We start from the raw sequence: 115,343 nt of genomic DNA, 5'->3' as shown, positions 1-115,343 counted from the left end.
GATTCACATCCAGCCCCATGGCGTGACCCACAGTACTGTGGAAGTCCTGAATGGTCACCTGCTTGTCGGCGGGAGAATTGCCTTCCTTGTCGCTGGCTCCGTAGATGGTGCCTCCTTTGGCCGGACCTCCGGCCAGCAGGGTGCTGAAGACCTTGGGATGGTGGTCCCTCCCATTGCGGCTGTTGATCTTGGGGGTGCGTCCAAACTCCGAACACAGCACCACCAGGGTGGTTTCCAAAAGGCCGCGTGATTGCAGGTCTGCCAGCAGGGCTGCCAGTGCAGTATCCAAGAGGTTGCCGTTCTCCTCCATGCCATCGGCGATGTCATTGTGCATGTCCCAGCCACCCTGGGCGACTTCGACAAAACGCACACCGCGCTCCACCAGGCGCCGCGCCAGCATGCAGCCCTGGCCAAACTTGTTCATGCCATAGGTCTCACGGGCGGCGTTGTCCTCTTCGGTCAACCGGAAGGCTTTGAGGTCATCCGTGCTCAGTAGCTTCAGCGTGTCATCATAAAAGTCGCTGTAGGCCTTGAGGTTGGTGTCGTGGAACTTGGCGCGAAAGCCTGCATCCACTTGGTTGAGGAGGGCCAGACGCTTGTCGATGATCTCCTTGGGTGCGCCAAACTCTGCATATTGTAGGCCGGCTTCCGGATCGTGAATCGGCAGTGGGCTGAAAGCCGCAGAAAAAAAGCCGTTGCCGCTTTCGGGGGCCCGGCCCACGCAGACCGTGGAGGGCAGGGACTGGCTGCTTTTGCCCAGCAGTTCCTGCGCCCAGGCACCCAGCACCGGGTGCTTGATGGTGCCCCGTTGTTCATAGCCGGTGCGCATCAGGTATTGGCCTGAAGCATGGACCCCCGTTTTGGATGTCATGCTGCGGATGATGGCCAGCTTTTCTGAATGGTCTTTGGCGAGCTTTGGCAGGAAGCCTCCCAACTGATATCCAGCCTTGGTGGTGATCGGGTCTCCGGGGCCTTTCGAATCGCCAACCTTGGGGTCCAGAGTATCAATGTGGGACATGCCGCCGATCATTTGCAGCCAGATCACATTCTTAGCTTTGCCAAAGCCGGGCAGCGATTTGGGATCGGCCGCCGCCTGTCCCTTTAGAACGTGAGGCAGCAGGGTAACCCCGAGGGCGGCCTTGGCCACATGCTCGGCAAACTGGCGGCGGGAAAGGGAATCGAGAGAACGGAGGGCGGTGTTCATGGAGGCGGAAGGGCGGGTTACTGGACGAACACAAACTCGCGGGCATTGAAGAGTACCCAGCAGAGGTCGGCGGAGCTGAGGCCCGAATCGAAGGCTTTCGTGGCAGCAGCCATTTCATCGGACGTTGGCTTGCGGGAGAAAAAGCTGCTGTAGAGCGACTCCACCTTCTTCGCGGTTTCCGCCTCACCCATGGCCGTTGCCAGCACCAGTGACTGGGGATTTTGCAGCACATTTTGGGCTTCGCCGTTCATCAGCATCAGCACTTGAGGAATGCTTCCTTCCACCGTGTTGCTGTCGGAGATCTGGCGGTCGCTCTGGCCAAACATGCGCAGGAAATGGCCGTCACGTTCCGGCTGCCGCAGTTCAGATGCACGTGCCAGAGCCAGGCCCTCCATCATGGTCGGGCGGGTAAAGCCGTCCTCATCTTCGGTCGCAGGCTGCATCATCTGGGCGCGGCGATTTTTCTTTTTGGCAGCGCCTTTGCCACCTCCGCCGAGGGCTCCATCGGCCATCCGGCGCATGCTTTGCACCTCGGCCAGCTTTTCCACGATCTGGGCCGGTGAGATTTCGGAGACATTCAGCGCCATCACTTGGCGATAGGGTTCTGCACGCTTCAGTTTGAAATTGTCCACCTTGTCGCCAATGGCCAAAGTCACGCAGGAGTCCCAGGCCTGCTCGGCGGTCATCCGGCGCAGGATGGGGCCGGGGAAGTAATAAGGCTCTCCCAGGGCCAGCTCGCGGGTCACCGCCTCGCGCTGATAGGTCTGCGTGTTGCACAGCAGGCGCATGAAGGCACGGATGTCGAACTTCAGCCGCACCATTTCGTTGCCGAGATGCTGGAGGAGCAGAGGATTGCTGGCGGCACTGGGATCATCCAGATCGGTGACGGGTTCTTTGATGCCCACCCCAAAGACCTGTTTCCAAAGTCGGTTGGCGATGGTCATGGCAAAGCGTGGATTGTCCGGGCTGGTCATCCATTTGGCGAAGACCTCGCGGAGCTGGCTGTCATCCTCCGCCTTTTTTAGGGCCAGTTCGGCATCCTGATAGCAACGTAGGCGGCGGTCATCCTTGCCCCACATGACGAGTTTCGGCTTCACAGCTTCGCCGGGTTTGCCGTCCTCATACTTGTAGTCGTCGGGCAGCGTCATGTCATTCTCCTTGCCGTCCTGGATGGCCAGGGAATTCACGTCAAAGAGCCGCCGTGCCTGCTGGAACTGCTGCTGGGTGAGTTCATCCCTCAGGCCGCGTATCATGCCACGGGGGAGGTTGCGGTTGTAGGTGTCCGAAGCGCCAAAGAAGGCGGCCATTTCATAAAACTGGCGCTGGGTCCAGTCGGCAAAGGGATGGTCATGGCATTGGGCGCAGGAGACATTGGCGCCGAGGAAGGTGGAGAGGGTGAGGCTCAGGTTGTCGAGCCGCATGCCGCGGTCGCGTAGGAGGTAGCCTGAGGCACCGTTGTCGAGCAGCTTGCCGTCAGCCACCATCATGTCATGGACGATCTCGTTCCAGGGACGATTGGCGTTGATCTGCTCCTTCAGCCATTCCTGGTAGGTGAAGAACTTCGCCTTCTGCGCATCATCCGCCACGCGCAGCATGTCGGAGAAGTAGTTGAACATGTGGGAGGCAAAGCCGTCGTCGTTGACGAGGGTGTCGATCACATTGGCCCGCTTGGCCGCGCTGGGATCGGCGATGAAGGCCAGGGCCTCGGCTCGGGTGGGGATGCGCCCGGCAAGGTCCAGATAGACCCGGCGGATAAACTGTTCGTCACTGGCCAGGGCATTGGGTTGCTGGCCAGCTTTTTGCAGCCCCATGAGGACGCCTTTGTCGATGATCGCTGCGGCCTGGGCCAGCCCGGTATTTTTCTGGATGCCCAACCCCTCAGGTTTCAAGACGGCGGCGGCTTGCTGGTCTTCGGGCGTGAGATTGGCGACGGGAAAATCAAACATGCGGCCGTCCCGGGTTTGCAGGTAGATCTTGCCGTTTTCGATTCCGCGAAAGGTTGCCTCCACCGTGCGGCCCTGGCTGTCATGCCAGAGGCGGAAGTTGGAATTGCCGTCCGGAGCGGCAGTCTGGGCGCTGACGCAGAACGCGGGCAGCAGGGCGCACAAGGCAAGGTGAAGGGCTTTCATGGGTGCCTCCAGGTGGAGTTGCCCATGTAACGAAAGGCCTGACCAGAAGTTGCGAAGGAAAATCAGGCGTCGTCGTTTCGCTGCTGCCAGGTCAGGCCTTCGAGCTCCACGGCAGGTCTCCCGGGCAAGATAAAACTCAGGGCCCCGGAAAGGAGGATCGTCACACCCGCACCCACGGAGGTGATCCAGACGAAGGAGATATCGGTGTTGAGTTTGACGAGCAAGGACACGGCAAAGCCAAGCACCGTGGCGATCAGAATCGCCTTTGGCCCGATGCGTCCGATAAAGATGCCGCACAGGAACATGCCGAGAATAGGACCGCCCACGAGGCCGATGATCGTGTTGGTCACCTCGACAAGCGTTCCCAACTGGCCGACCACGAAAGCGAGGGCGACCACCAGCACTCCATAGAAAAGAGTCCACATGCGGGCCTGGAAGATCTGGCGTTCATCGTCAGGCAGAGGCTTGTCCGTCAGCCGCTGCTGGAAATCGACCATGGTGGCGGAAGCCAGTGAATTCAGCCCGGCAGAGATGGTGGACATGCTGGCGGCAAAAATGGCGGCGACGAGCACGCCCGCCAGACCGGGGGGCAGTTCATGGACGACGAACCAGGGCAGGATCTGATCCGCCTTTTCAATGGCGTGCGTTGCCAGCGGATCCGGATGGTGGTTGTAAAAGGCCCGTAGCACGGAGCCGGTGCCGTAGAAGAGGCCCAGCACCGGCACGGTGACGATGAGCTTGTACCACAGTCCCCGCTGGGCGGTCTTCACATCCTTCGCTGTCATGTATCGCTGCACCGCCACCTGGTCAGTGGCCATCTGCACCAGATTCAAAACAGCCCCGCCGAGGATGACGCTGGCCCAGGTCAGCCGGACCGTGGGATCCCAACTCGCCAAAGGCATGGGCTGGCCATGGGTTTGGGCCACATGAATGACTTCACTCAGGCCACCGGGAATCTTACCCACGGCCACCAGCAGGATCACAATCTGCCCCCCAAAGAGCACGCAGAACTGCATCACATCCGTCCAGATGACGGCCTTCATGCCGCCCATCATGGTGTAAAGGGTGGTCAGGATGCCCGTGGCCAGGATGGAAAATTCCAGGGACAGGCCCGTGGCCTGTTGTAGTGCGAGGGCAGGGGCATAGGTGGCAGCACCCAGCCACAGCAGCACCCGCAGGATAAAAAGGCCCGAAGCCAGCAGCCGTGCAGGCAGTGAAAAGCGCTCTTCCAGGTATTGATAGGCCGTGATGAACCGCGCCCGATAGAAGAAGGGCAGGATGAAAATCGTGGTGATGGGGGTGGCAATGAAGAACGAGAAAAGCACCCAGCCAAAGGCGAGTCCGTTTACATAAACCTCGGCGGGCCCACCCAGGTAGCTGATGCCGGAAAACATGGCTGCCATGACGGAGATGGCCACCACCACGCTGCCCATGCTGCGCCCCGCGAGGAAAAAGTCCTTCATGGTCCGCTGCTCCTTCACGAAGAGCAGGCCGATGAGGACGGAAGCAAGCAGGTAACTGCCGAAGAGGAGGTAATCAATCAAGGTGAAATGGCTCATGAATATTGCAATTAAAGTTAGGCGAGCCGTGCAAAGCCGCCGGAAGGGGCAGCCGTTCCGGCTTCGTTCTCCAGCCGGTTTTCCTGGGCTAGGTGGGTGAGTTCGCCCAGGGTTTCGTCCAGGGCTGCCAGCATCTTGTCCACCTGCGCCTGGTCATGCGTCCACATGACGTAGAGCTGGGATGACATCATGAATCCTCGCGCCAGCATGCGGCGGATCATCAGCGTCTTGGCGGCTGGGTTGCCAAAGGTCAGCGACGGCGCGCAGGGCATGCCGCCGATTTTGAGGGCCAGTCCAGGATGCTTCATCGCGAGCTGCCGCAGTTGGTTTTGCAAATGCTGGCCGAGAGACCACACATGAGCCTGCACAGGCAGCCGGCGCATTTTGCCCACACAGGCCAGCGCGGCGGCGGCTCCCAGGCCGTCGGTCCAGTAGCTGCTGGAGATAAAGCTGGGATTGGCGGCATCCATGACGGCTTCCTGACCGATCACGGCGCCAAACGGGATGCCGTTGCTGGTGGCCTTGGCATAGACGGCGAGGTCGGGTGTCACGCCCGCTCGCGCACTGCCGCCTGGAAAGCCAAAGCGCCAGCCTGCGGTCACCTCATCCACCATGAATAGTCCACCCCTGGCATGCACGGCATCGGCCACCCGTTGCAGGAAACCGTCGCGCGGTTCCTCGCTGCGCATGGGCTCCATCACCACGGCGGCCAGATTGTCCCCTTGGGCCTCAAGAGCTTTTTCAAACGAGGCCAAGTCATTGTAACGGAAGGGAGTAGCGGTGCCTCGCAGCTCCCTCGGCACGCCGAGTGGTTGCAGTCCAGGAATCAAATGGCCATCAAGGGCGCTGGTATCCCCCAGGTTCGCGGCCAGATACCAGTCATGCCAGCCGTGATAACCACAGAAGGCGATGCCGCTGCGCCCAGTGGCTGCGCGGGCGATGCGCACCCCGAGGGCGAGTGCATCCCCACCACCACGTGCATAACGCACCTTGCCAGCCCAGGGGTGCAGATCCAGCAGTGCTTCCGCGAGCTCCACCTCCTCGGGGGCATTGAGTGTGCAGTAGGAGCCTAACGACAAGCGTCGTTTCACCGCCGCATTCACATCGGGGTCTCCATAGCCTAACAAAATGGCTCCCACGCCGCCGGTGAAGTCCAGGTAACTACGCCCATGCAGGTCGGTCACGCGACTGCCCCTGGCCTGGCGAAAGTAGGTGGGCCAACTCACGGGATCAAAACTTTGCGCCCGTTTGGACATGAGGCCGGTACCGCAGGAAATGTGTGCCCGGGCATGCTCCCACAGGGCTTGCGGAGGCATGGCCGCAGTCTCGGGCAGGTGAGGTGCCAGCAGGCGCAGGGCGTTGTTGCGGAAAATGTCCTCGATGTCCGCAGTGTTCATCCCGGTGTCTTCGCAGGCCTCGCGGAGTGCCATCAGAGACTCGATACCCACCAGTGTGTAGCCGCCAAAAATGTTGAGGCCTTTGGCGGCGTCTTCCTCCGGATGGATCCAGGTGAAGCCATCGCCCTGGCTGATGCAGCTACCACGGAGCTCGCTCACCATGTAGTCGCTGCCCCACAGCACCCTGCCAGGTCCCAGGATCTCCAGGGCGGCACGGAAGGCCCCTGTTTGTGTCACCGCAGAAGTGTCCACCACCACATTGTCCAGGTCTGCCAGCACATGCAGGCCTTCCCGGGCATGGCGATAGTTGAAGGAACGCGCCACATGGGCCAGCACCAGCCGACACTTGGGGTAACGCTGGCAGAGTCGGCGGATGCTTTCGACATTGTCCGGATCGGTGATTCCTCCGGCACGCATGATGTGCAGCATCAGCACGCCGTGATGGTGGTGGCAGATCTCCCACATCCATTCCGGGGCAAACGATTCGATAGGGGCCTCCCGCGTATCTTCCACCTCGGCATAGAGCCGATAGGGCTTGATGCCGATGAAGGTGCTCGTTTCGATCAGCCGGCGGACCTCCGCCGGGTCATCTCCTGGCGCGGCCAGCATCAGAGCGCGGTTGGCAGAGGTGGCCGCGAGGGGCCCGATCTCCTGCTGCAGCCAGGCGTTCTCCCCGGCCCGGTCATTGCCAGCGCTGGGATAGCCAAAAAACAGTCCCTCGACCTCGCAGCCCGGCATCCAGCGGCTCATTGCCGCTTGGAAATCGGCCATACCGTAGCCCCGGCCAGGTTCCAGAAACACCGGTGCCTTGCCCTCGGCAAAGTGCCGCGTGTGAAAAAGATGGGTATGAACGTCGAAGATGCGCTTCGGCAAAAACCCTTCCGTGCAGCGCCGTAGCAGCAGGCGGTCGCGTTCATTCAGTTCGGTCACCAGCGAAAGTGGCATCGGAGCAAGACGGGATGGTGAGGTAATGTCTTGCTGAACGAATGCGTGCGTCTGCTGGGGCAACTGCCGCTGCCGGAGGAAAATAGTGAGAATCCGTTGATTATTAGCTGAATTTTGATAATTTTACTAAATTATTAGAAATTGTTCCCCCTGCCTTCCAGCCTAAATCGTGCTGGCCAGACTGCCAAATCGGCAGTGCTGGTGCTGTGCGGCATGGCCGCCGTGGCCCGTAGTCAACTCACGGGACAGGGGGCTGTCCTGGCTTTTCACGGTCTGAGGGCCGATGGCGAACCGGCGGGGGTGCGAGATGAAAGCCTGCATCTGCCCGTTTCCACCTTTCGCCGAGTCTGCCAGCATCTTTCGAGAGGTTATCACGTGATGCCTCTGGCTGAAATGGCCCGTCGGCTGCGGGCGGGGGAGGGGCTGCCTCCTCGCGCGGTGGCTTTGAGCTTTGACGATGGGTATGCCTCCAACTACGAGCTGGCATTCCCCATCCTGCGGGAGCTGGGCCTGCCCGCGACCATCTTTTTGGCGACCGGTTTTCTGGATGGTACCGACCCTTTGTGGTTTCAACAGGTGGACCTGGCCCTGTGCGCCGGGATCCCGCTGCCTGGAGCGGCTTCGCTGGGGGAATGGCTGGCTGAGCTGAAAACTCTGCCTGAAGAAGCCATGCGCCTGCGGGTGGAGAACTTATTGAAGGGAGTCACGCTGCCTGTAGCTCCGAAAGTCACGCGTCCGCTGACCTGGGACCAGGTGCGGGAAATGCGCGACAGTGGACTCATCGATTTTGGTGGCCACACGCATGCTCATCCCATCCTCGCCCGTTGTTCCGTGGAAAAACAGCGGCATGAAATCATCACCTGCCGGGATCGCATTTTGGCGGAGCTGGGCCAGCCGCCACGTGCTTTTGCCTTTCCCAACGGCGGTCCTGGAGACTTTACGCCGGAGACTTTGTCTTTGCTCGCTGAAGCCGGTTTTGAATCCGCCTGGACGATGATCTGCGGGCGGGCCACTGCTGCGGGGCCCTTCATGCATCTGCCTCGCTATGGGGCACCTGAATCCGTTTGGGAGACTGAGGCCACCGTTTCAGGAGCTTTTGAACTGGTGCGCCAGTGGAAAGGAGGGCGCGCATGAACGTCCCAACCTGGATTGCATCTTGGAGTAGGCCACCCGCGTGGGTCGGCCATCTTGTGGCCTGGGCTGCACCAAGTTTGTTGAAAGCGGAACATTTGCTGCTTGCCGAGGGTCAAAGGGGTGAACACACCGCCCGTCAGACCATGCCCGTTCAGAAAACTCTCGTCCATTTCATCGCTGCCCCGGGTGGAGGCGGGGCGGAAGCCATGCTGGGAAATCTGGTGGCCAGAATGGATCGCAGCCAATGGCGCACGGTGGTGATCGTCATGGATGGGCGTGCCTGGCCGCAGGACATGGCCCGGCTGAGAGATGCCGGAGCCGAAGTGCATGACCTCAAAGCAACCGCTTTCTTGCGTCGGGACACCTTGGTTCGGCTCGTCCAGTTGCTGCGTCAGATCCGACCTGACGTGGTGCAGACCTGGATGCATCATGCCGATTTTGTGGGCGGCTGGTGTGCCCGTATGGCCGGGATCCGCGCCGTGGTGTGGGGCATTCACTGTCGTGAAATCCATCGCAACCCTGGGGACTCGGATCTGAAGATGGCGGTCTTCCAGAAACTTATTGGGCGGTCCTCCCGCTGGGTTCCCGTCCGCATCATCTCCTGTTCATCAGCGGCGCTGGAAGATCACGTGCCGATGGGTTATCCGGCAGCGGCCATGACCTGGGTGCCCAATGGCATTGATACAATGCGGTTTGTCCCTGATGCGCAGGCGCGGGCCCGTGTGCGGCAGGAACTGAAAGTGCCCGAGGGAGCTCCTCTGATTGGCTTCATTGGCCGTTTCCATGAGATGAAGGACCTGTCCACCTGGCTCCGGGCCGCAGCCCTCCTGCAGGCTCGCCATCCGGAGACACACTTCTGGTTATGCGGGGGAGAGGAGTGGGAGCTGGATGAATGTGCGCGGGCCTCTCTTTCGGTGGTACCCATCCGCAGCCAGGTGCATTTCACCCCGTTTCGTCCAGACCCCCAGCGAGCCTATCCTGCCCTGGATGTCTTTTCACTGGCATCGCGAACAGAGGCCTGCCCGATGACAATCATGGAGGCGCTGTCCTGTGGTGTGCCCTGCGTCACTACCGATGTCGGGGACTGCTCCCGTCTGTTGGAAGGGGTCGGCCAGGTGGTGCCGGTGAAGGAGGCCGAGGCGTTGGCCAAAGCTTGGGAAGACACCCTCGCCCATCCGCCTTCGTCTGAAAGCCTGCGTCGTCATGCTGTGCAACGGTTTGACATCGCTGTGGCAGCTCGAGGTTACGAACAAGTTTACCAGGAGGTGCTCGCCGTATGAAGGCCCTCGTTTTCGGACTCACTCTGCTGGCCACGGCGATGCATGGAGAACTGAATGTATCGCTCACCGATGCGATGACCCGCGTTTCGCGTACGGAGGACTTGCCTCTGGTGACGAAGCTGGAATTGCAGGCGGCCCGAGGTGAATGGGAAGCTCTGCAAATGGTGGTGAACGGAGCTCCCGAGGAGGTGCGGAAGGTCACCCTGGAGGCCACTACCCTGACAGGGCCAGAGGGCAAAACAATCCCGGCCCCGCTGCTGCTGCGTGAGCATTATGTGAAGGTTTCGAAGTCCACGCCGATGTCACCGCTGCCCGCTGGCGAATACCCGGATGCGCTGGTCCCGCAGACCTTTGCCTGGCAGGAGCTGCCCGAGGTGAAAAGCGTCAATCAGCCTTACTGGGTGGATGTGCATGTGCCCTATGCCACACCGCCTGGTGTTTACAAAGGAGAGGTACGTGTGCTGGGACCCGACCGTCTGTTTTTGGCCACGCGCCAGATCTCGGTGAAGGTGCTGCCTTTTGATTTGCCAGTGGTGCCGCGGCTACGCACCTCCATCATGACCATTTGGCGCCGGATCGCCGAAGTTCATGGTTTTGACCGCCAAAAAGAACCACCGGAGCCTGAACTGCTGGTTTTGCTGAATGAGTACTACGATTTGCTGGCACAGCATCGGCTGAGCATTGACCAAACTTACCCGACCTATCCGGACGGAGCCACGGGCAAGATCAATGATGCCAAGGTGGAGGCGGGCATGCGCAAGCACCTGCTGCACCGGCATGTGAGCACGCTCGGGCTGCCCATCTGGCCGGAATGGCCCTTTGCTGATCCTTTGGAGAAAGACCGGAAGGAAGCGATGAACTACGTGGCGGATTGGATGAAGCTGATGAAAAAGCTACGCGCCGAATCGCGAGGTTACGTCATCATGGGATCGCTGGATGAGCCGAACGACGCCGATGCCTATGCGCGGGTGCGGCGCTGGGGAGACTTTTTTAATGAGGTGGAGGCCACTCATCAGCTGAAGGTGCCCTTGCTGGTGACGGAGCAGCCTGCACCTGACAACTGGTGGTGGGGACGGCTGGATGGCAATGTGGACATTTGGGTGCCGCATTTCTCCCAAGTCTGGGAGGATATGGAATCGCCTAACGGCAAGCGTGACATCGCTCGCCGCATCACGGCTGGGGACGAGGTGTGGTGCTATGCTGCGCTGGTGCAAATGCCCGGTGACTGGGAGGCGGCGCATGGCAAACCACAGCAGCTTAAAGAATCGAATCCTCCCGTTTGGTGCCTGGACTACCCGGCGATGAACCACCGCGTGCTGGCATGGGTGATGCCCCGACATGGCATCACCGGACTGACCTACTGGGACACGCTGTTTGCCAGCCCGGGTGTGGATGTGTGGGCGGATGCGGGCTCATTCCACCACACGGAAGACCGGGTTTACAATGGTGACGGCAGCTACATCTACCCGGCCACGCAAAAGCGGAATGGGGCGCACATGCCTGTGGCCAGCATCCGCCTGAAATGGCTGCGGGAAATGGCAGAGGATTATGATTACCTCATGCTGGCCAAGGATCTGGGGCTGGAAAAAGAGGCGCTGGATCTGGCGGCTACCTTTGCCCGAGGTTTTGGCGATTGGGATGACGACATGGGCAAGCTCTATGAGGCGCGCCTGAAACTGGCGGAGCTGATCATGGCGAAAGGAGGTGGCCAGTGAAGCTGGACATCATCCGTGACGAGGCTGGCTTCAAAGCCCTGGAACCCTGCTGGGATGCCCTGTTGGAGCAAAGCGCCGTGCGCACGCCGTTCCTTCGCTGGGACTGGGTGAGCCTGTGGTGGGAAGAGTTTCATGAAGGCTTTACGCTCGCGATCACCGTCGTGCGTGACGATCATGGTGCACCTTTGGCCATTGCTCCGCTGATGATTGGACCGGAGGTGGAGGGGGTGCGTCGTCATCTCCAGCACCTGGGTTTCCTGGGTGGGTTGGGCGAGGTGAAGGGGGAGCGACTGGACTTTCTGGTGCCCGCAGGCCGTGAGCCGGAACTGACGCCCATTTTGTGTCAGGTCTTCCACCTTTTGGGCGTGGAATGGCAGGCTGTGCGGCTGAACAAGCTGCCTGAGGAATCCCCTAACTATCCTTGGATCGTCCAGGCGCTACACTTATGCACGACGGGAGGAGGCATTCTGAAGGCGACTCAATGCGAGTGCATTCGGTTGAGTTCATCCTGGACGGAGTTTGAAGCTGCCTTGCCTGGCAAACATCGCCGGGAGCTCCGCCGCAGGCGCGAATTGCTGAAGCAGGAAAACGACTTTCAAGAGCAACTGGTGACGTCCGCAGACATGGAGGCCCGGCTGGATGAATTTGCTGACTTGCACCGGCAGCATTACCCCGATGGAGTCAGCTCTTTTGTCACCCCCAAATCCTGGAGATTCCACCGGAGGCTGGCCCAGAAGTGGCTGCCCAGCGGCCGTGCAATGCTGCCTTTTCTTGCGGTCGGTGGCGATATGGTCGGCGGCATCTATGGTTTTGTGGAGGGAGACGAGTTTCTGTTTTTCCAGCTCGGCTGGCACTCCCGCCTGGCGCGTTTTTCCATGGGGCATCTCAGCATCCGCTGGGCGGTGGAATGTTGCATGGTCCGCAACCTCCGTTTGTTTGACATGCTGCCCGGAACCTACCGTTACAAAAAGGAGTGGTCGCAGACCTCCCGCCAAGTCCTCGACCTGGAAGCCTACCAGCCCGAGAGCCTGCGCGCCGCCCTCTTCCGTTCTATCCGGCACCTGAAGCGCCTGCTGCCCGGTTCCTCCTCCTCTTCGATTTCTGCATGAAAGTTCTCGTCCTGACGGCTGATGCCAACACCCTGGTTTACCATCGCGGAGATCTCATCCGCGACTTCGCCGCCCATGGTTGTGAAGTGGTGACCTCTGCTGCTGAAGACTACCCGCATGTGCGGAAGTACCTGGAGGCCGCCGGTGTGCGGCATGAGCCCATCCGCATGGTGCGCAGCCGGGTGAATCTGGCCAAGGATTGGATCACCTGGCTGGATATGTTCCGTCTGTTTCGGAAGGAAAAGCCCGATGCGCTCTTTGCCTACACCATCAAGTCGGTGGTCTATGGCTGTGTGGTGGCGCGGCTGGCAGGGGTGCCCAAGGTCTATGCCCTGCTGCCTGGGCTGGGCTTCACCTTTGTGAAACCGGAAACGCTGAAGCAGACGCTGGTGCAATGGGTTTCCAAGGCTTTGCACCGGTTCGCCCTGAAAAGGGCGGATGTTATTTTCATGCAGAACCGTGACGATGTGCAGCTTTTTACCGATCTGAAGATGCTGCCGCCGGGAGTGCCCGTTCACGTCACTGCAGGTTCAGGAGTGAACCTGGATGAATACCCCCATGTGCCGCTGGAAGGAAATGCCGACATCGCCGCCGGGCGCATCCGTTTTGTGCTGGTGAGCCGGCTGCTCATCAGCAAAGGCGTTTGCGTATTTGCGGAGGCGGCACGGAAGATCAAAGCCAAGTATCCCCTGGCGGAGTTTCATCTCGTCGGTCCCTTTGATCCCAACCCCAACCGGGTCTCTGAGGCAGAGGTGGAGCAATGGGTGAAGGAGGGGACCTTGATTCATCACGGCATGGTGCGGGATGTGGCCGGGTTGCTGAAAAGCATGCATGTCTTTTGCCTGCCCACCTGGTACCGTGAAGGCGTGCCTCATGCATCGCTGGAGGCTTTGTCCACTGGCCGGGCCATGATCACGACCGATTCGGTCGGCGCCCGCGAGTGTGTGCCGTCCGGAGAAAATGGCTTTTTGCTGCCCCCTCGCGATGAGGTGGCCGTGGTGAAGGCCATGGAGTTTTTTATCCAGCAGCCAGAGCAAATTGTCCGCATGGGACTCGCCAGCCGAAAGCTGGCAGAGGAGGTCTTCGATGTCAAAATCGTGAACCGGATCATCCTCCAGGCCATGAAAATCGAACATTCTGACTCTAAACCTTCCCAAACCCCTGCGTCTGCTCCTTGCCCCCTGGGGGCAGGTGCATGATGGTACTTCCAGTTTCACGCCCACGTCATGTCCTACCAGCTCGCCCTTGATCCCAACCGCACCCAGCCAGGGGCTGCCGGTGGCGGGCAGGGCCTTGTTCCCATGGCACCGGCGACTCTCGGGGTTCCCATGGGGCTGTCCCCGGCGGACTCCAGCCCTTATCTCTCGACGCCTGCCCCTCATTTTAGCGAGTCGGTGATCAGCTTGGCGGACCTGGCAGGTTACCTGAAGAAACGCTGGTGGTTAGGTCTGCTCATGGCACTGCCTGCGGCGGCGGCTGTCTTTTACCTCCTGGGCATGGGAGCGAAGATTTATGAGTCGGAGGCGAAGCTGCGGCTGCGGCTGCAGGACACGAATGTCTTTAACTTCAATGAAATGGGGCGGCAAGGAGTGACGGAACTGAGTGCTCCTCAGCTCATCAACAACCACCTGACCGAGATCAAGTCGCGGAAGTTTGCGGACTACTTTTACACCCGTTTTGACCCAGTGAAGAGGGACGCTTTTATCCAGGATGAACTGAGCACCCTAGGGCGCAAAGACCAGTTGCTGAAATGGGTGGGCCTTTACACTCCTCTGGACCCTGCCCCGCCCATGGATGTCTTTGCCGAAAGCGTGGAGAGCAGTGTGCGGGTGGAGCCGCAAAAGGAATCCCATATTCTGCGCATTCTGGTGCGGAATCGGGATCCCCAACTGGCGGCGGATCTGGCGAATGGTTTTGCCCAGGATTACATCCGCTTTTTCGGCGAACAGGAAAGCGGCCAGACGCAGAGCGAGCGCGACTACCTTCAGACCAAGGCCGATGAACTGAAACAGCGCCTGGAAGTCAGTGAACGAAAGCTTTCCGAATACCGCAAGAGCGAGAACCTCATCCAGACCAACGAGGCGATGGATGTGGATGGTGACAAGGTGCGCCAGCTCATGACGGCCATCACGAATGTGGAGATCCAACTAGCGAAATCCAAGAGCGATCTGCAGAGCATCCGTACCACCCAACAGGCAGGACGGGATCTTTTGGAAGTGCGTGTGGTGGCAGACAATCCGGATGTGGCCTTTAACCGCAAAGAACTCGAGTCAGCAATGACGGAGCGCAAAGCGCTGGAACCGCTGTGTGGGCGCAGGCATCCCCAGATGGTTGCATTGGCGGGCCGGATCGAATCGGCCAAGAACGCACTGGATCATGCCTCGATGGCGGTGGTCACGATGTCCGAAACCGAAGTCTTGAGCCTGGAGCGGCAGATCGCAGACTTCAAAAAGCAGTTGGAAACCTCACGTGGTGAGGTGTTGGACCAAAGCGGCAAAAACGTCGAGCAAAAGATGCTTAGCGATCAGGTGGCGGCAGATCGCGAAATGTACCAGACCATCGTGAAGCGGCTGAACCAGGCTGAAGTGACAGGCAATTTCAAGGACAGCGGTGCGCTCAGCCTTTCGGACATCGCCTCTCCACCCGACAAGCCGGTGAAGCCAAACAAGCCCATTGCGGCTGTGGCGAGTTTGATGGTTTTTGGTTTGATCTTTATCGGCCTGCCTGTGGGCTGGGGACTGATGGATGACCACGTCTTCCGGCTCCTGAGGCAGAAGGGTTCCCCTTCCGCCAACATTCCCTCGGTCAAGGAAGTGCCGCACATGCCTTCAGGGCCGCTCGTCAGAACCTCGGGCTCCGCCGCCCCAGGCACGCTGCCTTATGCGCCTTCGCCCCTAGCTCCCCCGGCTCCTGTTTTCCAACCCGCCGCCCGTTCACCGTCCATGCTTGCAGGGACCACGGCCAATCAGGCTCCGGTGCTGGCGCATCTGCCGCTGATCGGCCACGGCACTCCGGAGGCCATGCTGGGCCAGTTGCTGCGTTCAGAGCCCCATGGCGCTGCGGGTGCGCTGTCCCAGCTCACCACCACCCTGGAAATGCAGGCGCTGAAACGCAGCGGACTGGGAGGCATCATCCTTCTCACCAGTGCTGAGGCTGGAGAGGGCAAGACCCTGTCTGCGGCGGCTCTGGCGGCGGCGTTTTGCCACCAGGGACGCAGCGTGTTCATGATGGAGTGCAATGCGGTCTCGCCCACGCTGCATCAATGGTTCCCCCACGCGACCCAGCACAGTTCTTGGGCGCATGACCTGGAGTCTCTCCGCTATGGCAAGACGAATCTCTTTTTGCTGCCTGCGCACGATCTGCCCTCCTATGCCACGAATGAACTGCTGGATGGGTACCGCTCCTGGATTGAACGGGCCCGGCAGCATGTGGACTGGATCATTCTGGACGGGGGGGCGATCTTGAAAAACTTTGCGGATGTCGCACCTCTCGCACCTCTGGCCACTGATGTCCTGATGGTGAACAACCCAAATGTGGCAAACTCTGCCAAGCTGCGTGCGGCGATGAGCCTGCTGCAGCCGATGATGAGCAGCAGCGCCTTCCGTGGGATGATCGTTCACGGGGCGGCGTAGATGAATGGAGCTTGTATTTTAGCTTAAATTTAGAATAATTGTGGTGGATATAAAATCTCGCTTACATTTTCACCATGTCTTCGGCCAAAATTGTTGCGTCTTGCTGCTGCCTTAGGGGCTGGATGTTGCTGTGGCTTCTCGGCTCTGCGGCGACCAGCCAGGCCGTCATTTTGGTGGATACGGACAATGCTCTGGCAAATACCACCGCTCCGACGGGCCAGTATGTAGACAGTGGCTGGGCCTACCAGGGGGAGTATGGCAGCTTTTTGGGCACGATGATCGCGCCTCAGTATTTCATTACAGCGCAGCACATCGGAGTTTCAGCTTCACCGACGTTTACCAGCACGGCTGAGTTCAATGGTGTGGTGGATGTGACTTATACGATCGACAGTTCGGCTAATGGCGGACAGGGCTTTTGGAACATCGCCGGGACCGATCTGCGGATCTTCAAGATCAATGAGACCTTCAGTTCCTATGCCACTTTGTACACCGGTGGGGCGGAGGCGGGACTGGAGATGGTGGTTTTTGGACGTGGCGGACCGCGAGGAGCGGAGGTGGAACTCAGCGGAGATGTGAAAGGCTGGTATCACACCGGATCGGATGGTGTCGCACGCTGGGGGGCGAATACGGTGGACGGTATCGTGGGTGGCGACTTACTGCGGGCTGATTTTGACAATGCATTGGGCCAGAATGAATCCACGCTGTCGGTGGGAGATTCAGGCGGTGGATTATTCGTGAATGATGGCGGAGTTTGGAAACTGGCTGGCATCAACTATGGGGTGGACGGTTTTTTCGACATCAACAACATTACCGGAGACGGCCTGGAATTTGCGGCTGCGCTGTATGACCGAGATGGCTACTACCAGGGCGATGATGGAAACGGCTGGGCGCTGGCCCCTGATTCTGCCGGGGGGATGTATGCCTCGCGGATTTCGACGAACGCGGCAGTCATCCAGAACATCGTCGGTGTGCCAGAGCCTGGAAGCATACTGATGCTGATGCTGGGAAGCTTGCTGACGCTGCGCCGTCGCCGCTGAACCCTTTTACTTTTTGAGCTCAGCAAAAATAAGCCTGCCAGCAGAGGTGGGCAGGGCACCGGAAATGGTGACTTCGACGCTCTGGCCGATGAATGTGGCGGCCTGATTGACCACGATCATGGTGCCATCTGCCAGATAGCCGACGGCCTGATGTTTGTCTTTGCCCGGCTTGGTTAATGACAGGGAAAGCTCGTCGCCAGGATTGAGCTGGGGCTGGAGGGCGATGGCGAGATCGTTGAAACTCAGGACCACGATGCCGCGCAGCCTGGCAACTTTGGCGAGGTTTTCGTCATTGGTCAGCAGTCGGGCATTCAGCTCGCGGGCCAGGGAGACGAGCCGGGTGTCCACGGGGGCAGAGGAATCTCGCAGAGTGCCGGGCGGGTCTTCGTGGATGGATAGGCGAAGGTCTGAGATGGTCCGCATCTTTTCCATCACCTCGAGTCCACGGCGACCCCGGATGACTTTTTGCGGTTCGCTGGAATCGGCGAGCCGCTGCAATTCATCGAGCACGAAACGCGGAACCACGAGGGCTCCGCTGAGGAAGCCTGTCTGGACGACGGAGGCGATGCGCCCATCAATGATGACATTGGTATCCAGCAGCAGCGGTTCACCCTCGGAGCCATCGCGCCGGAACCGGACATAGGGAATGAGGAAGGCGAACTGGTCCCGGTCGCTGCGCAGGGCAAAGGTGACGCCAAAAAAGGCGAGGGACGTGTAGATAAGAATCTCTACCACATTGCGTACCGCTTCACCATCGGCCATGGATTGAAAATAACCGAGCTGGAAAACGCCAATTCGTGTCACCAGCCAGGCACAGAAAAGGCCAATGGCCAGACCAAAGGTGGCGTGAGAAAAATCACGCAGGCTGAAGCGTGTGAAAAGGATGTCCAGCGCCAGCAGCAGGCCCATGATGGCGGCCCCGGTCAGTGCACCCATCCAGGCTGGCTGCTGAAACCCCAGCGAGATCGTGATGCCCGTGAAAACGAACAGGGCAAAGAATAGGGCTCGGACGAGCCGGATGGACCACGTGGAATTCATGCGGGAAGATGCGGATGACTGTATAAGCTTCCGTCCAATGTGACGAGGACAAAGACGGAGATCATGCGTCACGCATGACCCATGCCGAAACGCAGCCTTCATGTGCCTGTAGGGCGGTGGCGGCAAAGTCGGCCAGATAACCACGACCTGAAACCGGCTTGTCCCAGGCGACGGAGCGGGAGCTCAGGTCTGCATGCAGGTGAATGGTGCCTTCGAGCAGGTCGAACTCGATTTCGTCCCCGTCTTGGATGGCTGCGATGGGGCCGCAGACGGCTGCTTCAGGTGAGCAATGAATGCCCATGACCCCGTGAGAAACTCCCGAAACGCGGCCATCTGAAAGGAAGGCAACTTGGCCATCAAGCTCTGGCACAGCCAAGGCTGCGCTGGCAACGAGGAGTTCTGGCATGCCGGCGGCGATGGGCCCGACACCCCGCAAAACCACGAAGTGGCCCGGCTGGATTTTCTTGGCTGCCGCAGCGTCTGAAACAGCCTTCACGCTGTCAAAACAGATGGCGCGGCCTTTGAAGCGAGGACTTTGGCGGGAGGAAACTTTGAAGACCATGCCGTGAGGGGCGAGGTTGCCAAAGCAGATCTGGAGATCGGCGTAGTCTTTGAAGGGCTGACCAAGCGGGGCGATGAGGTCCTGATCGAGCGGCACATCAGGGCAGTGGGCCACATTTTCAGCCAGGGGCTGGCCTGTGACGGTGATGCAGGAGCCATCCAGGAGACCCGCCTTGAGGAAATGGCGAAGCAGCATGGCTGTGCCGCCGATGCGATGCAGGTCTGCCATGGTCCCACGCCCACGCGGAGCAAAATTGCAATAAACCGGGGTGCGACGGCAGATGGCCTGCATGTCCCGAAGGGTGAAGTCCACGCCGGCCTCACGCGCCACGGCGAGGATGTGCAGCACGCCATTGGTCGAGCCCCCCATGGCAGCAATGGCGGTCATCGCATTGGTCAGAGCTGCTTTGGTGATGATGGTGCGGGGCCGCAGATCCAGCTCCAGTAGACGACGCATGGCCTTGCCCACACGGAGGCAGTCGTCCTTTTTGGCTTCATCCACAGCAGGGATGGAGGACGTGTCTGGCAGGCTGAGACCCATGGCTTCCAGGGCAATGCCCCATGTATTGAAAGAGGCGGCGATGCCGCAGCCGCCGGCACCCGGGCAGGCGGCGCGGATGATATCTTCGGATTCCTGAAAGGTCATGCTGCCGTTGTTGGCCTGGGCCTGGGAATCGTAGGAATCCAGGATGGTGATGGGTTTGCCCGCATGGCAGCCAGGCAAAATGCTGCCGCCATTGACGATGAGGCCTGGATAGTTCAAGCGTGCGAGGGCCATGGCAAAGGCGGGGCCATTTTTATCGCAATGATGCACGCCGATCATGCCATCGTAGCAATGCGCGCTGGTGACCATCTCGGCCCCATTGGCCATGAGATTGCGGGAAACCAGGGAGGATGCACCGCCTTCGTGACCTTGGGTGATGTTGTCGCTGACACCGGAAACGCCGAAAGGAAAGGCGATGAGTCCAGCTTCCGCACAGCCTTGCTGGATCAGTTTGGCCACTTCATAGGCCTTCATGTTGCAGAGATTGCCATCAAGGAGCGGCGTGGCGATGCCGATCTGAGGTTTGTTGAAGTCTTCTGCCTTGAACCCAAGGCCCCAGTAGAAGGATTTGACGCCGCGCTGCCAGCCGTGAGTAAGGGAAGAAGAATTCCAATTGAGGGGAGAAGTCGCCATGGTGATCGGGCAAAATAGCGAGTCGCAACGCCACCACCAAACAAAAACTCCCGACCAGGAGCCCTGGTCGGGAGTTAGGTGAAGGAATCTTTAAGACTCCGACAGAATTAGAAGCTCACGCTCAGCTTCACGCCGCCGAAGATTTCGTTGTCTTCGGTGTTGTTCAGGTGACGGGTGTCCAGGGACATGTTGTAAGCAACATAAGGGGTCAGCGTGGCGCTCTTGGTCAGCTTGATTGGAGCAGACAGAGAAGGGATCACGTGAGTCAGACCGCTCTGGTTGGACTGGCCAACGATCGTGTAGTAGTTGGAGAAGCCGTAGCCTGCTTTGACAGCAGGAACGATGCTCAGCCAAGAAGTGATTTCGATCGGAAGGTCAGCACCGACTTCAGCGTAGGAAGCACCGATGGTGAGGTCATAGAAGAAACCAGCGTAGAAGTTCACTGGACCCAGAGGGGCAGCAACCGTCATACCAACTTCTTCAACGCCGCTCACGTTCAGTTCGCCAGCGCCGTTAGGGATGCCGAAGTTCGTGCCGGAGAAACCGTCAAAGAACTCATAGTGGGTGTAGACCAGACCGAACTTGGCGAAGCCAGCGTCGTAGGTCAGGGAGGTGGAGAGGTCGAGCTCGGAATAGTCGAAGTCACCAGCGCCGTCCACACCGCCGATGCCGGCGTTGGAGGAAGAGGTTTCAACGGAGGAGGTGTACAGAGCACCGAAGCCCAGGGAGAGCTGTTCCGTGAGCGGGACGCTCAGGGACAGGCCAGTCCAGACGGTGTTGTCTGCGAACCAGAGGCCGCGGAAGTAATAACGAGTGTCGTAACCCACTTCGAGGGTTGCGCCAACGGTGTCAAACAGTGCGCCAGACTCTTCTGGAACAACTGGGGCGACGCCCTTTGCAGGGGCGGAGGTGCCGGCGAATGCGCTCAGGCTGGCAGATGCAGCGAGAACGAGTGCCGACTTCGTGATGACGGAGGTCATGCTCTTCAATTTCATGATGGTCGATTTTGGTTTGTTGATGAGATGGAGGTTGGTCCGGGAGACCTCCCACCGTGCGATTCAATTAAAGCACCCCATGTGCCATTGCCAAGCATCTTTTTCTGAAAATTATTGAGCAGTTCACAATTCGGCTGTCCAAGGGAATGCCGTTGAGACTCAAGCACTTACTCCGCGAGGACGATTCTCAATCCCTCAGATGTGATTTTAAGACTCTGAATTCCAGCCAGGAATCTTTGCAGGCCCGGGTCTTTCTCCAGGTTCTCCCCTGCCAGATTGACTCCTTTAATGTATCCTAACCAAGCGTTAGGCATGGGCAGGCCACCCACGCGCACGTCGTTGACTTGAAGAGCGACCTTTTTTTGCTCGTCCATACGAGCGCTCAGGTTGACACCCAGGCGAACGGTGGTCCCAGAAACGAGCGGCAGCCCAGAATCTGCTGAGACAGGGGCCAAAACAGTGGCGGAGATGCTATCGGGCCCCAGTTGGACCTGCACCGTTTCTCCCAGGTTCTGGCTCGCCAAGTAGGCGTTGATCTCCTTTGCCGTGATGACCAGGGTGCGTTCATGTTCGCCCGGAGACGTTTCGGGTTGGCTCGCAGGTGCAGCGCTGGTTTCCAGCACGTGCAGTTTGGCCTCCAGCATCTGCTGCTCCTGGCTGGTGAGGCTGACGGGCTGGATGAGATCTGCGTAAACATTGCGCTTCACCCACCACGCTGTGGCTGCGGCGGTGAGGCCACAACCCAGAAGAAAGACTCCAGCGACGATCAGTAGGGTGCGTGGCCAGGAAGAGCGGCGGGGCAGTGGGCGGGAATCGGTAGCAGCAGGGATGTTGGGCGGAGTTTCCATAGGGTGCAAACGGGTTGACGAGGTGACTGGGTCGTTCATTCGACAGCCTCCGCCATTCCACGTTGGCACTTTCTATGGAACCGGCTGGGGCTGCTTACGGGATCTTCAGGCTCTGACCCGGGCGGATCACGTCTGAAGACAAGCCGTTGCTCGCTTTGATCTTGGCCACGGTGGTGCCACGTTTTCTGGCGATGCCGTAGAGGGTATCACCCTTGGCCACTTTGTAGCTGCCGCTGGATTTCTTGGCGGTGCTTTTTTTCGCGGTCGAGGACTTCGGCTTGGAGGAGCTGACGGTCTTCTTGGGGGTGCTGGAGGTTTTAGGAGTCGAAGTCGGGGCGTTGAAAGCATAGGGGTCCGCCTCCGCAGGAGCAGGTGGCGGGGTGTAAGTCGGAGGGGAACTGTAGCCACCGCTGACGCTGCCAGAACTCCCTGGATACGGGTTGTAGCCGCCGTCATTGCCGTAATTGGCTGCGTAGGGATCGCTGCTGGCAGTCTTCTGGCTGAATGGATTTTGACCATTTTGGCAGGAGGCGAGCAGTGAGCAGGCGGCGAGGATGGGCAGGAGACGGATGGCGGTAAACATCGTTTTGCAGGAGGGTTTGGAGAAATCAGATCTGAGACAGACTGAGTATGGTTTTCGCTTTGCTATGTTCAACATGAAACCTTGAGCGGTGTGGCTGCGTTCTCTTCTGCCCGCGCTGTGAAATCGCCGCAAAGCAAGTCTTGCGGTTTCCCCGGCGCTTTTCTAGTCTGCCGTCCCCATTCATGAAAATTGGCTTCAACCTCCTCCTCTGGACCGGTCACGTGACCGATGAAAACTTCCCTGTGATCGAGAAACTCAAAGCCGCCGGCTATGATGGCGTCGAGATCCCGATCTTCGATGTCAGCAACCCGGCCCACTTTGCCCAGATCGGCCGCGTGTTGAAAGACAACGGCCTGGAGGCAACGGCGGTGACGGTGCTGCCGGATGAGGCGCACAACGCCATCAGTTCCGTGGCGGCCAATCGCCAAGGTGCGATCGATCACCTCAAGCGCGTGCTGGAGTGCGCCCACAATGCCGGCGTGCAGACCCTTTGCGGTCCTTATTACCAGGTCCTGGGCCAGTTCAGCGGCAAATACCCGACGGAAGAGGAACTGAACAATGCGGCTGAAGTGCATCGCGCCATCTCTCCTGTGGCTGAGGCCGCTGGTGTGAAGTGCGCCATCGAGGCCCTGAACCGCTTTGAATCCCACCTGCTCAACACCATGGAACAGGCCGCTAGCTACGCGAAGCGCGTGGACCACGCCAATTTTGGCACGATGTACGACACCTTCCACGCCAACATCGAAGAGAAATGCCCCTTCACGGCCATCGAGACCGTGTTTAATTCCGGCAAACTCAACCACGTGCACATTTCTGAAAATGATCGCGGCACCCCTGGCCGTGGCCACATCAACATCACCGAGCAGATCCAGAAACTGAAGTCTCTGGGTTACGATGGTTGGATGACCATCGAAGCCTTCGGCGGTTCCCTGCCAGACCTCGCTGCGGCCACCCGTGTGTGGCGTGACTTTTTCCCATCTCCAGACCAGGTCTATCTGGAAGGCATCGAGGTCATCCGCAAAGCCTGGAACGCCTAATTTTTCCCGCTGTTAATCTGAACTAACCATGAATACTGAACCTACCCCCACCACACGCCGTGATTTCATCGGCAAAACCACGGCGGCAGCCACTGTCGCCACCGTTGCTAGCAGCGGGCTCACCATCGCCCAGTCGGCCAACGTGGCTGGCAGCGACCGCATCAAGGTCGGCCTCATCGGCACCGGTGGCCGTGGCTCAGGCGCTGCCAACCAGGCGCTGAGCACGAAGCAGGAAGGGGTGGTCCTCCACGCCGTGGCAGATGCCTTCAAAGAAAAGGCTGAAGGTGCCCTGTCCAACCTCCGCACCAAACATGCCGAGAAGGTGGAAGTGGATGACTCCCGCATTTTCTCCGGCCTGGATGGCTACAAAAAGGTCATTGATAGCTGCGACCTCGTCATCCTGACCACCCCTCCCGGCTTCCGCCCTTATCACTTTGAAGCTGCGGTGAATGCCGGCAAGCATGTGTTCATGGAGAAGCCTGTGGCCGTGGATGCCCCTGGCGTGCGCAAGGTCCTGGAGATGGCCAAGATCGCCGACGAGAAGAAACTCAAAGTCGTGGTGGGTCTGCAGCGCCGTTATCAGAACTGCTACATGGAAGCTCTGAAGCAGGTGAAGGAACAGAACATCATCGGCGATATCGTCTCCGGCCAGGTTTACTGGAATGGCGGCGGCATCTGGTTCCGTGATAAGCAGCCTAGCCAGTCCGAGCTGATGTATCAGATCAACAACTGGTACTTCTTCACCTGGCTCTGCGGTGACCATATCAATGAGCAGCACATCCATAACATTGACGTGGCCAACTGGTTCATCGGCGGTCACCCCGTGAGTGCCCAGGGCATGGGCGGCCGTGAGCAGCGTGTGGACAAGAAGTTCGGCCAGATCTTTGACCATCACTACGTCGAGTTCACCTATGAAAACGGCGTGCGCATCAACAGCCAGTGCCGTCACCAGTCCGGCGTGTACAATGCCGTGCGTGAAGAGTTCACCGGCACCAAGGGTAAGATCTACCTGGACAACAAGCCGAACTGCTACGCGGTGGACCACAAAGGCAACGTCATCTGGAAATATCGTCCAGGTTCTGGCGGTGCTGAAGAAGGCGAAGCCAAGGCCAAAAAAGGCCGTCGCACGGGAGACCCTGATCCGTATCAGACGGAGCACGACATCCTGCAGGCGGCTGTGCGTGACAACACGCCGATCAACAACGCCTACTACGGTGCGGAATCCACGATGACCGCCGTCCTGGGCCGCATGGCGACCTACTCTGGCAAAGAGATCAAGTGGGACGAAGCCTTCAATTCGAAGGTGCAGCACATGCCTGCCATCGTCACCGCTGAGACCGAGCCACCTGCGAAGCCAACGGCAGATGGCGGCTACCCTGTCGCTATTCCGGGTCTCAAGGTGGACGGCGTCGAAATCGTCTAACACGGACCTTCTGAAGAACCCCGGTCTGCCCTGGTGCAGGCCGGGGTTTTTTGTGCCTTCGGAAGGGTGGGGAAAGATTCGCCACAACTTTCCATTCTCCCGAAAGCTGGGCCTCGCTGGCTCGTTATCGAAAGCTCCATTTTTTGCGGCTGACCGTCGCCGTTAGAACCCCCTTTTTGTTTATGAAAACTCTCCTTGGTCTTTTGGCTTTTTGTCTGGCTCTCGTGGCTGGCCCTCATGCAGCGCATTCAGCCCCGCCTAACGTGGTGTATCTCATCTCAGATGACCACGCGTGGACGGATTATGGATTCATGGGGCATCAACAGATCGAGACACCCAACCTGGATAAGTTAGCGGCCCGCAGCGCGCTGTTCTCCAGAGGTTATGTGCCCACTGCTCTGTGTCGTCCGGCTTTGATGACTTTCGCCAACGGGCTCTATTCTCACCAGCATAAGACCACCGGCAATGACCCCACCCCGCTGCCTTCTATGACTGGCAAAGGCAAGAAGGGAAAAGGCAAAGGCAAGGCCGGGGATGAACCTGCTGAATACGCGGCCCTGCGTGAGCAACTGATCTCGCATGTGGAGCAGCACCCCACCATCGCTGGCGAGCTGCAAAAGCTGGGATACCTCACCTTTCAGTCTGGCAAATGGTGGGAGGGCAGCCCGGCGCGGGGCGGCTTCACAGCGGGCATGACCCGTGGTTTTCCCCAGCCTGGCGGACGTCACGGTGACGATGGATTGAAAGTGGGCCGTGAGGGGCTGGAGCCTGTGTTTGGCTACATTGACCAAGCGCTCGCTGCCAAAAAACCTTTCTTCCTCTGGTATGCGCCCATGATGCCCCACACCCCGCACACGCCGCCGGATCGTCTGTTCCAAAAATACAAGGCCAAGGGCATCGAGTCAGATCACGTGGCCAGGTATTATGCGATGGTCGAATGGTTCGATGAAACCTGCGGGCAGCTCATCGATAAGATCGAAGAAAAAGGGCTCACTGAAAACACCATCTTTGTGTACGTGGCGGACAATGGCTGGATTCAGGACCCCAACAGCCAGGGGTATGCACCGCGCTCCAAGCAGTCGGCCAATGAAGGCGGCACACGCCAGCCCATCTTGTTTAGCTGGCCGCGTGTCATCCAGCCGGGCAACCGGGGAGAGCAGCTTTGCTCCAGCATTGACATCATGCCCACCGTGCTCGCCGCCGTGGGGGCAGAGATCCCGAAAAGCCTGCCCGGGCTGAACCTGCTGCCCGTGTTGAAATCGGGCGAGCCTACCTCTCGCAAGGAAGTCTTTGGCGAGACCTTTGCCCACGATGTGGTGAGCATTGAGAAACCGGAAGACACCCTGCTTTATCGCTGGGTGGTGGATGGCAAATGGAAGCTGCTGCTGACCTATGATGGCAAGCTGGACCGCTACGCCAGCAGCCATCCGCGCACGGAAAAGCGCCCACAGCTTTTTGATCTGCTGGCAGACCCGCATGAAGATGTGAACCTGGCGGCGCAGAACCCTGAGGTGGTGCAGCGCCTGGCCGATAAACTCCAGGCCTGGTGGCCGGTGACGGAGCGGCAGGTGCTGACGAAGTGGACCGATGAGCCAGGTGTATGGCGCGAGTAATTCTGGGAATGTCCTGCTGGCTAACGAACTTTGATACCTCCTGTGAAACGTCTTTTTCTTCTTCTTTCCCTGCTGGTGTCTTGGCAGGCTGCTGCTGCGGCTCCAGCCAAGCCTAACATTCTGTTTGTCTTTGCCGACGATTGGGGGCGCTATGCCAGCATTTACGCGGAGTTGAATGGCAAAGGTGGGATCAATGATGCGGTGCGCACGCCTCACTTTGACAAGATCGCGAAGAAGGGCGTGTTGTTCCGCCATGCACATGTGAATGCGCCCTCCTGCACACCCTGCCGCAGTTCGTTGCTTTCGGGTCAGTATTTCTGGCGCACAGGTCGGGGGGCGATTTTGCGTGGGGCGGTCTGGGATGAGAAGATTCCGGCTTACCCGCTGCTGCTCCGAGGTGCGGGCTACCACATCGGCAAGAGTCACAAAGTGTGGGGTCCGGGATCTCCCTCAGATGCGCCTTATGGGGGCCAGCGTTACGCCTTCCAAAAAGCCGGCGGGAAGTTTAACAACTTCTCTGAAAACGTCACTGAAGCCGTCGCTGCGGGTCAACCGCTGGAGGCTGCCAAGCAGGAACTCTACGCAGAAGTGCGGGGTAATTTCCAAGACTTCCTAGCGGCCAATGACGGCCAAAAACCTTTCTGCTACTGGTTCGGCCCCACGAATGTGCACCGCACCTGGATTAAGGGCAGCGGCAAGGCGTTGTGGAATCTGGACCCCGAAGCCCTGAAGGGAAAAATGCCTCCCTATCTCCCGGACGTGCCGGAGGTGCGCGAGGACCTGACCGATTACTTTGGTGAGGTGGCGGCGCTGGACCAGGGCATCGGTGTTTTGTTGGATGAACTGGAGAAATCCGGTCAACTGGACAACACCCTCATCGTCATCAGCGGGGACCACGGCGCACCCGGTTTCCCTCATGGCAAATGCAATCTCTATGGCTTCGGCACGGGTGTCAGTCTTTCCATCACTGGACCCGGGGTGCAAGGCGGGCGGGTGGTGGATGACTTTGTGAATTTGACGGATCTCGCACCCACCTTTCTGGAGGCGGCTGGGTTGCCGATCCCTGAGGTCATGACCGGACGCAGCCTGTGGCCGGTTTTGAAGTCTAACCAACAAGGTTTGGTCGATGCCTCACGCACCTGGGTGGTGACAGGACGTGAGCGGCATGTGGAGAGTGCGCGGGCAGATTTCAGCCCTTACCCACAGCGGGCCCTGCACACGGCCGAGCATCTTTTTATCATCAACTTCCGGCCAGATCGCTGGCCCCTGGGAGATCCCTACCGCCTGGATGGCACGGATGAACCGACCGCGCAGGAGATCACCGAAGTCACCCGCACCACCCACCCCGACGATGATGCAGGCCCCACCAAAGCCTGGCTAGTGAGCGTGAGAAACACCACTCAGTGGAAGTCCCACTATGAATGGGTCTATGGCAAGCGGCCCAAGTATGAGCTGTACGACCTGAAGAAGGACCCGCACGAAACCAAGAACGTGGCTGATGATCCCGCCTATGCGGAAGTGAAGACACGGCTGGAAAAACAACTCATGGATGAACTGAGCCGGACGGGCGATCTGCGCTTGATCAATGATGGGGCCTATTATGAAAACCCACCCCTGGCTGGGCCTGTGGCAGAGCCCGCTGAAGGCAAGAAAAAGGGCCGGGGCAAAAAGGCAGCACCCGCCTCCGAATAATTTAAGACACCTCATTTCATGAAGCGCATTTTTGTATTGCTCAGCTCTTTGAATCTTCTCCTGCTCACAGCGGCAGCGGAGGAAAAACGGCCTAACATTTTATTTGCCATCGCGGATGACTGGGGTGCGCATGCGGGTGTGTATGGCACCCCCTGGGTGAAGACGCCGGGGTTTGATCGCATCGCCAAAGAAGGGCTGCTTTTTAAACATGCCTACACCCCCGTGGCGAAGTGTGCACCCTCACGGGCCATCGTGCTCACGGGACGCCATGCCTGGCAAAATGAAGAGGCAGGAAACCACATGGCCTTTTTCCCTGCCAAGCTGAAAAGCTGGCCGGAAGTGCTGGCTGAAAAGGGCTGGCACATGGGCATCACCGGCAAAGGCTGGGGACCAGGCAGCGCCCAAAATGCGGCTGGCAAGCCGCGCCAGATCACCGGCAAGCCTTTCAATAAACGCAAGGCTCAGGGGCTGACGGAGGAGATCGCGAACAACGATTATGCTTCCAACTTTGTGGACTTCCTAGAGGCTGCTCCCAAAGAAGGCCCTTGGTGCTTTTGGTATGGTTCCACCGAGCCTCATCGCGGCTACGAATTCCAGTCAGGCGTCAAGAAAGCCGGCAAGAAGCTCACAGACATTGACCGCGTGCCCGCCTACTGGCCAGACACCGAGACGGTGCGCCATGACATGCTGGATTACGCCCTGGAAGTGGAGCATACGGATTACCACTTGGTGCGCATGATTGCCGAGCTGGAAAAGCGCGGACAACTGGACAACACGCTCATCATTGTGACGAGTGATCACGGCATGCCTTTCCCGCGCGGGAAGGGCTACGCTTACTCCGCCTCGAACCACGTCCCTCTCGCCATCCGCTGGCCGGGTGGGGTGAAAAATCCAGGCCGGGTGATCGAGGACTTTGTCAACTTTACCGACATCGCCGCGACGCTGCTGGACGTGGCTGGCATCACCGAAAAAGAAAGCGGCATGATGCCCATCGCCGGGCGCAGTTGGCGGGAGATTTGGGAGAGCGAAAAAGCAGGTCAAGTCATCGCTTCCCGTGACCACACCCTCATCGGCAAAGAACGCACGGATGTGGGACGGCCCAAGGATCAGGGATATCCCATCCGTGGCATCGTGACTCAGGATACGCTGTATTTGAAGAACTTTGAGCCCACCCGTTGGCCAGCCGGGAACCCCGAAACGGGTTATCTGGATACCGATGGCAGCCCCACCAAGTCACTCATCCTAGAGATGGGGCGCAAGGACCGGAAGGACAAGTTCTGGCAGTTGAACTTTGGCCTTCGTCCGGGAGAAGAACTCTATGATCTGAGCGTGGACTCCGACTGCGTGCATAACCTCGCAGGCGAGTCTGTGCATGTGGAGCGCATCCGCTCCTTGCAGGAGCGGCTGACCACGGAGCTGAAGGCGCAGGGAGATCCTCGCATGTTTGGCCAGGGGAAGGTCTTCGATGAATATCCGGTGACGAGTGGCACTGGCTTTTATGAAAAATGGATGCGTGGTGAAAAGCCGAAAGCCAACTGGGTCAATGAGACGGACTTTGAAAAAGAGCCGCTGACCACGCCCTGAATGACACGGTAGCTTCCCCCTCTCCCTCGCTCTTTTTTGGATGATTATGAAACAGGCTTTTTTCCTCCTGGCCGCTTTGGCCTTCACCCTTTCCCCTCAGATCCAGGCTGCGGGGAAGCCTAATGTACTGTTCATCGCGATTGATGATCAGAATGACTGGATCGGCCACATGGGCGGGCATCCTTTGGCCAAGACGCCGAACATGGACAAACTGGCCGCACGGGGCACGACGTTTCTGAATGCCCACTGCAATGCTCCGCTGTGCAATCCTTCGAGAACGAGCTTGCTGTTAGGTCTGCGCTCCACCACCACGGGCATTTATGGCCTGTCGCCATGGTTTCGCACCCTGCCGCAGTGGAAGGACCGAGTGACACTGCCCAAGCATTTTGAGGCGAATGGTTATCGCACCCTCGCCACGGGAAAGATCTATCATGGCGGCACCGGTGGCGGTGCAGGGAAGGGCAAAAATAAAGCCAAAGCAAAGGGCGCCAGTGCCGATGAGTTTCAGGTCACGGCCCCTTATGGTGGCGTGGGGACGAAGCCGCCCGCGAAGCTCATTCCCCCGACGCCGATGGGGAACAATCCCCTCATGGACTGGGGCGTCTGGCCGCTGGACAATGATGATACCTCCAAGGGCGACTACCAGGTGGCAAGCTGGACGGTGGAACAGATCAAGAATGCCCCGAAGGATCAGCCATTCTTCTTAGCAGCGGGTTTCTTTCTCCCTCACGTTCCTTGTTATGCCACGCAGAAGTGGTTCGACCTGTATCCAGATGACGACAGCGTTTTGCCCAAGGTGCTGGAAGATGATCGGGGGGATACACCGCGCTTTTCCTGGTACATGCATTGGAACCTACCAGAGCCTCGGCTGAAGTGGGTGAAGGAAAACAACCAATGGCGCAATCTGGTGCGCAGCTACCTAGCCTGCACCAGCTTTGTGGATGCGCAGATCGGCCGCCTGATGACCGCGCTGGATGAGGCAGGCATCGCCGACAATACCATCATCGTCCTGTGGGGAGACCACGGCTGGCATCTGGGGGAAAAAGCCATCACGGGAAAAAACTCGCTGTGGGATGAGGGCACGCGGGTGCCGCTGATCTTTGCCGGACCTGGGGTGAAGCCGGGACAGCGCTGCACGCAGCCTGCGGAGCTGCTGGATATCTATCCCACCCTGCTGGAGCTGGCTGGGCTGCCCGCGCGCACAGACATCGAGGGCCTGAGCCTCATGCCGCAGTTGCAAAAAGCCGACACGAAGCGCGAGCGCCCCGCCATCACCAGCCACAACCAGGGAAACCACGGCATCCGCAGTGAGCGCTGGCGCTACATCCGGTATGCCGATGGCAGTGAAGAACTCTACGACATGCTGAAGGACCCTGAAGGCTGGAAGAACCTAGCGGCAGCGCCAGAGCATGCGGCAGTCATTGCCGACCATAAAAAGTGGCTGCCTAAAATAGATGTGCCTCCCGCACCAAACAGTGCCAGCCGCGTGCTGACCTATGACCCCGCCACGGATGAAGCGGTGTGGGAAGGCGAGACGGTGAAGCGCGGTGACGCGATCCCCGAATGAAGCACGAGCGAGTCCTGGTCTTTCGAATAACCAACTTTGATGAAAAACAATTCCTCCTCTGTCACTCGCCGTGATGCGCTGAAACTAACGGCTGCGGGCCTCAGCTCGCTGGCTTTCCAGCCCGCGTCGGTTTCAGCCCAGGATTCCTCACTTCCCTTCGGGGCTCAGTTTCCTGAGCTGGATTCTCTAGCCACAGGGGAGTGGTGGGTGGCTAAAACGAAGATGCCAGGCAAGGGGAAAGCCAAAGGCGGCGGTGCTAGCAAGCCCCCCTCCATGGATGTGCCGCGTGAGGACGTGGTGGCCTTTGCCCTCTACACGTATCAAGCCGGGGTGCTGAAGATGACGGCGCAGTTGTTTCCTCTCAAGCCCGGTGAGGTGCGCGAAGCTCGACTGGAAGTGCAGCGCGATGGCGCATGGAAAGAGGTCGCCAAAGCAGAGGTTCTGTATCCAGGATGGGACGTGCATTTCCGCGTGGAAGGGTGGGATGCCAGCGTCTCTGTGCCCTATCGCGTGCGCCATGGTGAGCGGGCGATGTTTGAGGGCCTCATCCGCAGAGATCCGGTGGATCAGGAAGAGATCGTCATCGCCAACATGTCGTGCAATTCCAGCCGCACGACCGGGCTCAGGCCGGAGATCATTGACAATCTGAAGGCGCAAAATCCCGACGTGCTTTTCTTTGCCGGAGATCAAACCTACCGCCACACAGAGCACACCGCTGGCTGGATTGAGTTCGGGCTTCAGTTCCGCGAGATCATGCGGGATCGTCCCACCATCTGCATCCCCGATGATCATGATGTGGGGCATCCGAATCTGTGGGGTGAAAATGGCAAACTCTCCACCCTGCCAGGCAATGCAGACGGCGGCTACATGTACCCGGTGGAGTATGTGAACCAGGTGCAGCGCCAGCAGTCCTGGCACCTGCCAGACTCGCCAGACCCCGCGCCCGTGGAGCGTGGCATCACCGTTTATTTCACGCGGATGACCGTGGGCGGTGTGGACATGGCCATTTTAGAAGACCGGAAGTTTAAGAGCGGCCCCTCGGGCAAGATCCCGCAGATGGGACCCCGCCCGGACCACATCAATGACCCCAGCTATGACCCGAAGACCATTGATCTTCCCGGCCTGCAGTTGCTGGGCGAGCGGCAGGAAAAATTCCTGCGGGACTGGGGGCAGGACTGGACCGGCGCAGCGATGAAGGCCGTGCTTTCCCAGACCGCTTTCTGCGGGGCCGTACACATGCATGGCAAGGAAAAGGACCGTCTGCTGGCGGACCTGGACTGCAATGGCTGGCCCCAAACCCCGCGCGACCGTGCGCTGGAGGAAATCCGCCGGGCCTGGGCCGTGCATCTTTGCGGGGATCAGCACCTGGCCGTCATGGTCAAACAGGGCATCAAGGAATTTGGCGATGGCCCTTATGCCTTCACCAGTCCAGCGCTGGTAAATACCATCTATGGCCGCTGGTGGCATCCGCTGGATGAGAAGCCAGGGCCGAATCCCGTCCCCGGGAGTCCCTTGCCCTGGACCGGAGATTTTAAAGATGGACTGGGCAACCGCATCAGCATGATTGCCTATGCGAATCCGCCCGACATTCAGGATGAAAAGCAGCGTGCCGATGGTTATGGCCTAGTGCGGTTTAACAAAAAGAATCGTCAAATCACCTTCGAGTGCTGGCCCCGTTTTGCCGATGTGAAAAAGGACCCCAAGGGGCAGTTCCCCGGCTGGCCGATCACCGTGGACATGCAGGGCAATGATGGCCGTAAAGTGGCTGGGTATCTGCCTGAGTTGGTCTTTGAGGGCGCGGCAGATCCCGTGGTGCAGGTCATCGAAGACAGCACCGGAGACCTGCTCTACACCGTGCGTGTCAGCGGCAGCCGCTTCCAGCCCCGCGTCTATGCCCTGGGCACCCACACCGTGAAGGTGGGGCGTGACCGCCCCGATGCGCAGACCTTGGCCTCCCTCCAGCCCACGCCTGGCGCGGAGGCCGCAGGTCAGCGCGTCATCCACGGGGCAGGGGAGAAGGGAAATTAAAGCGCCAGCTTTTCCCGGATGAAGGCTTTCACCGCCTGAGCTGTGGCCTCGAGGGGGTGGGTCTCCAGCGGCTTCTCCTTCAAGGTTTCCAGGCTGGGGTGCAGCGGTTCACTGCCCGTGGCCTGCTGCACCACTTCAGGGAACTTGGCGGGGCTGGCCGTGCTGAGCACCACACTCACGCGGTCCTTAGCCATGTCCGTAAAGGCGCAGGCGGTGTGGGGGTCCACCACATACTGGTAGTCCTGCCACACCTGGCCGATCACTTGCGCGATGGTGGCATCATCCATGCGGGAGGCACGTAGGCTGGACTGCGTTTTGGGCAGCGTCACCTTGTCGCCATTCTTCATGCGCAGCATGATCTCGCGCACGCGGTTCTGGTCCTTCCCCAGCATGAAGTAGAGGTAACGCTCAAAGTTAGACGCTGCCTGAATGTCCATGCTCGGAGCAAAGCTGGGGGACACGTCTCCTTGGCGATACTCGCCCGTTTCAAAGAAGCGATACAGGATGTCGTTCTGGTTTGTAGCCACCCGGAAGCTGCCGCAAGGAAGCCCCATCTGCTGCGCCAGCCACCCAGCCAGCACGTTGCCAAAGTTCCCCGTGGGCACGACGAACTCCGCCGTGGCGCGCACTTCAGCGGGCAGTTTCAACGAGGCCCAGATGTAATACACGCACTGGGCCAGCACGCGGGCGATGTTGATGCTGTTGACGGCGGAGAGGTTCACCTCAGAGATGAAGGTGGCATCGCCAAAACATTCCTTCACCACGCGCTGCGCATCGTCAAAGGTGCCCGGCACTGGGATGGCAAAGACATTGCTAGCACCCGTGCAGGCCATCTGGCGCTCCTGCAGCGGCGCCACGCGACCTGTGGGATAGAGGATGAAAATCTCGATGCCATCCTGGCCCATGCAGCCATGGATGGCCGCGCTGCCCGTATCGCCCGAGGTGGCACCCAAGACGGCTAGGCGCTGCCCTTTCAGCTTCACCTGGCGTTTGTAAAGCAGCCCCAGAAGCTGGAGCGCAAAGTCCTTGAAGGCCAGCGTGGGCCCATGCCACAGCTCCAGCACGTAGGTTTGGTCTGAGAGCTTTTTGAGCGGAGCGACATCGGGCGAATCAAAGCGGGAGTAAGCTTCCTTCGTCAGCGCGCGCCACTCCTCGGCAGGGATCTCCGGGGCGAAAATCTGGAAAAACTCCGCCGCCAGTTCCGGGTACGAAAGCCCAGCCCAGCCAGCTAGTTTGCCGGAAAGGTCCGGCAGCTTCTCTGGCAAAAACAGTCCACCATCCGTGGCCAGACCGGCTTCGACGGCTTCAGTGAAGGAATGGGGACGGGTCTGCCCGCGGGTGGAGATGTAAAACATGGTTGTCCCCCGAAAATGCCTAGCAACGCACGTAACTCAAGCCCGGAGGCAGGGAAAGCCGCGCCAGGTCATTCCGTCGTCGCCAGGGGCTGGGCCAGTTCATCCAGCGCTTTGACCGCTTTTCCTGAGTGCAGGGGGTGAAAGCGGGGGTTCAAACTCAATGCGCGTGCGAGCAATTTTTTCGCCCCTGAACGGTCCTTGATGGCCGCAGCGATGAGGCCCGCGTGGTAGTAGATTTCAGCATCGGGTGTGCCTGCACGGAGGGCGATTTCGATGGCTTTGCGAGCGCGCAAAAACTCCCCCTTTTGGTAAAGGGCCCAGGCCAGCGTATCGGCCTCATACACATTTTGAGTCTGAGCATGTTCTTCGGCAAAGGTCAGGGCCTTCTCCAGCTCGCGATCGTGGTCAGCATAAAAACGGGCCATCTGCGTGTGATCATGGATGCCTTGTTTCGCGTTCGAGAGGTGCAGCTTTTCCACCCGCTGGAAGAAAGCCTCAGCCTCCTGTTTCCGCCCGCGTAGGAGATGCAGATCCCCCATGCCGACGAGAGCCTCGTGGTTCTCTTCCTGCGTTAACACGGCCTGGTAGGCGGCGATGGCCCCGGCTTCATCATCCATGGCCACCTTGATTTTACCCTGCATCAAAAGCAGCGGCGCATGATCGGGTGTTTCACGCAGGGCTTTCTCCACGGCTTGAGCTGCGGGTAAAAGTGCGCCTTCGTGGAAGAGCATCATGGCCAGCCGGGTGTGGCACCAGGCGGTGTTCTCTGCATGGGGACCGCCTGCGTCAATGGCCTGCTGCATGAGCCAGCGCGCCTTTCTGGAATCTCCACTCAGCCACACCAGGTAGGCTCCACGGCTGTAGGCGGATAAATCAGGCCGCGCATCCATCATGGCCTGATAACTTTCATAGGCCCGTTCAAAGTCTCCCAACTCCACCGCTGCATCCCCGATGATGCCATGGGAAATGGGGTGTGTGGGGTCCACCTCCAGCGCCAGCTTGGCCCAGCGCACGCTTTCCTTGAAATCATGCCGACCGCCATAGACCCACGCCAGCCCATTCAGCGCCTCGGTATTCTGGGGTTCGATTTGCCATGCTTTTTGGTAGGCCTGTTCAGCCTGGGCATACCAGGAGGGGGCCTGGGTCTCCCGTTGTTTCTGGGCCAGGGCATCGCCTAGCTGGATCCATGAAGCAGCCTTTTGGGGGCGCTTCAGAGTCATTTGCTCCGCCTCGACCAGCAGGCGATCCGTCTTCGATACCGGACCCGACGGGCCTAGCATTTCCATCAGCGTCTTCACCTCCAGGACCACTGCGGGAGCGGGCTGCTCCACGGCAGCTTGTGCCGGAGTCACCGGGTTGATGATGGACCAGGTGATGAGGCCCACCGCCGTCACAGAAGCCAAAAGCACCAAGGAGGTGGGATAAGGGGGCTCGTTCATGAGAAATCTAAATAAAAAGGCCGGAAAAAAAAGGCGCGGCGGGTGCGGGGGCACACCGCCGCGCAGGGGAGTTTTCTCAGTCTGTGGCAGCCTTCCAAATGCGCATGGAGTCCTTCTCATTCCGCGTGCCTGCATGAGGCGTGGCAGCATATGGGAAGGTGCGGTTATACACTTGGTCATTGGAGGGAATGTTGTCCCCCACCACCGTGATCGTTTCAAAGGTCGGGCCACTGGCGACTGCTGTGAGCGCGATGTCCACCACATCATCACCAAAGCGGCGACCATTCGGCCAACCGGAAGGAATCATGTTGCCATTGCCATCGGCGATCGTGTCTCCGCCGATGAAACTCAGGCGGCTGTAGCCCTCATCGCCGGCCACTCTCACCGGTCCCGTCGTGGTATTCACGCGGATCACATCGGGGATGTAAACCGCCCGCAGGTCAGCTCTTCCAGTCGTGGCAAAGCCAGTGCCGAACACCGTATTGATCAGCACCGCCACCTCAGGATTTTCAGCAAAGCGAGCGAACGTGCTCTTATCCGTATTCGGCAGCGTGCGGTTGTAGAGGTCTTTGGAGCCCAGAGACACCAGCACTTCATTGAACAGCGGATTGCCCAGGCGATTCACCTGCACAAAGGCACTGGAAGAAGTCCGGGAAGGATACAAAATGGCCTGCGGACGGCGCACGGAAGCAAAAACTCCCACCCCCGTAGCCGCTGGCTGGAGAGCCCCTGTGTAAGCGATGCTCGGGAGCTGAGAAAGGGGAATGACGATGCCGTAATGCAGCACGTTAAAACCTTTAAAACCATCCACCCCATTGCCATCCTGGCCTAGCCCATCGGCCAGACTTCCCGTGTTATCGAGGATGCGACTGTCCAAAAGATCAAAGATCCCAGCCGTATCCGCATAGAAGCCATCTTCACGTGGCCCCGCAAAAACGGTCACGCCACTGGGCAGGTCATACGTGGTTTCTTGGGTGTAGGAATCCAGGGTCTCACGCGAGGTCGCACCTGAGATGGCACGGCCAGTTTCCGCGTCATTGTAAGCTGGCGTGGTGCGTGCGCCCACATTCGGCGGTGGCACCATGAGATTGCGCCCCAGGGTGGTCACACGCTCTCCCACATTGCGAGAGATGGTGTAAGTCTGCGTGTAATTTTGCCGTGCATCCCCCACATTCAGGATGGGGCCCACCTCCGTGCCACGGCCATAAGACAAGATGGTATCGGGGTTCTTCAAACTCGGACCTTTCACCGGATTCATGTCCGAGAAACGGAAGTTATACCGCTGGATCGTCACCCCCGTGACTGGATGGGCGATGTGGATGCAGTAAAGCGCATCATCGGCAAAACGATCATAAATGACCCCATCTCCAGGCTCCGAAAAAGGCCGCACACTCACCTCCACCACCAGCACTTTTTCTCCCGAAGGCCGCTGGCGGACGAAGGCATAGACATCCGTAAGATTCACCTGGGGATCTTGCTTGATGAGGGGCGCATCACTGTGGCTAGAGGCCTGAGCTTGAGGCATCCCCAGGGTGAGTAAGGTGGTGGCGACGGCCAGGAGCCGTCCAGGGCGTGTCTTCAACCAAGGGCGAAGGAGCCCCAGGGAAGGAGTGGAATGAGTTTTCATGAGAGTGTGGAGTGCAATGCCTCAGAACCCTTCAGCGGATGCTGTCACAGTTCTGGTTAGGTCCATTTGCGCCCACCCCCTGGCCTTGGATTCAAAAAGAACATTTTCTCCACCTTTCTCCTCGTCTGGGCATTCTCTTCCTGTCGCCTTGACATTCCCCATCGCATCGCCAAAATGCATGAACTGCTACTTCAAAAAAAGCGGGCGTAGTTCAATGGTAGAACACGAGCTTCCCAAGCTTGATACGTGGGTTCGATTCCCATCGCCCGCTCCACGTTGATAATGAACGTTTTAAGTTCTGGGCGAGGCCAAACTGATAACAAAACTGGTAACACGTTCGATTTTGTTCCTGGATGTTTGCGGATGTCTGTTTGCATTTAAAACGTGATGCGGGGATGGGGTGCTGAAGTGTGATCTGGCTCATTGAAAAGGTTCCAGGAACATCCATCCGAGAGCGCTAACCAGAAGTTTTCATGCCCCTCTGGCGCTTCCTGCGAAGCACCTAGTTTTTCAAGCGAAGCCGGTCGGAGATCATCTTTGATGTGCTCTCGCAGCCGCTGGCCTCAGCGATAGGGACAGTCATGCAAAAGAAATAAGCGGCAGATCCGCTACTCGAGAGATCGCACCAGTTACCTTCCACAATTGTCGCCACACGTCTGTGATCACGCTCAAAGAAGCGGGTTTTCACATGGCCGTGGTCATGTAGCTCATCGGTGACGATAGCGAGGAGATGAGCGCTCACTATACGCACGTTGGTGACGAGGCCATGAAGAAGGCGGCTGCGGCGATGCCAGATATCACCGCATAGATCCGGGGACATCTGTCGAGAACGTGAAAATCCGCGTGGAACATTTGAGCGCCTTTTTTTATAAGGTGCCTATTGTTATTATATATAACCCATCCTTTACATAAATCATCAAAATTATTGAATTGTGCTCATAATTTTTTGAAACTTAGTGTTGAAAAGAATTAGCGACACATCCTTATTTAAAGTGTTCCACAAAGAATGGAGCTGCTGCTGGAATCACAATCTGACAGTATTGTGGTAGTTTATGGAGGAATAGGTTACGTGCGAATGTGCCTTGCCTTCCAGAAACTGCCTTCTTTGACATAACCAACGATGTTAGCAACTCACTCTTCACAGAGTATTACCGCGCCTTATTACGGGGGGCAGGATGAGTACGTGAGACTTCCAAAAAGCGGACTCCGATTTTGGGGTCTCTCACGTAGTTGTCTGAACTCTCTAATCTTGCCGAGCTTAACCAATGGGAGGCCATTAGTTAAGTCGATTGTTGTTAAGAAGCCAGGAGCCGTAAAAGGTATCCGTCTTGTTTCAATCGAATCGTTAAGGGCATATTTAAACTCCCTTTGCGATACTCAAGTCGAGCCATGATTAATTCACTATTAGCAAGTGTAATTATTACAAAAGAAGGAACTTATTTGTTTAAGAGCCTCAGAAAACTTGTCAAAAATGCAACCAAGTCATAAAAGTGAATCAGAAGTCAAAGTCGAAATCGATGAAGAGAAAAAAGCTCAATTGGCTACCCTTCAACAAGATGTCGAGCGCGTCACCAAAACTCGGCAATCAGGTAAAGCCCTGCGTGAAATTCACGAGCGTGAGCTCTACAGGGTATTATATGACAGTTGGCTTGCTTACTGTGACAATGTCCTAGATATCACTCCGCAGAGAGCTCATCAATTGATGCAGGCTGCTAATCGAGCTGACTATCTCGTAAAAGAATGCGGCTTTGATGACGCTATTGTTCCTGAAACGGAGCGTGCGTTGCGGTTGTTAGTTGCTCTTCCCAAAGATCAAGCTGCAAAAGCCTTAAAAGCGGCGGTGCAAAAAAATGGTGGTAACCGCCCTACCTTTTGTGCTCTTGCAGCAGCGATTAATGAAATCACAGGCCAAAAGCCAGTTGATAAAGGAGCAAAAAAGAAAATTAAAGTAATTGAAGCTGCGGATCAGATGTTTGCTGTTCTGGATGAGGCTCCTGCTGAAGAATACTCATTAGGAAGTCTGAAAAAGCTCAAACGGCTGGCTCGGACGCTGACTTCGAAAATCAGTGCCCTGGAAAACTGTGAAGAAGAGGATGAGATGCCAGTCATCGTTGCCCATGGAAAATGTGAGAACAACCCAGTAACAGAAAATTCAGCTGAGTTGTAAGTCCATTAAGGCTTCTCATATTTCTGTGGCCCATATTAAAGAGCCCGGTACCGCAAGGTGCCGGGCTCAATTTGTTTCTGCACACATCAACCATGGTTGATGTTGAGAAAATTACGCTTACCTAGCCTCCCAGTTGGTCTTAATGGTGATAATTCAATGGTTTATTTGGCACCGCGATAAGCGCCTCAAGAGATCGAGCTTCTAAAACGCATGGGGGATTCCTCGTGCAGCTCCCCAGACACCGGCACTACTGGGGAACAAGACCGCCTAGATGGTGGAGACGACCTATGGCGCGGTGCTGCAAACCCTGGACCCGATCAGTGATGACGAGATCCTGCGGCGGGTGGCGTGAGGTTAAATGACAAGGCTGCCCAGGCATTCTGGGCAGCCTACAATTTGATCTATGAGCAGTGCGAGGGCACCTTAAAGGATGCGCAAGACTTCTCTGGAGCCATCGGCGTTTTCGAGGATCACTTTGCCCTTGGCTGCTTGCTGATCCAAGATCAGTTCATACAGCGCAAGAGCTCGGCGGAAGACCTCTAAAATGGTCGTGGCTCGACTTTTTGTCTGGACCAGTTCCAGGTGAGCTTTCGCCTCTGGAAGGAGATCGAGACTTAAACGAATTTTATCTTTTTTCAATTTTCCAACTATGGATGCATAAGCCAACGCAGCTCAGCCACGCGAAAAGTAATATCCACACCATGTAGGGTGGAGTTTGGAGCCAAGCCAACAATCCAAGGCTTGGGACGAGGAGTATAAACATCAGCGTGATGTTTCTTCTAATGGGAACTTTTTCCCTGCTATGAAGTGTCAGCACGCAGTCTGCTAGCGTTTCTGACCAATTTTTTTCGTATTCTCCGAGACGATCGGGTTGAGTTGGCTTATTAGGTTTAGGTAACGTTGGCATTTTGGGAGGATTAATCCCCCTGTTTAGTAGCCGCGATCTAACGAACGGTGGGTACTAATTGGGAGGCAATGGGTAAACAATGAGTGTCGCTCTTCATGTGATGATGGATTGATAGTTGATTGTGTTGTTGTGATAGGTCTTAGAGATCTTTCGTCTATGTAATTCGTCGATCAGACAGACCTGTTGTGTGCCTCCTGACAGATGCTTGATTTGTCAGGAGCTCCTCCCTGGCAATTGAAAGAGCAATTGTAGTTTACACCACTTTTAACCCACGTCAAATGTGGGTTTAGTGTTTTCTGCGATTGATGCGGTGAAATCGCATTTGATTTTGTGGCGTTCGTGGAAACTGTGCAAACGAACAGTTTAACCGTCATGAAGAATCTTTATCCTGTCATTTATGGAACCGAATGCCCTGAAGCTCTGGAAGCGCAGCAACGGCTGGCTGCTTGGCTGCAGGGGTTGACGCCTCAGCAACGAAGCAAGCTGCGGAAGGAGTTTTTGGAGCCTGAGAAGGTGCGAACGCGGACGCTGAGCCTGAAGGCCCAAGCGGAGATTGAGGCGCTGACGGGGTTTTCTCTAGCGGTTCAACCCTATACGGAGCGGCCGGACTGGGGGCTGGCCATCCGGGCTTGAGCCGCTTTTAATCTCAGGCCTAAGTATAGACATGCGGTAAAATGCTAGGGAAATTTATTTACATGATTGAACGTACAGGCTACACGCAAATACGGAAACAGTCTTCCGCCAACTCCCATGTCCATAAAACTCATCGCCCATCGCATCGACAAGGATCAACGCAGCAAAGAGATTTCACATTTCTTGAGGGAGAAACTGATCAGTGATTCTGAAGATGCTCAAAGGCTGCTGGCCGAGTTGCGTAAAGCACTCTCGCGCAAGAGTCACCCAGGGCAATTTGCCGAAGAAGCTGGAGAGAAACCGACTTTTCAATTGCGGCTCGAACGGTACATGAAGGCAATGACAGACAAGGAGTTTATTACTCTTTCCCATGACCTTACCAAGCTTCTTGAGAAGGGCATGAAGGAGCAAGTCATGGCCACCGGGGGGTTTGTCGTTTTCGCGGAGCACAAACTGGCTGAAGACACCTTGCTTCTTGTCGCCCTCCTTAGCACGGAGGCGAGGACGACTTTCGATGCCCAGATGAACCCGATAGCTTCGGCAACCCTCGACTTCGATCATTTGAGGCATGGGGTGCGAGTACGCCACGCGGGTGTTGCAACGAACGAACCTGGACTTCTTCAGTTTGTGGCGCAAAAAGCGGATGGGGTATCTGACTATTTTCGCGAGTTTCTGGGGTGTGAAAAACTCCCAGACACATCGGCTCAAGGGCGCCTTCTGATTTCGGTCTTGGATGAGGTTGCGAAGGAACACGGATTGGACATCGAAGAGGCCAACAGTGCTCTCCATAACTATTGGCAGCAGTGCCGGAAGGAGGATAAGGATCTGAGTTTAACGGGTCTCGCCAACCTCCTGAATCCTGATAATCCAGAGGGTATTCTTAGCAGCCTCAACGATGAAAAGTACGGGTTGCCTGGAAACTTTGCCCCACCTCCCAAACGGGTTATGGACAGCCTGATCAATTTTTCTTATAGCGCGAACGGCCTAAAACTGCAGCTCAACAAGGTCAAATGGGCAGACAAGATCAGCGTCAATAAAACCACTGTACAGATCAAGAATGCACCCCCAGAGTTGATCGCGAAGCTACAGGAAGAGATCCTGACATGAATTGCGATAGAGTCATCTCCAACTTGAAGCATCTCGTCAAAGCAAGTGACGGGATGCCGATTTGGCGTCAAGACGGGATGCTCACATTAACGGCGGGGTCGGCAGGGATCCCTGCGAATCTTTTGATTGTCCTGGGGGATGATGAGATCTACTCAAACTGGGAGCACGCCGCCCCAGGATCCATCGTGCCGGCTGGACAAAAGGTTGATCTAAGATGCACTAGCCAAGTGGAGAAGGCGGTTATTGCCGAGTCTGTGGAAGGAATCCTCAAACTGAGCAAGGCATGGCAACGTGAGCCAGAAGTGTACTTGGTTTGGGGGAATGGCGAACCGGTTTTCTACCGGTTTGGGATGACAAGGCTGGATGATATTCCTGAGCCATTGAAGTCCTATCACCAAGCCATCAAGCTCTGGCAGTTGCTAAGGATTTACGCCCATCACCAAGATGGGGACACGGACAGCCTCTGGTTCTTTGGAGTGCGCAAGACGGAAATTCAGCCCGGGTTCAGTCTTAAAGAACTGAGTTCTCCTCTTGATCTGTCTTCTGTTGCATCCTTCATGGAAGCCAGTGATGCCACAGAAATTCGAAAGGAAATTCTGGCCTCCCGGATTGCAGCGCATCTTGATGGACAGGACCCTGAAACCCGCTTCTCTTATCTGCTGTCATCCCTCCCCCGCTTTGCGCGTGGGTTGAGGGAGCAGATGAGCATCTATCTGTGTGAGCATTCGCCTGAAAAGCTGGAAGAGGAGGCGAAGCTGGCCGCTGTCGAGTTTGCCGGAAAAATGGAGACCATTGTGAGTGGCCTGGAGACAAAGGGGCTCACGGTGCCAATCGCTCTTTTTCTGGCTTACAAGGAAGTAAATAAAGACATGGGGCCTTTGGGGAACAGCGCCATTGTTTTATCTGCAGTTCTCTATCTGGCGGGCATGGCGTGGGTTCATTTCACCCAGAGTGCCCTCTTGGATCTTTTGACAAAATCCATTCAGGAGAAGAAAGTAGACTTTGAGAAAAAGGGGCTAGATAGAGACAACCCAGTTCTAGCCAAGGCTTTTAAAACGCTTGAGGAACGGGGTTATAGATCTGAAAAGTTTTCGGGCTGGATGTTCCTTTTGAGCTTCCTTCCACCTATCGCGGCGATCATTAAATGGTGTAATCTTTAATGAATATCTGTATGAAAATCCCGCTGATTATATCCCTGGGCTGCCTAATCGCGGCGGTGGCGTGGGCGGCGGTGCCGAAGAAACCTGTGGGGCCGTGTGGGCCTGATGCTGCGGCAAGTGTTGTTTGCTGGAAGAAGTAAACTTACGAAATATCGTTTATGAGCATTTCATTTATCCAACTCGTTGAGGCTAAAAGAGCCGAAGCAGCACGAGAGAAGCAATTTGCCAGGAATGCCATCGAAGTACTGTCTTCGCTAATCACTAATGCTGGGATGGCTCCTTATCCGGAACCCCACCCTTTAAACGTGCGTGTAGATGGTGCAAAGCTGAACCTAGAAGGTGAATCAAAATGGGACTTGGGCATCCGCTATAAACCGGAGATCAAAGCCTGGGAAATCGGTCTTCTTCTCTATGTTCCATATGGCAAACGCTCCCATCGTCCCCACTCCGAAGGGGGGGCAATCATCCAATTTGGCTTGTATTATCATCATCGGGACAAAGGTAGTTCATTCACATATCAGCCCATCGACGGGCAGCAGATTCGTTATGTGCCTGAGGTCTCAAAGGACGGTTTCATCAGCTTTTGGGAACTCATCCTTGCTGATTTAGCGGAGAGGCTGAACGCTGACGACTCATGGCGAAGCAATCCGGATGCCCTGTGGTTCACAATTGGCCCAGTGAAATAATATGAAGTCAATACCACCTCTTGCATTACTGGGGACGATTATTGCCCTGTTTGCCATTCTGATATTTGCCTGCATAAACAGATTCAGCATCAGACATATCAATGACCAAGTTGTTGTACGGCTAGACCATTGGACAGGCAACGTGGAATGGAGTTCTTTGAGCACGTCTTCTTGGCAGAAGTTCGAGGAAAAATGACATACCTGGGTCATTTATACCCTGATAAGGCTCTAGCGGCTAAGCCTTCGGGAGCCTGCGATGGGCGAGGGCGGTGGTGTGCTCGATGGCCTGGGCGAGGGATTTTAGGGCCAACTAGGGTGCCACCGCCTGGTATTGTAGATGCAAATAGATATCTCTTGTTAGGCCATTTTCAGAAACTTGTACGGTTTTAAAACACGCCCTAAGAAAATCCGAAGGGGCCTTGGCAATAAAGTTTGCTTTTCGGTTAAAAAGTTAATCTCCTGGCCAAAAATAAAGAAAATCTTCATCCCCACATCGGGGGACATTCTTATTTCACGCCTTTCATCAAAATGAACGAATCAAGATACTGTACGGATGTCCTTCCTCAGTTGCGTCGCTGGAGCCGTCACGCCTGGTTAATGCATGGCATCCTGATTGCCTCATTGATCCTCGGGCCTCAGCCGTTTAGTCAGGCCGTGCCAGTACAGAGTTACGATGTTTTGGATTACCTCGGGAATTTTGTTGAAACCCGTCAATACGAGGATTGGAACAACAACCAGGTCCATGACTCCGAGGAAAATTCCTGGGTTTATGATACTCAGGACAGTGATGGCGATGGGTTGCTGAATGCACGAGAGATTTTGTGGCAGACAGACCCGTTTAATCCAGACAGTGACTATGATGGGATTTCGGATGGCAATGAGATGGATCTGCTGGGCGGCCCCGTGGCAGGTTTTAGTCCGACCAATTGGGACAGCGATGCCGATGGCTACAGCGACCACGATGAGCTGCATAATTTTTACGGGGTCCATTATCCCACGCTCGGCTTGGGAATCAGCTACTTTGACTGGGATGGAGACGGGACGAAAAATCACGAGGATTCCCACCCTCAAGACAGCGCCCTTAGCCGGGATTACAACAATGATGGCGTTGACGACGCTCCTACCAATGACTGGGATGGCGATGGATATGTGAATTCCAACGACTCAGATCCGTATGATCCGACCCAATGGAATGACTGGAATGACAACGGGATCAATGACGATCCAAACGGGGATGACGATCAGGATGGCACGATCAATCTAAATGACTCGCACCCTGACAATTCCCTGCTGTGGAATGACTGGAACAACAACGGGCTCAACGATGATCCCAATGGCGATGACGATAGTGACGGCACACTGAATCAGAACGACTCGCATCCGGATGACGCCGCACGTTGGTATGACTGGGATAACAACGGATTCAACGACGATCCCTACGGAGATGATGACCAAGATGGAACCGTCAATCAATACGACTCACATCCCAACGCTTCTTGGTTGTGGAGCGACTGGGACAACAGTGGCTACAACGACGACAGTGAACCTCCTCCAGACGGAGATGGTGACGGATATGCAGACAATGCGGACTCCGATCCCGCGAACAATGCCTTGTGGGCAGATTTTAATCCGCGCAACGGCATCAATGACGGGTCTGAAACGGGTCTGACAGATGTCGATGGCGACTTGCATCTTGACCAGCATGATTCAGATCCTCAGAACAGTTTGCTGTGGAATGACCGGAGCCCGCGCAATGGCATCAATGATGAGGAGGACACTGACGTGGACAGTGACGGTGACGGCTACCCTGACCATGCAGATTCGGATCCCAGCGACATCAACTTGTGGGAGGATGTAACTCCGCGCAACGGCATCAATGACACACTTGAAACGGGTCTGACAGACGTTGATAACGATACCTATCTTGATCAGGATGACTCTCATCCCCTGAACGATTTGCTGTGGAACGACCGGAGTCCGCGCAATGGCATCAACGATGATCCAAATGGAAATGATGATAATGACCAGCGGATTAACCAGGACGATTCACACCCTGACAATCCGTTGCTGTGGAATGATTTCCTTCCACCCGGCGGCAATGGCTACAATGATGAGGATGAATCGCTTTTGGATAGCGACAATGACAACCATCCTAACGGTGCTGATTCACACCCTTATGATGGAAATTTGTGGAATGACAATAACGGCAACGGCATCAATGATCATGAAGAGCCGCCTGTCACGCCGCCGACTAACAGTGATACTGACAGCTACCCAGATAACAACGATTCGCATCCTTACGATGGAAATCTGTGGAATGATTATCTTCCATTGCCCAATGGTAATGGGATCAATGACGACCCTTATGCCAATGACGATGGGGACCCCCGGATCAACATGAATGATTCGCATATCAGCGATCCTTTGCTGTGGAATGATTTTAACCCCTCGCCCAACGGCAACGGCATCAATGACCAGTTCGAAGACGATGAGACAGACGGTGACTGGGACGGTTATAACAACGTGGACGACAGCCATCGTGAAGATCCCCTGCTTTTCACCGACTGGGATTCTGACGGGCTCAATGCCAATGTGGAGACCGCCATTGGTTCGGATCCTGATGTGGCGGACACCGACAATGACGGGCTTTCAGATGGGGACGAGCATTTGTTACATCACACCCAGACGACTCATGTGGACTCCGACGGGGACGGCCTGACTGACTTCGAAGAACTTCGAATTGCTCCGCATAGCAATCCTCTGGACAAGTGGTCGCGCAGTAAATTACTGGGACTGAGCACTTACCTAACGGATTTTCAGCTCTCCGGTGCTGAAGTGGACACCGATGGAGACGATATCCCCGATCCTGTCGAACTGGCCTATGGGCTCGATCCAGAGGATCCCTCTGACGCTGGGGGAGATTTGGATGCCGATCAGGTCACCAACCTTCAGGAGTACCAGGCAGGCACCAGTCTGTGGGGTAACAATGACGTTTATGATGCCGATGACGACGGCATGACGGATCTGGAGGAAGATCTGAGCAATCTTTGGTACCCAGGCCGGTTTGACCGTAACCAGCATGCCGACGCGACGGAAGATGCGGACGGTGACGGGCTTTTTAACTACGAGGAGTTTGATCTGGGGCTGAACCCGATGGACGCAGATTCCAGCACACCCAGCCTGGACAGTCACAACGGGCCGGGTGTTTCAGCGGACATGGCCTATGTCATCGCGAATGCACACCCAAACTGGACCATGCCCGTGGCGGATGGAGATGCCGATGGTGACGGGATGGCGGATGTGTGGGAGCATTTTTACCGTGCCCGAGGGGGACTTCCAGGTTTGAACCTCCGGGACGCATCAGACTGGGATGATGACATTGATGATGATGGATTGATCAACCGTTTTGAAGTGCTGAGCTTCAGGCATCCGTTGATCAAGGACTATGTGCCGCCACCGGTTACCCCTGGAAACTACAATCCCGGCACGGGCGTGACGAGTCCCTACATCCAGCCAACGGTTACGCCCTTGAACCACGGATCGGGAGGCGACTTCGAGGTCAATCACATCGTGTCCGTTCCGGCTGGCGGAGATGCTGGGGGCGGGCCGCGCATTGAGGTGCAGAATTCAACCACCTACAGTGACGGAGAATACGAAGAAAGTGGATGGAGAGGTTACGAGGAGGGGGGCGTGATGGCGAAGGGGAGGTACTTGATTGTCACTGAAGGTTGTGTGCCTGACAGTTCCGATGCTCCAAACATGATTGGGCAGACATGTGCATGCGGCACGCACTCGACACCCAACCGTTTCCGGGCAGAACTCACACAAACGGGGGGGGGAGAACGGGTGCAAATTGCCGGCATGGAAACTCCCGATGATATCTCAGATGATGAATTTTTTTATCCGGGAGGAGAAAATATCTGGAGCTGGGTGGATAATGAGGGGGTTGAATGCGATCCCGAGGATGCTCCTTCTGACGGCCCTTTTACAGGCCCCTCTTATGTCGGGAAGGCCGAGGTATGCATGAAGCTGACCCAGTCTTCCTCACAGAAGATTACCCGCAGGGTAAAGGTTACTCGTCAATATGTGGGTTCTGATCCTAGTATTTCATATGAAATGATGGAAATTGCTTCAGGTGAGCTGAACTCTAACGTCGTCTCGGCGTATGCTTCTGGCGATAACAATGGCGAGGAGTCTTCTGTCACTCTGGAACTTACTGACGACAGCACGGATGACGGCAGCCCTATGCGGATCAGCGCCTCAGACGGGGCGGGACCACGTTACCGGAAAGTGGGGCTCAATGGGGTCCCGATGCCGGATGCGAAGCCGCAGGTCCAGAATGAAAATGGAGAGCTGAACGAGGAAACCTACATTGACAGTTTCCTTGCCCAGCTCAGGCACTCCGTCAGTGATGTGTATGTGACAGATGACAGCAGCCTGCTGCCGCTGCAAGTCCGCCGGGATGTGGCTTCGGACTCGTGGTCGGACCGCTCCGGCCTGCGGCCCTGGGAGCGTCCTTTCCAGCCCTTCGGTCCTGGCTGGGGAACGAACGTCTGCAGCTACGTGCAATTCAACATCACCAAAGGCGGCGACGTTAGCGCGAACGTGGTGGATGAAACTGGAAGCCACCAAAACTATGACCACCTTGAGGCTCCCGGATTGAACGGCCTGAAAAAATGGTTTCATTCTCGTCAGGAGTACTATGACGTCAAAGGTGCCCAGAGCTATTTCCAGGCGGGGGTTGTTCCAGCCGATCCGGAACTGATCACCTTTCACACGGTCAAGCTGACCAAAAAATTTGGCACCCAATGCTTTTATGAAGTGATTTCAGGGAACACTCTCAAGCAGAAGTTCTCAGACGACCGCGTCTATGGCAGCGGGGGCGTTCAATACCAGAGATATGCCCGCCTGACTCGCGTGAAGGACCGCTGGGGGAATGAATTGCATTATGAGTACCCAGATATAGCCAGCCTCGTCCCCTGCCTGATCAAGGATCCTCAACGGCCAGGACATCAGATTTCCATCCGGCAGGAAAATGGCCGCATCGTGGAAGTGCGTGCACCCAATGGCGACAGCACCAGCTACAATTACGCCTCGCTGTCGGTTCCTTACCGGGTGCAAAATGCGGGCACCCAACACAGAACGGTGAAGGTGCTCAGCTCGGTGGTGCGCGGGGGCAATACGGTAGCTTATGAGCAGACGCTGTCGGATACGAAGGAAACGGACGATGATGGCAGATTTGCCAAGCATTATCATTTGGAGCTCACCCAGATCACAGATGAGCGGGGGCATGCATACAACTTCAGCCATATGCAAAACACCACCATCTTCTACTCCGGCAGCCAGGGACGGAAGATGCAATACGGCCTGCCAATGAAGCTGACGGCGGTGCAATCGCCCATCATTGGCACCGTCAACATCAGCAACACCCGTGTCATAGATCCGGAACTGCTCAATGACTATAATTACCAGCAGGCGGCCCGGCCTGTGACCACCATCTTTACCTATGGAACGGGATCTACCGCCCGTGCCTACACCTATCGCTTTACCGAGCCGATGGGCACCACCGTGAAAGGCGTTGTGGCCAAGGAAAACCCTGGCAATAAGGCGGTGACCTACTCCTTCCAAAAGATGGAAATCGAATCTCCAGATGGCGGCAAGGAGAGCTATCGTTTCAATCCAGGTGCCAACATGTCGCTACAGGAAGTCACGGACCGCAATGGAAACAAGACCGCCTTCTTCTACGCGGACCGGGTGCAATATTCCAACGTCATGGCACCTGACATGGGCCGGGTTTACGATGATCCCACCCTGGAGGTCAACTCGCTGGGACAGACAAAGACCTTCACTTATGATGCGGCGACGCGCATCCTGAAATCGGTCACGGACTCGCGCAAAGTCAAAACGGAGTATGTCATCGACCAGCCAAACGTTTCAGGTGGAGCCTTTGGGCGGCGTCTGAAGGAAAAGGTGGGCGGCATGGCGGGGGGCAAGGAAGAGACCCTCACCTATGGGCATGGCACCTTTGCGGGTTTTGTGACCCGCCGCACTTTGGCTCCGAACGGGACAGACCCGAACCGCCCGGCCATCGGTGTCTGCCCGCCTTTGGTGACGGACTACAGCCTGGGCACGGATGTGCAGGTAGCAGGCTGGTGGAGAAGGGTGACGGAAACGAGGATGGTGGATGGCCAGGCCCACACCACTTTGACGGTCAGCGATCTCAATGGCAACAAACGCTCCGTCACGGACGGACGCGGATTCACCACCTGCTTCAGCTACGATGGCAGCAACCGCCTGACGGGGGTGCAGTTCCCGGACGGCAGCAGCAAGAGCATGGACTATGATGCACATGGCAACCTCATCAAAGAGGCGGATGAGACCGGCCGCACGGCCTTCCATGTTTATGATGCGCTGAACCGGCGCATCACCAGCACCGTGGATCTGAATGGGAACGGCCTGGCCGACTCCCGTGCTGCCGGAGATCTGGTGGAGGAAACCACCTACAATGACATGAATCTGCCTGTGACCCAGACGAACGCACGCGGCATCGTCACACGGTTTAAATATGATGCCATCGGCAGGCCGGAGCAGGTCACGGTCAATGATGGAGCGGCCAATGCGGCCGACCGTCAGGTGACCCTGTCTGAATACCAAGTGCCCGGTCTCAACAACGGCAAAGAGGTGGGGAGCAGTGTCTTTGACATCAGCGGCTTCAAACCTGTGCGCCTGACGGATCCCGCAGGCCGTGTGGCGACCTTCAAGTATGACAAACTGTACCGCGTCACCGAACAAAGCGGCACAGATGCGGGCACGGTGACGACCACCTATGATGTGAAGGATGCCTCGGCCAATCCTGCCTCCGTCAGCCACCGGGTGATTGCCACACGTAAAACCTTATTCACCTATGATGCGCAGGGCCGGGCCATCAAGACGCAGCACCCAGACGGCACCTTCGTCCAGGCCTTCTACACCCACCATGGCCAGCCCTGGAAGGTGATCAATGAGCAGGGTAAGGAGACGCTGACCCGCTTTGATACCGCAGGGCGCGTCAGGGAGGTGGAGTCACCTGCAGTTGGAGGTGTGTCAGCCATCACCAGGACGGGTTATGACTTGGCCGGGAATGCCGAATGGGTGAAGGATGCCCTTGGCCGCGTCACCAGCACCGCCTATGACCGGCGCAACCGCCCGACGTTTGTGACGTTGCCGGAGGTGGTGGATGCTGGCGATGCCGAACAGGTGGTGAGACACCCGGTGGTTGAGACTCGTTATGATGCTGCCGGGCGTGTGACCGTGACGGTGGATCCGCTGGGATATGAAACGAAGAAGTTTTATGATCCTGCGGGGCGTGTCACTTCCGCCGAGGATGCGCTGGGCAACGTCACCTCCATGACCTATGATGAGGGCGGCAATGTGCTGACCACCACCAATGCCAAGGATCAGGTGGTGACCAACGTTTACGATGCCTTTAACCGGCTGGTTCGCACCACGGATCACAGCAACATCGTCAATGAGTTTGAATACGACAAGGCAGGGAACCGCATCCAGGTCAAAGATGGACGGGACAAGGTGAGCACCTTCACCTATGACGGCCAGAACCGGGTGAAGACCCAGGTGTTTCAGGGATCCCTGACCGCCACAGGGACTGCTACGCAGGACGTCTGGACATACACTTACAATGCCGCCGTCAAGCTCAGCGAGACGGACCCGGCCATGAACACCACCACCTATACCTATGACGACCGTGACCGCCTGGAAACGGTGTCCACCCCTGCCTTGGGATCGGTGGCGGCCAACACCCGCACCTTTAACTACGATACCTGCGGCCGCATGCTCAGCGTGGTGGAAAGCAGCAGTCCCGCCGCAGGCGTGGTTTACACCTATGATGAACTGGGACGGCAGACCAGTGAAACCGCACGCGGGGTCACCCACACTTACCAGTATGACAAGATCGGCAACCGCGTGCAGGCGAACTATGGCGACGGCAGGCGCACTGTCACGGCTTACGATGCGCTGAACCGCCCCCTCACGATCAGCGAAGGCCCCGCGTCCACGTTTGAAGCCGACAAAAAGGTGACAGGCTATGCCTATGACCTAGCAGGCCGCGCTCTCCAGCTCAATGTGGGCAACGGGCAGGTGACACGCAATACTTACGATGCGCTGGGTCGCCTGACCACGCGCGTCCTGCATCAGGCCGCCCCCTTCACGGAGGCGAACCGGCAGGCCCGCTTTAACTGGCTGCATGACGAAATCGGCAATGTCAAGCAGCAGACTGAGCAATGGTTTGGCGCGGAGGCGCGGACACGTGTCACCATGCTGTGGTATGATGAAACGAACCGTTTGTTAGAAGAGCAGATCAGCGAAACCGGGGCGCAGACCGTGACCACTGTATATGGGTACGATGCGGGGAACAACCGCGACAGCAAGCAGGTCAGCGTATCGGGCAGTGGCACCCTGGGAACTGAGGTGGGCCACTGGACCTACCTTTACAATCATGCGAATCAGCTCGTCACCACCGAGAGGAGGCTGACTCCAGGCGGGGCTATCACGGGCACAGTGAATTACCTCTACGATGCACGGGGCAACCGCGTGCGCCGGGAACTGGGCGTGGACCAGACGGCGACTGCCAGCATTCAGGGCATCAGTTACCAAGCGGCCATGCCGGGGGAATCTGGCAATGCGCTAGGTGTTCGTTTGCTGAATGGTGCAGCAGGCAGGCCTGCGGCGGGTGTGTCGGTGACGGGGAGCGATGTCAGCGTCACCCTGGCGATGGACCAGGGACTCCGGGCGGCTGTGACAAGCCAGGGCATCACCTACACCGCTGCCGAGGTGGGAGATGCTGGCAATGATCTCAAGGTGAGACTGGAAAAAGCCAGCGCGGGAGGGGATCTTTCGGCTTCAGTCCAAGGCAATGATGTGGTGGTGAAGCTGGAGACGGATGCAGGCAGCCCTCACAGCCTTGTGAACCAGGGCATCACCTACACCGATAACAAAGCCCCCGGAGATGGCCCCGCCACGGGCATTGCCCTGCAGGCCAGTGAGCCGGACCAGGAAGCCTCCGTCTTGGTGGTGGATGGTGACATTGCCGTGAAGCTGGCGACCAACAGCGGGGACAAAGCCTCCGCGACCCTGCAGGGACTGACGTATCAGGCCGTGACGGCGGGCAGCGGGGGGAATGATCTCCAGGTGCGTTACCAGCTCGCCAATGAGAACGAGGCGCTGGGGGCCACGATGGTGGGCAATCAGCTCACGCTGCGGCTTGAGCAGACCGGTGCCGAAGCGGCGGTCCTGGAACAGACGGGACTGACCTATACGGCCTCCAATCTGGGTACGGCTGGCAATGCCATCACGGTGACTCACACGCTGGGCGGAGAAGGTGAGCCGCTGCTGCTTTCGGCCACGGGCAATGGGGTGACGGTGCGCCTCGCCCGCGATGGCGGCCATGCCAAGGCGGACTGGGCTGGCGTGACCTTTAAGGCGGTGCCACCTGGGACGGATGGGAATGCCATCTCGGTGGCGATTCAGGAAGGCCAGTCGTTTGGGGAGTCTCTTGCGGCCCGAGTGGAGGGCCAGACAATCATCGTCACGCTGCCCACGGCGGCGGATGAATTTTCCTCGCCACCTGCGTGCACCGTAGCGGAAGTCGTCTCCGAAATTCAGTCGGTGGCGTCTTCCTTGGTGACGGTGTCGGGTGCTGTCTCTAGCAGCGAGACGGTGACGACGAGCACCTCCGTGCAGCTGGCCGATGGCGGACTCTATGCTCCGGTGACGACGGCAGGAGAAGTGGCAGCGGCAGCTTCGGGCCTGTTGCCTCTAGTCCAGCTCAGCGCGAGCGATCCTGACCAGTTAATGTCCGTGGGCAGCTGGCAGCTGGCCGGTGGTGAGGCTGGCGTGGTGGAGACGACCACGGCAGACGTGGCGAGTTTGCTGTCCGGCGGTGCAGCCAATGGCTACCTCACGGTGACGGGCAGCGGGGATGCCATGGTGCTGGCCCAGCCTGAAGGGGTGACACTGAGCGGTGGCGGGTCCAACTGCCAGTCCACGAGCACCGTGGGCGAGGTGGTGACCTTGCTCAATGCGACACCAGCTGTGACCGCGCTGATGACGGTGACTGGCAGCGGTGCGGCGGTGATGACGTCTGCCGACTTCCAGTACCTGTCCGGTGGCACGGCGCGTGCCTCGGTGAGCGCGGTGGATGAAGTGGTGGCCTTGCTCGAAGCCACGCCATCCGTGGCGGCCCTGATCACCGTGACTGGCAGCGGCACATCCGTTGTCAGCAGTGATGGTGCACAAACCCTGAGCGGGGGCCGCGAGGCGCTGAGCCTCAGCACGGTGAGTGAGGTGGTGACACTGCTCAGCAGTACACCTACAGTGACGACATTGATGACGGTGACAGGCAGTGGCAATACCGTCCTGCTGCCTACGTTAGAAGTGCTGAGATTGAGCGGTGGCGGCATCGAATACACCGGCACGGGCATTACGACCTATACCTGGGATGTGCCGGGTCGGCTGGCCAGCGTGACAATGTCTACAGGGCAGGTGCACAGCTATGATTACGACTACCGCACGCGGCGGATCGGCACGCATCAAAGCGCGCAGGGAGAACAGGCCGCGAAACACACAGCCATCCTGTTCAGCGGAGGTCTAAGCCTCGCCGAGTATGAAAGCACGACGGTCCAAACGACCCTGAGCAGCCCTGGAGGCAGCACGGTAAGGTATGTGCGCGGCCCGGACATGGGCGGCGGCGTGGGAGGCTTGCTGTACAGCACCCGAGGCGGAGTGCCGAAGTACAACCTGAGCAACGGCCGAGGCGACATCGTGGCGCAGAGCGACGCGAGCGCAGCCCTAACCTGGACAGCGAGCTACGAAGCCTACGGGAAACGGACGAAGGAAACGGGCAACAACGCGGACAAACAAAGAGCGAACAGCAAGGACGAAGACCCGACAGGGCTGCTGAACGAAGGCTTTCGGTATCGCGACATCGAAACGGGTTCCTGGCTGAGCCGGGACCCGGCGGGGTTCGTGGACGGCCCCAACCTTTATGCCTATGTGAAGCAGAATCCTTGGACGGCTTGGGATCCAGACGGACTTCACAGTTGGGCCGACCCTCGGGGATTGCCTGGATGCTCACCCCAGCTTCGGGTGGCTCTCGATAATGTTGATAGGGAACGCGGGGCAAGACTAGCTAATGATGTCCAAGCTGTGGGGCAATGGGTGAATGAGCATCCACGTACAATGGGAGGGGTTCAAGCGGTGGGCGGGGGCATTCAAGTTGCAGCTGGTGCTTTGGGCCTACTGGCACCTGAGCCAACTGGTCTTACGAAGTGGGTGGGGCCTATTGCAATCGCTCATGGAGCTGACGATCTACAGGCAGGTATTAGGCAGATGATAAGTGGCAAGCAGCAAGACAATATAACGACGCAAGCAACCGAAGGCATTGTTAAGGCGGCTGGTGGCAGTGACGGGACAGCCACGGTGGCTGGGATTATTGTGAACCTTGGCGCGGGGTTCATTGCTCCCACAGCCAGCGCACAGTCCATAGGCCGTCAGGTGGCGGAAATTGTTGAAGAATCTTCAGGTATCGTTGGGTTTAAAGGTATTGTTCAAGATGGCAATCTTGTTGGTCGGGCGGTTCCCATTGATGCCTTCACAAGTCATGCCGAGCTTGCTAAGCAAGCTAAGCTAATCAAAACCCCTCCTGCGGCAGGTACAGCGGGAGAATTAAAAGATGGTGCAGAAGCATTTACAGCAATCGCTGACCCCAAAGCCCCAGGTGGCTTTGCAGTTACGGGATCAATGAACTTTAACACCCAGGTGAGTGACACGGGGGCTGAGGCTGTGAGAAAAGCGTTGAATCAATCATCTGGAGGCACTGAATAACGATTATGCTTTTTACAAAACATTGGTATGCCCGGTCTGTGGTTGAACTTATCAAGGCAGCGCATATAGGGGCGTGTGATCTTTTTCCACATCCAGGCCTTCTTGAGATTGGAGGAACTAGAGTCTTTGCAAGGTCGAAACTCACTCGAAAGCTTCGTGCCGTAATTGAGCAAATAATTAAAAGAGCACCAAGATGTGGTTGGTCCGAGGCTTTCGTTAAAGATTTTACCGAGCTGTGGAGAGTCGCTGATGGTTTTTTGGTTTTGATTGACCGACCTGATGACGGGGTGTCGTGTATCCCAAATCAAGCCGCACGTCATTTTTATCTTATTTGCGGTGGCGCATGGCACTTGGTCTCCTCACTCGGGCAAACGTATGGGGTTGAGCCAGAAACGAGCCTGATTCCATTTGAGCGATTGCTTGAATATAGTGGAGTGCCGGAAAGTTGGCATGACGAGAACCTTCATAAAACAAATGAAGAGTTGAAGAGAATACTCGATCAAATGTCGGCCAAATTGTCGCTTATCCATCCTGCGTCTTGATCTTGGGACGTGGGCATAGAGGGTCTTCAAGCCATCCCCGCGTTGCGGTGGAAAATGAACGTACGCGCCAACCAATAGCCTTGACCGTGCCAAGCTCTTCAAAAGAATGAAGCGCAGCCAGCTTCTCGGCTATGAAAACCCCGTGAATGAAGAGCGCCTCCGACCGCCAGCTCTTCCGCAATCATCTCTGCGGTGGAAGGGATGAGCGGACGGCCCCGCCCTGTGTTTGGAGGGGCCAAGTTTGCCTACGTCTGACTGAACACCCCAACGCCTTGCCCACCCCGGAGCGTTGATGAATCTGCTCCCCGCAGATTCACCCTTCGGGCTACGCTGCGCTTTGTCCAAAACGCCTCCCTCCCTCGGCGTTTTTGTCCTGGTTAACTGGCCCGTTCCCCGAAGCCACGAGGATGCGAAAAGCGACGGGGCCACGACTTCAGTGAGAGATGCGACTGACTGCACGATGTAAGCAATCACCGTGAAGCCGCAAGTTTGTAAGCGTGACCCCAAGCGCCTGCTGAAGCAGGTTGATGGTGGTGTGCTGATAGCTACGCGGCTCGTTGTTTGAGCCTCCGGGCCTCAGCCCAGGCTTTGGGCGTGATGTCTTTGACCTGCCGGTTGGTCATGGTCGGCAAACGGGTAAGCACGTCACGCAGGTTCTTCCAGGGATCCAGGCTGCGGGCGCGGCAGGATTCGATGATGGTGTAAAGGATCGTATCCGTCAAACGCCGCCCCGTCCCTCGGATCTTGACAGGTCCGGCTAAACTGTGTCCGCGCAGTGTTTTCCCAGGGACTGATTTAGCGCTCTTTGGTCAGTTGCCCAGGCTTTCGGGGTGCGGCGATGCCCGGTCTGGTTGGTTTCTGCGGGGAGGCGTGTGAAGAGGTCCGTCAGGTAGGCTTCCGCGTTGATGCCTTCACGGTGGCAGTTGCCCATCAGCGTGTAGAACGTGGCGGCGCGGGAGCCGCTTTTTGGATGACCCATAAAGAGCCAGTTCTTTTTGCCGATGGCGGTGGGGCGGATTGAGTTTTCCACCGGATTGTTGTCAATCTCCACACGTCCTCTCAATACACCTCAAGCATGGGCCACAGCGTCAGGGCATAGTCCATGGCCCGCCCAAAAGCACGTTTGGGTTAGGTGATGGCGGCTGAGTTTGATTCTTTTGAGGGCTTGGTGCAGGGGGAGACGGCTTTCGGCGCTAGCCGCCAGTTGTCGCAGCTTCCCTTAGTCGCGTTTTTCCTTCCTCAGCTTCGCATCTTTGGAGAAATGACCATCAACCATGGTTGATGGTCGAATTATTTAACAATAAGTATATATCTTACTGGCGTTGACTTTATCCAATTTGAGGATTAATGTTAAAATTCCGTAAGGATGCAGGACCGGGTGAGCTGGCTTGGAAAATAAATGGATCGCCTGCTCTACATTCTTCCTTTGAAAATCAATGGTTTGTGTCGTGCAGCAAAATTCCCGCAGTGTTTTATGGTAATAATTAAACCCCCAATCGTTAGAGATAAGAGTGAAGGAGCACAGAGCAGGTCGTCAACAATGGAAGAAACGGTATTTTTCCCTCGCTTCCATTGTCTAAAAATCGAGCCGGATACTATTTCTCCCATTCCAGCATTGCTGGCCGAGATGGGTATGGTGGGGGAAGGCATCCATCAGAGCAAGAGATCTTCCAATACTGACGCACCTAGCCTTTTGCATTTCTATCATCCAGAAATCGCCAAGGAGCTCAATCCCAAGCAGCCTGACGTCACTGCAGCAGTGATTCTCTACAACCTGTCGTTGTGGCAGAGGAACAAATACAAGCAGACGGTAATCTTGGGGCGTCGCTACAGCTTTCGCAGCCTGTCGCAATTGCAGCACGATCATCCGTATTTCACACAAGCAGCCATTCACAAGGCCCTCCAGAGGCTTGAGAGGAAGCTTGGCAACGACTTTTTGGTGCGCAGGGACAAATCAAAACTGTGGTTCTCCATAGGGGAGCGAATCATGAAAAAGATCTCCGCTGTCTCGGGTCGAAATTTCGAGAAATTGTCAAAGGCTGCATGTCTCCTGAGTTTTTCAGTCTCAGATGCACAGGCAACAGAATGTGTTCGGTCAGCCGTTTTGCTCGGAAATCTGAAATATGCGCTTGCCCACTTCACTGATCCTCTACGGGATGCGCAGGGAGTCCCCTATGCCGAACTGAGTGCAACAAAACTGAGCCCAATTCTTGGCTTTTCCGAAGACACCATTTCCAGGTGCCTGAAGGCCATGTGCGCGCAAAAAATCATTGTGAAGCACCCCTCAAGACCATGCTTTTACACACTGAAAAGTGCTGATTTGTTGATCGATACCCAAACCGCAGAAGTCCAAACGAGACCCGCAGAAGTACACAGTCAACCCGCAGATGTACACAGCGCCGATGCCTCGATGCTTCTGGAACCCTTGCAGAATCAAGGGTTCCAGCGCGTTGATGAAACGACATATATAAATGAATGTATTAATTCAGATATCAAGGGTCATTACCGAGTCGCCTTGACTTCGTCAAACGACTCAGAGGACTGTCCTTTAACCGGCCTTAGCCTAATTAAAGATCGAGCAAAAGAGGTGATTCAAACCTTGCGTTCATCATCAATCAAAAATGACCAGGTTCCCGCTGCGCATACACCTGATCATGTGAGCGGTCAGCAGCCCGAGTTGCCATATGATGAGGTGCTTGCTTGCACGACTGCTTATGCAGACTTGCCTTATGACCATGTGACTGAAGACATGCTGACAGATTCACAGTGGATTGATGAGCAAATTCAAGAGGTGCTTGATGCATGGGCCATCCAGGAATTTTTGGTGGATGAGCGTGATCAAAAATCGCTTCGCCAATTGTTCCACGATAACCCCCAACTCACTGCGGAAGCCTTGTTGGAGTTGCTTTCCAACTGTCATCCCCTTTGCATTGGAGAATGGAAATTGGAGCGGGGAAAATACGACCCCCAGTTTTTCCTCAAACAGGCAAAGACACCCAAATTGATGTTGCGGTATTTGCCCCAGATCATCACTCAGGTTTACAAGCGATGTGAAAATATCGAATGCAGATGGCAGTATGAAGGTGATGTAGAGGCACCTTTTGATCATCTCAATTTTGACTACCTGGGTGGCGAAAAAGTGAGTGCTATCTGCTCATTCCGGCACCCAGACAAAATCGATGTGGAATACGTCGAATAGCAGGAGATGTGCATTCAGCGTCAAATGAGAGGCTGCATCTCCCAAAAAACACGGTTTGAAGGGCGTGGGGCGTCTTCCGCTATGGAGACACTCCCGCCTCATTCAAACGCCTCACAAAATTCGTGAGTGCAAAGCAGATGCATTCCTGTGGATTTGATCATTACCGCTCCCTGCGCATAGATCACTAAATATGGTACGATCCATTTGGTTAGGATGGATCCGCATTGATTAACGCCACTGAGCCAAGATGGTCATCACCGAAATGGTCGTGGGAATCAGAAATAATTCGGTGAAATAATTTCTTCGGTGAACGGTTGTCAGCCGAAAATATCCTTCACTGAGCACTTGAGACGATCCATGACAATTTGGAGTTTGGATAACGTGATGCTCTGCTGTTCCTGCTCCAACCGGAAGATCGTGGATGGAGGCAACCCAATTTTCTGGGAGAAGGCCTTGTACGTCATGTCACCTCTTTTCCGGCGAAGGAAGGCAGCCAGTTCTTTGTCCAGGGAGTTCACCTGCCGTCAATTAGCGAAATTTCATTCCGTATCCGGAATGTTTCGATTGAGCGTTGTGGAAGAACTGCTAGCGTAGGTGACTTCCTGATTGTCGGAAGACCTCGAAATGATTCAGAAACTCTTCCCTTGTCTCCTCCTTCTGTCATCGTTCACGGTCTGCTCAGTGGCGCAATACACACCTGGCCTCGCCCTTGATAACGGATGGGCAAGCCCGATGCATGGAGGCTCCGCTGCGATGAAGGAGTTGGCCTCTTTGCTCTCTCCCTTCGCACGTCCCTCTCCCAATGTAGCACCTGCACCGGAGGTGGAGATTTACCAAGGAGTCACCTACCTGATGCCGTTCGTAGAGGCAAAGCAGAAGCTGGGCCTCAAGCAAACCATGGTTCCCAAAAACAAAGTCATCACTGCGGGCTTCCCCAAAGATTCGCTGTTTCACTATGCCTTTGATGGGATCTTCGATGGCGGTTTCAACAAGCTCTACCTCGTTACTGATAAAGCTGATCAAGTGGTGGCCGTTCAACTGGTGTGTGAATCCCCCCGGAGAGACATGATCAGGGACATCCACACAGCCCCTGATTGGAGCATGTATAATTTCATCAACAACCGGCGCAAAGCGACGACCCGGTTGTGGGTGGACCATCAAACACATTTCCTGCGCACGGGTAGCTGGAGGCAATATCGCAAGGTCAGCGGTTATTCGCATCCAGAGGGCAAGGAGACGGTCATCCGCATAGACAGTGTTCTGATGGATCCTGATTCTCCCAACGGCACCAACTACCGTGGTCAGGAGTGGAAGCTGCTGGAGGTGTCCCAGCTCTACCTGCCTAAGCCGCTTATGGAACTGATGATGCACTACATCGGCACGACAGGTCAGCGTTAATGCTCGTCAGCACACCTGCACTAAACCTTCAAATTTCGTCTATTATGGGATGTGGAACAAAAATCGCGGCCATGCTTTGGATTGTCCTGATTGCATGCGTGCTCTGGGGTCCCTCCACAGGGAGCAAGACGGTCCACCTTGCCAAGACATCGGAAGCCAGTGACAACCGCATGATCTGGGTCTGGCTTGCAATTGCTGTCGCCATCCCAACCTTCATCATTTTCTGCATCTTCATGAAGACCGTTATGGAAGGTCTCTTCAATATTCTTGGGGTGTATATGGGCAGGGTGTTCGACAAAATCGAAGCTTGGAATAATTCACTCAAGGCCAAGTTTGAAAGCATCCGTGATAAAATCGATCAAAATAGGTAATAATCTTACTTACAATTTGACTTTTTAGGATAATGTATTATGTTGTGGATGTCGAACCAATTGACCGCGCACTCAAATCGGTGCTTCGGAAAATCCTCAAAAGGGCGACATAATAATACATGAATTCAGGCAAGATCCGTATCACCGTCCCAAAGCCACAAGGCCAGTGCCTTCTGTCGACAAGTACTTACAACATTGAACTTTTAGGGTTCACACTCCAATTGGTCTCTCACAATCTAATCTCGTTTGGAGGGGAAACATGCTGCGGTGATTTATTTAAGGTCCTAGATCGTGGCTATGAAATGTCTGGTCTTTCGATTGACGTTTACAGTTCTGTGGAGAGTGAGTTGTGCGACCTTGATGTGGTATCATTTATTGTTTTCTTGGAAAGTGAACATGATGCCCGCGTCTTGATTATTACCAAGGATACCGAAGAAACCATATTGGCTAACCAGTTAAAAAAATTGCCATAAACTGGTATAATAACATGAAGAAGGAAGGCCCTTAAGTCCTTCCTTTTTTGTGCCCTTATGGCCAGACCCACCCACTACTCACCCCCGTTGTCGAGATTCCTAGTTTGTGTCCTTTATCATGAAGCCAAGCGCCGTCGTATCCCCATGACACGACTTGCTGAAATGCTTCTGCAGGCAGCCCTCAAGGGTACGCCTGGATGGATACAAGCGAGTCTGCTCACTCCCGTCCCAGATCGCCCACAAGCGGCCTAGGACATCCACAAACCCAAGTTCAAAAGCACCGGCTTTCTCAATTCCTGAGAAGCCGGTTTTTTGTGCCCCAACACCACCCCAACATCATGGCAGTCAAACTCAGCGCCAACTACAGCAAAAAGCTCGGGCTCCCCCAATACAGCAGCCACAGCTTCAGTGCCTCCGTCGAAATCGAACTCACCGACATCTCCCAGGTCGAAGCCGAAGTGCAGAAGCTCTATCAGCTCCTGCAACACTCGGTGGACCAGGAAATCCAAGAGCCCGGTTTTGTCCCGCAAGCCAGCAATGGTCACGCACAAGCCAACCACCGCAATTACCCATCCCAAGGGCAAATGCGTCAGCAAAGCAAAGCACCCCAGCAGCCTCGCGCTAACGGAGATGCCTGGAACTGCACCGACGGGCAGCGTGGGTTCATCCTGCGCATCGTCAGTGACAACAACCTGGATAAGCAGGAGGCCGAAGATCTGTCGCAGCAGCTCTTTGGCCTGGGAGTGAAGCAGCTCAATAAAATGCAGGCCTCTCAGTTGATCGAAGATTTGCTGGTGAAAGCTGGCAAGCCTGCACGTCAAACCCGCTGGCAACAACGTCCCACCCAACGCCAAGCCGCATGAACACCCAGGCTCCCCCCAAAGAGGAGCCGAGTGAAAAAGACATCATCGCCTCATTGCAAGAACAGGTATCCGCCTCACGGTTGAACCTGTTTTTGCAGTGCAGGTTGAAGTTCTTCTTTCGCTACGTGCTCAAAATAAAAAAGCCCAAGACAGCGTCGCTGCATGTCGGCAATGCGGTTCACACCGTGTTAAAGTCATGGAACAAAGCACGCTGGGTGCAAAAGCCCCTCACGCTTATCCAAGCGCATGAGGCTTATGCAAAAGCATGGTCGGACGACCCGGACGGGATTCCTTGGAAACCCGATGAAGAGGCCGAGGACAAGACCACTGGCTGGCGTTTGGTAAACACGTATCTGCGTGAGAGCCATGTGCCTGCCGAGGTCAAACCCGATGCCGTGGAAGTGCCCGTAGAGGCCAACCTCATCAACCATGGTTTACCTCGGTTGATCGGCATCCTCGACCTCGTGCAACAACGCAAAGTCATTGATTATAAAACCTGTGCCAGCACTCCAAATTCGGAAAAAGCCGCTCACAGTCACGAGGTCCAGACCAGCAGCTACTCCCTTCTTTACCGGCACAACACCGGGCAACAAGAAAGCGGCGTAGAACTGCATCACCTGGTCAAGCTCAAGAACCCCAAGGTGGTCATCACCCCAATGCCTCCCATGATGCCTCGACAGCAGTTACGTCTGTTTAAACAGATCGAGGCCTATACCGAAGGCTTGCAGCGCCAGGACTTTATTCCTTCACCAGGGATGCAGTGCAGCAGTTGTGAGTTCTTCAACGAATGCCGCCGATGGCATTAAAACCCCCAAGCAGAAGAGGCCGGTTTTCCACCCAGGAGACCGGCCTTTTTTCTTCAACCCCATACCCTCCTTTATTCATGAGAAAAATGCTCTTCCTCTGGCTGCTAATCCCTCCGGCTTCACAGGCCGGATGGTTTGATCATACCAGCGACCCTGTGCCGGATTACCGGACCAAAATCATCACCCTCGAAAACCAAGTCAGCGCACAGCATCACACTTTGGACCTTTGGCAAATTGCCACCGGCTCTCTCGGCATCGCCTGTGCCTTTCTGTTCATCCTCGGAACCGCCCTCGGCGCAACCACACGAAAACATTATGTTAGAACACGACGAATGGGACACCTCTCCTCGGTCAACGGTCGCCAATCCCAGTTCATGGGCGAAGCGGCTGGGGGCGAGTTGGAGGCCCCTTTGGCAGCCTAAACCGCTCGCGCCTCCAGTGGTGGATCATGACTTGCCTCGCCTCAATGCCATCGAAAGATCGGCAGAAGTGATGCGCTTCATGGGTCATTGCCTCGTTTACTGGCTGTCTCCCCAAGGGCAGCTCCGTGAGTTCATCAAACTCAATTTACGCGTGGCATTAACCGTGGCCATTCCGGCCTTGGGGGTTGCTCCGCTCATCACCCTCGCACTCGGTCAGTTCCAGACCTGGGCAGTCATGCTAACTCAGACCGTGACCAGCTTTGTGCTGTTTCCCCTGTCTGTGTTGCTCAGCATCCTGCTCGTCTGCGGATTGCTCTACATCATCCGCACCTGTCTTGACCTTCGGGGCAGGGGACGCCGAGACGTGTATTAAACCCACACCCACAACCCCCAAGCCGGATCGTCCACTCATGGATGGTCCGGCTTTTTTTATACCCACATGGAAAGCATCACCCTCTACTGCCGTGAAAACGGTTCTGACAAAGTTTATCAAGCCAGCCTTCACCCTCACGCTCAGGGTTACCTGGTCAACTTCGCCTATGGTCGTCGTGGCAGCACCTTGACCACTGGCAGCAAGACACCCGTTCCTGTTTCCTACGTCGTCGCTAAAACGGCCTATGATCGTCTGGTGCGGCAAAAGTTGGCCAATGGCTACACGCAAGGTCCCGCCTTAACTGAAAGCCTCCAGCATCAACAGCAAAAGCCCACGGGCCTTCGCTGCATGCTGTTAAACCCTGTTGCAGAGGACGAACTTGAAGATCTTCTTCAAGATCACGTCCACTGGATGCAGGAGAAAATGGATGGCAGGCGAATGCTCCTGCAAAAACAGGGGAAGGTCATCACCAGCATCAACCGTTTGGGAGTGACCTTCACACCCCCTGAAACCATCCAACAAAGTGCCACCCAAAGCCCTGAGGATTTTATTCTCGATGGCGAAGCGGTGGGGGACGTGTTCCATGTCTTCGACATCCTGTCCCTGGCAGGTGAAGACATCCGTCAGTCACGCTTTGCCACACGTTACTTCCAGTTGCGTGATTTCCTGCGCACCTTCAGGCACACCCACATTAAACTGGTGGAAAGCTACTGCGCTCCGGAAAAGGAGCCGTGGTTTCAAACCCTGAAGGAGCAAGGCAAAGAGGGAGTGGTTTTCAGGCACATGGACGCTGCCTACACTCCTGGAAGACCCAACGCCGGCGGTCCATGCCTCAATCACAAGTTCTATGAAACCGCCTCCTTTGTTGTCGCCAAAAGCAATGACAAAAGGAGTGTTTCTCTGCTTCTGTTTGAGGGGGATAAAATCAAGAGGGCAGGCAACGTGACCATTCCACCCAACCATGCCATGCCCAAAGCAGGCTCGGTCGTGGAATGTCGTTATCTCTACGCCTTCTGGGAATCAGGTTCCATTTACCAGCCTGTTTATCTTGGCGTTCGTGAAGACATCCGTGCCGCTGAATGCACCACCGATCAGCTAAAATACAAAGCTGAGCCAACACTCGTGATTGTGTAATTCCACACACTCATCCCACTGCCAACCACCCCTGACTTCTTCACCGGAGCAGGGGTGGTTGGTTTTTAACCTCAACCGCATCGCTTATGAAACCCATCGTCTTACCCATTGCAGAGCTCAAGGCAGCTCTGGCGGGACTTGGCAAGGTGATCACACCCAAAGCCAGCTTACCCCTCCTTAAACACGTTAAAATTGATCGCACCGCAGATGGTTGGATTGCCCTTACCGGGACAGATCTCGACCATTTTGTCACCGTGCGCTTTGAACACCCTTCTGACGGTCCACCCGCGACCGTGCTCGTGCCTTATGATCAGCTCCTGCACACCGTTAAAAGCTGCGGCAAAGGTGAGCAGATCCGCATCACCACCGACCCCGAGAATCTGGCGATCCAATTTTCATTGGGTGGCCAGACCGGAGAAACTAAAATCAAACTCTTGCCGGTGACAGACTTTCCTGTGACACCGCGCCTTAATCTTGAATCGGTTCCGCTGCCTGCACATCTGCGACAAAGCTTCCATGAAGCGATGTCCTGCACCAGCACTGATGCCACTCGTTACGTGCTCAATGGCACCTTCATTGATGTCCGAAACCCCAAGGCAAACTACTTGGTGGGCACCGATGGAAAACACCTCTACTCCGCGAATTCCTTCACCCTCCCCCTGAAACAATCCGTCCTCATCCCCAGTCATAAATTCTTGGGGTGGAAGGATTTTCTTTGGGATGGTGAATGGCAGATCAAAAGCAACGAAGAATGGGTGCAGCTCAGCAGTCGCAGATGGAGATTCGTGTCACGTCAGATCCCGAATAAATATCCGGACTGGCAGGTTGCAGTTCCTGACCCCACCCAAGCGAAAACACACCTGACTCTGCCTCCAGATCAATTGGAAGCAGTGATCCAGTTGATACAGCGCCTGCCTAACCATGACACTCAGTTTCATACGCTGGGCATGCAGTGGAAAAGCAACACCCTCAACTTGCTGGCAAAACCAAGTGCCGAAGAACCTTGGCTGCACATCCCTCTGGAGGCGATGCAAGGTCATGGACCGGAAGTGACGATCTTTTTAGACCGTCGTTTCCTCATCAAAGCCCTGCAATTCGGCCTCCATCACATCAGCCTCTTCGATGAACGTTCACCTCTGCGTCTTCATGCGCAAGGCAAGCAACTCATCATCATGCCAGTGAGGTCTGACAAGGCAGGCACATCGCCTCAACCCACTCCCATCCGAAAGATGGACACAACGGCAGTACCTACACACCAACCCAAACCCCCAACTACAAATCCAATGCTCAATCGTCCCAACTCCGATGCTCCTGAAGCAGGGCCTAGCGCTCCTGCCATGGATGAAGCGCTCAACCTCTGCAACCTCCTGCGGGATCGGTTTCAGGACGGGCTTAACCAAATCCGTGACCTGGCCAATAAACTCAAGCTTCTCCAGCGTGAGCAAAAAACCAGTGCCCGAGAAATGAGTTCTGTCCGCTCCACGCTACGCACCCTGCAAGGCCTGAAGCTGTAGGCCGAACCATCCATCATATGGGAAACAGAGCCCGCTGCGTCTTCACCGACGTGCCGGGTTCTCTTTTTATAGGCCCTCAACAGCACACACCACCCAGGTCTTCTTTCGCCAGAAGGAACGTTTCAACCGTGCCTCCATCAAAAGAATTAACCTCATGGGTTCCCTGTCATGACCAGGCGCTTCACCCATTCAATCAGTCATCAATTAAATAATTTAAAACCTCCTCTAACTACCTCATCCCCATGATCGCAAACCTCGACCTCATCGCCCCTATGGCTAAGCCTCGTAAAACCCCTAACCTGATGTTGCATTGCGGTGCCCACACTGCCGACCTTCAAGAAGTCCGTTCTGTGCCCACGCCTGCACCTACCTATAGCTGGTGTCCCATTCCACATCATCAGCTCATCACCACCGTCCAGAAAACCCTGTCCAGTTCCCGGCTTAAAATCGGCACGCAGGCGCATTCGTTGTCACATGATGGCATGCGTTATTTCGGCCTCATGGAAGTGACCTCCCATCAGTCCAGCGAAGATTATTGCTGGGTGCTGGGATTGCGTAACAGCCATGATAAAACCTTCCCCGCTGGGATCGTGGCCGGTGCCAGTGTGTTTGTGTGCGACAACCTTTCCTTTTCCGGAGAGATCAAATTCGCCCGCAAACACACTCGGTTCATTGTCCGTGACCTGCCGCAACTGGTGGGACGCTCCATCGGCCAACTCATGGCCAAGTGGCATGACCAGGACAAACGCATCGCTGCCTACAAAGAAGCGGGCATTGGTGAAGTGGATGCCCATGACCTCATCATCCGCGCAACGGATGTGGGCGTGTGCTCCAACCGCCTCATCCCTTCGGTGCTCAATGAATGGAGGGAACCCAGATACGACGCCTTCGCCGGCCGCAATGTCTGGAGTCTGTTCAACGCCTTCACCGAGTCCCTGAAAAGCGGCAACCTGGCGGAACTCCCCAAACGCACTGAGGCCCTCCACGGCCTGTTAGACATTCACGTCGGCCTAGCCGCGTGAGAAAAGGAAGGGCCTCGGATTATCCGGGACCCTTTTCTTTAGGTGGGAGGAGGTTTCGGACATCAACCATGGTTGATGTGATTCACATTTAAATGTTAGCCCATGATGCTTCAACGCTTCCTGGCGGACGAATGACGGAAGCCTCCTCACCCCGCTGCCTCGCCCACTCTGTTAGGTGTTCAAATCCAAAAATTTAAAAGAAATTTCAATTCGTCCAGCGCGCCTCTCACCCGCTATGGGGCAAATTGGGGGGTATGGAAGCCGCCGCGGCACCTCAGGTGGCAGCAGGGGCATCCGGGGGGCCGGTGTTGTTGATGACCTGAAGTTGGTGCTGGACAAGGGTTTTCCAACCCGGCTCCATGCACAAGCTGATGGTTAAGCGAAACAATGATGTCCTCCGGGCTGCTGGCTCATCCGGCGGTCAGCAGGCAGCCGTCAGCCCGTAGCGGATGTAGAAGACATCTCTGTCTCGCAAGATTGGCTAAGCCAGCGGGATCGTGTCTCGGTTTCTACTTTCCACTTCGGAACTGTCAGGTGGCGGTCGGCGCACTTTCGTCTTTCGGTTTTTTTGATGGCTGCTCGCAGCCGTAGAGCGGAGTGTGGCTGGCCAGAGTCAGGGATAGCCGATGAGAATTGCGTACGCCATTGGGCGGCCAGGAGATCCATAGCCCCGGCAGGCGCAGGCCCAGAGCGCTTTTTTCCACCTGCAGCTCTGCCATGGAGGCTCCCTCCTCATGGGGGTTGATGATCATCTCTCCCAGCTTGCGGCGGTTGGTAGGGAAGAGCTCCAGGAGAGAGATTTCCACCATCCAGAAAAGGTCTCCGGGAATGCTGTCCAAAATAGCCTGAATCTCTTCCTGACTTAGACGCTCTGCCTGTTTCCAGCCTTCCATGTTTTCCAGGTGCTTCCGGTATTGCGACTTTTCCAGGAGCAGGGTGCGCAGTACAAGCTGGCCTTCCTTCTGGTTTTCTAGCATGCGTTGGGTCCACTCTCCGTCATGCTTTTTGATTTCGATGGAGCGCTTTTTCAATGCGCTGATGCAGATGGCCTCGGCTATCACGCTGTTTATCCTGACCCCTTTGGGCAGAGTGGTCAGCAGCCAGGCCACCCCCTCGGTGGAGATCGACTGGGGATGTTCCTTGGAGGAGGAGCGCATGCTGCGCAGGTAATGGCGCGGGATGCTATAGTGGGGACCGAAATTGTCGTCATGCCCGATGAAAGAGCCAAGCCAGAAATCGCTGGGGATGTATCCCATTTTCTTGCCCAGGTCGAAGCGGGCCTGCTCCACCTGCGGCAGCCACATATCCGGGTTGAAGGTGTGGCCGAAGACTGGCACGGCATGCAGAAAATGCTCTGCTGATTCACCTAGGGTGGCGTCTCCAAAGATGAGCATGGCCGGGTAGCCGGACTCCAGGCTTCCATAGGCCAGCCGCTGGTAGGGGAGCTTCGGTCCAGGTTGCGCCAAGTCATTGTAAGCATAGACGGAGACTTCCGCACCGGTGGTCTCCAGCAGTTTGGCAATCTCAGGAGTCAGCAGCCCGTTGCGGATGTCTTCCGGCTGCTTTTCCAGGCGGCTGTTCATCTGCCGAAAGGTGAGTGTCTGGTCCGGCTGGCTAAAGCAGGCCGCGATGGTGCGCACCGCGGCGTGGGAGCAGACATTGGTCAGTGTGTTCTGCTGGAAGAACGGATAGCCGCGGGCGATAAGAGTGGAGTCATTCACCCGGCATTCCCATTCCACTCCGCCACGGATGTGGATGTAGGCATGTCCAGGAGAGGGCATTATAGCCTCATAGACCCGGCATCTAGTCTTTGTTTGTTTCCTTGAAGTGTAATCACGCTTCAGGAGCGCATACCCGATGAAGGAGCTCGCGTCCTGATCTGAAATGTCCTCTGGTTTTAGGAAGGGAGTCCTGAAAAAGCTGAGGCGTATGACGGGCAGGCTGCCATGCCAGGCCTTTAGCCCCTGGAGGTCTTCATTTTCTTCAATGATCTCTCCGGCCTCTTCCAGCTCTTCGATGACAACGGTGGCAACCTCCAGGCGGCGTGCCAGGGAACACACGCGGTGCAGCGGCGTGGAAAGAGAGTCTGTTTGGCCAAGCTCCTCCTTCAAGAGGCGGAAGAAACTCTCGGGCCTCTGAATGTCCCGGACCTTACATGTCATCGGCGATGCCAGACGTGCGTGAAATACTGGCATCGAGTGAAGAGACTGTGCGCGGAGGGGAGTTCAATGTGCTTTCGGGCACCCTTCAGCGGACCCGAAGCACGGTCTTCCTCGAGCGGGCCTGATGGTCAGCCAGTGAACGTATGAAATGCATCACCTCAGAGAGGTAGCTGTCCTTGGCAGCAGACGACCTGCGGCGGCTTTTCGCAGGTGCAGCCTTCACCTTGCCCGTAGTTCCTGCCTTGCCCGTGCGGGAACGTATGCGCCGCTTGATGGGGGATTTAGCTTGGTTAACTGCGGGTTTTGCCATGTGGAGAAAAAGAATAAATATGGATAAAAGGGGGCTGCATTATAAAATCAACCTTTATTTTGCAATCGGTTGCAAACGGAGCTGTCTGCACCAGCCCTACCCAAACATCGCAGCAGAGCGTTGTTTGGGCGGCTAAAATCCGGCCGGACATGCCCATGCAGAGGAACCTGAAAAGGCTGCGGATGGATTGGGAGCGGCAGAAAATCCGTCAGTTTGTTTTTGACCGCAAGCTAAGGCCAAAGTTTGCAGCGGGTTGCAAATACGGGGCCGGACATGGCTGTTCTGATGAAACATGTTGCACTTTGTGCGCTGCGCCCAGGCTGGGCAGCGAGGGTAGCGCAGACCCTTTGGCAATGTATTGACAGTAAATCTTTCGGTTTCTGCTCAATGATGATGCGGAGGATCTCAAGAATGGTGCTCTATGGCTCCGGGGTTTTGTGGTCCCTCCTCAGTGGCGCGGCTTCACTTTTTAAAACGGTGGACGAACGCTATACCATGCGACCTTCGACATTTCCTTACCGACTTTGCCGGTAAGACTGGCTATGCTGCAATCCTTCTCAACGCTAACGAAAATGCCCTCCGTCACTGTTGGCAAACGCAACGATTTCGCCTGCCATCTTGGCGTTAGCCGACGGCTCGCGCTTTAATGCCGCGTCCTGACTCCGCCTAGCAGGCTCTGGCTTCTCAATTTGAACTCTTCCATAGTTGGTAAATTTCCTTTCTGCGCCGGAATGCGTCTTCGCCGCCTTCCATCACGGTGACGATGCGTTGTTGAATGTCTTTGTCGTCAATGCTGCCGTGGTCGAACGAAAACTTCTCGCCCTCCTTCCGACAGACAATGGCCTGCTCCGCATCACCCAGCACGGGAATATTGGGATTGTGGGTGGCGAAGATGAACTGCGTCAACTCCTTCCGGTCCAGCAGTTGGTGTATGAAATGGGTGTAAAGCGTCTCGTTGTCCAGGTCGTCCTCCGGCTGGTCAATGAGGATCAACGGGTAGCGTCTCAGGTGCATGAGGATGTGTAGGATCACCGTGGCGCGTTGCCCGAGCGAGTATTCCCCCAACAGCTTCCCGTTGAATAGAACGGCAGTCTCATCAGGAGTCCGGAAGGTAAGGAAATCCGACAGATGATCAAGCAGCGTGGCCTGGACTTTAATCGCGGCATTCTCGCTCAGTCCATTTGTCACCAGTTCTGCCCGGCTTTGATACAACTCGCGTCCGTCCATAAAAGCGTCCTCGATTGTCTCGTAGGCAGCGGCCTGCAGGCCACTGCCTTTGAACTTTGACCGAAGGAACTCACCGAAGGCGCGGCGTTTGCCTTTAAACGCTGTTTGGAGACGAATCTCCTGTGGCAGTTCCGCTTCCAAGCGCCGCACCTCGGCTTCGCGTTCTGTGAACCGCTCACGCCAAAAATCATGGAGCTTGTTCACTGCCTCACCAAGGAGGTCCCGTGCAGTCTGTTCGGTTTTGGCTCGCTGCGCTCCTGTTGCCAACAGCGTTACCAACTGATTAAGGCGATTCTTCTTCGTTCGGAACAGCTCCAAATCGAGCTGCGGCTCGTTGAGGGTCTTTTGCAATTCTGCCACCTCCTGCTTCATTTGGTCTTGCACGGGAATAAGTTTCTGGAGCGCCTCAGCCAAGACTTTGAGTGTATCACGCAAAGCCTGGAGCGCAGCTTGTGCGCTCGCTTTGGCTTCTTCTGACTTAGCCTTGGCGAATGTAAGCTCGACGACAATGTCAGCAGTTCGTTGCGATTTCAATACGGGGAAAGCTGCGTTCACCTCGTCCCAGTCCGCCGCCTCCTTCAGATTTGTGCCCAGCTCCTTCAGCGCCTGTTGCCATGAAATGATGGCCTGCCGGTCGCCGTCGAAGAGTGTCATCTCGGCAAGCTTCTTGTCCACCCCCTTGTCGGTGAAGACCTGGAGCTGCACCTCCAGTTCGTTCTTCTCTTTTTGTAGCGCGGCGATCTTCTCCGTCGCCTCTAGCGTCTCTTTGAGCTGCTTCGCGGTTTGGCGCACACCTTCGATAAGCGTCGCCTCTTCCTGAAGCTTTGGATCCAGACGATCCGCTAGCATTTTGTCGAGAAAGCTCTCGTCGAACGACTCCGAACGGGCAGAGAGGTCCTTCTGGCCGAAGTAGAGGATGTCCTTGAGGACCGATCCCGGGGAAATGTCGCGATACACCCCATCCAGATACACGGACGGCTGACCGCTGCGCTCCCGTTCCACCCGAACTTCACGCCCGAACTCGTCCACGGCCACCAGCACCACTTTGCCGGCGGGCGACAGCATGCGCTCGACCAAACCGGACTTGTAGCGGTCGTCTGCTCCTTCTGGGAAGCCCAGTGCATGTCTCAAACACTCAATCACCGCCGACTTTCCATTTCCACGCGGGCCGATCAGGCAGTTCAACGAAGGGGAGAATGGCACAATAATTCCATCCAAGGCACCACCGGCGAAATTGATTTGCTGAAGAAGCACCGCCTGTCGGGGTTCTTGTAATTCCGTGCGGACTCGGTGCTCATGATCAAATAATGCGAACTTGGTCGCTTCGAACGAAAGTTCTCCGAGTTTGAGATAGCAGGAGCGACCTTGTCCGATTTCCTGAATGCTTTTACGGTCACACCCCTCCACTTCGGCGGGGTACCAGTCGCCCAAAGCATTTTTTGCTTTTAGGCGGCATGGCTTGTCAGCCTCATGGAGTTTGTTGTACGAGCGGACTTTTTGGAAACCTAGGGTGCGACTTCGGAGAGCGCCATAACGACTTTCCTTCCAAGCTGCGAGTTTGCCTATGCCCAGCTCCTTCCAAAGGCCTTTGGGCTCTTCCACATGGGCAAAGATCAGAAAATAGTCTCCGCGGGACAATCCATCGAGCATCTCCACCATTTGGAGAAGAGTTTTCTCGCTGCATCCGTTTTCATGCTCATACTCTTCCTTAGTTTTTCCAGGGAACATGCTCGCAAGAAACGAATTGATGTAGTCCTTCCCAGAATCCATCCAGTCATCGCTGAAAACGATCAAAACATGAATTCCAGCTCGGCCGTCACTCAGTGAAAGCTCCACGCCGGGCAAAAGCCCGATCTTCTGCTTTCGGGCGGTCGCTCGGAGGGATTTGAACTCTTCGAAATCGAACTTGTTGTGGTTGGTGATGATTCCCAATCGGATGTTCGACTTCTCCAGCGCATTGATGTAAGAGCTATTGTAGTAGTTTTCGTCCCCGCTGTATTTGAACTCCTTGTCTGCCTTGGTGTGCAGATGGAAGTCCACGCGGACCCATTCCGCGCCTCGCGGGAACTGTTTGTCATTCGTGGAGGTCATCTTGCTCATGGTAAGTTCAGGTTGTGGAAATATTTATCCTTCATTCGCCTCCTGGGATGGGAAAAGCTGCTGTATCAGGCCTTTTTTTGAGGGTGTCGAGGCTGCTCAGGCACTTCAACGGCACACTGAGCACGTTCTACACCCCTCCCGGGCTCCGGGTCGTCTTTGACCTTGATCAGGTTTTTGGTGTTTCTGCTTTCTTAGGGGCTTCTTTGGGTGGTGCAACGGGAATTACGGTATTCTGGTTATTGGGCAGGGACAAGTCCATTGCATGTTTGGATAGGGGGCCTTATGCGGCAGGATTGGATGTCATCAAATTACAGATGAGACTCAGTGAGTATTTGGCGATTTGATGTCTCCTGGTCTGCTTGGTGATAAAGGATTTTGAGATCCTCAAACAGGATTCTAAGGCCGTGTTCCTTGGTGGGTGTGTCGAAAATCAGGCGCGAGTCATCCACAACATTTAGGCTGCCTCGCAAGGATGGAGTGTTCAGCACATTCGCTATCCAGACCAGCAGCGCGTAAATAAGGCGAAGGGGCCGATTGTGTATTCCAGCGACCAGATCATCTGGCATCCGATAGACCAGCGAACAGATGTCGAAGCTGGAGAAATCCACATCATCATCGAGACCAGATTTCTCGTGGTCTGCCTTGATGTTCTTCAACAGACGCATCAGGCAACGAGGAACTCCGATCCGGGGAAGGTCGTGCGAATGGATTCGATGGTTGTAAAGAAATGGACGGTTCAGAATCCGCTGTCCCTTGTCCCGGTTATAAACCTGGACGCCACGTTCGTGCTCCTGTCGATACTGGGACCAAGCAACGGTATTGAACCAGTTGGATGGGACCGCATCAACGGAACAGACAAGACTGCCTCCGTCGATGGTTACGCAGGTCGAACCCTTGTTATCTACCGTTGCCGCAGGAAATGCATTTTTGAGTTCGTCCGCGCAATTCTGCCGCAGGTCAATGAGGTCTTGATCTGGGTTTCCACGGTAGGGGCTTGGAGGCTGTTGTGGAGGTTCCAGCGTGTGAAACTTGTCAATGATGACCAACACATCCACATCACTGTGGAACTTGATGTGAGTATTATTGGAGACGGAACCCTGGCGTCGGAATTCAAGAGCCGGATACAACACTGCCAGTCGTGTCTTTAATTGATTTTCAACCCGGTCACCCTGTACAATTAGACGTTGTGTGTATAGCGGTGCCACAGGTGACATGGCACCAATTAGGTATTTGGTGGCATCGCCGTATTGTGTCTCAAACGATTCGCTGAAATTGTAGATCCTGCGTTCGTCTTGCGGAGCACGCCTCGCAAGGAGACGCTCGTATTTGGTGCGTGTGGACATATCAGGCTTTGGTGAAGATTAGCTCGCCATAACGGAGGCGGTGTTTGCCGGAGAAATAATCACCCGTCATCTTGGCCACTGAGTTCAAGCGCAGCTCGATCAGGCCTGGGTGCCTTTGAAGCTCTGCGTCCGACATGTTTCGCGGGGTGTTCTCAAAGGCGTAGCGGAAGATGGGCACTGCGTGATCAATCTCTAGTGAAGCCATGGTGCTCCGTGATGTTGATTTGTCGGTCTCTCCTGAAATTTCGATCCGTGTGAAGGTTTGCTTGATTTTATACTCCATCACGAACTCCATCGGCTTGCCCGTCGCCGGGTCTTCATAGGAGCTAATCCCTTTGGCTGTCCATGTGCCATTCAAGTTGGGAATATGCAGGATGAACTGAAGCCACTTCCAGAAGACATGGTCGAAGAGCAGAAACAGAACTCCGAAGGTTGCACCCACACCAAAGGGGTAGGACAGCTTATCGCCCACAAGGTGAGTAACCCTGTCACTGGCGACAAAGCCGGGAATTACGAAGGCGATAATTGCTAGGAGAGAGTAAACTGTTTGCCGGGCATTGGTGTCTATGGAATAAGGGTGCATACAATTATCCGAAAATAGGACATGTGATTAAATGCACGATCAACAACATAAATCATGTGCGGTCGTCTCAATCAGTTTGCGAAGCTCCCTGCGTTGTCTCTAGCGGGGCGGGCTTTGCGTGTGGAGCGACGGAAGGCCTCTGCGAAGGAGGATGTGCGTTCTAAGGCTCCTAGCGTTCACAATTTGTGCCCCACTGATTATGCGGATGTTTTGACGATGGAGGAAAGCGAACTCGTGGCGACACGGATGCGGTTTGGCCTCATACCTAGCTGGGCAAAAGGTGGCAAGGCGGAGGTGAATAAGAAATTCAGGCTCACGTTCAATGCCCGTTCCGAGACGATTTTTGAATTGGCCTCCTATCGTCACTCAGTGATGCAAAGACGCTGCCTTGTTCCTGTGACCGGCTGGCATGAGTGGCCCGACCGTGGCAAACCCTATTTCATTCACAATGCGGACGGGTCTCCTCTGCTGCTGGCTGCTATCTGGGATGTTTGGCAAAGCCCTTTGGCAGAGGATCAGGCTTCAGGCCCTATGCATACCTCAATGAGTGTGGTGACGACGCCTCCGGGCCGATACATGGCGAAGTTCCATGACCGTAGTCCGCTGGTTTTGGACGATGAGAGGGCTTTGGCCTGGTTGTCCCCTGGACAAGCAAAAGAGGAGCTGCAGTCTTTTTTCCAGCCCTACGAAAGTGAGCTGCTGGAGGCTTACCGGGTGTCGAATGCTTCTTTGCTGCCTCAGAATAAATCTGCAGAATCTTTGGTTCCCATCAGCTCGCCCGTTCCTCAAATGGGTGATGTGCCGGTCGCGAATGAAAATGAGACGCCTGAATTGGGATTGTAATTGTGATCACCTCGGTCCTTCAAATCAACCAGTGGTTGAGGTCCTTTTTGGGTGCGACGGTCATGTTCTCTCTGGGGAGCGGGTGAAAAAACACAGGAGGTTCTTGAAAATGTTCTAATGAACAGTATTTGGTGGAGCCATGCTCACCTCACGCCAAGTATTTTCGCTGCAAATGCTCTGGCAAACTCTCGCCAACAGCTTCTCTCTCCGTCGTGTGCCGTTGCTTGGCAGCATTGTGGCGGGAAGGCCGGAGGTTCAGGAGGGGCGGCAGGATTACTGCCTGGATGTGGATTTCGACACTCTGAGATTACCGAAGAACGCCAGGACCTTTGCCCTTAAAGTGCGCGGAGATTCGATGAAGGGGGCGGGCATCTTGGAGGGAGATGTGGTGATCATGGAGTTTCGGGAGCCCCGGCATGGAGACATTGTTGCAGCTCTCATTGATGGTGAAACCACCCTCAAGCGGTTCATTTTGCAGGGTGGCGTGCCTTATCTGCGGGCAGCTAATGTGAAATATCCAGACCTCATCCCGGCTAGAGAGCTGGTCATCCAAGGGGTGCAGATTGCGCTTCTGAGGCTCCCAGAGAGGTGATCAGCTATGATCCTGCACTTTGATGCGGACGCGTTCTTTGCGAGCGTTGAGCAGGCTGCTGATAGCAAACTGCGTGGAAGGCCTGTAGCTGTGGGTGGAGAAAAAAGAGGGGTGATTGCCTCGGCCAGTTATGAGGCGCGAAAACTGGGCATCTTTACCCCGATGCCAACAGCTAAGGCCAAGAAGCTGTGCCCCAGCCTGATTGTGTTGCCAGGGGACTTTGAAAAATACGAGCGCTTTTCCAAGCTGATGTTCAGCTACGCCTATGACTTCACTCCGGTGGTGGAAGTGGCCTCCATTGATGAATGCTACCTTGATTTAACAGGCTCATTGCAAAGCAAGGCTGGCAGCACCGCAGCGACCATTCAGACGGCGATTGCACAGAGTCTAAAACTGTCGGTGTCCGTGGGTGTGGGTGCGAATAAACTGGTGTCACAAATCGCGAGCAAGCTGCACAAACCCCACTGCTTCATTGAAGTGGCACCGGGGCATGAGCAGGGGTTTTTATGGCCGCTGGAAAACAAGTGGTTGCCCATGGTCGGCCCTCAACTTGCAGCAAGGTTAAACACAGCCGGTCTTTGCCGTGTAGGACACATCGCCTCGGCGCCATTGGACGAGCTGTCGTTGCTGTTAGGAAAGAGTGCTGTGGTGCTGAGAGATTATGCCCTGGGTCTGGATGCGCGGCCGGTGATCTGTGAAGCCCCTGCGGCTAAGAGCTATGGAGAACAGGAAACTTTTCCCCAAGATACCACGGATACTGCCTTCATTGTCGCGAGGCTTCGAGCAATGGTGGATACGCTGATGCAGAGGGTGAGGCAGGACGGAAAAAGCATTCGCACCGTCACTCTGCGTCTTCGCTACAATGACATGGACGAAGTGACACGCTCCATGAGCTTGGATGAGCCAACCGATCTGGAGCATGATGTTTATCCGCTGATGCAGGCGATGCTGAAGAAGGCCTGGGAAAGGCGTGTGAGCATTCGTCTGGTAGGGGTGCGCTTCACCAAAATTTACCACGCCAGTTTTTCAGCGCTACTTCCTCTGGAAGCATCTGATGCCAAAAGAGAGAGGCTGCATTCATTGGCGATGGTGGTGGATGATTTAAAGCGTGGTCATCAAAGCATCATGCGTGGACATGACTTGTGGTTGTCGCAACATCGGCATGCGCCAAGACAGGTGCTCCCCAAACCTCGACTGGTCACAGATGCGAGTGCTTCGACAACGAACAGAGTCTTGCAGGAACGTGTCACCCTGAAACCCGAGATCCTGGTTCGTAAATTTGTGAAATCTTCTGTGCCTGCACTGAATGTGAAGAGCTGTTACAGCTTTTTAGATTCGGCACTCACCATCCCCGCCATCATTGAGAAAGCGGTAGCTCATGAAGTGCCCATGGTGGCGATCACAGATCCCAACCTGCACGCTGCGATTCCGTTTTTCCAGGCCGCATCAGCCGCCGGCATTAAGCCTGTGGTGGGTGCGGAACTCAACCACGGGAAAAAGCGTCTCTTAGCTTACGTGCAAAGCACCCGAGGATATCAGAATCTCTGCCGCCTCTTGTCCTTCGGTGAAGACGGTGGCGTGACCACTGAGCAACTCGACGATCACCACGAAGGCCTGATCATCGTGCCCGCTAATAGCAGTGAAATAGCTTTGCCCGAGATTCGGTATGGATCTCCGCAGGATAAAGTGTTTTTCGACATTTTGCAGAGCATGAAGACCCTCACGCTCCTGCATGAAAGTCATCCCAAAAAGCGCAGAGGTGACTTCGCGTTTCATGATTCCACTCACTGGGCAGGTTGCTATTCATCTGAGGCGTTGCAAGCCGCGCATGAGCTGGGGGAGCAGTGCAATTTTTCGTTCGACTTTAAGACCCTGCGCTTTCCGCAGTATGAGCCTCAGGATGGCAGTGCTCCCGCGATGATGTTGCGTCGTTTGGCTCATGAGGGTTTGCGCTCGAGGTATGGAGTGAAAGCGGGGCAATACGAGGCCCAGTTGAATGAGGAACTCGAGATCATTTCTGAAGTCGGTTACGAGGAATATTTTTTAATGGTGTGGGATCTATTGCAGCGCTGTCTGGCTGTGGGTATTGACTGGATCACACGAGGAAGCGCAGCCGATTCCCTGGTTTGTTATTGCCTGAAAATCAGCAATGTCTGCCCCATCCGCTTTGAGCTCTATTTTCGGAGATTCCTTAATCGTGACCGCATGGCGCTGCAAAAGCTGCCGGACATTGACATTGATTTTGCGCATGACCGTAAAGACGACGTGGTGGAACTCCTTTTGTCTCACTACGGGCCAGAGCATGCTGCCATTGTGGGTGGTTTTAATACCTTCCAAGCGCGGTCGGCTTTCGGCGATATTGCCAAGGTTTTAGGAGTCGCAGAAAACGAGATTCGCCGACTCACCCAGCACATGCCCTGGACGGATGCAAAGCATGCGGCAGATGCGTTGGCAGTCTCGCGTGAGTGTGATCTTGAGGAATGGAAAGAAGAGCCGCTCAGAACGGCTTTGCTGATGTCTGGCATGCTGGACGGATTTCCACGTTACGCCAAAATGCATCCCTGCGGCGTGGTATTGTCTCGTGACCCCATCCGCACTCTGACTCCGGTCTTTACCAGTGCGAAAGGCTGGCCAACGACTCATTTTGACATGGATGCAGTCGAGGCAGTCGGGCTCATTAAACTCGATATTCTGGCCCAAGGCGGACTCGCTGTTCTGCGTGATGCTCAGACAGCTTTAGGCCAACAAGGAGTCTCGGTTGATTTAAAATCTTTGGAAATTGGCGGCTTGGGAGGCTCTGAATACCCACCACGTCCTGACAGTGTGGAAGCGTGGTCTGATGAAGCGGTGTGGGAGATGATCGCCTCAGGTAATGCTAGAGGCGTGCATCACATCGAAAGCCCTGCCATGACAAGCTTAGCGTGCATGGCTGCGGTAAGGGACATTGATCGGCTTATTGCCATTGTCTCAGTGATCAGACCTGGCGCGGCCAATGGATTGAAAAAGAGCCAGTTTGCACGGCGTGCTCAAGGATTGGAGCCTGTGGATTACACCCATGAAAGCTTGAGCGGAGTGCTTCGCTCAACCTTTGGCGTTGTGGCCTACGAAGAGCATATCCTGCAAATCTGTGAAGCCTTTGCGGGTCTGGCACCTGGACGAGCTGACATGCTACGCCGAGCCTTGGTCAAACTGGACATGAGGAAAGTGGCAGAGCTGAAGGTGGAGTTTGTTGCGGCTGCCAAAGCAAAGAGGCACCATGATGAAATCATTGAAAAGGTCTGGCAGTTGGTGACTGGGTTCCAAGGATATGCCTTTTGCCGGGCACACAGCACTGCCTACGGGGTTGAGGCGTACCAAGGGGCTTATCTCAAGTGTTACCACCCTGCGGAGTTCATGGCTGCGGTGCTCTCCAATGGGAAAGGGTTTTATTCACCTCTGGTTTACACCTTGGAGTGTCGGCGGTTGGGGATTGGTTTTTTATCGCCTGATGTGAACGTCTCTACGGACTCGTTTGACGTTGAATTAATGACCGTGGAAAGCGGAACGCCAGCGCGGAACCTAGGGCGAGCTATTCGAGTGCCAATGCGTTCCATCAAGGGTCTTAGTGAATCACTGCTGGAGCGGTGGAGAGCTGAAAAACTGAGATCTCCATTCTTGGGGGTTCGCGATTTTTGTGAGCGTGTTCGTCCCGAGCCTGCTGAAACACTGAGCCTTATTCGAGTGGGGGCTTTGGACGGATTTGGTATGCCAAGGACAGAACAGTTTTGGCACTGCCTGCATACCAGTCGCGATGGCAGTGTCGGTGATGGATGGCTGTTGCAGAATTGCACGGATGAGGAATTGCGCACGACGTTCCGTGAAGAGCCGTCGCGCCTGCAACGCTTGTGTGATGAATTCGAGCTCCTGGGATACACAATCACAGGGCATCCCTTGGAACGGTTTCCAGAAGTCGGCTGGGGGACTTATTGCCGGATCGCAGACCTACATCGGTATCACCGGCAGAGAGTGACGGTTTGCGGGCTGATCATCGTGACTCGATCTCATATTCAGGCCAACGGAGAGCCCATGAAATTCATCTCCATCTGTGATCAAAGTGGGATTGTGGAATGCGAGATCTTTGCCGAGGCCTATCGCTACCATGGCCTGGCCACTGTGAGATACCCGGTCGTCGAAGTGACAGGGGAGGTGCAGCCTTTTGATAATGGCGCTGGTTACACACTTGAGGTGCTGCGCGTCCAGAAGCCGAGGGTGAGAAAGAGGTGAAGGTAGATCGTTCACTCACTCACGATGTCAGGCAGTTTTGCCGCTGCCTTTTTCAGTGATTCCTCTCCCACGTGCGTATAGTGAGCGCTCATCTGTTCGCTTTCGTGGCCGATCATTTCCATGACCGTGGCTTGATCTACGCCGGCCGCTTTGAGCAGCGAAACCGCAGTATGCCTCAGGCTGTGGAAGCTCAGTGCGTTCAAGTCGCGCTTGGCTCCGCGACCAGATTTTGTTTTGGTATGGCTGACCTTTTCACGAAGCCCTGCTGCCGCCAACAGCTTAGCAAACTGATTGCTGAGCGTGCTCACCTTCCCAGTTTTGGCAAAGACGGCTGCAGCATGCGGATGAAGCGGTCCTTGCCGTTTTTCCTTTGGTGTCTTTGTGAGGTGGTTTTTGAGAGGCGCAGCAATAGGAAGGGACATGCGACGACCTGTCTTGGTGGTGACAAGCGTGATCTTTTCAGAATCCAGGTCAACCGCAGACCACTCCAGTTTGGCCACATCTGAGAGACGTTGACCGATGTAAAGGCCAACCAGGATCATGGATTTCCACTCATCATCTGCGAGAGCTAGAACCTTCTTGATATCATCCAACTCAAACGGCAAGCGCTCAGTTCCCTCCTCGGACTTCCTTACTGTGTCCACGCTTTCGGCAGGATCTTCGGCAACGATTCCGTTCTTCTTTGCCGCTCTAAAAATCATCTTGATGCACTTGAGGTGGTGGTTCGTGCTTGTGGAAGACATCGTCTTCAACAGGTCGCCGCGATATTGCACGACTGATGCACGACCTACGTGAAAAATGTCTCCGTTGTCTTGGGTCCCTATGAAATCGGCAAAGCGGGTGGCGGCAGAGCGGTAAAAATCCATGGTGGAAGGCTTTGTTTCAGCCTCCTTTTCTTTGAGCCAATCATTAATGAAATCCCGCAGGCTGACAGCTTTAACTTTTTCACCAGTGAGCTCCTCATGAAAGTCACTGATCACCTGTTTGACCTGGGCAAAGGTGCGTCTCTTCTGGGCAGCCTCTTCATATTTGGCGGCAATTTTTTCTGCTTCTTTACGGTTTGTGACCTTGGTGGAACGATGCCGCCTGATGCCTTTCGCATCGCGGAAGTCAGCGTGGAAAAATTTGGTGCCTTCGCGGCGAAAGACGGATGCCATACCTGATAACAAAACTGATAACATTTGGGGTTGTTTGTGTCAATTCGTCCTTGTTTGATATTCGCTTAAACCCTTTAAAATGAGCGTGCTTGAACATCCTCGAACATGGTTGAAATCATGCCTATCGAAACGTGGGTTCGATTCCCATCGCCCGCTCCACGCAAAATCAAGGGTTCCACAGCGTGTGCAGTAAAAGTGCAGTAAACGAACTTTTTCCGGCCCCCTTGATTCCCCTTCCCTGCGGCATGGGGCTTTTCGCTGCATACCCCACATGGGTATACGCGGAGGTCACGCAATCAGCGCGTTCCCATCAGGATTTTTGCTGCCCTTGTCGGCAGGCCCGCGACCGTCAGACGCTCCGCCTGTTTGTGTTCGCTTGATTCCCCTCTCGGGCGCGATGTGCGCCACTGCGCGAAATCCTGCCAGAACACGACGCCGCGAAACACTGGAAAGCCAGGCGTGCGGAACCAGTCGCGAGCGGTCGAATAGGAGATGCCCACCAGAACGGCGAACTCTTTGGCGTTAAGCGCCTGATCGAGCTGCCGCTTCTGCAACACCTGCTCCAGGCTGATGGCCTTGAGCTGCTTGTCTGATGAGTTGGCAGAAGGTTTCATGACGTGGTTCTCCCCTTTTGCCGTTCCAGTCGGCCACCAGCCCGGAATCCGAACAAGCGGGTTCTAAAAATCTTTGGCCGACCTTGAGGCAGCCCGTATCGTGCTGCCCCGATGGATGACATCATGAAGCTAATCCGCACCTACCGTGTGACAGCGGCACTCGACCAGCGACTCAGGCTGGCTGACACGCTGTTTCGCGGCATTGCGGCAGACATCCGATTCTTTGTGTTCAGCTCTGTTCCCCAAGAGGCAGGCGATGATGTGCTTCAGGAAACCTTGAAAGCCATCGCTGCCGGGCTTGGAAGATTTGATGGCGACACCAAAAGCGAGTTTTGGGCGTGGTGCTATCGCATCGCCCGCAACAAGAGCAGCGACTATTTCAGGCGCAGGGAGGCCGACCGGCTGCACTCTGTTTCGCCGGATGAACTCTTGAAGATGATTGAATCAGGGCAGCCACGAACGGCCATTCCCGCCCAGGAAAGGCTCGACCTTGAATATGCCGTCCAGTTGCTTCGCAAGGCGAACCCTGACTGCTACGAGTTCCTCTGGAAGCATTATGTTGTCGGCCTTGCCTACGGCGAAATCGCCTCCGAGCACAACTTGCAGTATGACAATGTCCGCATGAAAATCTCGCGCTGCCTCCGGGAGGCGCAATCCCTCATATCCTGATATGGCAGACCAAAGCACAGAAGCAGCCGCCAAACTGGAGAAGCTGGGCGCACGCCTGCGGCAAACCGTGGCTGCACAGCACCCCACCGAGGAGAAGGACATCCAGATCGCGCTGGGAGCGGTCAAAGAGCAATGGGAGAAGGAGCAGGAAGCACAGCGGCAGAAAAAGCCAACGCCAAGCAAGACGCAGGAGCGAGAGCCAGAACCGCCAGAGGCGGACCGCTAACAAGCCTTTGATTGGCATTCTCAAATCCAGATATGGGTGTTTATGGGTGTTCTTTTGGGGGGCTTAGATAATCGAGCGCTCGACACGGAGCCGAGCGCCCGCAGCATCAGCGCTTTCGGCGCTTGGCGCTGACTGCTGCAACGCATGAAGCAATCAGTTGAGCTATTGAACTGATGAGAAGTGCTAATTCGCCGACGGTCATGTTGTCCTCCTTGCTACCGTCCGCCTTGATTGGCGTGACGTGCGCGAGGCCAAAGAGCCAGGTTAAGCGAGGGAGCGGGAAAGGCCGCGCAGCGCACGGGCGACACTGCACAAGCAAAGCGCGGAAGTGCGCAGCCTTGAACGCACTTGCGACTGGCTAATCATTCTCGCAGTCACCACCAGGAAAGGCGGGGCGAGGGGGCAGCATCCAAAGGCTACTTTTTGAACTTCATCATCGTTCGCGCACAACGGCTCTTGATGAGTTCAGCAACAGCCAGCGTAACGGCGTGATCGTTCTTGGCACCGTCGAGCGCGGCGAGAACGGCTTCGGCAAGCTGGGGCACCCGTTGCTTGACCAGCGCTTTAGAGAGGCCTGCTTCTTCCGCCAGCTTTTCAAAATGCTGCGGATGCACGTTGTCGGAGGCATATTCACCACCGATTTTCATCGCCATCTTTTTGGCGAGTTCTGGGTAATAGACCGTGCTCAGCAAGTCGTAGAGCGGCGCTAGATGCGTTGCTCTACCCTGTGCTGCCTCTCCCGTGTAAAGCAGCGAGAAGTTCTTCCCGTGTGCATCGTGATTGCCGATCAGGAAGTTAAAAGTGACGGCATCAAGCAGCCCTTGCAGGTCACGAACCGGAGTTGTCGAAACCTCACGCAGAAGCTCAAAGCATTGTTTGAGCGAAGGCCCGCCTTCGTTCTGATACTTGTTCTCGGGAACGATATTGAGCGCCTGGCAGAAGTCTTCCTGATGCTCGCGTTGCAGCTTGCTTGGGCCTTCTGGAGAAGGCAGTGACAGCTTGCGGTCATAGCGTTCGACCAGCAAATAGTCGATGCCTTCCACATTCCCGATTTCGGCCTTTGCCACGTTCAGGCCAATGGCCGCCGCCAGCTTCATGCAAAAGGCTTCATTGAACACGAGTCCTTCAAAATGCTCGATGGCCGGTTTAAGAATGTGAGTGCTTGGCGCACCGCCAAGAGGGATTGAAATCAGGCCGTCGGCCACATGCACGGCAATTTTATCCTGCGCACCGGCCAGCGATAACCGAATGCCTTCTTCGCCCGCCATCAACGGGCGGCGAGGCAGTTCACGAAGAATTTTTGCCAGCTCCGCGCTGCTCAGATGGCGATAGTGATCTTCGCGCTTGGGGAGGCTTTCTCCCGTTGGAATGAAGGTGATTGCGCCAGCGCACTCGCCTCCGATTTGCTCAAGCATGGCAAAATCGTTTTTGCCGCTGATGCCAAGATTCTTGGCGATCATCACTCGCTTGCTCTCCTCCGGCAGAATACCGGCGAAGAAGCCCCGGCATTCATTTCGGCTGAATCGCTCCCGCTTCAAAGGCAGAGAATGCGAAAGCGGGATTGCCTCTGAAGCCAGCCAGCCTTCGGCATACTCGAACCCCAACTGGCCGTGCTCATCCTGAATCAGATGCCCCGCTAGATGGTGGTGCAGGTAAACGTCGAGAGTGCGCGTCATGGGCGGGATTCCTTTCCTGAGAGGGCTTGGCCGGTTCGTCCCGCTGGAGGGTTGTCGCTCCAGGGCGCAATCAACGTCATCGTGATACCGAGCGTATTGAGCACGGTCAGAACCTTGCCAATCTGGCAGGTGGCTTTTCCCTTCTCCAGATCAATGATGAAACGAAGACCCGTCCCGGAAGTCATGGCGAGTTCCTTTTGGGTCACGCCTTGCCCCTTGCGGGCAGAGCGAACCATCTCGCCGATCTGTTCTGGAGTGTATTTCATAGCTGCCCCTAAAATGTTACCGAGCGGTAATAATACCACGTCACAGATGGCGGTTCAATCAAATAATTCCCGCTCGGGAACTTGAAGCCCGGAATTGAGTCATCAAGCCCATAATGTTCCCGAACGGGAATCTTCCGCCGCCTGACCTTGGACAGCCTTAGAGTCAGGGCTTGGGTGGCTTCTTCGGAGATTCCTTCTTGGCAGCTTCGTCCAAGTAGTCCGCCCACCACTGCATCATCTTCCGGCGGTCTGGAAGGTATTGGGCGTGATTGTAGGCAGCGCGGACCTTGTTTCGTTCACAGTGGGCGAGTTGGCGCTCGATCAAGTCAGGCTGAAAGCCGTTCTCATTGAGAATCGTGCTCGCGGTCGCCCGGAAGCCGTGACCAGTGGTCCGGCTGTGATAACCCATCCGATAGAGGGCATAGAGCATGGTGTTCTCAGACATGAATGTCTTGGGATTGTTCTGATTGGGGAAGACGTGCTCCCGGTGTCCCGTGAGCTTTTTCAATTCCTTCAGGACCGCGATTGCCTGCCGCGAAAGCGGCACGATGTGCGGGTCCTTCATTTTCATGCGCTCCGCTGGAATGCGCCAATCAGCATTTTCAAAGCTGATTTCCTTCCAAAGTGCTCCGCGTAGCTCAGTGGTGCGAACGAAGGTGAGCAGTAGGAACCGAAGGGCCAGCTTCGTCTGCGGCTCGCCTTGATAGGCTTCGAGCTTCTTCAGATACTCCGGCAGTTGGTTGGCGTCCAAATAAGCATGATGCTTCCTGACGGGTGCCTTGAGCGCTCCACGCAGGTCCGTTACCGGATTGCGCTCTACCCGCCCCGTGGTCACGGCATAGCGGAAAACCTGTGCGCAGGTCTGCATCATGCGTTGAGCCATGTCCAACGCACCGGCCTTCTCAATGACTCGAAGGGCGTCCAAGACATCCAGTGAGGTGATGTCGGCGATAGGCTTCTTGCCGAACTTCGGGAACAGATGCGTTTCGAGGCGATTGATTACGTCGCGGGCATAGCGGGGATTCCACTCGTGGAGATGTTGTTCGTGATATTCACGGGCAACGGTCTCGAAATCGCTCTCTACTTTGGAGCGAAGCCGCTGCTTGGCCTCCTTCTTCTTTTCGCCGGGATCTATGCCAGCAGCCAAGGCTTTCCGCGCCTTGTAGTGCAGTTCCCGCACCTCGGCGAGGCTCACTTCCGGGTAAGAACCCAGCGCGAGGAGCTTTTCCTTACCCCCAAACCGATACTTGTATCGCCACCATTTGCTTCCGTTTGGCTGAACGAGCAGGAACAACCCGCCGCCATCTGACAGTTTGAAAGGCTTGCTCTGCGGCTTTGCACTGCGAATTGCAGTGTTTGTGAGAGGCATGGGGGTAACTCCTGCACAAGTGGGGGTAACTGCATAAAATGTTACCCCCAATCGCACGCGAATGTCAACGATTCGGTGCGGACGCCAGCGAACCGTTCGCTGTGTCTGAGTGGCTGATTTGCTCGTTTTTTCGGATGTTAACGGACCCTGCCGTTTGAAGAAATGGTCGGGGAGATAGGATTCACACAGCCGCTCCAACCATCTGTTAAACATTGCAAAAAGCCAATGTGGAAAACTCGTTTACCCCCAGAATTACCCCCGATTTATCGAGGCTGCGTCGCAGGATTCTGAGCCACTTCGCCGTGCCCCTTGATGGCTTTCATCATCGGGAGAACTTCATTGAGGACTTTTACGCGGCGGACCTCCTGAAAGCGTTTCGGGTCATCTTCGAGTCCCCGGCGCTTTAAGGCGGTGGCGGACACGCCAATTTTTGGCTGGGGGAGGCGGTCGATTCCCCGGTCTTTCAGTGATCGGTGATCCACCCGCTCTTCACGTCCGGCTTGTTCAAGCGCGGCGTTCACCGCCTCCGCCCAGGAGGCCCGCTGTTTTACCAGAAGGCCAACGTCATTCCATTCCGTCGCCTTCTTCTTGCTGAACTCCTCGCCCTCCAATTTGCGCATGGTGCATAGAATATGGACATGCGGATTCTTGCCGGACTTCGGATGATGAAGAGACAATTCGGCAATCATCCCGGAGTTCACCAGATGGGTTTTGGCCCAATCCACTGCCGTTTGAAATTGGGCCTGAGTGGGCAGTTCCGGCGGAACTGACAGGATGAATTCGCGGGCAAGCTGGGCGTCTTTGCGCTTCTCTCCAGCTTCCACCGCGTTCCAAAGTTTACCGGAATCTTGCGCCCAGGCGGGAGCGTCTTCGGGCGCGAGAATCGTGTGACAGGCCACACCTTTGCTCCGCCGAGCATAGTCAAAAATCTTCTCTTTAATCTCGTCGCGGAGTTTCGTCCCTGCGCGGTAAGCGGCGGCAGCTACGACTGACCGGGCACGCTTTTCGCGGCTGAAAATCTTCGCTTCGAGTCGGAACATTGCCATACGCTCCTCCAGTCGTCCGACCGACTCTCTTCCGAACATTATACCATAGCGCGTTGCCTTTTGTCTCGGAGAATGAGTCTGGCTGCGGCGTTGCGCGATTTTGTGTAGCCCAGCCCCCTTTCGTCACTGCGCACGTCACCTTGGCCGGTGCGCAGTCATCATCATAATGGCCGCGAGCGGTCAGCGAGCACTCCAGCCCAGGCCGGAGCGAGCCGACAGGCGAGCGGAGGAATGGCGAGGTTATATGTTGCAAGCAACATCCCTCGCCATGGGGACTCCGAAGCCGTCCCCTGGACCCCGCTTTTGTGAGCGGTTTTACCGCTCGGCAAGGGCGCTCTGCCCTTGCAACCCGACCAAAGGAGCGTTTCCCTTGGAACCCTTTTTGGCGGGCATTCTTTGTGCCCGCAGAGGGCGTTCCGCCCTTCAAATCCCTGACCCAAAGGTGCCCCCTTGGAACCCGCTTCAGGGGGAACTGCCAGACCCCTGAAAACCCCAGCCAAAGCCAATCCAGCCCGATTTGCCTTGCCGCAAAAAATCCCTGCTGCTAAATGCCTTCCCGCATGTGGCTAGGCGGAAAGAAGTTGCCCGAATTTCACCCTCAAACACTCCTGCGCGATTGGGGTGACGGAGACGGCTTCCGTATTTCAGACGCACTGACTGGCGTCTGCGTCTTCGGGGCAACCGGGAGTGGCAAGACCAGCGGACCTGCAAAGCATCTCGCTTATGGCTACCTCGCCGCCGGTTTCGGCGGACTCGTGCTTTGCGCGAAGAAGGAGGAGCGTCGCCAGTGGGAGCAATGGGCGACTGAGACAAAGCGTCACAAGGATCTCGTCATCGTGGACGGCGCGGGAAGCAGCCGCTTCAATTTCCTCGAATGGGAAGCCAGCCGTCCAGAAGAGGGGGGAGGGCTGACCATCAATATCGTTTCCATCCTTGATGAGATTGCAGGTGCCATTGCCTCATCGGGTGCCACCGAGGGCGGACAGGGGGACAACAAGTTTTGGGACGATGCCCTCCACCACCTGAACACCAATCTGGTCGATTTGCCGCTGTTCGCGAACCTGCAAGTTTCGCTCCCGCTGATGCGGTCGATTGTCACGACCGCGCCCCAAAATCTGGACCAGCTCAATGACCCGGACTGGCAGCAGACCAGCACTTGCGCGGCCATCATCAAAGAGGCTGACCGCGAGACGAGCAAAGCCCGGCCCGAAGTCCGGGCGGACTTTGAGGAATGCCGGAACTACTGGATGAAGGAATACCCCCAGCTTTCCGAGAAGACCCGCAGCGTCATCAACCTGTCGTTCTCGATGCTCGCCCGCCCGCTTGTGACGCGCCCCCTCCGGCAGCTCTTCTCCTCCGATACCAATATCAAGCCGGAGGCTGCCTTTGACGGCAAGATTATCATCGTGGACTTGCCGGTTCAGGAATACCGGCTCGCTGGACGCATCGCCAACCTCGCTTGGAAATACTGTTTCCAAGTCGCCGTCCTTCGGCGCTCTCCGCCGCCGAAACGGGACAGCTTTTTGCGTCCCGTCTTCCTTTGGGCCGACGAAGCCCAGAACTTCGTGACGAAGTTCGATGCCGAATATCAGGCGGTCGCCAGATCGGCGGGAGGCTGCACGGTTTTCCTGACCCAAAACCGTGAAAGCTACCGCCGTGTTCTTGGGAACACGGATGCCGTCGATTCCCTGCTGGGGAATCTCCAGGCCAAGTTTTTCTGCCAGAACAGCGGCGAGACGAACGAGTGGGCTTCCAAGCTGCTTGGCGAACGCTGGATGAACATCACCAGCACCAACGCGGGCCAATCCAGAACCGAAGGGGGCAGGCAAATCATGGACGGAGGCAGCCACAGTGCCGGAGTCAGCCGCTCCGAGCAGCGGCGTTCCTACGTTGAGCCGTCGTTCTTCACGATGCTCAAACGTGGCGGCTCCCTCCATGACAACCAGGTCGAGGCCATCGTTTACAACGGTGGCCGTCTCTTCAAGCAGGGCAAAGAGTCGCTGCCCTACCGGATGCTAACCTTCAACCAGAGCTGAAATGAACCGCCGACGATTCTCAGACTGGTTGAGGGGGGACAACTCCAAATGGCTCATGCGCTACCCTGCCATGACTGTCATGGTGTTCCTGCGTCGCGACATCGGCTATCGCCTCCTTGCTCCGGTTCCAATGATTATCATGACCGGAATCTTGATGCTCGTTGCCGCCATCATCCCGCCCGACGAACCCGGCGCTCATCCTGAATGGCTTTTTTGGTTCGCAATGATCTCGCTTTTCCTTGCCACCTGCCAGCGCACCAAACGCTGGCGCGAATTCAAAAAAGGCATCTTGCAGCACACCTACTACATCGGGACTTCGCCCTTCGACTACCGGTGGCTGCCACAGTTCTGCCGCCGCTTCCGGCGAATGGCTCGCTTTGCCGATCCATTCTTCTGCATCTTTGCCGGACTGGTGTTACTACCAGAATCCACCGTCCTTGGATTCTGGCTGATGATCGCAGGGGCAGCCCTTCGCATCTTTGAAGACGTGGTGTTTCAGAAGGAACTTAATCGGGACTTCGACATTCTGGACAGCGTCATCACTTCCGAGGTCCACAGCAATACGGTCGAAACTTTCGACGATTCTGCGCCGCACACTCCGCAGCCATCTTCAAATGCCATCCCAACCGGGCTTGCGCCGGACATTGAGGCGCATATCCGCAACCGCAGGTAGCCAGCGCTTGCCTCCCATTTCCATGAATCCACCCACTCTCAGCAGCAACCGAACCGTGCTTGCCTTCGTTATCGCGGGGCTTGCCGACCTCATTCAGATTCCGCTTACTGCTTTTATGGTAAGTGTCGTCGGTGCACCCGTCGCGTTTTTCATCATCATGATGATTAACTGTGCTTTGACCGGGATTCTCAGTCTGCTTCTTGGGTTCCACTGGCTGTTGCTGCCATCATTCTTATTGGAGCTTGTGCCAGGCGTTGGGGCGCTCCCAACCTGGACGGCTTGCGTGGCGCTCGTGGTGAAACAGCGCAAAGACGAGGCGGCAGCATGGCAGCCACCGCCCGCTTCATACGCGCCACCAGCTCCATCTTCACCACCGCAGCTCCCGTTGGCACTGACCGCCCATGCTCAGGCAATGGCTCAACCGCCATCGCTGCATAAAGCCGACATTGAGGCACGCCTCAGCCGTTTGAACGATCTTCTCTCCAAGAACATGATTACCCAGGCGGAATACGAGGCGAAACGGCAGCAGATTTTGGCCGAGATTTAGTCTCAAGATCAAGTGAGCCATGCCCCCTTGATGAGGGTGTTGTGAACTGATATGCTCACACTTCATCTTCTCAACTAGCCACTGTATTAAAAAAGGAATTGCTGCAAAATGGCACAAGCTCAACCTCAGAGGCTCCCCACTCCTGCGCCACTTCCCCACTCGATGACCCGCGATAAAATCACTCTTTCCCAATTGGAATCCTTCCTATTCAAGTCCGCCGACATCCTACGCGGCAAGATGGATGCCTCGGAGTTCAAAGAGTTCATCTTTGGAATGTTGTTCCTCAAACGTCTCTCAGACGAGTTCGACCGCAAGCGAGACGCCATCAAAAAGGATTACGCCCACCTGCGCGACCAGCCGGAATTGCTCGCTGAACTGCTCGAAGACAAAGCTACTTATGGCGAAACCTTCTTCGTTCCAGTTCGCGCACGTTGGCATGAGGCGTGGATCGACGAGAACGGTGATGAAGTTCCAGCGCTCAAAGACCTCAAGCACGACATCGGCAACATGCTCAACAAGGCCATAGCCGCCGTCGAGGATGAAAACGACGCCCTTGCTGGGGTGCTTAAAAACAACATTGACTTCAATGCCGTCAAAGGGAAGACCAAAATCCCCGACCAAAAGTGGAAGGACCTTCTCGATCACTTCAGCCAGCCCGGCTTCGTTCTGGTGAATGACAACTTCGAGTTCCCCGATCTCCTTGGTGCGGCCTACGAATACCTCATCAAATACTTCGCTGACAGTGCGGGCAAAAAAGGCGGCGAATTTTACACTCCAGGCGAGGTTGTTCGCCTGTTGGTGCAAATCGTAAAACCCCAGGCTGGAATGGGCATTTATGATCCCACGATGGGCGCAGGTGGTTTCCTCATTCAAAGCCATCAATACGTCGAAGAGCAGGGGCAGAACCCCAACGACCTCGCGCTTTTCGGCCAGGACTCAAACGGCACCGTTTGGTCCATCTGCGTTATGAACATGATCCTTCATAACATCACGCGCTTTACCATTGAGAACGGTGACACTTTGGAGAACCCGCTCATTTTGGATGGCGGCAGCGTGCGGAAATTTGCCCGCGTGTTGGCTAACCCTCCGTTCTCGCAGAACTACAGCCGCGCTACTCTGAAGTTTCCCTCCCGCTTCCGCGAGTGGTGCCCTGAGACCGGCAAAAAGGCCGATCTCATGTTCGTCCAGCACATGCTCGCGAGCCTTGATGCAACCGGGCTTATGGCAACGGTCATGCCTCACGGCGTATTATTTCGCGGAGGTAAGGAAAAGCTCATTCGCGAGCTGCTCATTAACGATGACGTGATCGAGGCCATCATCAGCCTGCCGCCCGGCTTGTTCTATGGCACTGGCATTCCTGCTTGTGTCATCGTCATCAACAAGAACAAACCCGACGATCTGCGCGACAAGGTGCTCTTCATCAATGCTGACCGAGAATACGCCGAAGGTAAGAACCAGAATAAACTCCGTCCCGAAGACATTGAGAAGATAGATTTCGTCTTCACGCACAAGCGCGAGCTGCCAAAATACAGTCGCCTCGTGGCCAAGACAGAGATTGTCGAAAAGCACGACTTCAACCTCAATATCCGCCGCTACGTTGACAATACGCCCGACCCCGAGCCGGAGGACGTGCAGGCCCATCTCATCGGCGGCGTGCCCGAGAGCGAAGTGCTCAGCAATGCGTTTACCGCCATCCGCAATAAATTTGGCGTGCAACCCACCATTCTGTTTCGGCCTGAGCGTGAAGGTTATCTGGCCTTCGTCAACGCCATTGACCGCAAGGCCGCCATAAAGACCGTTATTGAGGCCGAAGCCAGCGTGCAGGCAACATTCACCCGCCATCGCGAGAGCCTGGAGACGTGGTGGCAAGTTGCCCGCGATGATTTTGCTCAGCTTCGAGAGGGCAAAAAGATGCCTGAGGTCCGGCAGGAACTACTCAACAGCCTCAAAACCCGCTTCATCCCGCTCGGCGTGCTCGATGAATTTCAGAGTGCCGGGGTCTTTGTGAACTGGTGGCAGCAGATTCGCTATGATTTGAAGACGGTCATCTCCACCGGCTGGCATCACACCCTCATCCCCGACAGCTACCTTATCGCCGCCTTTTTCCAGGCCGATGCCGACGCCATCGTGGCTATTGAGGCCAGTATTAGCGAAACCCAGAGCGAACTAGCCGAGGCCGTAGAAGCCGCCCAGGAAATCGCAGCCTACGAGCCAGAAGAGGACGAAACCGTCACCGCTGCTGTCATCAAGAAAGCTCTCAAAGAGCTGATCGACGACCTCAAAGGCAGCAGTGGCGAATCCGCCAAAAAGGAACTAAAAGCCCTCCAAGCCCAGGAAAAAGCAATCAGCGCCTTCGAGAAGACCATCAAGGAGAGGAAAGCCGATCTCAAAACCCTCACCGACGAACTGGAACTCAAGCTCCAGCTCAAGCGCCTTGGGGCCGTTGACTTCAAAGCCGAGAGCCAACAGCTCTTGCGTCAGGTGCAGGCCAAGATTGCCACCCTCGACGAGACGAAGAAGGAGGAAAAGAAACAGATCACCGCCCTGGAGAAGGACCAAGCCGCTCTGATCGCCCGCCTCGCCAAGACCGATGCGCTGTTCGCCAGCATTGGCGGTCAGCTCACAGATGAAGAGGCCAAGACACTCATTCTGAAAAAACTCCACGATCTAGCCACCCACGAACTCAACCGCTACCTCAACGCGGCCAAGCGCCACCTGATCCAGTCAGTCGAAAACCTGTGGGACAAATACGCCGTCTCCAGCCGTGCCCTAGAAGCCGACCGAACATCAACCCTCCTGTCGCTGGATGGCTTCCTCAATGGATTGGGGTATTTGAAATGAGTGCTCCTTGGCCAACGCGCAAGCTCCGCGAGATCGCTGACATCCGGGTCAGCAACGTGGACAAGAAGACGTATGCCAGCGAGAAGCCAGTGCGGCTGTGCAACTACATGGATGTCTATTCCAATGAGTATGTCACAGGACAAATTAACTTCATGGAAGCCTCCGCTACACAGGCGGAAATTGATCGCTTCGGCCTTATCTCTGGCGATGTAGTTATCACCAAGGACTCAGAGACTCCCGATGACATTGGGATTCCAACGGTTATTACGGAAGAGATACCCGGCCTCGTTTGCGGCTATCACTTGGCCATGATTCGCCCCGACGTCGAGCAGCTCGACTCGATCTATTTGGCCAAGCAGCTTTCGACCTCGCGGGTTACCCGCTACTTCTCATTGCATGCTAGCGGCTCGACCCGATATGGCCTGCCGATTGGGTCGATTGAGTCAGTCGAGATCCCCACGCCCCCCAAACCAGAACAAACCAAAATCGCCGAGATCCTCTCGACAGTGGACCAGGCGATTGAACAGACGGAGGCATTGATCGCTAAGCAGCAGCGCCTCAAGACTGGCCTAATGCAAGACCTCCTCACCCGAGGCATCGACGCCCACGGCAACCTCCGCTCTGAAGCCACCCATCAATTCAAGGACTCCCCACTTGGCCGCATCCCCGTGGAATGGGAGTTTACTGACTTTGGACAGATTTTGTCGCAGAGTGGTGGCCACATCCAAACTGGGCCATTTGGGAGTCAGCTCCATTCACACGAGTATGTAAGCGAAGGTGTTCCTGTCGTCATGCCACAAGATATTAATGGAGGTCTGATTTCGACGTTGAAGATTGCCCGCATCACGGAATCCAGAGCTAACGCGCTACTCAGGCACCGAATGCGCCCAGGCGATTTAGTGTTCGCCAGAAGAGGCGACTTATCGAGATGTGCTGTAATCCATGATTCTGAGGAAGGATGGCTCTGTGGGACAGGCTGCCTTTTGATGCGGCCTCCAACCAAAGTATTGTCACCGCGATGGACTGCCGAAACCTACCAGTTTTTCACAACGCAGCTCCAAGTGGAGATTAACGCCGTCGGTTCGACCATGCCCAATCTCAATACAGGCATTCTGTCATCACTACGAATTGCGCTCCCTTCAATCACTGAGCAAGAGCAAATTGAGGAACGGCTTGGTGCTGCTGAAAGAGACGAAACTCACGCGACTTCCACTCTCACCAAACTCCGTTCCCTGAAAACTGCCCTAATGCAAGACCTGCTGACAGGCCGGAAGCGTGTCACCCCATTGCTCAGCGAAAAGGAGGTTGAGCAATGATCCAACGAATCGAGAGATTGCGGGCATTTGGGATTTATCGCGACTTTACGGGCAATGATCAAAGTGGTGTTCCGGTATTCAAGAAACGGAATCTGATCTATGGCTGGAATTACTCAGGCAAAACGACACTGTCCCGCCTCTTTCAGGATCTTCAATTTCCTGCGCGTCCACTCGTGCATGTAGGTAGTCGATTTTCGGTGAGATTCGCGGACGGCACCGAAGCTACGGAAGCCAATAGAACTACTCCACACCCAATCCGTGTCTTCAACCGCGACTTCATTAGCGCAAACTTCCAGGAGGAACACAGTGCTCCAGCGGTTTTCATCGTCGGAGAAGAAAATCTTGCGCTGAGGCATCGGCTAGAGTCCTTGCGTGATGCGCAGACAAGGCTGCAACTCCGCGAACAGGAACGACAAACGATTATTGATCGGATTGAACGCGAAGATTCGACCGCTGGCACAATACGGGCGACAGCCGTTAGCCAGATTCTAGGAGTGCGTGATTTTCGCCGTCCTAACCTCGACACTCGTATCGTCCAAGTGAGGAGTAATCCGGCAGAGTATGAGATGACGGATGACCGACGGCAGGCTGCAATCGACACCTTCCGTTCTGGGGACCAGTTTACTGAAATTGCTCCGCTTCAAATAACGCTTCCCGACTTAGCCACCGAGATTGCAAGTGTCCGAAGTTTGCTCCGGCGCACAGCATCTTTTGATGCCATTCAAGGTTTGAGCGAGAATCGCCCATTGGAAGACTGGCTCCGCACTGGCCTTGGTTTGCATAATGCCCCTGAAGTATGCCGGTTCTGTGGAGGAGAACTCCCTCAAGAACGCCTAGAAGCACTCCGCTCCCATTTCTCAACTGCCTCTCAGGAACTTCTGGCGCAGGTTAACCGAAAGATAGAGCAACTTCAGGTATTCACATTCCTGCCCCCACGTCTTGATGCCTTGCACTTTTTGCAGGAGGGCCGAGACCAAGCTCGCATCGAGCTGGAGCGCCTTGCCGATTGGCTAGGATACGCCTCTGGCATTCGGGATAGCCTCGTGGCATCGCTGGAGCATAAACGCATAGCCTTGGAAACAGTTCTGGAGTGGAACGACTCCGAGGATCGGTTGGAGGAGGGGCAGCAGGCGATAGGGGTATTGGGGCTGTGCATTCAACAGCACAACGACAACATCCTAAACATGGCGACCGTGAAAAGGGAGGCTCGTGAAGCAATTGAGAGACACTACGCCGCCGTTCATTACTCTGAGCAGAATCTCGCAGATCATGGCGTAGAGATCGAGCTTCTTGAAAAACGCAATCGACGTTCTGCCGCCGCACGGGAGCGGCTAGGTCGGGAGGCGCAGCAGATCGCCGAACAGATTGACCGCACAGCACGAGGCGCTGGGCGATTCATGGAGTTGGTAGCCTACCTACTTCGAGGAAGTGACATCCGCGTTGTGAGTCGAGGTGAAGCCGAGTTTCAACTCATGCGAGGAGACACTCCTGCGGAGAAGATGAGCGACGGAGAGAAAATCGCCATCGCATTCGCTTATTTCATGACGAGTCTGGAAGGGGATGGTGAAACTCTCGCGAACACAATCGTTTATGTGGACGATCCGATTTCGAGCTTGGATTCAAACCATGTCTATGCGGTCTATGCACTAATCGTAGAGAGATTGCATACTGCGCATCAACTTTTTGTTTCGACCCACAATTCGGAATTTTTTAATCTCCTTAAAGGGTTGTGGTTGAGCGGGAGGATTTATCCAGCGGACTCAGAAGCCTTTTATGTGCGGCGCTCAACCGATGTTACCGGGACATCGGCGGCATTGGAACCTCTTCCTCGCCTGTTGCGCAAGTTTAAGTCCGAGTATGAATTTATTTTCGCCCAGTTGCATGGCTTTGCCACTGCGCCGACTCCTTCCGACCATGAGGCTTATACTGCACCGAATCTTTTGCGGCGCTTTTTGGAGGCCTACCTTGGCTTTCGGAAACCTGACATTACCGCCTGGCATGAGAAAATTGACCTGATCCTTGATTCTCCTGCAGAACGTCTGGAGGTGCATAAACTTCTCGACGACGCCTCACATCTTCAAAATACAGGACGCGCACTTCAACACCCGTCCTTCATTTCTATAGCACAACCCTGCGTTCAAAGTGTCCTTCGTGGCCTTCAAACGAAGGATCCTTCACATTATCAATCACTAGTTACGGTGGTCTCATGAGCGCAACTAACGCAGCCCAAATTCTCAAACTCGACGAACGCAACCACGTCGAGGTGCCGTTGTTGAACCAGTTGCAGGGGCTAGATTGGGAGGTCATCGACCTGGACGCAAAGCAGCATCCTAGTGATAGCCATCGCACGACGTTCACCGAGGTGGTGATGCTGCCCGTGCTGCGGGCGCAGCTAAAGGTGATCCAGCCCTGGCTTGAGGACGATCAAGTCGATGAAGTGGTGAAGCAGCTAACCGCGAGTTTTCCTGCCTCCAACCTGCTGCAAAACAATCAGCATGTTTTCCGATTACTGATTGAAGGCACCAGTGTGAGCGAAAACCGCAAGACCGGCGAGAAGAGCCCGACCGTGCGATTCGTTGACTTCAATCAGCGCAAAAACAATCGCTTTATTGCTGTCTGCCAATTCAAGATTCGCATCCTTGGCACGGAGCACCACATAATTCCCGACATCGTTCTTTTTCTCAATGGCCTGCCGGTGGTGGTGATTGAGGCGAAGTCTCCCAAGGTGAAGGAGCCTATCCCCGAAGCCATTGACCAATTACTGCGCTACAGCGAACAGCGAGGAGCCAAAGGGGAGGGCAGTGCGCCACTCTTCTACTACAATCAGTTCCTTATCACGACTTGTCGCCAGGAGGCAAAGTTCGGCACGATCACAACTCACAACGAGAAGCATTTTTATCGGTGGTCGGACCCTTTCCCTCGCTCATTGAATGATCTGGAACATGGGAACAGCAGCCCAAATGACCAGCAGCGTCTAGTGGCTGGTATGCTGGACCAGGACAACCTGCTCGACATCATCCGCACCTTCACACTTTTCAGCACCAACGACAAAGGCGAGTTGATCAAAGTTGTAGGCCGCTACCAGCAGTTCCGGGCCGTGAAGTTGGCGGTGAAACGCTTGCTGGCTGGCAAAAACCCGAGAGAACGCAGCGGCATCATCTGGCACACGCAGGGCAGCGGCAAATCGTTGACGATGATGTTCATGGTGCGCGAGATGTATCGGCACGCTTCTCTCTCGAAGTGGAAAATCATCTTCGTCACCGACCGAACGCAGTTAGAGGCTCAGCTCAGCGAAACGAGCCAGAGCATCGGCTATACCGTCAAGGTTGCGGACAGCATAAAGAAGTTGAAGGAGCTGCTGGCCAGTGATGCCTCCGATCTAGTGATGGCCATGATTCACAAGTTCCGAGAGTCTGATCTTTCGGAGGTCTTCCCCGAGTTGAACGCCAGCCCCTACATTCTGGTGATGACCGATGAAGCACACCGCTCGCAGTATTCAAAGTTGGCCGCCAACCTGGACAAGGGCATCCCCAACGCGAGCCGCATCGGCTACACCGGAACGCCTATCGACAAGACAGAAAAAGTTTTCGGCGACTACATCGACAAATACACTATGCGTCAGGCCATCGCTGACGGTGTCACACTGGAGATCATCTACGAGGGCCGCACTCACAATGCAGAAGTGCCGGACAAGTCAGGGATGGATGCTAAATTTGCGGATGTCTTCAGCGATTACAAGCTGGACGAGCGCCTGCAAATCTTAGGCTATGGCTCACGAGCCGCCTACTTGGAAGCGGACACGACCATTGCGTCCAAGGCCAAGGACATGGTGGAGCATTACCTGACGCATGTCTTCCCAAACGGTTACAAAGCGCAAATCGTGGCGACTTCCCGTGAGGCAGCCGTCCGCTATAAAAAGCATGTTGATGACGCAGTTACTGAAGCCATTGCGCGCTGTGAAGGGGCCAACCCGCAGGACCCTACGCTGCCGACCTTGAAACGGCTAAAGAGCGATGTGATTATTTCAGGCAGCCACAATGACGAACTGCATCTAAAAGCCTACACCGATGAATCCAAGCACGAGGCGACAATCAAGAGCTTTAAGCTACCCTTTGGCAAAGAAGACGAAGGGGTAAATGGCGACGTTGGCATAGTGATCGTGAACAACATGCTCTTGACGGGCTTCGATGCGCCAGTGGAGCAGGTAATGTATTTGGATAAGATCATTGTTGCCCACGGTTTACTTCAAGCCATCGCCAGAGTGAACCGCGTAGGCGGCGAATCGAAAGAAAAAGGGTTCGTCGTGGATTACGTCGGCATCGGCCATCACCTGAAAAAGGCGCTCGATAACTACGACGAGCGCGAACAGAAGGAAGTGGAGGATGCGCTGAGCTTTCCCGAAGAGGAACTGCGCGAACTCAAAGCCAGCCATGATGCTATAAAGGCGCTGCTGAAGCAGCATGGCCTTAGCGACCTGACTGATCACGATGCCTTCTTCGACGTGTTTTACGATGAGGATCTGCGCTTCGAGTTCATGAGCCTGTTCAAGCAGTTCACAAAGAATTTGAACTTGGTCTTTCCAGCCAAAGAAGCGCTGGATTACATGCGCGACTATAAGGCAATGGTCGAAGTCAATGTGATGGCGGCCAAGCATTTCCGCGATGCCAGACTGAGCATGAAGGGAATCCCGCCGAAGCTTCGCCAGATCACCGATACTTTCCTTGTATCACGAGGCATCGACGTGAAGGTGGAGCCCATTTCAATTTTAGACGAAGACTTTCAAAAGGAAGTAAAAAATCATAATCGCCCCAAGACTATGGCGGCGGAGATTGAGCACGCGGTTCGCCATCATCTGGAAGTGGAACTAAATGATGACCCGGAATTGCAGGCATCATTCGCCGAAGCCTTGCGGAAGATATTCGAGGAGTTCGCCAACAACTGGAAGGCAATCTACGAAGAGCTTGAGAAGCTACGCCAGCGCATCATCAATGCAGGCAAAGAGCCGACCTATGGCCTACACCGAAAAAAAGAGATGCCAATCTTCCGCATGTTGCGGCACGAGATTTTCGGCACAGACACTTCAGGGAACGGTATGACAGAAGAGGAGCGAATCAGCACGTTGGTGTCGTTGACCCAGCACCTCTACGCCGATATTGAGCGGGAACTGAAACTAACGGGCTTCTGGGAAAGCATTCCTGCACGCAACAAGCTAAAGGCCGACCTACAAAAAACGCTGCTTCAGCTCGAATTCGCGAAGCTGCCAGGTGTGGTGAAAAATCGAGCGCACATAATCAGTCGCTTGATGGAGATCGCCGAGAAAAACCATGACGCGATCCTATACGCTGCATGATCAAATTGAACTATAAGATCGTTCGTTCGCCCAAGCGTAAGAAGCTCACGATAACAGTGGAGCGTGATCGCTCTATCATAATTCATGCGCCTGAAGGAACCGCCGAAGAAACGATTCGACGGGTGGTGGAGAGTAAGCGCCAGTGGTTGTTCGACAAAATAAATCACACCCAAAAGTATCAGGCACCTCACGCCCCCGGAAAGGAGCTTGTGAACGGCGAATCCGCCCCTTATCTCGGGCGGGAATACCGCATTGAAGTGACAGAAACTAAAAGCGGCATGGTCGAGTTTTCACGTCGATTTATGATCCCCCTGATTCAGCAGTCTCGGCGGCGTGAAGTTTTGCGGGATTGGTATCTCAATCGCGCTAAAGAGACCATTCTGCCGCGAGTGAAGCGTTATGCGGATGCTCTAGGCGTGAAGGTGGCTGAGGTCAATATTGTGCGGAACCGATACCGGTGGGGCTCCTGCACGGTAAAGAGCAATGTCAGTTTCAACTGGCGATTGATCAAGGCACCGATGTTTGTCATCGACTATGTGATCGTGCATGAGCTGGCTCATCTGATGGAGGGAAACCATACCCCGCGATTCTGGAACATCGTGCGAGCAAATTGTCCTACCGCTGAAAAAGCTAAGGCATGGCTTAAAGAACATGGGCAGATCCTCGAAGAGGAAGTGTGATCTTTCTACGGTTTCCGCTTTAGCATTAATGTGCTGGGAAAAGCCTTTCCCTCGCGCCTACTGCGTGGGGCGCTACCCATTCTAACGGGAGGTGTCCCGTAACGCCCTCCGTGGCTCTCTTCGTCGGCGCGGTGACGCTCCGGTTCGGCCCGTGCTTCCTGTGCGGCTCCCTGTTTTTGCCCCTGCGGCCTGGGGCGCGGTTTTGGCTGGGGCCGTCTGGCCGTCAACCCCGTGCCCGCTCCATTCGCTGCGCTCCCGTGTTCGGGGCATGACCGCCAGCCTCATGACCCCAGCTCCTTGAACCGCTGTCCCGCAATGGGGCAATCAACAAAACAAGGAGCCATATATGACACAGAAAACACTCAGCAAAGCCGACCTTCGCCAATTCACCGGAACCGACCAGTGGTATCGCCATGGCCTCGCACGCAACGTGCTTTACACCGATGGTGTTCAGCACGTCGCCGAGGCAGGCGGTGCCTATTGGCTGCTTGATGAGATTGCTTTCGCTCAATCAATCCCAGCCGTCACCGCCGAAGAATTTCAGACGTGGCGTCTCAAGGTCAATTCTGACCACGCCGCCACGCTGGCTTGCGACGATGGCAATGGCCGAATCGTCTTCTCCAAGGAAATCGAGTTCACCGATTTCCCGCTGGATGAAATCTCCCTCTACTTCACGAACAGCGTGATGATGTTGCCGAGCGAGTATTAGCTCGGCATACCCCCTCTGGTATCCACCGGAGGGGGGCTACTTTTCTGAATCCCTGCATTTGGTGGGAAAAGCCTTTCCCTCGCGCCTACTGCGTGAGTCGCTACCCATTCTAACGGGAAGTGTCCCGTAACGCCCTCGGCTCCGCGCCAGCCTGCCGCAAGCAAGCCCACCGCTGGACGGGCCTGCGGCTTTACCTTTCCAGCGGCCAGCTTGCTTTCCCAATCCCCCGAAGTGGTTGCCCGGCAGCTTCTCTTTCCGCTGCGCTTCAAGCTCACTGCCCAGCACGTCATCGTTGAAAGCGACAATCGGCGTCTCCTGTGTCAACGCCTGCGCACGCGTGCCTGTTTATGGCATCGCTAAAGCCCCCGCCAGTCCGTTCAAGCGGACAATCGGCTCCCCCTGAAGGTCGCCCCCCAATTCTCCGCTGTGATCGGTTCACTCCGTCCCGCCTCATGGGGCCTTTCTGGCTAGGCCATCAGGCCGCGAAAGGCGCAGCCTCAACACTGAAAGGAGATAACCTATGGCGTTCATTCAACTCGAATACGGTGCGTGGTTCGACCAGTTCAAGCCCATCACCAAACCCGGCACAGACCACATTGCCTTCGACACGCATTCCGATTGGGAATTCCTCAAGACGCAGGCCCCCCATAAAATCTGGACGCTGGTTGATTGCCCTGATTCAGGCGATGCCGTTATCATCAACGGCTGCCGCTTTGTGAACCGACTCGAATACTACGTTACCGAGGTGGCGCACAATCCTGACGATGAATACAACGTGGAGTGAGGGAGGGAAACCCTTCCTTTTCGCCTATTGCGTGCGGTTAACCAAAAGTCAGCTTCCGATTCGACTGAACCTTACGAACTGACTAAAACCTAAACCCAAATAAGCCCCCATCCTCCTTAGCATCAGTCAGGACGACGGGAAGCATGTAGTCTTTCAAATCAAAGCCTTCGATCTTTTCTTTGAAAGCGTCATCCTCGTTCATTGTGACGATATACTGCACACCCAATTCCTTCGCAGTTTTGGCTCCAACTTGAAGGGCGCTAATGACCTGGCGGCCATCAACCCCGTCAAAAAGATGGCTATCGTGAACCAAAAAGCCAGGACCAATGCCACGCTTTGCACACAAGCGCATAAGCATCATGTCAAAACAGAAAATCTGCATGTTTTTGATGCCTTTGCTACGCGAGCCTTGCATTGGAAACTGAAACACAGGCCCATTTGAAGTTTCTTCTATAGTCATGCTTCCTGCCGATTCATAGAGCCCCTTTGAGGTTTCCTCAAAGGCGAGAATGGCCTCCGACAGACGATCTTTTTGCTCAGAAAAATCCCGGCGTAAACGCAATGTGAGCCTGTTACGTTCAATTTCCAACTCATTCTTGGAGCCTTCCAATTGCTCAGCAGACTCGAATCGCTGCCGCAGAGATTCCACCTCTGCTTCCAATCGCCCTGCTTCCCCCTGTAGCTGGACGAACTGCTCAAGTGCCCCATGACTTTGTAATATGTTCATCACCTCGGCGCGGCGTGCATCCAAAGAGGCTTTTGTGCGTTCACGCGAGGTGATGCGTGCTTGAACAGCTTCTAATTCACCAGTCAAGTAGTCACGACGATTGCGCACTACTGATTCATGGAAACTTTTGACCTCTTCGTAACGCTTGATCGCAACTCCAGGCAAAACAATCCCTGCCTCTGCATAAATACCCTCTAACTCTGTAAGCGATGGCGGAGTCTCGCTTTGTATAGCCTTCTGCAAATCGCCGACTGTAGCTTTGTCAATCGTGTTTGAATTCAGAAGCTCCTTGGTTTCCCGTGTAAGGCGGTTTACCTCAGCCTCTAGTTCGTCGTATTGTGGAAGAATACGAAAAGATGCAATTTGAGCTTTGAGGGCGCTCAAACGGGCCTCGGCGACTGTCAGTTCGGTCCTCAGGTCAGATGCTTTGCCGATGATGCTGCCAAAGGCACCCGTGCCCGCAGCAGTTTTAAGTTCCTTGAGAGTCTTTTCACGATCACGAACTTTCTGCCAGTCACTCGCGATTTTCCAGTCTAACCCAAGCAGAAACAACAATGCCACTTGATAGTCTCCGGCCTGCTGCATGGCCGCCTGTTTTTCGGGCGTCGTGAACGCACCGCTTAGCTGGCGACGAACAAAATATGCAAAGAGCGACCGAAATGTCGGCGCGCGCCCGGAATCTTCCTCAATCGTGTGCAAACCAAACATCTTCTCTCCAAGCACATCGACCCACTCGGAATTTGTGAGCCTCGTCTTTCCTCCGAGAAAACTTCCACCCCCAACTTCGATCTTCGATTTTTCTTTTCCTGACCTCGACACCTTGATGCGCTCTCCTCCAACGTCGAGTTCCATACCGAACGTTTGCTCGCTCAGCGCGGTTGATCGACAAAGGGAGTCCTTGCCCGCATCAGCCCCCGTTAGAAAATGGATGATTTCGACTAGACTTGTTTTCCCCGCACGGTTTCGAGTCTGTTTATCAGTCGCTCCATCTTCCTTCTGCGCGATCAGAACATTAAGTCCTGTTTTGAACTCAAGTCCTTTGAATGTCTCCAAACTGCTGAAAATGCGATGGATCATACTGGCACCTTCCTTTTCGTTAGGAGACCCTCTTGAACCTCGATTGCACCAATCATGAACAAGAGATCAAGTGCGAGAACGAATGCGTCGTAGCGCAACTGTGGCGCATCACTTCGCCCAGCAGAATTTCGGGGCAGCTCTTCCCACAGGGAGGAAATCGTCTTGGCCTGGGACAAATGTTGGAGGATTCTTGCGCCTACCGTGAGGATCGCTCGATCTTGAGAAAGGTGTTTGGTAGGAAGAATCATGGCGTCACACCCCTCGGTTCTTCGAAAATATCGCAACTGTCAAAGTAGTAAGCCAAAACGGCCAGCACTGCTAATTGATGCTTTGGCGTGCCGCGTTCTGCTCCGCCAGCCCATGATTCCAAGTCTGAGAAAATTTGGTCGGGTCCAGATTTGCCTCGTAGCTCCTGATATTTGTTTCGGAAGGCAACCGCAACTCTTTCCCCAAACGTCTCGTCATGCCACCTGTTGAAGAAGTCTGCCACCAAGGGAGCTTTTGCCATTCCTGCTTTCAACAGCGTGGCGACGCTTTCTGACAGAGCATTTGCCTCAATTTTCCTCATTGGCACATCTTTAACCTGCTGATTGGGCACAACCGGGTGATCAGCTACTCTTTCTAGCACAATCTGCAAATCGCCGAAGCCAAGTTCAAGTTTTGTCTGCTCGGACGGCACGGGGCCAAACCACGCTGCGAGATCATCTTCTGAGATTTTCCGAAAAATAAGACGAAACTCCTCCAATCCCCAAGGCTCTAGTTTTATACCGCTATTGTCTTTTTCCAGTTTCAAGATCAAAGCCTGAACGTGAGGAGGGAGGCCATCCACCGCGTTGTGGGCAAATACCCACTTGTCGAAGTCATGCCCCCAATGCACCATCGCTCCCGCGAAGTCCTCTGTAATCTTGTCGATTGCCTTGGCGGCCTCCATTTCATTTGGAGCGTAAACCTGAAAAAGTCGTCGTTCAGATTTCAAAAAGCCATCATTTTTACGGTCACCTTGATTGCCCCACGGACGGCAGGCCATGAAATCAGCCTTGTAAACAAGGCCCATTAGCTTCTCAAAGAATGTCTGAAACGCATCGCCCTTTGTGCTGCGGAAAGCATTTTCAAATCGCAGCTCGTAGTAGGCTTGCTTCAGATCCATTTTTCACGTTCCTGTAGGACTGTTTTGGGGGCGTTCTTTCGTTATATTGGGCTTTTTTCTGAATGTCCATCGTCAGCGCGAATTCCCTCGTGAACTACGCATCGTGCTCGCGGAGGCATTGTTTTTGTTGCGGGTTGTTCGAGGTTCCTTGAACATCCACACTTTAGCGATTCTTGCAAGTTGGGCGTCGGTCCTCGAGGAGATTTCATTTTTGAGGCAGGCACAGGTATCGTTTGTGATTTTTCTCCCATTCAATTCTTTGGTTTTTGAAGTGGGGAAAAGGCTTTCCCTCGCGCCTACTGCGTGGGGCGCTACCCATTCTAACGGGAGGTGTCCCGTAACGCCCTCGGCTCCGCACCACCTGCCGCGAGCAAGCCCACCTTTTGGCCGAAGCCTTGCGGCGTGACTGCGCCCGCTTTCCCTCCTTCGTCACTCGCGGCGCATTCGTCCAAAAGGCCAGCTTGCGCCCCATCCGCCATACGGGCAGCAAGGCGGCATTGGCCGCTGCGCTTCCCCAATCCCGCCATGCTGCGCAGGTGTTTTATCCTACCGCCTAGCACCGTTCCCATAAAGCCGCTCACTGTCGGCAACGAGCCGACCCGCGTCTTTCCGTGAACCATGCCAGTTCCTCCACCTTTGCGCACCGAGGCGGCATCCGCTTCGCTCCGGTTCCCTGCGACTACGCCGCTACAGCCTCCGTGCCAAACGACACCGCGCTAGTCAGCGCGTGAAGTGCGCCGCCCTCAGCATCGGGCGGCTTTGATGCCTCGCGGACGTTCGGGCCGTCAAGGGCATCCAAAGGCTGTCCCTAAAGGGCACCCTCCTTCGGAGACCTCCCTCTGACTGCCCGCCCGATCCTCCGGCAGTGGGCACGCATGTTTTGCGCGCGAGCGAGTGCTTTGCGCAAAACCGCAACAGGAGGAATCATCATGAAATCAGACATCTACGCACAGGTTACAGACCGCATCATCGACCAACTACAAGCCGGGGTTATTCCCTGGAAGTCGCCTTATTTTTCAAAGGTGGGTTTTCCCCGAAACTTTGCCACCGGCAGAGCCTATCAGGGGATTAACGTCTTTCTTTTGGGGAGTCTGCGTTGCACTTCCCCGTTTTTCCTGACCTTCATTCAGGCCAAGGAGCTTGGCGGACACGTCCGCAAAGGCGAGAAGGGTTCGCTTGTCGTCAAATACGGCACCTACAACAAGCAGGACGAGGGCAGCCACGCCGAGGACGGGGAGGGCGAGACACGCCGCTTCTTGAAGGCTTACACCGTGTTCCATGCGTCACAGATTGAAGGCATCGAGTTTCCCACGCCGGAGAACCTGCCAGAGCTTTCGCTTTCCGAAAAGACCGACCGTGCCCGCGCTATCGTGGCAGCTATGCCCAACGCGCCAGCCATCCGCGAAGGGGCAGCGGTTCCTTGCTATCGCCCCGCAACTGATAGCGTCCACATGCCGGAGGGGCGATTCTTCGAAGGCGAGGAGGCTTATTATTCCACGCTGTTTCATGAGCTGGCCCACAGCACCGGCCATGCTTCACGGCTTGCCCGCAAGACCTTGCTGGAGAATCGCGGCATCAGCGCCGACGGCGACACAGCCCGCAAGACCTACGCCGAGGAAGAGCTTGTGGCAGAAATGGCCGCTTCGTTCCTGAATGCCCATGCTGGCATCATTGAGGATGAACTCACCAACTCCGCCGGCTACCTGCAAAGCTGGATTCATGCCCTGCAAAGCAAGGACGCCAAAGGCTGGATTGTCCGCGCCGCATCGCAGGCGCAGAAGGCCGCCAACTACATCTTGAACCTTGAGCAGGAGCAAGCTCGCCCATGAATGCACTCGTCAGAATGACCGGCCCCCACAAGGGGGCCGCAACCGTGAACGGCAGGCAGCGCCCCGCGTGGCGTGTCGCCGTCATCTCGACCCAAGACCGCCAGCCGCGCACAACGGTTTATCATTGCCTCAGCTACCGCCGCGCCGTTTCGCTCTCTTGCCGTATGGCGCACGACCGAAAGCTGCACCTGCACATGGAAGCGCTGCCCCGATAGGGGCAGCGGATTTTTCCAGCAGACGCGCCGCTCGCTTGCTCGCTCTGCGAATACTTTTTGGATTTGCCCGCCCACGCCAACCCCAACGGGCCGCTGTCGCGGCCTATTCTTCGCAGGTCTGCGAAGTAACTGAATCGACGCTTTTCGCCCTTCCATGACACTTTCAGCAGGTTTAGACTGGAGACTGCATAACAAGGTGGAGGTGTCACTCCTATGTCTCAAAACACCAATCAAGACCCCAAGCTCAAAGCTGTCTGGAATCAAAAACTGATTCCTGTTGCCTTCAGGCAACCTGGACGCAAACCCGTTTTGCTGAGGCTTCCATTCGACAAGAGCAATCGCGAATGGCTGAAGGAGGGACATCGGAACCAGCCAAACTGGAATCCGCAGTGGAAGTGCTGGGAACTGCCCAAAGCATGGTTTGAAGACGTGGTGAAACGGTCGCTGGCTCGATATGGAAAAATCTATGTGATTCACCCTTTCCAAGTTCAGCAGAAATGCGCTCCCGCTTGTTGGGATGCCGTTGGACTTAATTGCGAGTGCTCTTGCATGGGAGCGAATCACGGTTCAGGCAATCCGCCGGGCAAGTGGTATGTGGTTTCGGAAACCTGCGCGGTGCATTGGAGTGAGCGCCAGTATTCCTGCCGATTGCTCACGTCCACCACGCCCGTTTAAGCTGGCTCAAACTTTACGGCATCACGCCACTGCGCGACATCTTCGGCCTTCTCGCGCTGGTAAACCTTGTGAATCAGTTCTGAAGCATGATTCACGAGCCGCATGGACACTTCACGCGGCACGCCTGCACGCCGCAGCCGGTTGACGTAGGTCACGCGCAGGCAGTGAAAGCAGAGATGCGGCATCTTCACCTTGGCGAAGAACTGCTGCCAGCGCCGTGAAGGCTGGAAGGGGAACTCCAGCGTGACTTTCTTTTTCAGGCGGCGCAGCTTCTCAAACAGAGGATGCAGCGCCGAGGGCATCGGAATCGAAAAGGCCCGATCCTCGCCGCCCTTGGGTGAGGGAAAGGTGATCTTGTTTTCCTCGAAGTCGATGCAGCTCAGGGGGATGCGGGTTTCTTGGAGACGGCAGCCCGTGTGCAGAGCGATGTCAAAAGCCGTCTGCATCCATTCGGGTTCCTCCTTCAGAGCCTCCCGAATCGTGCGGATTTCGTCATCCGTCAGCTCCGGTTTTTTTGCCGACTTGTCCCGCTTGAGCTTGAGGCTCGTGAGCGGGTTGGCGTCAGCGTGCCCCAGGCGCACCGCTTCGCCCATAATCATCGCGAAGATTTTCAGTTCCAGAATCGCGGTGTTCCGTCCGACCGTCTTTCCGGTCTTCTTTTTGTAGCCCGTCCGCCAGTCGAGATATTCAATGGCGTTCCGGTAGGTGATGGCACGGGGCGAATGCAGGTGCTTGTCTTGAAGCCAGAGCGCGACCCATTTCCAGATGCCCGTGTAGCGCACCAGCGTCTTTTCACTGTCACAGTGCCGCTCCAAGTATTTCGGCACCCAGCTATCCCAAGCCTCCCCGGTGACGGTGCTTCCCGACCGGGACAGTTCTTTGGCTTCCATTTCCGCCCGCAGTGTGCGAGCCTTGACCGTCTCGCCGGGATCATCGGTCCTCAATTCAGTGGACCGATTGCGGCGGACGCCCTCTGAATCAGTGTATTGAATGAACCAATATGGAGACTGTTTTTTGCGGTAGAGCGAAGCCATTTTTGCAGTGCAGTTTGTGCAGTAAACATACTGCACAAACCCCGTTTTTCCCAGTGAAATCGACCACTTTTCACCACTGAAAACCACCACACCCGAAACGTGGGTTCGATTCCCATCGCCCGCTCCACGTTGAGAACCAATGTGGATAGAGGTTTCAGCCTTACTTAGGCACAATTGATTTTGCCAACCTCGTCTTTTCACGGCTCCAAGGTTGATCGAAGGCGGGAGATGGCTCTCAAGGGGATGGAGACTAAATGAGGGCGGTAGCTTAGCTCATAACCGACTTCATAGAGGGCCTTGTCGAGAATGTGGAGGTCGAGAAGGAATTGGGCGTCTGTTGGGGACTGGGGAAGGAATTTTTGGCCCTGGGCTGTCTCGAAGTAAGCACAAAGATAGTTTTTGATCACCACATCCGCCCAGGCTTGGGCCCAGGGGGCGAGCGAATCTCGCTCTTCATCGTGGGCTTGGTCAAGTGCGGCGGAAGCCGCATACTCGAAGGAACGAACCATGCCTGCGACATCCCTCAGGGCGGGGCGTGGCAGACGACGCTGGTCAAGAGGCAGACGCGGTTCGCCTTCAAAGTCAATGATCACAAAATCTGTCCCGGTATTGAGGGTCTGGCCCAGATGGAAGTCGCCATGCACACGGATGAGGCTGCACTCGATGATCTTTTGGCTCAGCTTATCAAAAGCTTCCAGGAAAACCTGCCGGGTCTCCAAGACCTCACGAGCCATGGTCTGCGATGCCTCAGACAGGCGAGTGAGTTGACATTGCAGTTCGGCCAGCACGCGGGTGGCATTGGCCCGCATGGCTACGCAAAGGCTGCGGCTGTCTTGTGGCGTGAAGGGCTGGGGATGGAAGTTGGGATCGTCCGAGGTTGCAGCCAGGGCGATGTGCATGCGGGCGGTGAGGCGACCGAGCTGGGCGGCACGCGCAGGGTAGGAGGCACCAATAATTTCGTCCTGCCTGTCGGTATGATGGGAGGGAGGGGATTCGATGACTTGCGCAAAAAGCTGTCGCAAGGCCTCGAGTGTAAAGGTCCAGCCGTCGTTCTGATGCGGGGTGTAATGGGTCAGCATGGCCGCCACGCCAGTGTCAGCATCGAGAGGAAGATTCAGTGCACTGAGGAATGGGGGCACCTGAAAATGGTGCCGGGTGAGATGCTGGGTCATCTCCACCTCTGGATGAATGCCCACTTCAAATTTGCGGAAGAATTTCACCAGCCACCGATCCGCGTAGCTGATGGAGGTGTTGGACTGTTCCCCGCTCAGGATGCGTGCTTGCGAGGCTGCCTGATCTAGCTCCTCTTCGTCATGTCGAGGTGGCGATTCGAGGATGAGGCCGAAAGAGGAATTCAAAGGTTCCCTGCCGATGAGTGCCACGAAGAGGGCTCTTTGAAACTCTGAAGTTTGCAGGGCATCGCACAGCATCCCAGCATTCCCCCAATGGCCTAACACTTTGTTGGGAAACGCAGCATTGAAGGTTGCCGCCTCGGATCCGTGAAGCAAACAAAGGGGAAGCAGGTATTGCTCAGGCGGTCCGTCGGAGAAGGTTGTCTTAACCAGCAGGACATGGACATCGGTCCCGGGGAAGACCGTGTCCTGAATGATTTGCGTGGCCTGAAGAGAAAGCGATTTTCCACCGAACCAGCGGCACTGGGGGAGATAGCGTGGCAGGATGCGCTGCTCCAGATCCAGGATGAGCCCCGGCTCCCAGGTGACTGGAGCGGGCCTCTCAATAGGAGGCAGTGAGGAGGATGAAGTCTTTTGCAACAGTCGCGATATAACGCCAGAGGGGCCCAACGTAAAGGTCCTGCTGGCTGTGATGATTGGCTCCAGGTCTGTGTCTGGCTCAGGGCTTGGACTGGGGCTGAGTCTGGATCAGGCGAACATCCTTAAATCCAGCGCGGTCGCCGAAGACGAGGAAGTTGAGTGCTTTTTTCGGTTCTATCAGGAGGGTGTGCGTGCCGGTGATACGAGTGTCATTGACTTGGACGGTGACTTCACTGCCATGAAAGGTGATGCGCACAGGATACCAGATGCCGGTCTGGAGTTCGAGTGACTTGCGGGCCAGGGGCACGGTCTGCTCTTTTGACTGGCCAGGATCCGGGTTTTTGGTGAGGCCAATGTATGAGGGGCTGATCTCAATGCGGAAGCTGTGGTGTTCTTCGCCGGCCTCAATGCGCAGTGAATGGCGGTTGGCCCCCTGAAACTGAATGGAATAGTCGAGAACGCCCTCTGTGAAGGTGACTGGGACGCGCAAGGTAGCCCCTGCATCCTTGGGTCCTTTTTGAATACCCCAAACAGCCTTGTCCTCCGCTTTCCAAGTGCCCCTGGTGATGGCCCAGGGTTTGTCGGGGAGGCTGGCAAGAGGGGCCTCCAGCAACGGGCTGCCTGGGAGGGGGGGCAGTGTGGCGATTTTAGGCTGCCCTGTTTCATGAAGAGGTGGTAGCTCACGGCTGTAGCCGCCATTGCGATACTGATTCAGCAAGGCGGAGAGTTCCTGCACAACTTCGGGATGCTGAGCGCTTATGTCCTTGGTTTCTGCGGGGTCTTTTTCCAGATCGAAGAGCGTGGGGATGAACTCGTCCGAGCGGGTGCGTTTGATGCCCGCTGCAGGGATGCCCTCCACCCATTTCCAGGGGCCTTTGCGAATCGCATACACGCCATCTGAGCTGTGAACGATGAGATGGTTGCGAGCCGGAGCGGCTTGTTCTCCCAGCAGGGCAGGGAGGATGTTGTGGCTGTCTTCGGCTGCCTGCTGGGCAGCCGGGAGCTTCTCGCCAATGATGGCCGCCGTGGTGGCGAGGATGTCTGCCAGGCTGACCATTTCATCACACACGCTGTTGGCGGGGATCTTGCCGGGCCAGCGGGCGATGAAGGGCACCTTGAAGCCGCCCTGCCAGACGGTGTGCTTGCCTCCACGGAGAGCGCCATTCACCTTCAGGCCTGCCTTGAAGGCATCGGTTTGCGGCATGTCGCGTTCAGGTTTGAAGACGCCGCCATTGTCGCTGGTGAAAAGGATAAGCGTGTTTTCTGCGTGGCCGGTTTCATCCAAGGCTGCGAGCACGCCGCCGATGCTGCGGTCCAGCTCGTGAATCCAGTCACCATATGGGCCAGCCTTGCTCTTTCCCGCCAGATCTTTGTCCGGCGTGACGGGATTGTGGACGGCCACTGGAGTGTAGTAGAGAAAGAACGGACGGTCCTTTTTCTGTTGCCGGATCCAGTCCGCTGTCTTTCGGGTGAGCAGGGGCATCACGCGCTCATTGACGCGCCGTGGAGCATCCAGATCGAGGATTGTGGCCCGGCCAGATTCCGTGTCTTCGGGGGTGTAGGTGGTTTTGAAGTCGGGGCCGTCAGAGTCGGTCCCAGGCACCTTCATGCCGGCGGGGATTTTGCCTTGGCGGAGGCCATAGACAAAACGGTTTTCCACGTATATGCCAGTGAGGTCTCCATGGTTGGCAGGCACGCCAAAGTGGTAGTCAAAACCGATGTCCAGCGGCCCAGGCGAAAGCTCAGCCGTGTAGTCGGTACGCCACTGGGGGGAATCATCTGCCGTGCCGTAGCCTAGGTGCCATTTGCCGATGGCGGCAGTGCTGTATCCATGCTTTTTCAGCAGGGAGGCCATGTTCAGGCGAGTCGTTTCAATGTGGAGCGGGGAGAAGGTGCCGAGGACCCCGCTCTTTTCGCTGGTGCGCCAGCAGTAGCGGCCGGTGATCAGGGAATAGCGGGTGGGAGAGCAGACCGATGAGGTGGTGCTGGCATCAGTGAAGCGGCGGCCCTCGCGTGAGAGCCGGTCCAAATGCGGGGTGCGGACCAGCGCTGGATCCGCACCGTAGGCCCCGGTGCTGCCGTAGCCAAAGTCATCAGCGAGGATGACGACAATATTGGGCCGGTCCGCAGCGGCCAGATGAAGGCACAGGAGGCAGAGTAAAGAGAGAAGAAGCTTCATGATCGCTTGAGAAACGATGAAGGGAGAGATTCCTGGCGGCAAATTGTGAAGGATTTTGTGTTGGAGAGAAAACCCCACGTCGAGCTGTCGGGGGCAAGCGCCGTTAGACGCTCAGAAAAGCGATAGATGGGCAAGGTTCCTCAGTATCCTTACTTGCCGATGCACACTGATTGTGGTGTGGATCGCACTGCGCTGCCGTATGTTCCGACTTCCCTGCCTTTTTCTTCTTTTGCCCCTGATTTCTGCTGCCGAAATCCTGCCGCCCGGCTGGGATGCCAAAGCGGCTGCTGACAAGGTGATGGCGGGGCTGGTGAATACGACGGAGCCGCAGGTGAAGGGCGCGCATGATGCGGAGATGGCCATCGTGGGTGATCACGCCTACATCGTGGCAGAGGCCAATGATGTGCAGGGTGGAGAGAGTGCGGACTGGCCCTTTGTCTATGTCACCCTCGCCGTGGTGAATGTGAAGACGCTGCGGGTGGAGAAAAGCGTCTGTTTTGCGAGATCCGAGCAGAAATTCGACAATGTGACGCTGCCTGCCGGGGCCTGCTTTGTCCCGCGTATCCTGCAAAAAGATGCGAGCACGCTGCGCTGCTATTTTGCCAGCGAATCGCCCAAACAACGGCAGGCGCAGACGTGGTTTTTGGATTACGACCTGACGCAGGGCAGCTTCGAAAACACCCTGCACAAGGCGAAGATCAACACCGCAGCAGGCACCTTTGACATGCAGCCCCAGCACTTTCACCATGATGCTGTGGTGCAGGGCTTCACCAAACCGGCCGTGGATTTCGGTCTCTACCTTTTTGATTCATTCAAGGTTTTCGATGGCCAGACCTATGTGGCGCTGAACAACTATCCTGGGGGGCAAAATGCTCTGGCACGTGTCAATGCGTCTCTGGATGTCTTCGAGGTCGTGGGCCACTACAACGAACCGGGCAACCTCA

The 115,343-nt window shown here is 55.8% G+C and carries 82 protein-coding genes and 1 tRNA gene (2 of these 83 only partly in view); 50 read left to right on the top strand and 33 right to left on the bottom strand.

Going from position 1 to position 115,343, the window contains the following annotated elements; all coding sequences use genetic code 11:
• From ABEB25_RS04185 to ABEB25_RS04170, 4 genes are all read right to left on the bottom strand, one after another.
• Positions 1 to 1,204: the 5' portion of a DUF1501 domain-containing protein gene (locus ABEB25_RS04185; RefSeq protein ID WP_345735126.1), read on the bottom strand. It extends 77 nt beyond the left edge of the window; 1,204 of the gene's 1,281 nt are visible here — the first part of the coding sequence; it begins with the start codon at positions 1,202 to 1,204; its stop codon lies off the left edge, out of view.
• Between the two features lie 17 nt (positions 1,205 to 1,221).
• On the bottom strand, positions 1,222 to 3,333 hold the full coding sequence (locus tag ABEB25_RS04180; RefSeq protein WP_345735125.1) for a DUF1549 domain-containing protein: 2,112 nt from the start codon (positions 3,331 to 3,333) through the stop codon (positions 1,222 to 1,224).
• 62 nt (positions 3,334 to 3,395) lie between these two features.
• Positions 3,396 to 4,892, bottom strand: a complete 1,497-nt coding sequence (locus ABEB25_RS04175) for a sodium:solute symporter family transporter (protein WP_345735124.1) — start codon at positions 4,890 to 4,892, stop codon at positions 3,396 to 3,398.
• A gap of 17 nt (positions 4,893 to 4,909) precedes the next feature.
• On the bottom strand, positions 4,910 to 7,234 hold the full coding sequence (locus ABEB25_RS04170; RefSeq protein ID WP_345735123.1) for an aminotransferase class III-fold pyridoxal phosphate-dependent enzyme: 2,325 nt from the start codon (positions 7,232 to 7,234) through the stop codon (positions 4,910 to 4,912).
• Positions 7,235 to 7,375: 141 nt separating this feature from the next.
• Here ABEB25_RS04170 and ABEB25_RS04165 point away from each other — a divergent pair, with 141 nt between their 5' ends.
• The 7 genes from ABEB25_RS04165 (at position 7,376) to ABEB25_RS04135 (ending at position 17,141) form a co-directional block, all read left to right on the top strand.
• Positions 7,376 to 8,368, top strand: coding sequence for a polysaccharide deacetylase family protein (locus tag ABEB25_RS04165; RefSeq protein ID WP_345735122.1), 993 nt, complete (start codon positions 7,376 to 7,378; stop codon positions 8,366 to 8,368).
• Between the two features lie 143 nt (positions 8,369 to 8,511).
• The gene (locus ABEB25_RS04160) at positions 8,512 to 9,648 is read left to right on the top strand and encodes a glycosyltransferase (protein WP_345735121.1); all 1,137 of its coding nucleotides are present in this window, start codon (positions 8,512 to 8,514) and stop codon (positions 9,646 to 9,648) included.
• The gene (locus ABEB25_RS04155; protein WP_345735120.1) at positions 9,645 to 11,363 is read left to right on the top strand and encodes a hypothetical protein; all 1,719 of its coding nucleotides are present in this window, start codon (positions 9,645 to 9,647) and stop codon (positions 11,361 to 11,363) included. The genes ABEB25_RS04160 and ABEB25_RS04155 overlap by 4 nt, the downstream gene beginning before the upstream one ends.
• A complete protein-coding gene (locus ABEB25_RS04150; RefSeq protein WP_345735119.1) occupies positions 11,360 to 12,472 on the top strand; it encodes a GNAT family N-acetyltransferase in 1,113 nt (370 codons plus the stop codon). The genes ABEB25_RS04155 and ABEB25_RS04150 overlap by 4 nt, the downstream gene beginning before the upstream one ends.
• Positions 12,469 to 13,671, top strand: coding sequence for a glycosyltransferase family 4 protein (locus ABEB25_RS04145; RefSeq protein ID WP_345735118.1), 1,203 nt, complete (start codon positions 12,469 to 12,471; stop codon positions 13,669 to 13,671). The genes ABEB25_RS04150 and ABEB25_RS04145 overlap by 4 nt, the downstream gene beginning before the upstream one ends.
• A 27-nt stretch (positions 13,672 to 13,698) precedes the next feature.
• Positions 13,699 to 16,104, top strand: coding sequence for a GumC family protein (locus ABEB25_RS04140; protein ID WP_345735117.1), 2,406 nt, complete (start codon positions 13,699 to 13,701; stop codon positions 16,102 to 16,104).
• A gap of 122 nt (positions 16,105 to 16,226) precedes the next feature.
• Entirely contained in the window at positions 16,227 to 17,141 is a 915-nt protein-coding gene (locus ABEB25_RS04135) for a PEP-CTERM sorting domain-containing protein (protein WP_345735116.1), read from the top strand.
• A 6-nt stretch (positions 17,142 to 17,147) separates the two neighbouring features.
• Here ABEB25_RS04135 and ABEB25_RS04130 read toward each other — a convergent pair whose 3' ends face one another.
• The 5 genes from ABEB25_RS04130 to ABEB25_RS04110 form a co-directional block, all read right to left on the bottom strand.
• Positions 17,148 to 18,179 (bottom strand): PIN/TRAM domain-containing protein, encoded by a 1,032-nt coding sequence (locus ABEB25_RS04130; protein ID WP_345735115.1) that lies wholly within the window; start codon positions 18,177 to 18,179, stop codon positions 17,148 to 17,150.
• A gap of 61 nt (positions 18,180 to 18,240) precedes the next feature.
• Positions 18,241 to 19,917, bottom strand: a complete 1,677-nt coding sequence (gene ilvD / locus ABEB25_RS04125) for a dihydroxy-acid dehydratase (RefSeq protein ID WP_345735114.1) — start codon at positions 19,915 to 19,917, stop codon at positions 18,241 to 18,243.
• A 107-nt stretch (positions 19,918 to 20,024) separates the two neighbouring features.
• Positions 20,025 to 20,912, bottom strand: coding sequence for a hypothetical protein (locus ABEB25_RS04120; RefSeq protein ID WP_345735113.1), 888 nt, complete (start codon positions 20,910 to 20,912; stop codon positions 20,025 to 20,027).
• Positions 20,913 to 21,079: 167 nt separating this feature from the next.
• The gene (locus ABEB25_RS04115; RefSeq protein WP_345735112.1) at positions 21,080 to 21,760 is read right to left on the bottom strand and encodes a hypothetical protein; all 681 of its coding nucleotides are present in this window, start codon (positions 21,758 to 21,760) and stop codon (positions 21,080 to 21,082) included.
• Between the two features lie 94 nt (positions 21,761 to 21,854).
• A complete protein-coding gene (locus tag ABEB25_RS04110; RefSeq protein ID WP_345735111.1) occupies positions 21,855 to 22,343 on the bottom strand; it encodes a LysM peptidoglycan-binding domain-containing protein in 489 nt (162 codons plus the stop codon).
• A 182-nt stretch (positions 22,344 to 22,525) separates the two neighbouring features.
• Here ABEB25_RS04110 and ABEB25_RS04105 point away from each other — a divergent pair, with 182 nt between their 5' ends.
• The 7 genes from ABEB25_RS04105 (at position 22,526) to ABEB25_RS04075 (ending at position 33,287) form a co-directional block, all read left to right on the top strand.
• The gene (locus tag ABEB25_RS04105; RefSeq protein WP_345735110.1) at positions 22,526 to 23,380 is read left to right on the top strand and encodes a sugar phosphate isomerase/epimerase family protein; all 855 of its coding nucleotides are present in this window, start codon (positions 22,526 to 22,528) and stop codon (positions 23,378 to 23,380) included.
• Between the two features lie 28 nt (positions 23,381 to 23,408).
• Positions 23,409 to 24,803, top strand: coding sequence for a Gfo/Idh/MocA family protein (locus ABEB25_RS04100; protein WP_345735109.1), 1,395 nt, complete (start codon positions 23,409 to 23,411; stop codon positions 24,801 to 24,803).
• 182 nt (positions 24,804 to 24,985) lie between these two features.
• Positions 24,986 to 26,416, top strand: coding sequence for a sulfatase family protein (locus tag ABEB25_RS04095; protein WP_345735108.1), 1,431 nt, complete (start codon positions 24,986 to 24,988; stop codon positions 26,414 to 26,416).
• Positions 26,417 to 26,458: 42 nt separating this feature from the next.
• Positions 26,459 to 28,108 carry a sulfatase family protein gene (locus tag ABEB25_RS04090; RefSeq protein WP_345735107.1) on the top strand — a complete coding sequence of 550 codons (1,650 nt, stop codon included), beginning with the start codon at positions 26,459 to 26,461 and terminating at the stop codon, positions 28,106 to 28,108.
• A gap of 18 nt (positions 28,109 to 28,126) precedes the next feature.
• The gene (locus ABEB25_RS04085) at positions 28,127 to 29,692 is read left to right on the top strand and encodes a sulfatase family protein (protein WP_345735106.1); all 1,566 of its coding nucleotides are present in this window, start codon (positions 28,127 to 28,129) and stop codon (positions 29,690 to 29,692) included.
• A gap of 46 nt (positions 29,693 to 29,738) precedes the next feature.
• Complete coding sequence (locus tag ABEB25_RS04080) at positions 29,739 to 31,259, top strand: sulfatase (RefSeq protein WP_345735105.1); 1,521 nt, start codon at positions 29,739 to 29,741, stop codon at positions 31,257 to 31,259.
• A gap of 39 nt (positions 31,260 to 31,298) precedes the next feature.
• Positions 31,299 to 33,287 (top strand): metallophosphoesterase family protein, encoded by a 1,989-nt coding sequence (locus ABEB25_RS04075; protein WP_345735104.1) that lies wholly within the window; start codon positions 31,299 to 31,301, stop codon positions 33,285 to 33,287.
• On the opposite strand, the gene thrC is transcribed toward ABEB25_RS04075, so the two are convergent.
• The 3 genes from thrC to ABEB25_RS04060 all read right to left on the bottom strand — a co-directional run bounded on the left by thrC (position 33,284) and on the right by ABEB25_RS04060 (position 37,708).
• The gene (thrC, locus tag ABEB25_RS04070) at positions 33,284 to 34,642 is read right to left on the bottom strand and encodes a threonine synthase (protein WP_345735103.1); all 1,359 of its coding nucleotides are present in this window, start codon (positions 34,640 to 34,642) and stop codon (positions 33,284 to 33,286) included. The genes ABEB25_RS04075 and thrC overlap by 4 nt on opposite strands.
• A gap of 68 nt (positions 34,643 to 34,710) precedes the next feature.
• Positions 34,711 to 36,081: a tetratricopeptide repeat protein gene (locus ABEB25_RS04065; protein WP_345735102.1), complete on the bottom strand. Its 1,371-nt coding sequence runs from the start codon at positions 36,079 to 36,081 to the stop codon at positions 34,711 to 34,713.
• 76 nt (positions 36,082 to 36,157) lie between these two features.
• The gene (locus ABEB25_RS04060; RefSeq protein ID WP_345735101.1) at positions 36,158 to 37,708 is read right to left on the bottom strand and encodes a DUF4331 domain-containing protein; all 1,551 of its coding nucleotides are present in this window, start codon (positions 37,706 to 37,708) and stop codon (positions 36,158 to 36,160) included.
• A 200-nt stretch (positions 37,709 to 37,908) separates the two neighbouring features.
• On the opposite strand from ABEB25_RS04060, the gene ABEB25_RS04055 reads away from it, so the two are divergent.
• Both ABEB25_RS04055 and ABEB25_RS04050 read left to right on the top strand, forming a co-directional pair.
• A tRNA-Gly gene (locus tag ABEB25_RS04055) sits at positions 37,909 to 37,982 on the top strand.
• Positions 37,983 to 39,179: 1,197 nt separating this feature from the next.
• Entirely contained in the window at positions 39,180 to 39,875 is a 696-nt protein-coding gene (locus tag ABEB25_RS04050; protein WP_345735100.1) for a hypothetical protein, read from the top strand.
• 423 nt (positions 39,876 to 40,298) lie between these two features.
• Here ABEB25_RS04050 and ABEB25_RS04045 read toward each other — a convergent pair whose 3' ends face one another.
• The gene (locus tag ABEB25_RS04045; RefSeq protein WP_345735099.1) at positions 40,299 to 40,514 is read right to left on the bottom strand and encodes a hypothetical protein; all 216 of its coding nucleotides are present in this window, start codon (positions 40,512 to 40,514) and stop codon (positions 40,299 to 40,301) included.
• A 640-nt stretch (positions 40,515 to 41,154) separates the two neighbouring features.
• Here ABEB25_RS04045 and ABEB25_RS04040 point away from each other — a divergent pair.
• From ABEB25_RS04040 to ABEB25_RS04015, 6 genes are all read left to right on the top strand, one after another.
• Complete coding sequence (locus ABEB25_RS04040; protein WP_345735098.1) at positions 41,155 to 41,415, top strand: hypothetical protein; 261 nt, start codon at positions 41,155 to 41,157, stop codon at positions 41,413 to 41,415.
• A gap of 117 nt (positions 41,416 to 41,532) precedes the next feature.
• The gene (locus ABEB25_RS04035) at positions 41,533 to 42,522 is read left to right on the top strand and encodes a nucleoid-associated protein (protein WP_345735097.1); all 990 of its coding nucleotides are present in this window, start codon (positions 41,533 to 41,535) and stop codon (positions 42,520 to 42,522) included.
• 23 nt (positions 42,523 to 42,545) lie between these two features.
• On the top strand, positions 42,546 to 43,682 hold the full coding sequence (locus ABEB25_RS04030; protein WP_345735096.1) for a hypothetical protein: 1,137 nt from the start codon (positions 42,546 to 42,548) through the stop codon (positions 43,680 to 43,682).
• A 158-nt stretch (positions 43,683 to 43,840) separates the two neighbouring features.
• Positions 43,841 to 44,368: a hypothetical protein gene (locus tag ABEB25_RS04025; RefSeq protein ID WP_345735095.1), complete on the top strand. Its 528-nt coding sequence runs from the start codon at positions 43,841 to 43,843 to the stop codon at positions 44,366 to 44,368.
• 528 nt (positions 44,369 to 44,896) lie between these two features.
• Complete coding sequence (locus ABEB25_RS04020; protein WP_345735094.1) at positions 44,897 to 56,245, top strand: RHS repeat-associated core domain-containing protein; 11,349 nt, start codon at positions 44,897 to 44,899, stop codon at positions 56,243 to 56,245.
• 5 nt (positions 56,246 to 56,250) lie between these two features.
• On the top strand, positions 56,251 to 56,787 hold the full coding sequence (locus tag ABEB25_RS04015; RefSeq protein ID WP_345735093.1) for a hypothetical protein: 537 nt from the start codon (positions 56,251 to 56,253) through the stop codon (positions 56,785 to 56,787).
• 545 nt (positions 56,788 to 57,332) lie between these two features.
• On the opposite strand, the gene ABEB25_RS04010 is transcribed toward ABEB25_RS04015, so the two are convergent.
• Both ABEB25_RS04010 and ABEB25_RS24445 read right to left on the bottom strand, forming a co-directional pair.
• Positions 57,333 to 57,509 carry a transposase domain-containing protein gene (locus tag ABEB25_RS04010; protein ID WP_345735092.1) on the bottom strand — a complete coding sequence of 59 codons (177 nt, stop codon included), beginning with the start codon at positions 57,507 to 57,509 and terminating at the stop codon, positions 57,333 to 57,335.
• A gap of 35 nt (positions 57,510 to 57,544) precedes the next feature.
• On the bottom strand, positions 57,545 to 57,838 hold the full coding sequence (locus tag ABEB25_RS24445; protein ID WP_425571964.1) for an IS66 family transposase: 294 nt from the start codon (positions 57,836 to 57,838) through the stop codon (positions 57,545 to 57,547).
• 348 nt (positions 57,839 to 58,186) lie between these two features.
• Here ABEB25_RS24445 and ABEB25_RS04000 point away from each other — a divergent pair, with 348 nt between their 5' ends.
• Positions 58,187 to 59,986: a hypothetical protein gene (locus ABEB25_RS04000; RefSeq protein ID WP_345735091.1), complete on the top strand. Its 1,800-nt coding sequence runs from the start codon at positions 58,187 to 58,189 to the stop codon at positions 59,984 to 59,986.
• Between the two features lie 317 nt (positions 59,987 to 60,303).
• Here ABEB25_RS04000 and ABEB25_RS24440 read toward each other — a convergent pair whose 3' ends face one another.
• Complete coding sequence (locus ABEB25_RS24440; RefSeq protein WP_425571963.1) at positions 60,304 to 60,504, bottom strand: helix-turn-helix domain-containing protein; 201 nt, start codon at positions 60,502 to 60,504, stop codon at positions 60,304 to 60,306.
• Between the two features lie 214 nt (positions 60,505 to 60,718).
• Between ABEB25_RS24440 and ABEB25_RS03995 the strand changes: the two genes are divergently transcribed.
• The 10 genes from ABEB25_RS03995 to ABEB25_RS03950 all read left to right on the top strand — a co-directional run bounded on the left by ABEB25_RS03995 (position 60,719) and on the right by ABEB25_RS03950 (position 68,362).
• The gene (locus ABEB25_RS03995) at positions 60,719 to 61,384 is read left to right on the top strand and encodes a hypothetical protein (RefSeq protein ID WP_345735090.1); all 666 of its coding nucleotides are present in this window, start codon (positions 60,719 to 60,721) and stop codon (positions 61,382 to 61,384) included.
• Entirely contained in the window at positions 61,384 to 61,755 is a 372-nt protein-coding gene (locus ABEB25_RS03990; protein WP_345735089.1) for a hypothetical protein, read from the top strand. Before ABEB25_RS03995 ends, ABEB25_RS03990 begins: the two co-directional genes overlap by 1 nt.
• A gap of 119 nt (positions 61,756 to 61,874) precedes the next feature.
• The gene (locus ABEB25_RS03985) at positions 61,875 to 62,228 is read left to right on the top strand and encodes a hypothetical protein (RefSeq protein WP_345735088.1); all 354 of its coding nucleotides are present in this window, start codon (positions 61,875 to 61,877) and stop codon (positions 62,226 to 62,228) included.
• Between the two features lie 338 nt (positions 62,229 to 62,566).
• Positions 62,567 to 63,091 (top strand): hypothetical protein, encoded by a 525-nt coding sequence (locus ABEB25_RS03980; RefSeq protein WP_345735087.1) that lies wholly within the window; start codon positions 62,567 to 62,569, stop codon positions 63,089 to 63,091.
• Positions 63,088 to 63,897 carry a RecB family exonuclease gene (locus ABEB25_RS03975; protein WP_345735086.1) on the top strand — a complete coding sequence of 270 codons (810 nt, stop codon included), beginning with the start codon at positions 63,088 to 63,090 and terminating at the stop codon, positions 63,895 to 63,897. The genes ABEB25_RS03980 and ABEB25_RS03975 overlap by 4 nt, the downstream gene beginning before the upstream one ends.
• A gap of 77 nt (positions 63,898 to 63,974) precedes the next feature.
• Positions 63,975 to 64,319, top strand: a complete 345-nt coding sequence (locus ABEB25_RS03970; RefSeq protein ID WP_345735085.1) for a hypothetical protein — start codon at positions 63,975 to 63,977, stop codon at positions 64,317 to 64,319.
• 31 nt (positions 64,320 to 64,350) lie between these two features.
• Positions 64,351 to 64,692, top strand: coding sequence for a hypothetical protein (locus ABEB25_RS03965; protein ID WP_345735084.1), 342 nt, complete (start codon positions 64,351 to 64,353; stop codon positions 64,690 to 64,692).
• Between the two features lie 66 nt (positions 64,693 to 64,758).
• The gene (locus ABEB25_RS03960; protein WP_345735083.1) at positions 64,759 to 65,826 is read left to right on the top strand and encodes an ATP-dependent DNA ligase; all 1,068 of its coding nucleotides are present in this window, start codon (positions 64,759 to 64,761) and stop codon (positions 65,824 to 65,826) included.
• A gap of 86 nt (positions 65,827 to 65,912) precedes the next feature.
• Positions 65,913 to 67,340 carry a DNA polymerase III subunit beta gene (locus ABEB25_RS03955; RefSeq protein ID WP_345735082.1) on the top strand — a complete coding sequence of 476 codons (1,428 nt, stop codon included), beginning with the start codon at positions 65,913 to 65,915 and terminating at the stop codon, positions 67,338 to 67,340.
• A 242-nt stretch (positions 67,341 to 67,582) separates the two neighbouring features.
• Positions 67,583 to 68,362: a DUF932 domain-containing protein gene (locus tag ABEB25_RS03950; protein ID WP_345735081.1), complete on the top strand. Its 780-nt coding sequence runs from the start codon at positions 67,583 to 67,585 to the stop codon at positions 68,360 to 68,362.
• A gap of 530 nt (positions 68,363 to 68,892) precedes the next feature.
• Here the strand turns inward: ABEB25_RS03950 and ABEB25_RS03945 are convergent.
• From ABEB25_RS03945 to ABEB25_RS03925, 5 genes are all read right to left on the bottom strand, one after another.
• On the bottom strand, positions 68,893 to 70,473 hold the full coding sequence (locus ABEB25_RS03945) for a hypothetical protein (RefSeq protein WP_345735080.1): 1,581 nt from the start codon (positions 70,471 to 70,473) through the stop codon (positions 68,893 to 68,895).
• Positions 70,474 to 70,609: 136 nt separating this feature from the next.
• Positions 70,610 to 70,834 (bottom strand): hypothetical protein, encoded by a 225-nt coding sequence (locus ABEB25_RS03940; protein ID WP_345735079.1) that lies wholly within the window; start codon positions 70,832 to 70,834, stop codon positions 70,610 to 70,612.
• Positions 70,835 to 71,518: 684 nt separating this feature from the next.
• Positions 71,519 to 74,161 carry a TrlF family AAA-like ATPase gene (locus ABEB25_RS03935; RefSeq protein ID WP_345735078.1) on the bottom strand — a complete coding sequence of 881 codons (2,643 nt, stop codon included), beginning with the start codon at positions 74,159 to 74,161 and terminating at the stop codon, positions 71,519 to 71,521.
• 308 nt (positions 74,162 to 74,469) lie between these two features.
• Positions 74,470 to 75,504: a nucleotidyltransferase family protein gene (locus tag ABEB25_RS03930; RefSeq protein WP_345735077.1), complete on the bottom strand. Its 1,035-nt coding sequence runs from the start codon at positions 75,502 to 75,504 to the stop codon at positions 74,470 to 74,472.
• A gap of 1 nt (position 75,505) precedes the next feature.
• Entirely contained in the window at positions 75,506 to 76,087 is a 582-nt protein-coding gene (locus ABEB25_RS03925) for a Cap15 family cyclic dinucleotide receptor domain-containing protein (protein ID WP_345735076.1), read from the bottom strand.
• Positions 76,088 to 76,141: 54 nt separating this feature from the next.
• Between ABEB25_RS03925 and ABEB25_RS03920 the strand changes: the two genes are divergently transcribed.
• The 3 genes from ABEB25_RS03920 to dnaE all read left to right on the top strand — a co-directional run bounded on the left by ABEB25_RS03920 (position 76,142) and on the right by dnaE (position 81,785).
• Entirely contained in the window at positions 76,142 to 76,930 is a 789-nt protein-coding gene (locus ABEB25_RS03920) for an SOS response-associated peptidase (RefSeq protein ID WP_345735075.1), read from the top strand.
• Between the two features lie 139 nt (positions 76,931 to 77,069).
• A complete protein-coding gene (locus ABEB25_RS03915) occupies positions 77,070 to 77,522 on the top strand; it encodes a LexA family protein (RefSeq protein ID WP_345735074.1) in 453 nt (150 codons plus the stop codon).
• A gap of 6 nt (positions 77,523 to 77,528) precedes the next feature.
• Complete coding sequence (dnaE, locus tag ABEB25_RS03910) at positions 77,529 to 81,785, top strand: DNA polymerase III subunit alpha (protein WP_345735073.1); 4,257 nt, start codon at positions 77,529 to 77,531, stop codon at positions 81,783 to 81,785.
• Positions 81,786 to 81,796: 11 nt separating this feature from the next.
• Here the strand turns inward: dnaE and ABEB25_RS03905 are convergent, their stop codons facing one another.
• Together ABEB25_RS03905 and ABEB25_RS03900 are read right to left on the bottom strand one after the other, a co-directional pair.
• Positions 81,797 to 82,942 (bottom strand): tyrosine-type recombinase/integrase, encoded by a 1,146-nt coding sequence (locus ABEB25_RS03905; RefSeq protein ID WP_345735072.1) that lies wholly within the window; start codon positions 82,940 to 82,942, stop codon positions 81,797 to 81,799.
• A gap of 296 nt (positions 82,943 to 83,238) precedes the next feature.
• The gene (locus tag ABEB25_RS03900) at positions 83,239 to 83,556 is read right to left on the bottom strand and encodes a hypothetical protein (protein WP_345735071.1); all 318 of its coding nucleotides are present in this window, start codon (positions 83,554 to 83,556) and stop codon (positions 83,239 to 83,241) included.
• 123 nt (positions 83,557 to 83,679) lie between these two features.
• On the opposite strand from ABEB25_RS03900, the gene ABEB25_RS03895 reads away from it, so the two are divergent.
• The gene (locus ABEB25_RS03895) at positions 83,680 to 84,225 is read left to right on the top strand and encodes an RNA polymerase sigma factor (RefSeq protein WP_345735070.1); all 546 of its coding nucleotides are present in this window, start codon (positions 83,680 to 83,682) and stop codon (positions 84,223 to 84,225) included.
• A 1-nt stretch (position 84,226) separates the two neighbouring features.
• On the top strand, positions 84,227 to 84,451 hold the full coding sequence (locus tag ABEB25_RS03890) for a hypothetical protein (protein ID WP_345735069.1): 225 nt from the start codon (positions 84,227 to 84,229) through the stop codon (positions 84,449 to 84,451).
• Positions 84,452 to 84,867: 416 nt separating this feature from the next.
• On the opposite strand, the gene ABEB25_RS03885 is transcribed toward ABEB25_RS03890, so the two are convergent.
• From ABEB25_RS03885 to mobQ, 4 genes are all read right to left on the bottom strand, one after another.
• Positions 84,868 to 86,127 (bottom strand): type II toxin-antitoxin system HipA family toxin, encoded by a 1,260-nt coding sequence (locus ABEB25_RS03885; RefSeq protein WP_345735068.1) that lies wholly within the window; start codon positions 86,125 to 86,127, stop codon positions 84,868 to 84,870.
• Entirely contained in the window at positions 86,124 to 86,393 is a 270-nt protein-coding gene (locus ABEB25_RS03880; protein ID WP_345735067.1) for a helix-turn-helix transcriptional regulator, read from the bottom strand. The genes ABEB25_RS03885 and ABEB25_RS03880 overlap by 4 nt, the downstream gene beginning before the upstream one ends.
• Before the next feature lie 163 nt (positions 86,394 to 86,556).
• Complete coding sequence (locus tag ABEB25_RS03875) at positions 86,557 to 87,762, bottom strand: tyrosine-type recombinase/integrase (RefSeq protein ID WP_345735066.1); 1,206 nt, start codon at positions 87,760 to 87,762, stop codon at positions 86,557 to 86,559.
• A 263-nt stretch (positions 87,763 to 88,025) separates the two neighbouring features.
• Entirely contained in the window at positions 88,026 to 88,847 is an 822-nt protein-coding gene (mobQ, locus tag ABEB25_RS03870; RefSeq protein ID WP_345735065.1) for a MobQ family relaxase, read from the bottom strand.
• A gap of 509 nt (positions 88,848 to 89,356) precedes the next feature.
• On the opposite strand from mobQ, the gene ABEB25_RS03865 reads away from it, so the two are divergent.
• The 10 genes from ABEB25_RS03865 to ABEB25_RS03820 all read left to right on the top strand — a co-directional run bounded on the left by ABEB25_RS03865 (position 89,357) and on the right by ABEB25_RS03820 (position 103,744).
• The gene (locus ABEB25_RS03865; RefSeq protein ID WP_345735064.1) at positions 89,357 to 90,844 is read left to right on the top strand and encodes a type IV secretory system conjugative DNA transfer family protein; all 1,488 of its coding nucleotides are present in this window, start codon (positions 89,357 to 89,359) and stop codon (positions 90,842 to 90,844) included.
• A 55-nt stretch (positions 90,845 to 90,899) separates the two neighbouring features.
• Positions 90,900 to 91,517 (top strand): hypothetical protein, encoded by a 618-nt coding sequence (locus tag ABEB25_RS03860; RefSeq protein WP_345735063.1) that lies wholly within the window; start codon positions 90,900 to 90,902, stop codon positions 91,515 to 91,517.
• A gap of 22 nt (positions 91,518 to 91,539) precedes the next feature.
• Complete coding sequence (locus tag ABEB25_RS03855) at positions 91,540 to 92,064, top strand: SHOCT domain-containing protein (RefSeq protein ID WP_345735062.1); 525 nt, start codon at positions 91,540 to 91,542, stop codon at positions 92,062 to 92,064.
• 162 nt (positions 92,065 to 92,226) lie between these two features.
• Entirely contained in the window at positions 92,227 to 94,905 is a 2,679-nt protein-coding gene (locus tag ABEB25_RS03850) for a type I restriction-modification system subunit M (protein ID WP_345735061.1), read from the top strand.
• A complete protein-coding gene (locus tag ABEB25_RS03845; RefSeq protein ID WP_345735060.1) occupies positions 94,902 to 96,221 on the top strand; it encodes a restriction endonuclease subunit S in 1,320 nt (439 codons plus the stop codon). Before ABEB25_RS03850 ends, ABEB25_RS03845 begins: the two co-directional genes overlap by 4 nt.
• Positions 96,218 to 98,431, top strand: coding sequence for an AAA family ATPase (locus tag ABEB25_RS03840; RefSeq protein WP_345735059.1), 2,214 nt, complete (start codon positions 96,218 to 96,220; stop codon positions 98,429 to 98,431). Before ABEB25_RS03845 ends, ABEB25_RS03840 begins: the two co-directional genes overlap by 4 nt.
• Complete coding sequence (locus ABEB25_RS03835; protein WP_345735058.1) at positions 98,428 to 101,571, top strand: type I restriction endonuclease subunit R; 3,144 nt, start codon at positions 98,428 to 98,430, stop codon at positions 101,569 to 101,571. Before ABEB25_RS03840 ends, ABEB25_RS03835 begins: the two co-directional genes overlap by 4 nt.
• Entirely contained in the window at positions 101,571 to 102,251 is a 681-nt protein-coding gene (locus ABEB25_RS03830; protein ID WP_345735622.1) for a M48 family metallopeptidase, read from the top strand. The genes ABEB25_RS03835 and ABEB25_RS03830 overlap by 1 nt, the downstream gene beginning before the upstream one ends.
• Before the next feature lie 346 nt (positions 102,252 to 102,597).
• Positions 102,598 to 102,960, top strand: coding sequence for a DUF6876 family protein (locus ABEB25_RS03825; protein WP_345735057.1), 363 nt, complete (start codon positions 102,598 to 102,600; stop codon positions 102,958 to 102,960).
• 520 nt (positions 102,961 to 103,480) lie between these two features.
• Positions 103,481 to 103,744 (top strand): hypothetical protein, encoded by a 264-nt coding sequence (locus tag ABEB25_RS03820; RefSeq protein WP_345735056.1) that lies wholly within the window; start codon positions 103,481 to 103,483, stop codon positions 103,742 to 103,744.
• Positions 103,745 to 103,826: 82 nt separating this feature from the next.
• Here the strand turns inward: ABEB25_RS03820 and ABEB25_RS03815 are convergent, their stop codons facing one another.
• The 3 genes from ABEB25_RS03815 to ABEB25_RS03805 are packed head-to-tail and all read right to left on the bottom strand — an operon-like array spanning position 103,827 to position 106,695.
• Positions 103,827 to 105,548, bottom strand: coding sequence for an ABC-three component system protein (locus ABEB25_RS03815; protein ID WP_345735055.1), 1,722 nt, complete (start codon positions 105,546 to 105,548; stop codon positions 103,827 to 103,829).
• Positions 105,545 to 105,796, bottom strand: a complete 252-nt coding sequence (locus tag ABEB25_RS03810) for an ABC-three component system middle component 6 (protein WP_345735054.1) — start codon at positions 105,794 to 105,796, stop codon at positions 105,545 to 105,547. Before ABEB25_RS03810 ends, ABEB25_RS03815 begins: the two co-directional genes overlap by 4 nt.
• Entirely contained in the window at positions 105,793 to 106,695 is a 903-nt protein-coding gene (locus ABEB25_RS03805) for an ABC-three component system protein (protein WP_345735053.1), read from the bottom strand. Before ABEB25_RS03805 ends, ABEB25_RS03810 begins: the two co-directional genes overlap by 4 nt.
• Positions 106,696 to 107,624: 929 nt before the next feature.
• Between ABEB25_RS03805 and ABEB25_RS03800 the strand changes: the two genes are divergently transcribed.
• Positions 107,625 to 108,524, top strand: a complete 900-nt coding sequence (locus ABEB25_RS03800) for an ArdC family protein (protein WP_345735052.1) — start codon at positions 107,625 to 107,627, stop codon at positions 108,522 to 108,524.
• A gap of 886 nt (positions 108,525 to 109,410) precedes the next feature.
• Here the strand turns inward: ABEB25_RS03800 and ABEB25_RS03795 are convergent.
• The 3 genes from ABEB25_RS03795 to ABEB25_RS03785 form a co-directional block, all read right to left on the bottom strand.
• A complete protein-coding gene (locus ABEB25_RS03795) occupies positions 109,411 to 110,448 on the bottom strand; it encodes a tyrosine-type recombinase/integrase (protein ID WP_345735051.1) in 1,038 nt (345 codons plus the stop codon).
• Positions 110,449 to 110,645: 197 nt separating this feature from the next.
• Positions 110,646 to 112,220, bottom strand: coding sequence for a putative maltokinase (locus tag ABEB25_RS03790; protein WP_345735050.1), 1,575 nt, complete (start codon positions 112,218 to 112,220; stop codon positions 110,646 to 110,648).
• A 79-nt stretch (positions 112,221 to 112,299) separates the two neighbouring features.
• Positions 112,300 to 114,399: a sulfatase family protein gene (locus tag ABEB25_RS03785; protein ID WP_345735049.1), complete on the bottom strand. Its 2,100-nt coding sequence runs from the start codon at positions 114,397 to 114,399 to the stop codon at positions 112,300 to 112,302.
• Between the two features lie 199 nt (positions 114,400 to 114,598).
• Here ABEB25_RS03785 and ABEB25_RS03780 point away from each other — a divergent pair, with 199 nt between their 5' ends.
• Positions 114,599 to 115,343 carry the 5' portion of a sialidase family protein gene (locus tag ABEB25_RS03780; protein ID WP_345735048.1) on the top strand. Its footprint extends 425 nt past the window's final position, so the window shows 745 of its 1,170 coding nt (coding positions 1–745); it begins with the start codon at positions 114,599 to 114,601; the stop codon falls past the right edge of the window.

Source organism: Prosthecobacter algae (assembly GCF_039542385.1).
Lineage (GTDB): Bacteria > Verrucomicrobiota > Verrucomicrobiia > Verrucomicrobiales > Verrucomicrobiaceae > Prosthecobacter > Prosthecobacter algae.
The sequence above is the reverse complement of the archived record's forward strand: the minus strand, read 5'-3'. Positions and strand labels throughout refer to the sequence as shown.

Excerpts from the sequence above, each read along its gene's own strand:
- ABEB25_RS04180 (WP_345735125.1), bottom strand. The coding sequence starts at position 3,333 with ATGAAAGCCCTTCACCTTGCCTTGTGCGCCCTGCTGCCCGCGTTCTGC.
- ABEB25_RS04175 (WP_345735124.1), bottom strand. The coding sequence starts at position 4,892 with ATGAGCCATTTCACCTTGATTGATTACCTCCTCTTCGGCAGTTACCTG.
- ABEB25_RS04170 (WP_345735123.1), bottom strand. The coding sequence starts at position 7,234 with ATGCCACTTTCGCTGGTGACCGAACTGAATGAACGCGACCGCCTGCTG.
- ABEB25_RS04160 (WP_345735121.1), top strand. The coding sequence starts at position 8,512 with ATGCCCGTTCAGAAAACTCTCGTCCATTTCATCGCTGCCCCGGGTGGA.
- ABEB25_RS04155 (WP_345735120.1), top strand. The coding sequence starts at position 9,645 with ATGAAGGCCCTCGTTTTCGGACTCACTCTGCTGGCCACGGCGATGCAT.
- ABEB25_RS04145 (WP_345735118.1), top strand. The coding sequence starts at position 12,469 with ATGAAAGTTCTCGTCCTGACGGCTGATGCCAACACCCTGGTTTACCAT.
- ABEB25_RS04140 (WP_345735117.1), top strand. The coding sequence starts at position 13,699 with ATGTCCTACCAGCTCGCCCTTGATCCCAACCGCACCCAGCCAGGGGCT.
- ABEB25_RS04135 (WP_345735116.1), top strand. The coding sequence starts at position 16,227 with ATGTTGCTGTGGCTTCTCGGCTCTGCGGCGACCAGCCAGGCCGTCATT.
- ABEB25_RS04130 (WP_345735115.1), bottom strand. The coding sequence starts at position 18,179 with ATGAATTCCACGTGGTCCATCCGGCTCGTCCGAGCCCTATTCTTTGCC.
- ilvD (WP_345735114.1), bottom strand. The coding sequence starts at position 19,917 with ATGGCGACTTCTCCCCTCAATTGGAATTCTTCTTCCCTTACTCACGGC.
- ABEB25_RS04120 (WP_345735113.1), bottom strand. The coding sequence starts at position 20,912 with ATGAAATTGAAGAGCATGACCTCCGTCATCACGAAGTCGGCACTCGTT.
- ABEB25_RS04115 (WP_345735112.1), bottom strand. The coding sequence starts at position 21,760 with ATGGAAACTCCGCCCAACATCCCTGCTGCTACCGATTCCCGCCCACTG.
- ABEB25_RS04110 (WP_345735111.1), bottom strand. The coding sequence starts at position 22,343 with ATGTTTACCGCCATCCGTCTCCTGCCCATCCTCGCCGCCTGCTCACTG.
- ABEB25_RS04105 (WP_345735110.1), top strand. The coding sequence starts at position 22,526 with ATGAAAATTGGCTTCAACCTCCTCCTCTGGACCGGTCACGTGACCGAT.
- ABEB25_RS04100 (WP_345735109.1), top strand. The coding sequence starts at position 23,409 with ATGAATACTGAACCTACCCCCACCACACGCCGTGATTTCATCGGCAAA.
- ABEB25_RS04095 (WP_345735108.1), top strand. The coding sequence starts at position 24,986 with ATGAAAACTCTCCTTGGTCTTTTGGCTTTTTGTCTGGCTCTCGTGGCT.
- ABEB25_RS04085 (WP_345735106.1), top strand. The coding sequence starts at position 28,127 with ATGAAGCGCATTTTTGTATTGCTCAGCTCTTTGAATCTTCTCCTGCTC.
- ABEB25_RS04080 (WP_345735105.1), top strand. The coding sequence starts at position 29,739 with ATGAAACAGGCTTTTTTCCTCCTGGCCGCTTTGGCCTTCACCCTTTCC.
- ABEB25_RS04075 (WP_345735104.1), top strand. The coding sequence starts at position 31,299 with ATGAAAAACAATTCCTCCTCTGTCACTCGCCGTGATGCGCTGAAACTA.
- thrC (WP_345735103.1), bottom strand. The coding sequence starts at position 34,642 with ATGTTTTACATCTCCACCCGCGGGCAGACCCGTCCCCATTCCTTCACT.
- ABEB25_RS04065 (WP_345735102.1), bottom strand. The coding sequence starts at position 36,081 with ATGAACGAGCCCCCTTATCCCACCTCCTTGGTGCTTTTGGCTTCTGTG.
- ABEB25_RS04060 (WP_345735101.1), bottom strand. The coding sequence starts at position 37,708 with ATGAAAACTCATTCCACTCCTTCCCTGGGGCTCCTTCGCCCTTGGTTG.
- ABEB25_RS04050 (WP_345735100.1), top strand. The coding sequence starts at position 39,180 with ATGCAACCAAGTCATAAAAGTGAATCAGAAGTCAAAGTCGAAATCGAT.
- ABEB25_RS04040 (WP_345735098.1), top strand. The coding sequence starts at position 41,155 with ATGAAGAATCTTTATCCTGTCATTTATGGAACCGAATGCCCTGAAGCT.
- ABEB25_RS04035 (WP_345735097.1), top strand. The coding sequence starts at position 41,533 with ATGTCCATAAAACTCATCGCCCATCGCATCGACAAGGATCAACGCAGC.
- ABEB25_RS04025 (WP_345735095.1), top strand. The coding sequence starts at position 43,841 with ATGAGCATTTCATTTATCCAACTCGTTGAGGCTAAAAGAGCCGAAGCA.
- ABEB25_RS04020 (WP_345735094.1), top strand. The coding sequence starts at position 44,897 with ATGAACGAATCAAGATACTGTACGGATGTCCTTCCTCAGTTGCGTCGC.
- ABEB25_RS04015 (WP_345735093.1), top strand. The coding sequence starts at position 56,251 with ATGCTTTTTACAAAACATTGGTATGCCCGGTCTGTGGTTGAACTTATC.
- ABEB25_RS04000 (WP_345735091.1), top strand. The coding sequence starts at position 58,187 with ATGGATCGCCTGCTCTACATTCTTCCTTTGAAAATCAATGGTTTGTGT.
- ABEB25_RS03995 (WP_345735090.1), top strand. The coding sequence starts at position 60,719 with ATGCATGGAGGCTCCGCTGCGATGAAGGAGTTGGCCTCTTTGCTCTCT.
- ABEB25_RS03990 (WP_345735089.1), top strand. The coding sequence starts at position 61,384 with ATGCTCGTCAGCACACCTGCACTAAACCTTCAAATTTCGTCTATTATG.
- ABEB25_RS03985 (WP_345735088.1), top strand. The coding sequence starts at position 61,875 with ATGAATTCAGGCAAGATCCGTATCACCGTCCCAAAGCCACAAGGCCAG.
- ABEB25_RS03980 (WP_345735087.1), top strand. The coding sequence starts at position 62,567 with ATGGCAGTCAAACTCAGCGCCAACTACAGCAAAAAGCTCGGGCTCCCC.
- ABEB25_RS03975 (WP_345735086.1), top strand. The coding sequence starts at position 63,088 with ATGAACACCCAGGCTCCCCCCAAAGAGGAGCCGAGTGAAAAAGACATC.
- ABEB25_RS03970 (WP_345735085.1), top strand. The coding sequence starts at position 63,975 with ATGAGAAAAATGCTCTTCCTCTGGCTGCTAATCCCTCCGGCTTCACAG.
- ABEB25_RS03960 (WP_345735083.1), top strand. The coding sequence starts at position 64,759 with ATGGAAAGCATCACCCTCTACTGCCGTGAAAACGGTTCTGACAAAGTT.
- ABEB25_RS03955 (WP_345735082.1), top strand. The coding sequence starts at position 65,913 with ATGAAACCCATCGTCTTACCCATTGCAGAGCTCAAGGCAGCTCTGGCG.
- ABEB25_RS03950 (WP_345735081.1), top strand. The coding sequence starts at position 67,583 with ATGATCGCAAACCTCGACCTCATCGCCCCTATGGCTAAGCCTCGTAAA.
- ABEB25_RS03940 (WP_345735079.1), bottom strand. The coding sequence starts at position 70,834 with ATGGCAAAACCCGCAGTTAACCAAGCTAAATCCCCCATCAAGCGGCGC.
- ABEB25_RS03935 (WP_345735078.1), bottom strand. The coding sequence starts at position 74,161 with ATGAGCAAGATGACCTCCACGAATGACAAACAGTTCCCGCGAGGCGCG.
- ABEB25_RS03930 (WP_345735077.1), bottom strand. The coding sequence starts at position 75,504 with ATGTCCACACGCACCAAATACGAGCGTCTCCTTGCGAGGCGTGCTCCG.
- ABEB25_RS03925 (WP_345735076.1), bottom strand. The coding sequence starts at position 76,087 with ATGCACCCTTATTCCATAGACACCAATGCCCGGCAAACAGTTTACTCT.
- ABEB25_RS03920 (WP_345735075.1), top strand. The coding sequence starts at position 76,142 with ATGTGCGGTCGTCTCAATCAGTTTGCGAAGCTCCCTGCGTTGTCTCTA.
- ABEB25_RS03915 (WP_345735074.1), top strand. The coding sequence starts at position 77,070 with ATGCTCACCTCACGCCAAGTATTTTCGCTGCAAATGCTCTGGCAAACT.
- dnaE (WP_345735073.1), top strand. The coding sequence starts at position 77,529 with ATGATCCTGCACTTTGATGCGGACGCGTTCTTTGCGAGCGTTGAGCAG.
- ABEB25_RS03905 (WP_345735072.1), bottom strand. The coding sequence starts at position 82,942 with ATGGCATCCGTCTTTCGCCGCGAAGGCACCAAATTTTTCCACGCTGAC.
- ABEB25_RS03900 (WP_345735071.1), bottom strand. The coding sequence starts at position 83,556 with ATGAAACCTTCTGCCAACTCATCAGACAAGCAGCTCAAGGCCATCAGC.
- ABEB25_RS03895 (WP_345735070.1), top strand. The coding sequence starts at position 83,680 with ATGAAGCTAATCCGCACCTACCGTGTGACAGCGGCACTCGACCAGCGA.
- ABEB25_RS03890 (WP_345735069.1), top strand. The coding sequence starts at position 84,227 with ATGGCAGACCAAAGCACAGAAGCAGCCGCCAAACTGGAGAAGCTGGGC.
- ABEB25_RS03885 (WP_345735068.1), bottom strand. The coding sequence starts at position 86,127 with ATGACGCGCACTCTCGACGTTTACCTGCACCACCATCTAGCGGGGCAT.
- ABEB25_RS03880 (WP_345735067.1), bottom strand. The coding sequence starts at position 86,393 with ATGAAATACACTCCAGAACAGATCGGCGAGATGGTTCGCTCTGCCCGC.
- ABEB25_RS03875 (WP_345735066.1), bottom strand. The coding sequence starts at position 87,762 with ATGCCTCTCACAAACACTGCAATTCGCAGTGCAAAGCCGCAGAGCAAG.
- mobQ (WP_345735065.1), bottom strand. The coding sequence starts at position 88,847 with ATGTTCGGAAGAGAGTCGGTCGGACGACTGGAGGAGCGTATGGCAATG.
- ABEB25_RS03865 (WP_345735064.1), top strand. The coding sequence starts at position 89,357 with ATGCCTTCCCGCATGTGGCTAGGCGGAAAGAAGTTGCCCGAATTTCAC.
- ABEB25_RS03860 (WP_345735063.1), top strand. The coding sequence starts at position 90,900 with ATGCGCTACCCTGCCATGACTGTCATGGTGTTCCTGCGTCGCGACATC.
- ABEB25_RS03855 (WP_345735062.1), top strand. The coding sequence starts at position 91,540 with ATGAATCCACCCACTCTCAGCAGCAACCGAACCGTGCTTGCCTTCGTT.
- ABEB25_RS03850 (WP_345735061.1), top strand. The coding sequence starts at position 92,227 with ATGACCCGCGATAAAATCACTCTTTCCCAATTGGAATCCTTCCTATTC.
- ABEB25_RS03845 (WP_345735060.1), top strand. The coding sequence starts at position 94,902 with ATGAGTGCTCCTTGGCCAACGCGCAAGCTCCGCGAGATCGCTGACATC.
- ABEB25_RS03840 (WP_345735059.1), top strand. The coding sequence starts at position 96,218 with ATGATCCAACGAATCGAGAGATTGCGGGCATTTGGGATTTATCGCGAC.
- ABEB25_RS03835 (WP_345735058.1), top strand. The coding sequence starts at position 98,428 with ATGAGCGCAACTAACGCAGCCCAAATTCTCAAACTCGACGAACGCAAC.
- ABEB25_RS03825 (WP_345735057.1), top strand. The coding sequence starts at position 102,598 with ATGACACAGAAAACACTCAGCAAAGCCGACCTTCGCCAATTCACCGGA.
- ABEB25_RS03820 (WP_345735056.1), top strand. The coding sequence starts at position 103,481 with ATGGCGTTCATTCAACTCGAATACGGTGCGTGGTTCGACCAGTTCAAG.
- ABEB25_RS03815 (WP_345735055.1), bottom strand. The coding sequence starts at position 105,548 with ATGATCCATCGCATTTTCAGCAGTTTGGAGACATTCAAAGGACTTGAG.
- ABEB25_RS03810 (WP_345735054.1), bottom strand. The coding sequence starts at position 105,796 with ATGATTCTTCCTACCAAACACCTTTCTCAAGATCGAGCGATCCTCACG.
- ABEB25_RS03805 (WP_345735053.1), bottom strand. The coding sequence starts at position 106,695 with ATGGATCTGAAGCAAGCCTACTACGAGCTGCGATTTGAAAATGCTTTC.
- ABEB25_RS03800 (WP_345735052.1), top strand. The coding sequence starts at position 107,625 with ATGAAATCAGACATCTACGCACAGGTTACAGACCGCATCATCGACCAA.
- ABEB25_RS03795 (WP_345735051.1), bottom strand. The coding sequence starts at position 110,448 with ATGGCTTCGCTCTACCGCAAAAAACAGTCTCCATATTGGTTCATTCAA.
- ABEB25_RS03785 (WP_345735049.1), bottom strand. The coding sequence starts at position 114,399 with ATGAAGCTTCTTCTCTCTTTACTCTGCCTCCTGTGCCTTCATCTGGCC.